Source organism: Streptomyces sp. NPDC092296 (genome assembly GCF_044755465.1).
In the GTDB taxonomy this organism is placed as follows: Bacteria; Actinomycetota; Actinomycetes; order Streptomycetales; family Streptomycetaceae; genus Peterkaempfera.
Genome location: NZ_JBIVRB010000015.1, coordinates 1 through 115,343, shown reverse-complemented (window position 1 = coordinate 115,343; position 115,343 = coordinate 1). Strand labels below are relative to the sequence as shown.

The 115,343-nt window shown below is 73.1% G+C and carries 97 protein-coding genes and 1 rRNA gene (1 of these 98 running past the window's edge); 34 read left to right on the top strand and 64 right to left on the bottom strand.

The genetic code is table 11. The features are described 5' to 3' along the window. Positions 1-551, bottom strand: the 5' portion of a protein-coding gene (locus ACIQGZ_RS25060; protein WP_402605687.1) for an LAETG motif-containing sortase-dependent surface protein. The gene continues 151 nt to the left of window position 1, outside the view; 551 of the gene's 702 nt are visible here — the first part of the coding sequence; it begins with the start codon at positions 549-551; its stop codon lies beyond the left edge, outside the window. 198 nt (positions 552-749) lie between these two features. On the opposite strand from ACIQGZ_RS25060, the gene ACIQGZ_RS25055 reads away from it, so the two are divergent. Next, positions 750-1,712: a heme A synthase gene (locus ACIQGZ_RS25055; RefSeq protein WP_402605684.1), complete on the top strand. Its 963-nt coding sequence runs from the start codon at positions 750-752 to the stop codon at positions 1,710-1,712. Positions 1,713-1,896: 184 nt separating this feature from the next. Here ACIQGZ_RS25055 and ACIQGZ_RS25050 read toward each other — a convergent pair whose 3' ends face one another. Continuing rightward, positions 1,897-2,247: a hypothetical protein gene (locus ACIQGZ_RS25050; protein ID WP_402605682.1), complete on the bottom strand. Its 351-nt coding sequence runs from the start codon at positions 2,245-2,247 to the stop codon at positions 1,897-1,899. 131 nt (positions 2,248-2,378) lie between these two features. Continuing rightward, on the bottom strand, positions 2,379-3,320 hold the full coding sequence (locus tag ACIQGZ_RS25045) for a heme o synthase (RefSeq protein ID WP_402605680.1): 942 nt from the start codon (positions 3,318-3,320) through the stop codon (positions 2,379-2,381). A 339-nt stretch (positions 3,321-3,659) separates the two neighbouring features. On the opposite strand from ACIQGZ_RS25045, the gene tkt reads away from it, so the two are divergent. The 5 genes from tkt (at position 3,660) to pgl (ending at position 10,456) form a co-directional block, all read left to right on the top strand. Further along, on the top strand, positions 3,660-5,759 hold the full coding sequence (tkt, locus tag ACIQGZ_RS25040) for a transketolase (RefSeq protein WP_402605678.1): 2,100 nt from the start codon (positions 3,660-3,662) through the stop codon (positions 5,757-5,759). 97 nt (positions 5,760-5,856) lie between these two features. Next, positions 5,857-6,978, top strand: a complete 1,122-nt coding sequence (tal, locus tag ACIQGZ_RS25035; protein WP_402605676.1) for a transaldolase — start codon at positions 5,857-5,859, stop codon at positions 6,976-6,978. A gap of 42 nt (positions 6,979-7,020) precedes the next feature. Further along, a complete protein-coding gene (gene zwf / locus ACIQGZ_RS25030) occupies positions 7,021-8,568 on the top strand; it encodes a glucose-6-phosphate dehydrogenase (protein ID WP_402605673.1) in 1,548 nt (515 codons plus the stop codon). Beyond that, complete coding sequence (opcA, locus tag ACIQGZ_RS25025; RefSeq protein ID WP_402605671.1) at positions 8,565-9,674, top strand: glucose-6-phosphate dehydrogenase assembly protein OpcA; 1,110 nt, start codon at positions 8,565-8,567, stop codon at positions 9,672-9,674. The genes zwf and opcA overlap by 4 nt, the downstream gene beginning before the upstream one ends. Further along, positions 9,671-10,456: a 6-phosphogluconolactonase gene (pgl, locus tag ACIQGZ_RS25020; RefSeq protein WP_402605668.1), complete on the top strand. Its 786-nt coding sequence runs from the start codon at positions 9,671-9,673 to the stop codon at positions 10,454-10,456. The genes opcA and pgl overlap by 4 nt, the downstream gene beginning before the upstream one ends. Positions 10,457-10,526: 70 nt before the next feature. On the opposite strand, the gene pgi is transcribed toward pgl, so the two are convergent. The 7 genes from pgi to gap all read right to left on the bottom strand — a co-directional run bounded on the left by pgi (position 10,527) and on the right by gap (position 19,194). Then, positions 10,527-12,185 (bottom strand): glucose-6-phosphate isomerase, encoded by a 1,659-nt coding sequence (pgi, locus tag ACIQGZ_RS25015; protein WP_402605665.1) that lies wholly within the window; start codon positions 12,183-12,185, stop codon positions 10,527-10,529. Between the two features lie 262 nt (positions 12,186-12,447). Then, on the bottom strand, positions 12,448-14,748 hold the full coding sequence (locus ACIQGZ_RS25010) for a nitrate- and nitrite sensing domain-containing protein (protein WP_402605662.1): 2,301 nt from the start codon (positions 14,746-14,748) through the stop codon (positions 12,448-12,450). A 273-nt stretch (positions 14,749-15,021) separates the two neighbouring features. Continuing rightward, positions 15,022-15,309: an RNA polymerase-binding protein RbpA gene (locus ACIQGZ_RS25005; RefSeq protein ID WP_402605776.1), complete on the bottom strand. Its 288-nt coding sequence runs from the start codon at positions 15,307-15,309 to the stop codon at positions 15,022-15,024. Positions 15,310-15,669: 360 nt separating this feature from the next. Continuing rightward, complete coding sequence (secG, locus tag ACIQGZ_RS25000) at positions 15,670-15,903, bottom strand: preprotein translocase subunit SecG (protein ID WP_402605659.1); 234 nt, start codon at positions 15,901-15,903, stop codon at positions 15,670-15,672. A 99-nt stretch (positions 15,904-16,002) separates the two neighbouring features. Beyond that, entirely contained in the window at positions 16,003-16,809 is an 807-nt protein-coding gene (gene tpiA / locus ACIQGZ_RS24995; RefSeq protein WP_402605657.1) for a triose-phosphate isomerase, read from the bottom strand. Between the two features lie 6 nt (positions 16,810-16,815). Further along, entirely contained in the window at positions 16,816-18,021 is a 1,206-nt protein-coding gene (locus ACIQGZ_RS24990; protein ID WP_402605654.1) for a phosphoglycerate kinase, read from the bottom strand. Between the two features lie 168 nt (positions 18,022-18,189). Next, positions 18,190-19,194: a type I glyceraldehyde-3-phosphate dehydrogenase gene (gene gap, locus ACIQGZ_RS24985; RefSeq protein ID WP_402605651.1), complete on the bottom strand. Its 1,005-nt coding sequence runs from the start codon at positions 19,192-19,194 to the stop codon at positions 18,190-18,192. A 423-nt stretch (positions 19,195-19,617) separates the two neighbouring features. Here gap and ACIQGZ_RS24980 point away from each other — a divergent pair, with 423 nt between their 5' ends. Continuing rightward, complete coding sequence (locus tag ACIQGZ_RS24980) at positions 19,618-22,116, top strand: glycoside hydrolase family 9 protein (RefSeq protein ID WP_402605650.1); 2,499 nt, start codon at positions 19,618-19,620, stop codon at positions 22,114-22,116. A gap of 159 nt (positions 22,117-22,275) precedes the next feature. Here the strand turns inward: ACIQGZ_RS24980 and ACIQGZ_RS24975 are convergent, their stop codons facing one another. From ACIQGZ_RS24975 to uvrA, 9 genes are all read right to left on the bottom strand, one after another. After that, the gene (locus ACIQGZ_RS24975; RefSeq protein WP_402605647.1) at positions 22,276-22,953 is read right to left on the bottom strand and encodes a YoaK family protein; all 678 of its coding nucleotides are present in this window, start codon (positions 22,951-22,953) and stop codon (positions 22,276-22,278) included. A gap of 243 nt (positions 22,954-23,196) precedes the next feature. Then, positions 23,197-24,177 carry a DNA-binding protein WhiA gene (gene whiA / locus ACIQGZ_RS24970; RefSeq protein WP_402605644.1) on the bottom strand — a complete coding sequence of 327 codons (981 nt, stop codon included), beginning with the start codon at positions 24,175-24,177 and terminating at the stop codon, positions 23,197-23,199. Beyond that, the gene (gene yvcK, locus ACIQGZ_RS24965; RefSeq protein WP_402605642.1) at positions 24,168-25,226 is read right to left on the bottom strand and encodes a uridine diphosphate-N-acetylglucosamine-binding protein YvcK; all 1,059 of its coding nucleotides are present in this window, start codon (positions 25,224-25,226) and stop codon (positions 24,168-24,170) included. The genes whiA and yvcK overlap by 10 nt, the downstream gene beginning before the upstream one ends. Positions 25,227-25,303: 77 nt before the next feature. After that, entirely contained in the window at positions 25,304-26,188 is an 885-nt protein-coding gene (rapZ, locus tag ACIQGZ_RS24960) for an RNase adapter RapZ (protein WP_402605639.1), read from the bottom strand. Between the two features lie 130 nt (positions 26,189-26,318). Then, complete coding sequence (gene uvrC / locus ACIQGZ_RS24955; RefSeq protein ID WP_402605637.1) at positions 26,319-28,412, bottom strand: excinuclease ABC subunit UvrC; 2,094 nt, start codon at positions 28,410-28,412, stop codon at positions 26,319-26,321. A gap of 97 nt (positions 28,413-28,509) precedes the next feature. Next, complete coding sequence (locus ACIQGZ_RS24950) at positions 28,510-29,325, bottom strand: SAM-dependent methyltransferase (RefSeq protein WP_402605635.1); 816 nt, start codon at positions 29,323-29,325, stop codon at positions 28,510-28,512. Between the two features lie 98 nt (positions 29,326-29,423). Further along, complete coding sequence (locus ACIQGZ_RS24945; protein ID WP_402605632.1) at positions 29,424-29,891, bottom strand: Rieske (2Fe-2S) protein; 468 nt, start codon at positions 29,889-29,891, stop codon at positions 29,424-29,426. An 88-nt stretch (positions 29,892-29,979) separates the two neighbouring features. Beyond that, positions 29,980-31,293, bottom strand: a complete 1,314-nt coding sequence (locus ACIQGZ_RS24940) for a hypothetical protein (protein WP_402605629.1) — start codon at positions 31,291-31,293, stop codon at positions 29,980-29,982. 104 nt (positions 31,294-31,397) lie between these two features. Next, entirely contained in the window at positions 31,398-34,298 is a 2,901-nt protein-coding gene (gene uvrA / locus ACIQGZ_RS24935) for an excinuclease ABC subunit UvrA (RefSeq protein WP_402605626.1), read from the bottom strand. 753 nt (positions 34,299-35,051) lie between these two features. Between uvrA and ACIQGZ_RS24930 the strand changes: the two genes are divergently transcribed. After that, a complete protein-coding gene (locus ACIQGZ_RS24930; RefSeq protein WP_402605623.1) occupies positions 35,052-35,699 on the top strand; it encodes an MBL fold metallo-hydrolase in 648 nt (215 codons plus the stop codon). Positions 35,700-35,800: 101 nt separating this feature from the next. Here ACIQGZ_RS24930 and ACIQGZ_RS24925 read toward each other — a convergent pair whose 3' ends face one another. The 6 genes from ACIQGZ_RS24925 to zapE form a co-directional block, all read right to left on the bottom strand. Then, the gene (locus ACIQGZ_RS24925; protein ID WP_402605620.1) at positions 35,801-36,274 is read right to left on the bottom strand and encodes a lamin tail domain-containing protein; all 474 of its coding nucleotides are present in this window, start codon (positions 36,272-36,274) and stop codon (positions 35,801-35,803) included. 176 nt (positions 36,275-36,450) lie between these two features. Further along, positions 36,451-37,422, bottom strand: coding sequence for a TerC family protein (locus tag ACIQGZ_RS24920; protein ID WP_402605618.1), 972 nt, complete (start codon positions 37,420-37,422; stop codon positions 36,451-36,453). Between the two features lie 249 nt (positions 37,423-37,671). Further along, positions 37,672-39,591: a TerD family protein gene (locus ACIQGZ_RS24915; protein ID WP_402605616.1), complete on the bottom strand. Its 1,920-nt coding sequence runs from the start codon at positions 39,589-39,591 to the stop codon at positions 37,672-37,674. Between the two features lie 29 nt (positions 39,592-39,620). Further along, on the bottom strand, positions 39,621-40,202 hold the full coding sequence (locus tag ACIQGZ_RS24910) for a TerD family protein (protein ID WP_402605614.1): 582 nt from the start codon (positions 40,200-40,202) through the stop codon (positions 39,621-39,623). A gap of 245 nt (positions 40,203-40,447) precedes the next feature. Next, the gene (uvrB, locus tag ACIQGZ_RS24905) at positions 40,448-42,547 is read right to left on the bottom strand and encodes an excinuclease ABC subunit UvrB (RefSeq protein WP_402605612.1); all 2,100 of its coding nucleotides are present in this window, start codon (positions 42,545-42,547) and stop codon (positions 40,448-40,450) included. A gap of 60 nt (positions 42,548-42,607) precedes the next feature. Continuing rightward, positions 42,608-43,699, bottom strand: a complete 1,092-nt coding sequence (zapE, locus tag ACIQGZ_RS24900) for a cell division protein ZapE (RefSeq protein ID WP_402605610.1) — start codon at positions 43,697-43,699, stop codon at positions 42,608-42,610. On the opposite strand from zapE, the gene ACIQGZ_RS24895 reads away from it, so the two are divergent. The 5 genes from ACIQGZ_RS24895 to ACIQGZ_RS24875 all read left to right on the top strand — a co-directional run bounded on the left by ACIQGZ_RS24895 (position 43,698) and on the right by ACIQGZ_RS24875 (position 48,252). Further along, a complete protein-coding gene (locus ACIQGZ_RS24895) occupies positions 43,698-44,468 on the top strand; it encodes a dihydrofolate reductase family protein (protein ID WP_402605608.1) in 771 nt (256 codons plus the stop codon). The two genes, zapE and ACIQGZ_RS24895, sit on opposite strands and share 2 nt — an antisense overlap. Before the next feature lie 217 nt (positions 44,469-44,685). Next, the gene (locus ACIQGZ_RS24890; RefSeq protein ID WP_402605773.1) at positions 44,686-45,132 is read left to right on the top strand and encodes an indole-3-glycerol phosphate synthase; all 447 of its coding nucleotides are present in this window, start codon (positions 44,686-44,688) and stop codon (positions 45,130-45,132) included. 192 nt (positions 45,133-45,324) lie between these two features. Beyond that, a complete protein-coding gene (murC, locus tag ACIQGZ_RS24885; RefSeq protein ID WP_402605770.1) occupies positions 45,325-46,689 on the top strand; it encodes a UDP-N-acetylmuramate--L-alanine ligase in 1,365 nt (454 codons plus the stop codon). Between the two features lie 43 nt (positions 46,690-46,732). Next, complete coding sequence (msrB, locus tag ACIQGZ_RS24880) at positions 46,733-47,155, top strand: peptide-methionine (R)-S-oxide reductase MsrB (protein WP_402605606.1); 423 nt, start codon at positions 46,733-46,735, stop codon at positions 47,153-47,155. Between the two features lie 311 nt (positions 47,156-47,466). Next, positions 47,467-48,252, top strand: a complete 786-nt coding sequence (locus ACIQGZ_RS24875) for a TIGR04222 domain-containing membrane protein (RefSeq protein WP_402605604.1) — start codon at positions 47,467-47,469, stop codon at positions 48,250-48,252. Between the two features lie 29 nt (positions 48,253-48,281). Here ACIQGZ_RS24875 and hemQ read toward each other — a convergent pair whose 3' ends face one another. Both hemQ and hemG read right to left on the bottom strand, forming a co-directional pair. Continuing rightward, positions 48,282-48,989, bottom strand: a complete 708-nt coding sequence (hemQ, locus tag ACIQGZ_RS24870; protein WP_402605602.1) for a hydrogen peroxide-dependent heme synthase — start codon at positions 48,987-48,989, stop codon at positions 48,282-48,284. A gap of 5 nt (positions 48,990-48,994) precedes the next feature. Then, positions 48,995-50,518 (bottom strand): protoporphyrinogen oxidase, encoded by a 1,524-nt coding sequence (gene hemG / locus ACIQGZ_RS24865; RefSeq protein ID WP_402605599.1) that lies wholly within the window; start codon positions 50,516-50,518, stop codon positions 48,995-48,997. Positions 50,519-50,729: 211 nt separating this feature from the next. Between hemG and ACIQGZ_RS24860 the strand changes: the two genes are divergently transcribed. Next, on the top strand, positions 50,730-51,815 hold the full coding sequence (locus ACIQGZ_RS24860; RefSeq protein WP_402605597.1) for a DUF4349 domain-containing protein: 1,086 nt from the start codon (positions 50,730-50,732) through the stop codon (positions 51,813-51,815). Positions 51,816-51,870: 55 nt separating this feature from the next. Here the strand turns inward: ACIQGZ_RS24860 and hemE are convergent, their stop codons facing one another. Beyond that, complete coding sequence (gene hemE, locus ACIQGZ_RS24855; RefSeq protein WP_402605768.1) at positions 51,871-52,884, bottom strand: uroporphyrinogen decarboxylase; 1,014 nt, start codon at positions 52,882-52,884, stop codon at positions 51,871-51,873. A gap of 266 nt (positions 52,885-53,150) precedes the next feature. Between hemE and ACIQGZ_RS24850 the strand changes: the two genes are divergently transcribed. The 9 genes from ACIQGZ_RS24850 (at position 53,151) to ACIQGZ_RS24810 (ending at position 66,421) form a co-directional block, all read left to right on the top strand. After that, positions 53,151-53,801, top strand: coding sequence for a DUF3000 domain-containing protein (locus ACIQGZ_RS24850; RefSeq protein ID WP_402605595.1), 651 nt, complete (start codon positions 53,151-53,153; stop codon positions 53,799-53,801). A gap of 252 nt (positions 53,802-54,053) precedes the next feature. Then, positions 54,054-54,752, top strand: a complete 699-nt coding sequence (locus tag ACIQGZ_RS24845; RefSeq protein WP_402605592.1) for a LuxR C-terminal-related transcriptional regulator — start codon at positions 54,054-54,056, stop codon at positions 54,750-54,752. 175 nt (positions 54,753-54,927) lie between these two features. Beyond that, complete coding sequence (locus ACIQGZ_RS24840) at positions 54,928-56,175, top strand: HRDC domain-containing protein (protein ID WP_402605589.1); 1,248 nt, start codon at positions 54,928-54,930, stop codon at positions 56,173-56,175. Positions 56,176-56,456: 281 nt separating this feature from the next. Continuing rightward, positions 56,457-57,692 (top strand): thiolase family protein, encoded by a 1,236-nt coding sequence (locus ACIQGZ_RS24835; RefSeq protein WP_402605587.1) that lies wholly within the window; start codon positions 56,457-56,459, stop codon positions 57,690-57,692. Further along, positions 57,689-59,821 (top strand): 3-hydroxyacyl-CoA dehydrogenase NAD-binding domain-containing protein, encoded by a 2,133-nt coding sequence (locus ACIQGZ_RS24830; protein ID WP_402605584.1) that lies wholly within the window; start codon positions 57,689-57,691, stop codon positions 59,819-59,821. Before ACIQGZ_RS24835 ends, ACIQGZ_RS24830 begins: the two co-directional genes overlap by 4 nt. Positions 59,822-59,934: 113 nt before the next feature. Further along, positions 59,935-60,351 (top strand): NTP pyrophosphohydrolase, encoded by a 417-nt coding sequence (locus ACIQGZ_RS24825; protein ID WP_402605582.1) that lies wholly within the window; start codon positions 59,935-59,937, stop codon positions 60,349-60,351. Between the two features lie 610 nt (positions 60,352-60,961). Continuing rightward, positions 60,962-63,460 carry a SpoIIE family protein phosphatase gene (locus ACIQGZ_RS24820; RefSeq protein WP_402605580.1) on the top strand — a complete coding sequence of 833 codons (2,499 nt, stop codon included), beginning with the start codon at positions 60,962-60,964 and terminating at the stop codon, positions 63,458-63,460. A gap of 149 nt (positions 63,461-63,609) precedes the next feature. Beyond that, the gene (locus ACIQGZ_RS24815; protein ID WP_402605579.1) at positions 63,610-64,530 is read left to right on the top strand and encodes a sulfotransferase; all 921 of its coding nucleotides are present in this window, start codon (positions 63,610-63,612) and stop codon (positions 64,528-64,530) included. Positions 64,531-64,780: 250 nt separating this feature from the next. Continuing rightward, positions 64,781-66,421 carry a cellulase family glycosylhydrolase gene (locus tag ACIQGZ_RS24810; protein ID WP_402605577.1) on the top strand — a complete coding sequence of 547 codons (1,641 nt, stop codon included), beginning with the start codon at positions 64,781-64,783 and terminating at the stop codon, positions 66,419-66,421. A 111-nt stretch (positions 66,422-66,532) separates the two neighbouring features. Here ACIQGZ_RS24810 and ACIQGZ_RS24805 read toward each other — a convergent pair whose 3' ends face one another. From ACIQGZ_RS24805 to acnA, 10 genes are all read right to left on the bottom strand, one after another. After that, positions 66,533-67,000 (bottom strand): pyridoxamine 5'-phosphate oxidase family protein, encoded by a 468-nt coding sequence (locus tag ACIQGZ_RS24805; RefSeq protein ID WP_402605574.1) that lies wholly within the window; start codon positions 66,998-67,000, stop codon positions 66,533-66,535. Between the two features lie 141 nt (positions 67,001-67,141). Next, entirely contained in the window at positions 67,142-68,671 is a 1,530-nt protein-coding gene (locus ACIQGZ_RS24800; protein WP_402605571.1) for an ArnT family glycosyltransferase, read from the bottom strand. A 71-nt stretch (positions 68,672-68,742) separates the two neighbouring features. Beyond that, positions 68,743-70,290 carry an amino acid permease gene (locus tag ACIQGZ_RS24795; protein WP_402605569.1) on the bottom strand — a complete coding sequence of 516 codons (1,548 nt, stop codon included), beginning with the start codon at positions 70,288-70,290 and terminating at the stop codon, positions 68,743-68,745. A gap of 235 nt (positions 70,291-70,525) precedes the next feature. Further along, complete coding sequence (gene dxs / locus ACIQGZ_RS24790; protein WP_402605567.1) at positions 70,526-72,478, bottom strand: 1-deoxy-D-xylulose-5-phosphate synthase; 1,953 nt, start codon at positions 72,476-72,478, stop codon at positions 70,526-70,528. Positions 72,479-72,818: 340 nt separating this feature from the next. After that, the gene (locus ACIQGZ_RS24785; RefSeq protein WP_402605565.1) at positions 72,819-74,153 is read right to left on the bottom strand and encodes a sugar ABC transporter permease; all 1,335 of its coding nucleotides are present in this window, start codon (positions 74,151-74,153) and stop codon (positions 72,819-72,821) included. Beyond that, on the bottom strand, positions 74,150-74,938 hold the full coding sequence (locus ACIQGZ_RS24780) for an ATP-binding cassette domain-containing protein (RefSeq protein ID WP_402605563.1): 789 nt from the start codon (positions 74,936-74,938) through the stop codon (positions 74,150-74,152). The genes ACIQGZ_RS24785 and ACIQGZ_RS24780 overlap by 4 nt, the downstream gene beginning before the upstream one ends. Positions 74,939-75,128: 190 nt before the next feature. Next, on the bottom strand, positions 75,129-76,259 hold the full coding sequence (locus ACIQGZ_RS24775; RefSeq protein ID WP_402605560.1) for a sugar ABC transporter substrate-binding protein: 1,131 nt from the start codon (positions 76,257-76,259) through the stop codon (positions 75,129-75,131). Between the two features lie 119 nt (positions 76,260-76,378). Then, on the bottom strand, positions 76,379-77,599 hold the full coding sequence (locus ACIQGZ_RS24770) for an ROK family protein (RefSeq protein ID WP_402605558.1): 1,221 nt from the start codon (positions 77,597-77,599) through the stop codon (positions 76,379-76,381). 366 nt (positions 77,600-77,965) lie between these two features. Then, the gene (locus tag ACIQGZ_RS24765; protein WP_402605556.1) at positions 77,966-78,337 is read right to left on the bottom strand and encodes a hypothetical protein; all 372 of its coding nucleotides are present in this window, start codon (positions 78,335-78,337) and stop codon (positions 77,966-77,968) included. Between the two features lie 177 nt (positions 78,338-78,514). Next, positions 78,515-81,223 carry an aconitate hydratase AcnA gene (acnA, locus tag ACIQGZ_RS24760; protein WP_402605554.1) on the bottom strand — a complete coding sequence of 903 codons (2,709 nt, stop codon included), beginning with the start codon at positions 81,221-81,223 and terminating at the stop codon, positions 78,515-78,517. 396 nt (positions 81,224-81,619) lie between these two features. On the opposite strand from acnA, the gene ACIQGZ_RS24755 reads away from it, so the two are divergent. Together ACIQGZ_RS24755 and ACIQGZ_RS24750 are read left to right on the top strand one after the other, a co-directional pair. Continuing rightward, on the top strand, positions 81,620-82,024 hold the full coding sequence (locus ACIQGZ_RS24755) for a type II toxin-antitoxin system VapC family toxin (protein ID WP_402605552.1): 405 nt from the start codon (positions 81,620-81,622) through the stop codon (positions 82,022-82,024). A gap of 108 nt (positions 82,025-82,132) precedes the next feature. Continuing rightward, the gene (locus ACIQGZ_RS24750) at positions 82,133-82,594 is read left to right on the top strand and encodes an ATP-binding protein (protein ID WP_402605550.1); all 462 of its coding nucleotides are present in this window, start codon (positions 82,133-82,135) and stop codon (positions 82,592-82,594) included. Between the two features lie 92 nt (positions 82,595-82,686). Here ACIQGZ_RS24750 and argF read toward each other — a convergent pair whose 3' ends face one another. The 4 genes from argF to ACIQGZ_RS24730 all read right to left on the bottom strand — a co-directional run bounded on the left by argF (position 82,687) and on the right by ACIQGZ_RS24730 (position 89,322). Next, on the bottom strand, positions 82,687-83,688 hold the full coding sequence (argF, locus tag ACIQGZ_RS24745) for an ornithine carbamoyltransferase (protein WP_402605547.1): 1,002 nt from the start codon (positions 83,686-83,688) through the stop codon (positions 82,687-82,689). A gap of 82 nt (positions 83,689-83,770) precedes the next feature. Next, complete coding sequence (locus ACIQGZ_RS24740; RefSeq protein ID WP_402605544.1) at positions 83,771-85,012, bottom strand: arginine deiminase; 1,242 nt, start codon at positions 85,010-85,012, stop codon at positions 83,771-83,773. A gap of 93 nt (positions 85,013-85,105) precedes the next feature. Next, on the bottom strand, positions 85,106-87,712 hold the full coding sequence (locus ACIQGZ_RS24735) for a polynucleotide kinase-phosphatase (RefSeq protein WP_402605541.1): 2,607 nt from the start codon (positions 87,710-87,712) through the stop codon (positions 85,106-85,108). Beyond that, positions 87,709-89,322: a 3' terminal RNA ribose 2'-O-methyltransferase Hen1 gene (locus ACIQGZ_RS24730; RefSeq protein ID WP_402605538.1), complete on the bottom strand. Its 1,614-nt coding sequence runs from the start codon at positions 89,320-89,322 to the stop codon at positions 87,709-87,711. The genes ACIQGZ_RS24735 and ACIQGZ_RS24730 overlap by 4 nt, the downstream gene beginning before the upstream one ends. A gap of 115 nt (positions 89,323-89,437) precedes the next feature. Here ACIQGZ_RS24730 and dapD point away from each other — a divergent pair, with 115 nt between their 5' ends. Further along, entirely contained in the window at positions 89,438-90,427 is a 990-nt protein-coding gene (gene dapD, locus ACIQGZ_RS24725) for a 2,3,4,5-tetrahydropyridine-2,6-dicarboxylate N-succinyltransferase (protein ID WP_402605536.1), read from the top strand. 307 nt (positions 90,428-90,734) lie between these two features. Here dapD and ACIQGZ_RS24720 read toward each other — a convergent pair whose 3' ends face one another. Continuing rightward, complete coding sequence (locus ACIQGZ_RS24720; RefSeq protein WP_402605533.1) at positions 90,735-91,658, bottom strand: LLM class F420-dependent oxidoreductase; 924 nt, start codon at positions 91,656-91,658, stop codon at positions 90,735-90,737. Positions 91,659-91,743: 85 nt separating this feature from the next. Between ACIQGZ_RS24720 and ACIQGZ_RS24715 the strand changes: the two genes are divergently transcribed. After that, the gene (locus tag ACIQGZ_RS24715) at positions 91,744-92,379 is read left to right on the top strand and encodes an SMI1/KNR4 family protein (protein ID WP_402605530.1); all 636 of its coding nucleotides are present in this window, start codon (positions 91,744-91,746) and stop codon (positions 92,377-92,379) included. A 13-nt stretch (positions 92,380-92,392) separates the two neighbouring features. On the opposite strand, the gene ACIQGZ_RS24710 is transcribed toward ACIQGZ_RS24715, so the two are convergent. From ACIQGZ_RS24710 to ACIQGZ_RS24675, 8 genes are all read right to left on the bottom strand, one after another. Next, a complete protein-coding gene (locus tag ACIQGZ_RS24710; RefSeq protein ID WP_402605527.1) occupies positions 92,393-92,689 on the bottom strand; it encodes a DUF6191 domain-containing protein in 297 nt (98 codons plus the stop codon). A gap of 97 nt (positions 92,690-92,786) precedes the next feature. Continuing rightward, a complete protein-coding gene (locus tag ACIQGZ_RS24705; protein ID WP_402605524.1) occupies positions 92,787-93,620 on the bottom strand; it encodes a hypothetical protein in 834 nt (277 codons plus the stop codon). Between the two features lie 189 nt (positions 93,621-93,809). Then, positions 93,810-94,358 carry a DUF6099 family protein gene (locus ACIQGZ_RS24700; RefSeq protein ID WP_402605522.1) on the bottom strand — a complete coding sequence of 183 codons (549 nt, stop codon included), beginning with the start codon at positions 94,356-94,358 and terminating at the stop codon, positions 93,810-93,812. A 181-nt stretch (positions 94,359-94,539) separates the two neighbouring features. Then, a complete protein-coding gene (locus ACIQGZ_RS24695; protein ID WP_402605519.1) occupies positions 94,540-94,899 on the bottom strand; it encodes a nucleotide pyrophosphohydrolase in 360 nt (119 codons plus the stop codon). A 34-nt stretch (positions 94,900-94,933) separates the two neighbouring features. Next, the gene (locus ACIQGZ_RS24690; protein WP_402605516.1) at positions 94,934-96,226 is read right to left on the bottom strand and encodes an AAA family ATPase; all 1,293 of its coding nucleotides are present in this window, start codon (positions 96,224-96,226) and stop codon (positions 94,934-94,936) included. 96 nt (positions 96,227-96,322) lie between these two features. Next, positions 96,323-97,171 carry a putative RNA methyltransferase gene (locus tag ACIQGZ_RS24685; protein WP_402605513.1) on the bottom strand — a complete coding sequence of 283 codons (849 nt, stop codon included), beginning with the start codon at positions 97,169-97,171 and terminating at the stop codon, positions 96,323-96,325. Positions 97,172-97,225: 54 nt separating this feature from the next. Next, positions 97,226-97,660, bottom strand: a complete 435-nt coding sequence (locus tag ACIQGZ_RS24680) for a fic family toxin-antitoxin system, toxin component (RefSeq protein ID WP_402605510.1) — start codon at positions 97,658-97,660, stop codon at positions 97,226-97,228. Next, entirely contained in the window at positions 97,657-97,896 is a 240-nt protein-coding gene (locus ACIQGZ_RS24675; RefSeq protein ID WP_402605508.1) for a toxin-antitoxin system HicB family antitoxin, read from the bottom strand. Before ACIQGZ_RS24675 ends, ACIQGZ_RS24680 begins: the two co-directional genes overlap by 4 nt. Before the next feature lie 134 nt (positions 97,897-98,030). Between ACIQGZ_RS24675 and ACIQGZ_RS24670 the strand changes: the two genes are divergently transcribed. From ACIQGZ_RS24670 to ACIQGZ_RS24655, 4 genes are read left to right on the top strand one after another with little or no spacing between them, the layout of a single operon-like run. Continuing rightward, positions 98,031-98,333, top strand: a complete 303-nt coding sequence (locus tag ACIQGZ_RS24670; protein WP_402605505.1) for a WXG100 family type VII secretion target — start codon at positions 98,031-98,033, stop codon at positions 98,331-98,333. Further along, positions 98,333-99,547 (top strand): hypothetical protein, encoded by a 1,215-nt coding sequence (locus ACIQGZ_RS24665; protein WP_402605503.1) that lies wholly within the window; start codon positions 98,333-98,335, stop codon positions 99,545-99,547. The genes ACIQGZ_RS24670 and ACIQGZ_RS24665 overlap by 1 nt, the downstream gene beginning before the upstream one ends. A 57-nt stretch (positions 99,548-99,604) precedes the next feature. Continuing rightward, positions 99,605-100,264, top strand: a complete 660-nt coding sequence (locus ACIQGZ_RS24660; protein ID WP_402605501.1) for a hypothetical protein — start codon at positions 99,605-99,607, stop codon at positions 100,262-100,264. Next, complete coding sequence (locus ACIQGZ_RS24655; RefSeq protein WP_402605498.1) at positions 100,261-100,998, top strand: hypothetical protein; 738 nt, start codon at positions 100,261-100,263, stop codon at positions 100,996-100,998. Before ACIQGZ_RS24660 ends, ACIQGZ_RS24655 begins: the two co-directional genes overlap by 4 nt. Positions 100,999-101,005: 7 nt before the next feature. Here ACIQGZ_RS24655 and ACIQGZ_RS24650 read toward each other — a convergent pair whose 3' ends face one another. From ACIQGZ_RS24650 to ACIQGZ_RS24620, 7 genes are all read right to left on the bottom strand, one after another. Then, complete coding sequence (locus tag ACIQGZ_RS24650; RefSeq protein WP_402605496.1) at positions 101,006-102,079, bottom strand: LLM class flavin-dependent oxidoreductase; 1,074 nt, start codon at positions 102,077-102,079, stop codon at positions 101,006-101,008. A gap of 5 nt (positions 102,080-102,084) precedes the next feature. Next, the gene (locus tag ACIQGZ_RS24645) at positions 102,085-103,017 is read right to left on the bottom strand and encodes an ABC transporter substrate-binding protein (RefSeq protein ID WP_402605493.1); all 933 of its coding nucleotides are present in this window, start codon (positions 103,015-103,017) and stop codon (positions 102,085-102,087) included. Positions 103,018-103,022: 5 nt separating this feature from the next. Further along, positions 103,023-103,769 carry an ABC transporter ATP-binding protein gene (locus ACIQGZ_RS24640; protein WP_402605491.1) on the bottom strand — a complete coding sequence of 249 codons (747 nt, stop codon included), beginning with the start codon at positions 103,767-103,769 and terminating at the stop codon, positions 103,023-103,025. Next, positions 103,766-104,623 (bottom strand): ABC transporter permease, encoded by an 858-nt coding sequence (locus ACIQGZ_RS24635; RefSeq protein ID WP_402605488.1) that lies wholly within the window; start codon positions 104,621-104,623, stop codon positions 103,766-103,768. Before ACIQGZ_RS24635 ends, ACIQGZ_RS24640 begins: the two co-directional genes overlap by 4 nt. Further along, a complete protein-coding gene (locus ACIQGZ_RS24630; RefSeq protein WP_402605765.1) occupies positions 104,620-105,711 on the bottom strand; it encodes an NrtA/SsuA/CpmA family ABC transporter substrate-binding protein in 1,092 nt (363 codons plus the stop codon). The genes ACIQGZ_RS24635 and ACIQGZ_RS24630 overlap by 4 nt, the downstream gene beginning before the upstream one ends. Positions 105,712-105,752: 41 nt before the next feature. Next, positions 105,753-106,784 carry an ABC transporter substrate-binding protein gene (locus tag ACIQGZ_RS24625; RefSeq protein WP_402605485.1) on the bottom strand — a complete coding sequence of 344 codons (1,032 nt, stop codon included), beginning with the start codon at positions 106,782-106,784 and terminating at the stop codon, positions 105,753-105,755. Positions 106,785-107,008: 224 nt separating this feature from the next. After that, positions 107,009-107,116, bottom strand: a complete 108-nt coding sequence (locus ACIQGZ_RS24620) for a putative leader peptide (protein WP_402605482.1) — start codon at positions 107,114-107,116, stop codon at positions 107,009-107,011. A 212-nt stretch (positions 107,117-107,328) separates the two neighbouring features. Here ACIQGZ_RS24620 and ACIQGZ_RS24615 point away from each other — a divergent pair, with 212 nt between their 5' ends. Continuing rightward, positions 107,329-108,138 carry an IclR family transcriptional regulator gene (locus ACIQGZ_RS24615; protein WP_402605479.1) on the top strand — a complete coding sequence of 270 codons (810 nt, stop codon included), beginning with the start codon at positions 107,329-107,331 and terminating at the stop codon, positions 108,136-108,138. 20 nt (positions 108,139-108,158) lie between these two features. Here the strand turns inward: ACIQGZ_RS24615 and ACIQGZ_RS24610 are convergent, their stop codons facing one another. The 3 genes from ACIQGZ_RS24610 to ACIQGZ_RS24600 all read right to left on the bottom strand — a co-directional run bounded on the left by ACIQGZ_RS24610 (position 108,159) and on the right by ACIQGZ_RS24600 (position 112,171). After that, positions 108,159-108,695 carry a low molecular weight protein-tyrosine-phosphatase gene (locus tag ACIQGZ_RS24610; RefSeq protein ID WP_402605476.1) on the bottom strand — a complete coding sequence of 179 codons (537 nt, stop codon included), beginning with the start codon at positions 108,693-108,695 and terminating at the stop codon, positions 108,159-108,161. A 72-nt stretch (positions 108,696-108,767) separates the two neighbouring features. Then, positions 108,768-110,096 (bottom strand): class I SAM-dependent RNA methyltransferase, encoded by a 1,329-nt coding sequence (locus ACIQGZ_RS24605; RefSeq protein WP_402605473.1) that lies wholly within the window; start codon positions 110,094-110,096, stop codon positions 108,768-108,770. Further along, positions 110,093-112,171: an APC family permease gene (locus ACIQGZ_RS24600; RefSeq protein WP_402605470.1), complete on the bottom strand. Its 2,079-nt coding sequence runs from the start codon at positions 112,169-112,171 to the stop codon at positions 110,093-110,095. Before ACIQGZ_RS24600 ends, ACIQGZ_RS24605 begins: the two co-directional genes overlap by 4 nt. Before the next feature lie 266 nt (positions 112,172-112,437). On the opposite strand from ACIQGZ_RS24600, the gene ACIQGZ_RS24595 reads away from it, so the two are divergent. Together ACIQGZ_RS24595 and ACIQGZ_RS24590 are read left to right on the top strand one after the other, a co-directional pair. Further along, entirely contained in the window at positions 112,438-113,103 is a 666-nt protein-coding gene (locus ACIQGZ_RS24595; RefSeq protein ID WP_402605467.1) for a potassium channel family protein, read from the top strand. Then, positions 113,103-113,783 (top strand): potassium channel family protein, encoded by a 681-nt coding sequence (locus ACIQGZ_RS24590; protein WP_402605465.1) that lies wholly within the window; start codon positions 113,103-113,105, stop codon positions 113,781-113,783. Before ACIQGZ_RS24595 ends, ACIQGZ_RS24590 begins: the two co-directional genes overlap by 1 nt. A 69-nt stretch (positions 113,784-113,852) precedes the next feature. Here the strand turns inward: ACIQGZ_RS24590 and ACIQGZ_RS24585 are convergent, their stop codons facing one another. The 3 genes from ACIQGZ_RS24585 to rrf form a co-directional block, all read right to left on the bottom strand. Then, positions 113,853-114,701, bottom strand: coding sequence for a DUF3159 domain-containing protein (locus ACIQGZ_RS24585; protein ID WP_402605463.1), 849 nt, complete (start codon positions 114,699-114,701; stop codon positions 113,853-113,855). 1 nt (position 114,702) lies between these two features. Next, entirely contained in the window at positions 114,703-115,107 is a 405-nt protein-coding gene (locus ACIQGZ_RS24580; protein WP_402605460.1) for an OB-fold nucleic acid binding domain-containing protein, read from the bottom strand. Between the two features lie 131 nt (positions 115,108-115,238). Next, positions 115,239-115,343, bottom strand: a 5S ribosomal RNA gene (gene rrf / locus ACIQGZ_RS24575); the annotation flags it as partial.

The window sequence follows — 115,343 nt, the reverse complement described above, 5'->3', positions numbered from 1 at the left end:
ACGGCCGGGGCGCTGCTGCTCGGCGCCTCGGCGGGGGTGGTCGGCGCGGGCGTCGTCGGGACGGGCGTCGTCGGGACGGCCGTGGTCGGGGCGGCCGTGGTGGGGGCGGCCGTGGTCGGCGGCGGAGTGGTCTCGGCCGCTGTGGTGGCCGGGGTGGTGGCGGGGGTGGTGGGCGGCGGGGTGGTCGGCGTCTCATGGCCGGGGCAGACCGGGGCGGTCTTGTGCTCGTCCCGGGAGTACTGGTCGCCGTCGCCGGCCTTCACCACCAGCTCGACGCTGAGTTCCTCGCTGTGCTCGGGGAGCGTGGCCTGCCGGCTGAGGCTCTCCCGGAACGTCACGGGACCGAGCACCGTCTCACCGCCGGCGGTGACGGTGAGGGTGTTGTCGACCTTCCCGTTGTAGCCGGTGAGGTCGACGGAGACCGTCGAGCAGTCCACCGACCAGTCGGAGACATGGGCGGAGGCGGAGCCCGCCAGCACCCCCGTCCCGAGAAGTGCGGTCGCCGCAGCCACGGCCGCGATCCCGCTGCGTACCCGCCCCTGACGCGTCATTGGTTGATCCCTCCGAGCGTTCGCTCCCCCTGCGGTCGATGTCACGCAGGGCTGTTCACCGGACTCTACAGGTACGCGTCAACGCACTTGGGCGTACCCCGGGTTGCCGACGCGGCTGCGGGCCGACGGGGCGCGGGGACGCCGCCCGCCCCGCCCCCCGGGGTCGGGACGGGGGGCGGGGCGACCTACGATGTGGGGGTGCGTACCCCCTTGTCCTACCTCGCCGAGCGGCTGGAGCCCTCGGCGAAGGCCGTGCGCTGGGCCTGCCTCGCGGCCCTGGTGATGGCGGTGGTCATCGTGGTGACCGGCGCCGCCGTGCGGCTGACCTCCTCCGGTCTCGGCTGCCCGACCTGGCCGAAGTGCACCTCGGAGACCCTGGCGCCGACCCCGGCGATGGGTATCCGCGGGGTCATCGAGTTCACCAACCGGATGCTGACGTATGTGCTGTGCGCGGCGGTCGGCGCGGCGATCATCGCGGCCCGCTGCCGGACGCCGTGGCGGCGCAGCCTCACCCGGCTGGGGTGGGCGCAGTTCTGGGTCGTGATGAGCAACGCCGTGATCGGCGGCATCACCGTGCTCACCGGCCTCAACCCGTACACCGTCGCCGTCCACCTGCTGTCCTCGATGGCGCTGGTCTGGGTGGCGCTGGTGATGTGGGAGCGGTCCAAGGAGGGCGACGGGCCGGCCGAGCCGGTCGTCTCGCGGCCGCTGGTGCGGCTCTCCCAGGTGCTGGTGGCGGTGGTCGGCTGCCTGGTGGTGGCGGGCACCGTGGTCACCGGGACGGGCAAGCACTCCGGTGACTCCAGCGATGTGCCGCGCATCCCGCTGGACTACGACCGGGTGTCCCAGTTCCACGCCGACTTCGCCTTCATCAGCGTGGGGCTGTCGCTGGCGCTGATCTTCGCGCTGTACGCGGTCAAGGCGCCCGCCCCGGTCCGGGCGCGGGCCCGGGACCTGCTGGTCGTGCTGCTGGCCCAGGGGGTCATCGGCTTCGTCCAGTTCTTCACCGGTTCGCCGGAGGTGCTGGTCGGCGCCCATCTGCTGGGCTCCGCTCTGGTCTGGATCGCGGCTCTGCGCATCCCGCTGGCCCTCCGCGTCCGCCCGGCCCTCCCGGCCACCGCCCCCGCCGCCGAGCCCGCCCCGGCCCTCACCGGCGCCTGAGGGCGGCCGCCTGGCGGCGCGGGCGCAGAGCAGCACTTCAGGAGCGCGCGGAACAGTCCGCTCAGCGCTCTACGAATACGCACGGTTGCTCGCGCGGTTCCGCGCGCCCCCGCGGGGTCGCCCAGGCACGCGAAGCACCGCGGGGTCGCTCACGCGGTTCCGGGCGCCCCCTCCGGGCTGCCGGTCAGGCCGGGTGGCCGCCGCCGAGCTGGATGCCGGCCATCCGGGACCACTCATACGAGGAGGTCCGGAGCTTGAGTGCCAGCTCGCCGTCGAAGGAGTCGTGCAGGGTGAGCCCCGCCAGTTCGGCGGCCCGCCGCGCGATGTCGTAGCGGGGGGCCACCTGGTCCCCCCAGGCGCCGTCCGCGCCGACCAGCACGATCCGGGTGGAGCCGCGCCCCACGTACTGCACCACCCCGTCGGCGCTGCCGCCGTGCTTGGCCGCGAAGGAGCTGATGCTCCTGGCGATCCGCTTGGCCCGGCGCTGGTCCCGGCCGCTGTCCCCGGCCGGGCTGGTCTCTGTTTCGCTGCTCATGGCCGCATGCTACCCACCGGTAGCCGCTGTGGCGACGGCCCGGCCGCGACTGTGCGGTGCCCCACAGACGCCGGCGGCCCCGCCGTCCGTACGAACACGTCGTACGGACGGCGGGGCCGCCGGTGAAGTTCCTAGCGCAGGAAGGGGTCGATCGCCACCGCGATGAAGAGCAGCGTCAGATAGGTGATGGACCAGTGGAAGAGCCGCATCTCCTTGAGCTTGGCCCCCACCAGGCCCGCCTTGGCCCTGCCGTACAGCCCGTGCGCCTCGCGCAGCCAGAACGCGCCGAGCAGCAGCGCCACCGCCGGGTAGAGCCAGCCGGTGTGGCCGAGCGGCCAGAGCGCCATCGAGACGGCGACCATCACCCAGGAGTAGATGACGATCTGCCGGGCGACCACGGTGTTGGAGGCGACCACCGGGAGCATCGGGACGCCCACGTTGGCGTAGTCCTCCTTCACCTTCATGGAGAGCGGCCAGTAGTGCGGCGGCGTCCAGAAGAAGATGACCAGGAAGAGCACCACGGCCGCCCAGGAGAGCGAGCCGGTCACCGCCGCCCAGCCGATGAAGACCGGCATGCAGCCGGCGATGCCGCCCCAGACGATGTTCTGCGGGGTGCGGCGCTTCAGGCCGAGGGTGTAGCCGAAGACGTAGAAGAGGAGCGCGGCGAGGGCCAGCCCGGCGGAGAGCCAGTTGACGAAGTAGCCGAGCCAGAGCGTGGAGACGGCCGCCAGCGCGATGCCGAAGACCAGTGCCTCGCGCGGCGAGACCATCCCGGTGACCAGCGGGCGCCGCTCGGTGCGACTCATCCGGGCGTCGATGTCCCGGTCGAAGTACATGTTGAGGGTGTTCGCGCCGCCTGCGGAGAGGAAGCCGCCGACGACGACGTGGAGCACCTTCCACGGATCGGGGACGCCGCCCTGAGCGAGGAACATCACCGGAACCGTGGAGATCAGCAGCAGTTCGATGATGCGTGGTTTGGTCAGCGCGACAAAGGCCCCGACACGGGCCCGGAACGGCCGGTGCCCGGGGGTCGCCCCGACGACCCCGGCGGGGCGGGATTCGACGGCGGTCACGGACACCCCTGGTCTATGAAGATTCGCGGGCGCCGAAGAACCGGCCGCCCTGCGCGTACCACGCCACTTTAGACGTTGCCGGGTCACCGCCCGCGCCGGGGGTCCCCGTGTTGCCGGGCGTACGGCCGGCGAAGTCGCGGCGGGAATTCGGGAAACCTTGTGATCAGTTGTTTCGAGCGCAGGAGGCGGGCAGGAGCCCGAACGGTAGGCTCGCACGTAGAAGCGGGATGAGCCCTCCGTGACTACAGACAGCCGCGACGTCAGGCCCGCAGCGCAGCGACTGGCCGGCGTGGTCCTCAGCACGGGGTCGACTGAATACGGAAGGAGCCCTGAACCAGGGTGAGCACCAAGCCGACTAACGCATTCGAGTGGACCGATCTGGACAGGCGTTCGGTGGACACGGTGCGTGTCCTCGCGATGGACGCGGTGCAGAAGGTCGGCAACGGGCACCCGGGCACGGCGATGAGCCTTGCCCCGGCTGCCTACCTGATCTTCCAGCGCTTCCTGCGGCACGACCCGACCGACCCGGCATGGACCGGACGCGACCGTTTCGTCCTGTCGCCCGGTCACACCAGCCTGACGCTGTACGCGCAGCTGTTCCTGTCGGGCTACGGCCTGACGCTGGAGGACCTGAAGTCCTTCCGCAAGTGGGGCAGCAAGACGCCGGGCCACCCGGAGCACGGCCACACCGCGGGTGTGGAGACCACCACCGGCCCGCTCGGCCAGGGCATCGGCAACGCGGTGGGCATGGCGATGGCGGCCCGCTACGAGCGCGGCCTGTTCGACCCGGAGGCGCCGGCCGGCGCCTCCCCGTTCGACCACACCATCTGGGCGATCGTCTCGGACGGCGACCTGGAGGAGGGCATCTCGGCCGAGGCGTCCTCGCTGGCGGGCCATCAGAAGCTGGGCAACCTGGTCGCGCTGTACGACGACAACCACATCTCCATCGAGGGTGACACCGAGACCGCCTTCTCCGAGGACGTCCTCGGCCGGTACGAGGCGTACGGCTGGCACGTACAGCGCATCACCCCGCAGGAGGACGGCGACATCGACGTCGCCGCCCTGCACGCCGCGCTGAAGGCCGCCAAGGACGAGACCGAGCGCCCGTCGATCATCGCGATGCGCACCATCATCGCCTGGCCGGCGCCGCACGCGCAGAACACCGGCAAGGCGCACGGCTCGGCACTGGGCGAGCAGGAGGTCGCGGCCACCAAGAAGGTGCTGGGCTTCGACCCGGAGCAGCACTTCGAGGTCGCCGACGACGTGCTGGCCCACGCGCGCGGCGTGGTGGAGCGCGGCCGCAAGCTGCACGCCGAGTGGGAGGAGCAGTTCACCGCCTGGCGCGAGGCCAACCCGGAGCGGGCCGCCGAGTTCGACCGCATCGTGGCCGGCCGGCTGCCGGTGGGCTGGGACAAGGCCCTGCCGTCCTTCCCGGCGAGCGACAAGGGCGTCGCGACCCGCAAGGCGTCCGGCTCGGTGCTGGAGGCGCTGGGCCCGGTGGTCCCGGAGCTGTGGGGCGGCTCGGCCGACCTCGCGGAGTCCAACCTGACCACCATCGAGGAGGGTTCGTCCTTCCTGCCCGAGGGCAACCCGCTGCCGGGCGCCTCGCCGTACGGCCGCCAGGTGCACTGGGGCATCCGTGAGCACGCCATGGGTTCGACGATGAACGGCATCGCGCTGCACGGCAACACCCGGGTCTTCGGCGGCACCTTCCTGGTGTTCTCCGACTACATGCGCCCGGCGGTCCGGCTGGCCGCGCTGATGAAGCTGCCGGTCACCTACGTCTGGACGCACGACTCCATCGGCCTGGGCGAGGACGGCCCCACCCACCAGCCGATCGAGCACCTGGCCGCGCTGCGGGCCATCCCCGGCCTGGCCGTGGTCCGCCCCGGCGACGCCAACGAGACCGTCGTGGCCTGGCGGACGGTGCTGGAGCGGCACGCCGCCAAGCCCGGCCCGACCGGCCTGGCGCTGACCCGGCAGAATGTGCCGACCTACGACCGGGAGAGCGGCGAGTTCGCCTCGGCCGAGGGCACCGCCAAGGGCGGGTACGTCCTCCAGGACGCCTCGGCCGGCCGCCCGCAGGTCATCCTGATCGGCACCGGCTCCGAGCTCCAGCTGGCCGTCAAGGCCCGCAAGGACCTGGAGGCCGCCGGCATCCCGACCCGGGTGGTCTCCATGCCGTCCGTCGAGTGGTTCAACGAGCAGGACGAGTCGTACCGCGACGCGGTGCTGCCCCCGGACATCAAGGCGCGGGTCTCGGTGGAGGCCGGCATCGCCCAGGGCTGGCGGGAGATCGTCGGCGACAGCGGGCGCATCGTCTCGCTGGAGCACTTCGGTGCCTCCGCCGACTACGAGATCCTGTTCGAGCAGTTCGGCATCACCCCCGAGGCCGTGGTGGCCGCCGCCCACGACTCGATCACCGCAGCTACCCGCTGACACCCGGCGGTACGGGCCGCGTTCCGCCCGCGCGCGGTACGCGGCCCGTCCCCCGGCACGGCGGAGTGACGACCAAGAGGAAGAGAAGAGAAGGATCATGACCGACGCACTCAAGCGCCTCAGCGACGAAGGCGTTGCCATCTGGCTGGACGACCTCAGCCGCAAGCGGCTGAACACCGGCAACCTGGCCGAGCTGGTGCGCGACAAGCACGTGGTCGGTGTCACCACCAACCCCACCATCTTCCAGAAGGCCATCGGCGGCAAGGACGACTCCTACGACGAGCAGCTCCGCGACCTCGCGGTGCGCGGCGTCACCACGGAGGAGGCCGTCCGCATGATCACCACGGCGGACGTCCGCGAGGCCGCCGACGTGCTGCGTCCCGTCTACGACGCCAGCAACGGCCGCGACGGCCGGGTCTCCATCGAGGTGGACCCCCGGCTGGCCCACCGCACCGAGGCCACGGTGGCCGAGGCGCGGCAGCTGTGGTGGCTGGTGGACCGTCCCAACGTCTTCATCAAGATCCCCGCCACCAAGGCCGGGCTGCCCGCCATCGCGGCCACCCTGGGCGAGGGCATCAGCGTCAACGTCACGCTGATCTTCTCCCTGGAGCGCTACCGCGCGGTGATGGACGCCTACCTCACCGGTCTGGAGAAGGCCAAGGCCAACGGCCACGACCTGTCCACCATCGAGTCGGTGGCGTCGTTCTTCGTCTCCCGGGTGGACACCGAGATCGACAAGCGGCTGGACAAGATCGGCGGCGACGCCAAGAAGCTGCGCAGCAAGGCCGCGCTGGCCAACGCCCGGCTGGCCTACCAGGCGTACGAGGAGGTGTTCGGCTCCGAGCGCTGGAAGGCGCTGGAGGCCGCCGGCGCCAAGCCGCAGCGCCCGCTGTGGGCCTCCACCGGTGTCAAGGACCCGGCCCTGCCGGACACCCTGTACGTCACCGAGCTGGTCGCCCCGGGCACGGTCAACACCATGCCGGAGGCCACCCTGCTGGCGACCGGCGACCACGGCGAGATCACCGGTGACACCATCACCGGCGGCTACGCCCAGGCCAAGGCCGACATGGACGCCATCGCGGCGGCCGGGGTCGACTACGACGACGTCGTCCAGGTGCTGGAGGACGAGGGCGTGGAGAAGTTCGAGGCGTCCTGGGTGGAGCTGCTGGACACCGTCACGGCGTCCCTGCAGTCCTTCGCGCAGAACCCGGGCAAGTGATCAAGCCTCCCACCGCTGTCTGACGAAACGGGGCCACCACCAGTGAGCAAGTCAGATACTGCCGGGCTCCCGCAGGGCAACCCCCTGCGGGACCCCGCAGACCGGCGACTCCCCCGCATCGCGGGCCCGTCCGGTCTGGTCATCTTCGGTGTCACCGGAGATCTGTCCCGCAAGAAGCTCATGCCCGCCGTGTACGACCTGGCGAACCGGGGGCTGCTGCCGCCGGGCTTCTCGCTGATCGGCTTCGCCCGGCGCGACTGGGCGGACGAGGACTTCGCGCAGGAGGTCCACGACGCCGTCAAGGAGCACGCCAGGACCCCGTTCCGTGAGGAGGTCTGGCAGCAGCTCGCCAAGGGCATGCGGTTCGTGCCCGGCGAGTTCGACGACGACAACGCCTTCGAGACGCTGCGCGCCACCATCGAGGACCTGGACCGGGTGCAGGGCACCGGGGGCAACTTCGCCTTCTACCTGTCCGTGCCGCCGAAGTTCTTCCCCAAGGTCGTCGAGCAGCTGAAGAAGCACGGCCTGGCCAGCCCGCCCAAGGGCTCCTGGCGCCGTGCGGTGATCGAGAAGCCGTTCGGCCACGACCTGGCGAGCGCCCAGGAGCTGAACCGGATCGTGCACGGGGTCTTCCCGTCCAACGAGGTCTTCCGGATCGACCACTACCTGGGCAAGGAGACGGTCCAGAACATCCTGGCGCTGCGCTTCGCCAACACCCTGTTCGAGCCGATCTGGAACCGGTCGTACGTCGACCATGTGCAGATCACCATGGCGGAGGACATCGGGATCGGCGGCCGGGCCGGCTACTACGACGGCATCGGCTCGGCCCGCGACGTCATCCAGAACCACCTGCTCCAGCTGCTGGCGCTGACCGCCATGGAGGAGCCCGGCTCCTTCGAGGCCGATGCGCTGGTGGCGGAGAAGATCAAGGTGCTGGGTGCCGTCCGGCTCCCCGACGACCTGGGCAAGCACACCGTGCGCGGCCAGTACGCGCACGGCTGGCAGGGCGGCGAGGAGGTGATCGGCTACCTGGAGGAGGACGGCATCGACCCGGCCTCCAAGACCGACACCTTCGCGGCGGTCAAGCTGGAGGTCAACACCCGGCGCTGGGCCGGGGTGCCGTTCTACCTGCGCACCGGCAAGCGGCTGGGCCGCCGGGTCACCGAGATCGCGGTGGTCTTCCAGCGGGCGCCGTATCTGCCGTTCGACTCGTACGCCACCGAGGAGCTCGGGGAGAACGCCCTGGTCATCCGGGTCCAGCCGGACGAGGGCGTCACGGTGCGGTTCGGCTCCAAGGTGCCCGGCACCGCGATGGAGGTCCGGGACGTCACCATGGACTTCGCCTACGGCGAGTCCTTCACCGAGTCCAGCCCGGAGGCGTACGAGCGGCTGCTGCTGGATGTGCTGCTGGGCGACGCCAACCTCTTCCCGCGCACCCAGGAGGTCGAGCTGTCCTGGAAGATCCTCGACCCGATCGAGGAGCACTGGGAGAAGCACGGCAAGCCCGCCCAGTACGCCGCCGGCACCTGGGGCCCCACCGAAGCGGACGAGATGCTCGCACGAGACGGACGGAGCTGGCGCAGGCCATGAACACCGACCTGACGGACACCACGTCCAGCAAGATCAACAACGCGTTGACGGAGGCGCGCCGGTCCATCGGCGCCGCCGCCATCGGCATGGTGCTGACCCTGGTCATCGTCACCGACGAGGGCAGCGCGTACGACGCCCTCAAGGCCGCCGCCGAGGCGTCCCGGGAGCACCCGTCCCGCATCCTGGCCGTCATCAAGCGCCCCGGCCGCTCCCCCAGGGCGCGGGCCGAGGCACGGCTGGACGCCGAGATCCGGGTCGGCTCGGACGCCGGCACCGGGGAGATCGTGGTCCTGCGGCTGCACGGCGAACTGGCCAGCCAGGCCCAGTCCGTGGTGCTGCCGCTGCTGCTGCCGGACGCCCCGGTGGTGGTCTGGTGGCCGGAGAACGCCCCGGACCACCCGGCGGCCGACCCGCTGGGTGCCCTGGCGCAGCGCCGGATCACCGACACCATGACCGCCGAGTCCCCGGTGGACGCGCTGGGCGCCCGCGCCGAGGCGTACACGCCGGGCGACACCGACCTGGCCTGGACCCGGATCACCCCGTGGCGCAGCATGCTGGCCGCCGCCATGGACCAGCGCCGGGCCTGGGTCACCTCCGCCGTGGTGGAGGGCGAGTCGTACAACCCCAGCGTGGAGCTGCTCGGCATGTGGCTCGCCGACCGGCTGAAGGTGCCGGTGGAGCGGGTGGTCAGCAACGGTCCGGGGCTGACCGCCGTCCGGCTGCGCACCGACGGCGGGGATGTGGTCCTGGACCGCGCCGACGGGCTGATGGCCACGCTGTCGATGCCCGACCAGCCGGACCGGCAGGTCGCGCTGAAGCGGCGGGAGACCACCGAGCTGATCGCGGAGGAGCTGCGCCGGCTGGACCCGGACGACATCTACGCCGCCGCGGTCCGGGTCGGGGTCGACCGGCTGACCAGCTCCGACGGGTCGAAGGCGGGCGGTGACCAGGCCAAGGGCGACTCGGCGTCCGAGGCGTCCGAGGCGTCCGGCGCGTCCGAGGCGTCCTCCGGTGCCGCCTCGGCCGGCCGGGTGACGGCCGCGTCGTCGGCCCCGGCGCCGAAGACGGCGTCGGCCAAGCGGACCACCCGGCGGAGCGGGTCATGACGCCGGCACCGCAGATCGTGGTCCACCGGGACAAGGAGCTGATGGCCCAGGCCGCGGCGGCCCGGCTGATCACCCGGGTGGTGGACGTCCAGGCCGCCCGGGGCAGTGCCTCGGTGGTGCTGACCGGCGGCCGCAACGGCAATGCGCTGCTCGCGGCCATCGCCGCCTCCCCCGCGCGGGACGCGGTGGACTGGGCGCGGCTGGATCTGTGGTGGGGCGACGAGCGGTTCCTGCCGGAGGGCGACGGCGAGCGCAATGTCGTCCAGGCCCGGGAGGCGCTGCTGGACCAGGTGCCGCTGGACCCGGCGCGGGTGCACGCGATGCCCGCCTCGGACGGCCCGGCGGGCGGTGACGCCGAGGCCGCCGCCGAGCAGTACGCGGCGGAGCTGGCCGAGGCGGCCCGGCCGGAGGACCACGCGGCGGTGCCGTCGTTCGACGTGCTGCTGCTGGGCCTGGGCCCGGACACCCATGTGGCGTCGCTCTTCCCGGAGCACCCCGGGGTGCGGGAGACCGAGCGCACCGTGATCGGGGTGCACGGCTCCCCCAAGCCGCCGCCGACCCGGATCTCGCTCACCCTGCCGGCCATCCGGGCGGCGCGCGAGGTCTGGTTGCTGGCGGCGGGCGAGGACAAGGCCGATGCGGCGGCGCTGGCGCTGTCCGGGCCGGGCGAGTTCCAGGCTCCGGCGTCCGGCGCGTACGGGCGGAGCCGCACCCTGTGGCTGCTGGACCGGGCGGCGGCCTCGGCGCTGCCGCCGGAGCTCTACCCGGCGGCCTCCGCCTAGCCGGCAGGTGGCGCCGTACGGCCCTGCCGCCCTCTCGGGGGTGGCGGGGCCGTACGGCGTACGGGGACGGTCAGCGGCCGCGCAGCGCGCGGTAGCGGCCGACCAGGGCGGTGGTGGAGGCGTCCAGACCGGGCACGTCGGTGCCCTCGGTGAGCGCGGGCTCGATGCGCTTGGCGAGCACCTTGCCCAGCTCCACGCCCCACTGGTCGAAGGAGTCGATGCCCCAGACGGCCCCCTGTACGAACACCTTGTGCTCGTACAGCGCGACCAGCTGGCCCAGCACCGACGGGGTCAGCGCGGCGGCCAGCACGGTGGTGGAGGGGTGGTTGCCCCGGAAGGTGCGGTGCGGCACCTGCTCGGCGGGCACCCCCTCGGCGGCGACCTCCTCGGAGGTCTTGCCGAAGGCCAGCGCCTGGCCCTGGGCGAACAGGTTGGCCATCAGCAGGTCGTGCTGGCCGGCCAGCGGGCCGAGCTCCTCGACCGGGCGGGCGAAGCCGATGAAGTCCACCGGGATGGTCTTGGTGCCCTGGTGCAGCAGCTGGTAGTAGGCGTGCTGCCCGTTGGTGCCGGGGGTGCCCCAGACCACCGGGCCGGTCTGCCAGTCCACCGGGCGGCCCTGGCGGTCCACCGACTTGCCGTTGGACTCCATGTCCAGCTGCTGGAGGTAGGCGGTGAAGCGGGAGAGGTAGTGGCTGTACGGGAGCACGGCGTGCGCCTGAGCGTCGAAGAACTGCCCGTACCAGACGCCCAGCAGACCGAGCAGCAGCGGTGCGTTCCGCTCGGGCGGCGCGGTGCGGAAGTGCTCGTCCACCAGGTGGAAGCCGTCCAGCATCTCGCGGAAGCGCTCCGGGCCGATGGCGATCATCAGCGAGAGGCCGATCGCGGAGTCGTACGAGTAGCGGCCGCCGACCCAGTCCCAGAACTCGAACATGTTGGTGGTGTCGATGCCGAACTCGGCCACCTCGCCGGCGTTGGTGGAGACCGCCACGAAGTGCTTGGCGACCGCCGTCTCGTCGCCGCCCAGGCCGTCCAGCAGCCAACCGCGCGCGGCGGTGGCGTTGGTGATGGTCTCGATGGTGGTGAAGGTCTTGGAGGAGACGATGAACAGGGTCTCCGCCGGGTCGAGGTCGCGGACCGCCTCGTGCAGGTCGGCGCCGTCCACATTGGAGACGAAGTGGAAGGTCAGCGACCGGTCGGTGTACGGGCGCAGCACCTCGTAGGCCATGGCCGGGCCGAGGTCGGAGCCGCCGATGCCGATGTTGACGACGTTCCTGATCCGGCGGCCGGTGTGGCCGACCCACTTGCCGTCGCGGACGCTGTCGGCGAAGACGGCCATCCGGTCGAGCACCGCGTGCACGGCGGGGACGACGTTCTCCCCGTCCACCTCGATGACGGCGTCGCGGGGGGCGCGCAGCGCGGTGTGCAGCACGGCGCGGCCCTCGGTGTTGTTGATCTTCTCGCCCCGGAACATGGCGTCCCGCAGCTCGGCGACCCCCCGGCCCCGGGCCAGCTCGCGCAGCAGATGCAGCGTCTCGTCGGTCACCAGGTGCTTGGAGTAGTCCAGGTGCAGGTCACCGACCTGGACCGTGTACCGCTCGGCGCGGCCGGGGTCGTCCGCGAAGAGCCCGCGCAGGTGCGCGTCGCCCAGCTGCTCGCGGTGCTTGGCCAGCGCGGCCCATTCGGGTGTCTGGTCGAGCCGGGTACCGCCGTGCGTGTTCTTGTCGGACATCCGTCCACTTCTCCTCGTCATCGGCTCCACCGCGCAGGGGCGGGCCGGAGCGGGGGCGCGGGCCCGGGGGCTCGCGACGCCTTCGTCCCTGATCGCCCGGTCGGCCCGCTGATCTACAGGAACAAACTAATCGATCTCGCTCCGTCAGGAGCCGCCTGCCCGACGCCGCGCGGCCGAACCGGGGGCCCAGCGAGTCTTCCGGGCTCACCGAGTCCCGGGACCCCACCGAGTCCCGGGGCCCCATCGAGTGCTGGGGCAGGGGTCAGCCGTCGGTGGGTTCGCCGTCCGCGCGCGGCGCCGGGTCGGGGGTGCCGATGCTCCGCTGGAAGGCGCCGAAGATCTCCCCCAGCTGTTCGGTGGTCAGCCGCTGCTCGGACGGCCGGGGCGGCAGCGGGGGCGCCTGGCGCAGCTCCGGCGCCAGGTTGGCCTGCCGGACCCGCTTGGGCAGCGCCGGCTCCACCCCCGAGCCGGCTGCGTTGCCTGGGCCGGCTGCGTTGCCTGGGCCGGTGGGCTGCGGCGCCTCGGCCGACGCCACCGGGGCGGCGGCCCGGTCGGCGGCGGCCCCATGCCCGCCCGGCTGCTGTTCCTCGGTGGGCTGGTGCTCCGCCGCCGGGGCGTCGGCCTGCTGCGGCTGCCGGGTCAGCAGCGGCGCGGGCAGCAGCACCCGGGCGGTGGTGCCGCCGTACGGGGACGCGGCGAGGGTGACCCGGACGCCGTACCGGGCGGCGAGGCGGCCGACCACCAGCAGCCCGAGCCGCTGCGCCCGCTCCGGGAGGCCGTCGGCGCCGCCGCCCAGGGCGCGGTTGGCCGCCGCCAGCTCCTCCGGGCCCAGGCCCAGCCCCCGGTCCTCGATCTCCACCGCGCAGCCGTCCGACCCCGTAAAGCCGTCCGACCCCGCGAAGCCGTCCGACCCCGTAAAGCTGTCCGCCCGCACCGTCACCTCGGTCTGCGGCGGCGAGAAGGCGGTGGCGTTCTCCACCAACTCGGCGAGCAGGTGGACCAGGTCGGCCACCGCCTCCCCGACCACGGCGGGACCGGCGGCCGACGCGGGCGCCACGGTCACCCGGGTGTGGTCCGCCACCTCGCTGACGGCCGCCGCCAGGACGTCCGCCAGCGGCACCGGCCGCCGCCGGGGCCGGGCGGGCGTCTCGCCGGAGAGCACCGCCAGGCTCTCCGCGTGCCGCCGCAGCCGGGTGGTGAGCCGGCCGACCCGGAACAGGTCCTCCAGCTCGTCCGGGTCGGCCGAGCGCCGCTCCATGGCGTCCAGCAGGCTGGCCTGACGGTGCACCAGGGCCTGGCTGCGGCGCGCGGCGGTGGCCAGCAGCGCACTGCCGCCCCGGCGCGCCCCGGCCTGGGCGGCGGCGGCCTCGACGGCGGTGCGGCGGGCCTCGTTGACCGCCCGGCCGAGCTGTCCCAGCTCATCCGCTCCGATGTCCAGTGGCGGCGCCTCCAGCGCCGGGTCGACCTGCTCCCCGGCGGCGATCCGGCGCACCACCTGCGGCAGCCGGTCGCGGGTCAGCCGGTCGGCGGCGTCGCGCAGCGCGGCCAGCCGCCCGGCGATCCGGCGGCCGGTGCGCAGCGAGAACCAGCCGCAGAGGCCGATGGCGAGCAGCCCCAGCCCACCGGCCGCCCCGGCGCGGACCAGCTCGCCCCGGGCCACGTCGCGGATGTGCTGCTCGGCGTCCCCGGCGGCGGTGGCGCACACGGCGGAGTACAGCGGCAGCACCTGGTCCAGGGTGGTGCGCCAGTCGCTGCGGCTGACGGCGGCCGCGACGCCTCGCGGCCCGGCGTCCAGCAGCGCGTCCTCGGCCCGGACCAGGGCGGCGTGGGCGGGGCCGCCCGCCAGGGTCAGCGCCTCGGTGCGAGTGTCGGCGGGCAGGGTGGGCAGGTAGACGCCCTGGAAGACCCGCCGGTCCTCCACGGCGGCGGTGAAGGCGCGGTACTGGCCGGTGGTGAAGGAGCCGGCTGCCTCGGCCGCGCTGCCCATGGCGTCGATCCGGGAGGCGTACTCCCGGACCCGCAGCAGCTCCACGACGGCCTGCGCGTCCCCGGCGAGCCCGCCCGGCAGCGGCCCGGCCAGCGCGGTCCGCAGGGCGAACGACGGCTCGATGAGCGCGGCATAGCGCTCCACCGCGCGCCCCCAAGGAATCCGACGCTGCGTCACCTCGGTGCGCAGCGCGGTGATCCCGTCGGCGGCGGCGGTCAGCGCGGCGAAGCGGTCGCGCTGCTCACCGGTCAACCCGGTGCGTCCGGCGGCGCGCAGTGCCCGGAGTGCGCCGTCCGTGCCGTTCTGCTGCACCGTCAGCTGGGCCAGCAGCGCCGAACTGCCGGGCGCGGCCAGGTACTCGGCGGCGATCCGGCGTTCGTTCTGGAGCTCGCGGACGGCGCCGTCCAGCGGGGTGCCCAGCGAGGCGCCGGTGTCGGCCGCGCGGGTCAGCGTCCACGCCCCGCCGGTCATGGCGGCCATGGCGAGGGTCCAGAGCACCAGCAGCACGGTGATCGGGGCCACGGTCAGGGCGGTGATCCTGGTACGGACCGTCGGACTGCCGAACGGCGTGCGCATGCTCTCCCCCGGTTCCGCTCCGGGCTGCGGCGACCACGCCGGGCCCTTTGGGGGAGAACCGTACCGGTCGACGGCCCGGAAGTGACCGCTCGGTAGCCGGATTCGCGGCCACTACTTCGCGCTGTGACCGGTCGGCTGCGCAGCGCCCGGTCCACGCGGTGGCCGGGACGGCGCGGCGGAGACAGCGCGGCGCCGCGAGGGACGCTCCGGGTACACGGTGAGGGGGTGTGTCCGGGGCGCCCCCGCGGCGCCTGCGGGTGGTTCGGGTGGTGCTCAGATCTCGCCGCGGAGCTTGGCGAGCGCCTCGGCGAGGATCGCCTCGCCATCGGCGTCGCTGCGCCGCTCGCGGACATAGGCGAGGTGGGTCTTGTACGGCTCGGTGCGCGGCGGGGCCGGGGGGTTCTCCTGGTCCTGGCCGGCCGGGAAGCCGCACCGGGGACAGTCCCAGGTCTCCGGGACGGCCGCGTCGGACGCGAAGCTGGGGCGCGTCTCGTGCTGGTTGGCGCACCAGAAGGAGATGCGGACCCGAGGTGCGGACTCGCCGCGCTCCGCCTCACCCATCGGCCCGGCCCCGACTCTGCTGCCACGGATGGCGTTGCCACTTGCCACGGTCTGACTCCCTGCGTGCTGGTGCGATGCGATCTCGTGCCGGCTCCCCGCACGACGGGCCCGAGCACGGGAGGGGCGGCCGCGAGTCCACCGGGACTGCCCGCGCCCCGAGGCCCGGTACCCATGTGTGCCGCCGACCGCCCGTTCCGGTGCCGTGGACGGCGGCGAAGTCGTCCCAGTGTACGGAGATCTGGGCGGAACGTCCGCACTGCCTCCGGGGACGCCGACACCTCCGGGCGGGAGCAGGCGCCACACCAGGATAAGCGGGCGCGCGAGGGCCCGTCAGTTTTCGGTCGGAGACGGCAGCGGCTGCTACTTGAACTTCATCAGCAGCGACAGCACCACGAGGCAGGCGAACCAGGCGATGCCCAGCACGATGGTGATGCGGTCCAGGTTCCGCTCGGCGACCGAGGAGCCACCGATCGAGGAGGACATACCGCCGCCGAACATGTCGGACAGACCGCCGCCCTTGCCCTTGTGCAGCAGCACCAGCAGGACCATCAGCAGGCTGAAGACGATCAGCGCGATCGAGAACCCGAGGATCACGACGGGACCAACTCTCTCATCCGATGAGAAGGGGCCGGACCGTCGGTGCGGTCCGGCCCCGTCACAGTGTCACGGTCAGGGTATGCCAGCCAGGGGCCGTCAGCCTACCGCCTGCTCGCGATAACGCACGATCTTGACGAACTCGTCGGCGTCCAGGGCCGCTCCGCCGATCAGTGCGCCGTCCACGTCGGGCTTGGCCATGATGCCCGCCGCGTTGGAGGACTTCACCGAACCGCCGTACAGGATGCGGACCTTGCCGGCCAGCTCGGCATCGTACAGCTCGGCCAGCCGGGCACGGATCGCCCCGCACACCTCCTGGGCGTCCTCGGGGGTGGCGACCTCGCCGGTGCCGATGGCCCACACCGGCTCGTACGCGATCACGATGCGCTCGGCGTCGGAGGCGGGGATGCCCTCCAGCGCGCCGTCGACCTGGGCCAGGGTGTGCGGCACCTGCTGCCCCGCCTTGCGGACGTCCAGGCCCTCGCCCACGCAGAGGATCGGCAGCACGCCGTTGCGGAAGGCGGCCTTGACCTTGCTGTTGACGACCGCCTCGTCCTCGCCGTGGTACTGGCGGCGCTCGGAGTGGCCGATCGCGGCGTAGGTGCACTTGAGCTTGGCCAGCATCACGCCGGAGACCTCGCCGGTGTACGCACCGGAGTCATGGGCGGAGATGTCCTGCGAGCCGTAGCGGATCTTCAGCTTGTCGCCGTCGACCAGCGTCTGCACCGAGCGCAGGTCGGTGAACGGCGGCAGCACCGCGACCTCGACCGCGTCGTAGTCCTTGTCGGTCAGCGCGAAGGCGAGCTTCTGGACGTGCGCGATGGCCTCGAGGTGGTTGAGGTTCATCTTCCAGTTGCCCGCCATCAGCGGGGTACGGGTGCTGCTTGCAGCGGTGGGGGCGCTCATTGTCGTTCAGTCCTCCAGTGCGGCCAGGCCGGGGAGCGTCTTGCCCTCGAGGTATTCGAGGCTGGCGCCGCCGCCCGTCGAGATGTGCCCGAACTTCGTCTCGTCGAAGCCCAGGGTGCGGACGGCGGCGGCGGAGTCGCCACCGCCGACCACGGTGAACGCGGGGCTGTCGAGCAGGCCCTGGGCGACCGCCTTGGTGCCCTCGGCGAAGGCCGGGTGCTCGAAGACGCCCATCGGCCCGTTCCAGAAGACGGTGGCGGCGTCCGCGAGCTTGGCGGCGAACAGCCGGCCGCTCTCCGGGCCGATGTCCAGCCCCAGCTTGCCGGCCGGCATCGCGTCGGCGGGCACGACCTCGAAGTCCTCGACCGGGGCGCCGGTCTTCACGTCCGGGAAGGAGGCGGAGACCGCGACGTCGACCGGGAGCACGAACTCCACACCGGCCTTCTCGGCCCGCTCCAGGTAGTCCTGGACCACCGGGATCTGGTCCTCCTGGAGCAGGCTGCTGCCCACCTCGTAGCCCTTGGCCTTGAGGAAGGTGAAGACCATGCCGCCGCCGATCAGGATGCGGTCGGCCTTGCCCAGCAGGTTCTCGATCACGCCGAGCTTGTCGGAGACCTTGGAGCCGCCGAGCACGACCGCGTACGGGCGGGCGACGTCCTCGGTCAGCCGCTTCAGCACGCCGACCTCGGTGGCGATCAGCTGGCCGGCCGCGTGCGGCAGCCGGGCCGGCAGGTCGTACACCGAGGCGTGCTTGCGGTGCACCGCGCCGAAGCCGTCACCGACGTACAGGTCGGCCAGCGCGGCCAGGGCGTCGGCGAAGGCGCCGCGCTCGGCGTCGTCCTTGCTGGTCTCGCCCGGGTTGAAGCGCAGGTTCTCCAGCACCACCAGCCGGCCGTCCTCCAGCGCGGCGACAGCGGCGCGGGCGCTGTCGCCCACCGTGTCGGTGGCGAAGGCGACCTCGCGGCCGAGCAGCTCACCGAGGCGGCGGGCGACCGGGGCGAGCGAGAACTTCGGGTCCGGGGCGCCCTTGGGGCGGCCCAGGTGGGAGGCGACGATCACCTTGGCGCCGGACTGGAGCAGCTTGGCGAGGGTCGGCGCGACGGCGCGGATCCGCCCGTCATCGGTGATCTTCTCACCGGAGAGCGGGACGTTGAGGTCGGCGCGGACGAACACCCGCTGGCCGGCGACGTCCAGGTCGTCGATGGTCTTCACGGTGGGGTCTCCTCACAGTGATGGAGCAGGTCGGCGGCGCTGCGGCGGGCCGCCGGGAGGCGCTGAGGGTGTGCCCGCACCAGGCGGGCAGGACAGGGGACAGGGCCCGGACGGGCGCGGTGTGCGCCGTCCGGGCCCTGTCCCTCACATCACGTCAGCCCGTGAGCGTCAGAGCCGCTCGCCGATGTAGGCGGCGAGGTCGACGAGGCGGTTGGAGTAGCCCCACTCGTTGTCGTACCAGCCGACGATCTTGACCTGGTTGCCCTGGGCCATGGTGAGCGGCGAGTCGAAGGTGCAGGAGACGGGCTCACCGACGATGTCCGAGGACACGATCGGGTCGACGCTGTAGGCCAGCAGGCCCTTGAGCGCACCCTCGGCGGCCTTCTGGAAGGCCGCGTTGACCTCGTCCTTGGTGACCTCGCGCTCCAGGGTGACCACCAGGTCGGTGACCGAGCCGGTGGGGACCGGGACGCGCATGGCGATGCCGTCCAGCTTGCCCTTGAGCTCGGGGATCACCAGCGCGGTGGCCTTGGCGGCACCGGTGGTGGTCGGGATGATGTTCTGCGCGGCGGCACGGGCGCGGCGCAGGTCCTTGTGCGGGAAGTCCAGGATGACCTGGTCGTTGGTGTACGCGTGGACCGTGGTCATCAGGCCCTTGACGATGCCGAAGTTCTCCAGCAGCACCTTGGCCATCGGCGCCACGCAGTTGGTGGTGCACGAGGCGTTGGAGATGACGGTGTGCTTCGAGGCGTCGTACTTGTCCTCGTTGACGCCCATGACGATGGTGATGTCCTCGTCGGTGGCGGGCGCCGAGATGATGACCTTCTTCGCACCGGCGGCAACGTGCTTCTTCGCAGCCTCCGCCTTGGTGAAGATACCGGTGGACTCGATGACGATGTCCGCGCCGAGCTCGCCCCACGGAAGGGCGGCCGGGTCGCGCTCGGCGATGGCCTTGAAGGTCTTGCCACCGACGGTGATGCTGTCGCCGGAGTGGGTGACCTCGGCGTTGAGGCGGCCCAGAATGGTGTCGTACTTGAGCAGGTGCGCCAGGGTCGCGTTATCGGTCAGGTCGTTGACACCGACGATCTCGATGTCCGCGCCCTGGGCCAGTGCCGCACGGAAGAAGTTGCGGCCGATGCGGCCGAACCCGTTGATGCCTACCCGGATCGTCACGAACCGATCTCCTCTGAGGTACGCCGGACGCTAAGCCGACGGGGTGGATTGGGATGTCCCCGACCGAGTACGACCCTACCTCGCCCGGGTGTCGGAGAGCACACGAGGGCGGCCCGGTGGGCCCGTGTGGCGGGAGTGCGGGGCCTGGCTGGGCGCCGGACCGGGGGTCGGCGTGCTCATCATCCGATGATAGTTCGATTACATACGGTGCCGTACTCCGGGTCCTCGCGGCCGTTTCCGGACCCGCCGAATGCATTGACATGTCCTGGCAGCGCCGCCATCATCAACGACGCCGCAGCCTTTGGGAGCGCTCCCACCTGACCGCTCGCGGCCCCGGACAGTGGCATCCGCTGCCCACCCGTGCACCTCCACCCGCCCCGGCGCCGCCCGCCGGACTCCGCGCGCCGTACGGGAAGGACACCCATGCCGCGCCTCCGCAACCTGCTACCCCGCTTCACCGCATCCGGCCGAACCACCACAGCCGGCCGAACCACCGCAGCCGCCCCCCGGCGCACGCGCCCCCGCCGCGCCGCCGGCCTCGCGCTGGCCGGCGCACTCGCCGCCGGCGCCCTGCTGCCGATGCATCTGAGCACGCCCGCCTCCGCCGCCGCGACCAGCTACAACTACGGCGAGGCGCTACAGAAGTCGCTCTTCTTCTACGAGGCTCAGCAGTCCGGCAAGCTCCCCGCCACCAACCGCGTCTCCTGGCGCGGCGACTCCGCGCTCGACGACGGCAAGGACGTCGGCCTGGACCTGACCGGCGGCTGGTACGACGCCGGCGACCATGTGAAGTTCGGCCTGCCGATGGCCGCCTCCGCCACCATGCTGGCCTGGGGCGGCATCGCGGAGAAGCAGGCGTACACCGCCTCCGGCCAGATGCAGTACCTGAAGAACAGCCTGCGGTTCGTCAACGACTACTTCATCAAGGCGCACCCGTCCGCCAATGTGCTGTACGGGCAGGTTGGCAACGGCAACACGGACCACGCCTGGTGGGGTCCGGCCGAGGTGATGTCGATGGCGCGCCCGGCGTACAAGATCGACGCGTCCTGCCCAGGCTCCGACCTGGCGGGCGAGACGGCCGCCGCGATGGCCTCCTCCTCGATGGTCTTCGCCGACAGCGACCCGGCCTACGCGAACACGCTGCTCACCCACGCCAAGCAGCTGTACTCCTTCGCGGACAACTACCGGGGCAAGTACAGCGACTGCATCAAGGCGGCCCAGGGCTTCTACGACTCCTGGAGCGGCTACAACGACGAGCTGGTCTGGGGCGCGATCTGGCTGTACAAGGCCACCGGCGACGCCTCCTACCTGGCCAAGGCCGAGTCGTACTACAGCAACCTCTCCACCGAGCCGCAGACCACCACCCGCTCCTACAAGTGGACGCTGGCCTGGGACGACAAGTCGTACGGCTGCTATGTGCTGCTGGCCCAGCTCACCGGCAAGCAGCAGTACATCGACGACGCCAACCGCTGGCTCGACTGGTGGACGGTGGGGGTCAACGGCAGCAAGGTCAACTACTCCCCCGGCGGCGAGGCGGTGCTCGACTCCTGGGGATCGCTGCGGTACGCCGCCAACACCTCCTTCGCCGCGCTGGTCTACTCGGACTGGCTGACCGGTGACGCCACCCGCAAGGCGCGCTACCACGACTTCGCGGTGCGGCAGATCGACTACGCGCTGGGCGACAACCCGCGCAAGTCCAGCTATCTGATCGGGTACGGCAACAACGCGCCGAAGAACCCGCACCACCGCACCGCCCACGGCTCCTGGACCGACCAGCTCACCAACCCGGTGAACAGCCGCCACACGCTCTACGGCGCCCTGGTCGGCGGCCCCAGCTCGGCCGACGACAACTACACCGACGACCGCAGCAACTACACCAACAACGAGGTCGCGGACGACTACAACGCGGGCTTCACCGGGGCGCTGGCCCGGCTGTACAGCGAGTACGGCGGCAGCCCGCTGGCCGCCTTCCCGCCCAAGGAGACGCCGGACGGGCCGGAGATGTCGGTGCAGGCCTCGGTGAACGCCACCGGTGCCAACTTCACCGAGATCAAGGCGTACCTGATCAACAAGTCGGCCTGGCCGGCCCGCGCGCTCACCCACGCCTCGCTGCGCTACTACTTCACGCTGGAGCCGGGGGTCAGCCCGAGCCAGCTCACGCTGACCACCAACTACAACCAGTGCGGCAAGGTCACCGGGCCGACCCAGTTCAAGGACAGCGTCTACTACGTGACGGTGGACTGCTCGAACACCACCATCGCGCCGGCGGGCCAGTCCGCGTACCGCAAGGAGGTCCAGTTCCGGATCGCCTCCTCGGGGGCCTGGGACCCGACCAACGACTGGTCGTACCAGGGCGTCGCCACCACGCCGGGGGCGACTCCGGTCGACGCCGCCAACATCGTCCTGCTGGAGGGCTCGGCCCCGCAGTGGGGTTCGACCCCGGACGGCAGCGCACCGACCACGCCGCCCACCTCCCCGCCCACCACGCCGCCGACGACCCCGCCGACGACGCCCCCCACCACTCCGCCCACCACCCCGCCGACCACACCTCCCACGACGCCGCCCACCACTCCGCCGACCACGCCGCCGACCACGCCGCCGCCCGCGTCGGGGGCCTGCGCGGTGACCTACACGGTGGGCAGTTCCTGGGCTGACGGCTTCACCGCCGATGTGACGGTGAAGAACACCGGTACCACCGCCATCAACGGGTGGACGCTGCGCTTCACCTTCAAGGGGTCGGAGAAGATCACCAACGCCTGGAACGCGACTGTGACCCAGAGTGGAAGCACCGTCACCGCCAAGGACGCGGGCTACAACGGCACTCTCGCTCCCGGCGCCTCGGCAGGCTTCGGCTTCCAGGGCTCCGGCGCCACCGCCGGCACCCCGTCCGGCGTCACCCTCAACGGCGCCACCTGCAGCTGACGCCGCATCACCACCCGGGCCCGGCCTGCAACCCCACCGCAGGCCGGGCCCACCCACGCCCCCACCTCCGCACCACCCCAGGGGCGCGAGGAACCGCGCGAGAACCCACCCCCACCCCAACAGGCCGCACCCACACAACCCCAGACCCCCGCCGCCCCCTCAGCGACCCCCCTCCCGCACCAAGCCGCTGACCAGCACATACACCAGCCCGACCCCCAACACGCACCCCGCAGCGATCGCCAACGCCGGCACCACCCCGTGCCGCAGCACCAGCCACCCACCCGCCGCCGCACCCGCCGCCATCGCCACCACCGAGCCGACCCGCCGCCCCAGCCGGGGATTGGCGCCCCCGGCCAGCGAGGACTCAGCGATCAGACCGGTGAGGGTCATGGTCAGCACGGTGGTCTTCATGTCCGGCACCGCCAGCCTCCGCACGGTGGCATTGCGAACCCCCATGGCCATCGCCAGCACGCCGATCGCCGCGTACCGCCCGCCCATCCCGGCCGCCGTACCCGCCACCACCGCCGCCGCCGCGATCAGCAGGGCCTCGGTGCTGAGCGCCGCGCAGACCCACCACCGCCTGGTCCGCGCCACCGCCACCGCCAGCCGCCCACCCGCCAGCGTGCCGACCGCGAAACCGGCCAGCGCCAGCAGCGAGCGGGCGACCGAGAAGCCGGTGGCACCCGCCGCCGAGAAGCCGAGAAAGAGCACATTGCCGGTCATATTGGCGGTGAAGACCCGGCCGAGGCCGAGGTAGCTGACCGCGTCGAGGAACCCGCTGACCGTCGTCAGCACCACCAGCGCCACCAGCAGCGGGCCGCCGCTACGCTCCGGCACCGGCGCCTCCTGCCCGTTCTATCCGATTCGTGCCGAGCCACCATCGCACGCCCGCTCCCCCAGCCCGCCCCCGACGCGCACCCCGAACGCCCACGGCCCAGCGCCCGACACCAGCCCCGACTCCAGTCCCGGCACCAGTCCGAACTCAGCCCCGACCCGACTCGGCGCCGACCCGGCGCCCCCGGACACACCGGTGCCCCGGCCCGACCGGACCGGGGCACCGCCGTTCAGCAGCGATCGCGGTCAGCCCGCGACCATCTCCTCGGTGAGGTTGGCCTCGGTGCTGGGCAGCCCCAATTCGGCGGCCCGCTTGTCGGCCATCGCCAGCAGTCGGCGGATGCGCCCCGCCACGGCGTCCTTGGTGAGCGGCGGGTCCGCGAGCGAGCCCAGCTCCTCCAGCGACGCCTGCTTGTGCTCCATCCGGAGCCGCCCCGCCGCCGCCAGGTGCTCGGGCACCTCCTCGCCCAGGATCTCCAGCGCCCGCTGCACCCGGGCGCCCGCCGCCACCGCGGCGCGGGCCGAGCGGCGCAGGTTGGCGTCGTCGAAGTTGGCCAGCCGGTTGGCGGTGGCCCGCACCTCGCGGCGCATCCGGCGCTCCTCCCAGGCGAGCACCGACTCATGGGCCCCGAGCCTGGTCAGCAGTGCGCCGATGGCGTCACCGTCCCGGACCACCACCCGGTCCACCCCGCGCACCTCGCGCGCCTTGGCCCCGATGCCCAGCCGACGGGCGGCGCCGACCAACGCGAGCGCGGCCTCCGAACCCGGGCAGGTGATCTCCAGCGAGGACGACCTACCGGGCTCGGTGAGCGAGCCATGGGCCAGGAAGGCGCCCCGCCAGGCCGCCTCGGCGTCGCAGGTCGCGCCGGAGACGACCGCTGGCGGCAGCCCCCGGATGGGTCGGCCTCGGCCGTCCACCAGTCCGGTCTGCCGGGCCAGCAGCTCACCGTCCTTGATCACCCGTACCACGTACCGGCTGCTGCGCCGCAGGCCGCTGGGGGCCATCACCACCAGCTCGGAGGAGTGGCCGAAAATCTCCAGCAGGTCCTTGCGCAGCCGCCGTGCCGCGAAGGTGGTGTCCAGCTCCGCCTCGATCACGATGCGTCCGCTCACGATGTGCAGACCGCCCGCGAATCGCAGGACCGCGGAGACCTCCGCCTTGCGGCAGCAGGTCCGGGTAACAGGAAGCCGGCTGATCTCGTCCTTCACAGCTGGAGTCATCGCCATGCGCCGATCCTTCCATGTGTCCGGAAAATCCGGTCGTACGCGGCGGCCAAGAGCTCTGGGTCGTGTCGCGGCGTGCCGTCCGCCGCCGCCACCCGGTCGAGCACCAGTTCGCCGCCCATCCGCCCGGCGGCCTTCTCCAGGCCGGGCAGGTCGGCGTCGCCGAAGGCGCCGCCGGTCACCGCGCCCTCGTCCACCAGGATGGCGTCCACCTCCAGCTGGGGGGCGTGGTGGGCGAGCACCTCCAGGTGGCGCTGCGGGGTGAAGCCCTCGGTCTCGCCGGGCTGGGGGGCCAGATTCAGGGTGAGCAGCCGCCGCGCCTTGGTGGCGAACAGCGCCTCGGCCAGCTCCGGAACCATCAGATGCGGCAGCACGCTGGTGAACCAGGAGCCGGGGCCGAGCACCACCCAGTCGGCGTCCAGCACCGCCGCGACCGCTTCCGGCGCGGCCGGCGGGTCCTCCGGCAGCAGCCGGATGGACTGCACGGTGCCGGGGGTGACCGCGACATGCGCCTGCCCGCGTACGGTGTCGACCTCCGCCGGTCGGGCCGGGTCATGCCCCCGTACGGTGGCCTCGATGTCCAGCGGCACCACCGACATCGGCAGCACCCGGCCGTGGGCGCCGAGCAGCCGGCCGACCCACTCCAGGGCGGCGACGTGGTCGCCGAGCTTCTCCCACAGCGCCACGATCAGCAGATTGCCCACGGCGTGGCCGTGCAGCTCGCCGTCGCTGGTGAAGCGGTGCTGGATCACCTCGGACCAGGTACGCCCCCACTCGTCGTCGCCGCAGAGCGCCGCCAGCGCCTTGCGCAGGTCGCCGGGGGGCAGCACCCCCAGCTCCTTGCGCAGCCGGCCGCTGGAGCCGCCGTCGTCGGCCACGGTGACCACGGCCGTCAGGTCGCCGGTGAGCCGGCGCAGTGCCGACAGCGAGGCGGAGAGTCCCTGCCCGCCCCCGAGCGCCACGATCTTGGGGGCGGCCGCCCGGTGGGCACCCCCCTGGGCCCGGTCAGCAGACCTGCGGTGGAGCTGCCGCCCCGGAGAGTGTCCCGTCACACGTGCCCCACGTTCCTCTGCCGACCGCTGGTCCGCCCGCCCCGGGCCGGTCGGCTCCGGGGCGGGCGGACCGGCGGTCACTCCCGTCCCATGTCGCGGTGCACCAGGACCGTCTCGACGCCGTCCGCGATCAGGCGCTTGGCCAGCCGCTCCGACATGGCGACGCTCCGGTGCTTCCCCCCGGTGCAGCCTACGGCAAGCGTCATATAGCGCTTGCCCTCGCGCCGGAAGCCGGTGGTGACGATGCGGAGCAGCTCCGCGTAGCGGTCCAGGAACTCCTTGGCACCGGGCTGGTCGAAGACGTAGCGGGCGACCTCGTCATCGGTGCCGGTGCGGGGGCGCAGCTCCGGCACCCAGTGCGGGTTGGGCAGGAAGCGGCAGTCGACCACCAGGTCGGCGTCGACCGGCAGGCCGTACTTGAAGCCGAAGGACATCACGGTGGCGCGCAGCTCGGGCTCGCCCTCGGCGGAGAACTGGGCGTCCAGCTTGGCCCGCAGCTCGTGGACGTTGAGGCTGGAGGTGTCGATCACCAGGTCGGCCTCGCCGCGCAGCTCGCGCAGCAGGTCGCGCTCACGCCCTATCCCGTCGACGATCCGGCCGTCGCCCTGCAAGGGGTGCGGGCGGCGGACGCTCTCGAAGCGGCGGACCAGCGCGTCGTCGGACGCCTCCAGGAAGACCACCCGCAGCCGCACTCCGCGCCGCTCCAGCTCCTCCAGCGAGGTGAGCAGGTCGTCGAAGAAGCGGCGGCCGCGGACGTCGACCACCACGCCTATCCGCGCCACCGCGCCCTGGGAGCGGGCGCCGAGGTCGACCATGGTCGGTATCAAGGACGGCGGCAGGTTGTCGACGACGAACCAGCCCAGGTCCTCCAGGCACTTCGCCGCCGTGCTGCGGCCCGCGCCGGACATGCCCGAGATGATCACCAGCTCGGGAACATTGTCTCCCGTACCGGACACAGTCACTGTTCTTCCCCGCTTTCGGTGGTTCTGCTACGAAGAACGCGCCGGACGGCCCAGGGCTTCCCTTTGTCACCCGGGAGAGTGAATCCGGGCCGTACAGGGTGGCTCCCGGTCGAATGGGGTGCGGCGGCCGTCATTGCGTCTCCCGGTCATCCATGATCTCTCCTGTGGAGGTGTTCACCGCAGGAGCGGCCGGTGTACGGGAGGCCAATGCCGCGACAACGGCTTCCGCGGTGCGCTGCCCGACGCCCGGCACCGCGCAGATCTCCTCCACGGTGGCGGACCGGAGCCGCTTCAGCGAACCGAAGTGCTTGAGCAGCGCCTGGCGGCGGCTCTCGCCCAACCCGGGGACGGTGTCCAGGCCGCCGGTGGTGAGCCGCTTGGAGCGTTTGCCGCGCTGGTAGGAGATGGCGAACCGGTGGGCCTCGTCGCGGACCCGCTGAAGCAGGTACAGGCCCTCGCTGGAGCGGGGCAGCACCACCGGGTCGTCCTCGCCGGGCAGCCACACCTCCTCCAGTCGCTTGGCGAGGCCGCAGAGCGCCACGTCCTCGATGCCCAGCTCGTCCAGCGCCCGCCGGGCGGCGGCGACCTGCGGCTGGCCGCCGTCGACCACCACCAGCTGCGGGGGGTAGGCGAAGCGACGCGGGCGGCCGGTCTCGGGGTCGATCGGGCCGGAGACGGCCTCCTCACCGGGCGCGGGAGCCTCGCCGGTCAGAGCCTCCTCACCGGGCAGAGCCTCCTCACCGGGCAGGGCCTGCTCACCGGGTGCGGGCACCTCGCCGGGTGGGGGCACCTCGCCGGACTCGGGGACCGCCCACTCGCCGGTGGCCTGCCGCTCCTGGAGGTAGCGCCGGAACCGGCGGGTCACCACCTCGTGCATGGACCGTACGTCGTCCTGCCCCTGGAAGCTCTTGATCGCGAAGCGCCGGTACTCGCTCTTGCGGGCCAGCCCGTCCTCGAAGACCACCATGGAGGCGACGACGTCCTCGCCCTGGAGGTGCGAGATGTCGAAGCACTCGATGCGCAGCGGCACCGAATCCAGGGCGAGGGCGTCCGCGATCTCCTGGAGGGCGACGCTGCGGGTGGTGAGGTCGGCGGCGCGCTTGGTCTTGTGCAGGGCCAGCGTCTGCTGCGCGTTGCGCTGCACCGTGGCCATCAGGTCCTTCTTGTCGCCGCGCTGCGGGATGCGCAGGTCGACGCGGCCGCCGCGCAGGGTGCAGAGCCAGTCCGCGACCGGCTCGACCGGGTCGGGCAGCGCGGGGACCAGCACCTCCTTGGGCACCGGGTCCTCGCCGCCGCCGTACAGCTGCTGGAGGGCGTGCTCGACCAGGGCGGGGGTGTCCACGTCCTCGACCTTGTCGGTGACCCAGCCGCGCTGACCGCGCACCCGGCCGCCGCGCACATGGAAGATCTGGACGGCGGCCTCCAGCTCGTCCTGCGCTATGGCGAGCAGGTCGGCGTCGGTGCCGTCGGCGAGCACCACGGCCTGCTTCTCCATCGCCCGCTTCAGCGCGCCGATGTCGTCCCGCAGCCGGGCGGCGCGCTCGTACTCCAGCGCGGCGGCGGCCTCCTTCATCTGCTCCTCCAGCCGGCGCACATAGGTACCGGTGCGGCCGGCCATGAAGTCGCAGAAGTCCTCCGCGAGCGCCCGGTGCTCCTCGCCGGAGACCCGGCCGACGCAGGGAGCGGAGCACTTGCCGATGTAGCCCAGCAGGCAGGGGCGCCCGACCTGGCCGGCGCGCTTGAACACCCCGGCCGAGCACGTCCGCACCGGGAAGACCCGCAGCAGCAGGTCGACCGTCTCCCGGATGGCCCAGGCATGGCCGTACGGACCGAAGTAGCGCACGCCCTTGCGGTGCGGACCGCGCATCACCTGGACCCGGGGGAACTCCTCGTTCATCGTCACGGCGAGCGAGGGGTAGCTCTTGTCGTCGCGGTACTTGACGTTGAACCGGGGGTCGAACTCCTTGATCCAGGTGTACTCCAGCTGGAGCGCCTCGACCTCGGTGCCGACCACCGTCCACTCGACGGCGGCGGCGGTGGTCACCATGGTCGCGGTACGCGGATGCAGACCGGCCAGGTCCTGGAAGTAGGACGACAGCCGGGACCGCAGGCTCTTGGCCTTGCCGACGTAGATCACCCGCCCGTGGGCGTCACGGAACTTGTAGACGCCCGGCGAGTCCGGGATCTGCCCCGGCGCGGGTCGGTACGTCGACGGGTCGGCCATCAGTGCTCTGCTCCCCTGCGAAACGGATCTCCCGGGACACTCACGACACTAGCGCCCCGCACTGACAGAGCAGCGAGCGCCGGTGGCCCGGACCCGGTCAGCCCTTGCGGCCCAGCCCGCCGAAGACCAGCAGGGTGCTCGCGGTCGGCGGTTCGGGCACCGGCTCCTCGGGGTGCCAGCGCACCACGGGCACCACGCCGGGGTCCTGGAGCTCCAGCCCGTCGAAGAACCCCTCGATCTCCTCGCGGCCGCGCATCCGGCCGGTGCCCAGGGTCTGCTGGATCGCCTTCTCCAGCTCCCGGGCCTCCGGGGTGGCGTTGCAGAAGTGGCTGAGCAGCAGGAAGCTCCCGGCCGGCAGCCGGTCCAGATACGTACGCACCAGCCCGGCCGGGTCCTCGCTGTCGTTCAGGTGGTGGACCAGCCCGACCATCAGCAGCCCGATCGGCTGCCGCCAGTCCAGGAACCCCTCGACCTCCGGCACCTCGAGCAGCTTCTCCGGCTCGCGGACATCGCCCCCGACCACCTTGGTGTACGGGTTGTCGGCCAGCAGCGCGCGGGCGTGGGTCAGCACGATCGGGTCGTAGTCGACGTACACCACCCGTGCCTCGGGGAGCAGCGACTGCGCCACCTGATGGGTGTTCTGCGCGGTGGGCAGGCCGGAGCCGATGTCCAGGAACTGGGTGACGCCGCACTCGGCGAGGTGGCGCACGCCACGGGCCAGGAAGGCCCGGGACAGCCGGGCGCCCTGGCCGCCGTCGGGGATCAGCTCCAGCCGCTTGGCGGCGACGGCGCGGTCCACCGCGAAGTTGTCCTTGCCGCCGAGGATCGCGTCGTACACCCGCGCGATGCTGGGCTTCGTCGGGTCGACACCCATCCGCTTCCACACCGACGGATCATCCACGTTCCCGTCCATGACGGCCTCCCCCTTGGCTCCCGCTCGTTTTTGCCGCGGGCCAGCCTAACGGGCCGCCCTGCGGGGCGTGGCCGGGATCGCCGGGTCGGCCGCCGCCGTCAGCCGCCCACCACCAGCGTGCCGCCCCGCACCCGGACCGGGAGGGCGGGCAGTGCGCCGGGCGCCGGGCCGTCGGCCACCGAGCCGTCCGCGATCCGGAAGCGGCTGCCGTGGCAGGGGCACTGGATCAGGCCGTCGGCCACCGTGTCGACCACGCAGCCGGCGTGCGTGCAGACCGCGCTGAACGCCTTGAAGCTGCCCTTGGCCGGCTGGGTGACCACGATCTTGTCGTCGCGGTGCACCACCCCGCCGCCGACCGGTACCTCGGCGGCAGGCAGCTCGACCGGGCCGCTGGGGCCCTTGGCCGACCCGCCGCCGGGGCCGCAGGCGGCCAGGCCCAGCGTGGCGGCACCGGCCACGCCCGCCGCGGCGGCGCCGCGCAGCACGGTGCGCCGCGACGGTCCGCCGGTCGGGCAGCCGCCGCAGGCGTCGGTCGGCTCGGGCTGCGCGCTGCGGGGGTGCTGCATGGTCGGTGCTCCGTCGGTGCCGCCGGCCGCCGCCGGCCGACCTGGTGCGGGCGGCGGCCGGACCGGCCGCCGCAGGGTCGATCGCACTCTACCGCCGACCCCCACAACCCGGGGCAAACCCCTCCCGCACCGCATCCAGCGCCACCGGCACCCCCAGCACCACCGGCACCCAGAGCAGCGCCCACAGCCGGTCGTGCTGGTCCGCCACCGGATGCGCCGCCGCCGTCGCCACCCCCACCAGCGCGGCCGCCCCCGCCAGTACCCCGAGCACCCGGCACCGCCGCAGCAGCCCCCACCCCCCGGCCGCCAGCAGCACCGGCAGCACCGGCTGCGCGGCCTGGTCGCGGAGCCACTGCGCCCAGTAGCGCAGGTCCAGCCCGAGCAGCCGCCGCCAGGGGTCCGCGACCGGGGCGCGGTGGAAGCTGCGGGTGAAGGTGTCTTGCAGCGTCTCGGTGGCGTCCGGCAGCCGCAGGAGCAGCACACAGCCGGCGACCAGCACCGCCGCACCGGTGGCCAGCCCCGCCAGCAGCAGCGCCCCGGTCCGTCCCGCCCGGACGAGTGGCAGGCACCCCACCGCCGCGACGGCCAGCGCGCAGGCCAGCGGCAGGGCGGCCGAGTACTTGACCAGGGCGGTGCCGCCGAGCGCGGCCAGCAGCAGCGCCGCACCGGCCGCGCCCCTGCCGTGCAGCAGCCACCAGGCGCCCAGCAGCGCCGCCAGGACACCCGCCGTGACCGCGCCCTCGGCCAGCGGCTGGATGCTCCACCAGCCCAGTCGGCAGCAGAGGAAGAGCAGCTGCCCGGCCAGCGCCGCCGGGGCGGAGCAGCCCGCCTGCCGGAGCAGCGCCACCACCAGCAGCGAGGTGCCGGCGGCGAGGGCGATCCCGGTCAGCCACATGCCCCGGGCGACGCCGAACAGCGCGATCCCGGGGGCGATCAGCAGCGGATAGCCGGGCCGGGTGTCGAAGATCCGCTCATAGCGGGGGTCCGTCGGGGCGAGCCCGGCCGCGTTGGCGCGCAGGCAGCTGCGCAGGTCGGCGGCGCGGCGGCCGGCGGACCGGCCGCCGACCGGGTTGAGGCCGCGCAGCCGCTCGCGCCGCGCCGCGTCCGTGGCGCAGTACGCCTGGACCGCCTGCCGCCGGGCCTCGGCCGGTGGTGTGCCGAGGATCTCCAGGCTGTGCCGGGCGTAGCGGTAGGAGTCGTTGGCGAGCGTCCAGCCGGGGTGGGCGACGAGCTGGAGGGCGGCGCAGACCAGGGCGGCCAGCAGCGGCAGCGCGGCCCACCGCCGGGCCCCGCCGTCCGGGCGGCCGCCGGGCTCCGCCGGTGCCGGGCCGGGTGGGCCGGGCGGCCCGAGCTGCTCCAGCGGTTCGGGGGCCTCGGCGGCTGCGGCGCTCGGTGCGGACATGGCGCCATGGTGGGCGCCGCGCCCCCGCCGCCCGGCGCCCGGCGCTCCGCCGGGTGCCCGGAACCACACGGTCGGCGGCTGCGGGCACCCGGCGGCGGAGCGCGTTACGCGGAGCGCTTGGCGCGCTTGCGCTTGGGGGCGGGGGCGGGTGTGGCGTCGCTCACCCGATCACCGAGGATGTCGCGCAGGAACTTGCCGGTGTGGCTCTCGCCCACCGCCGCGATCTCCTCCGGGGTGCCCTCCGCCACCACGCCGCCACCGCCGTTGCCGCCCTCGGGGCCCATGTCCACGACCCAGTCGGCGGTCTTGATCACGTCGAGGTTGTGCTCGATGACGATGACGGTGTTGCCCTTGTCGACCAGGCCGGACAGCACCTTGATCAGCTTGCTGATGTCCTCGAAGTGCAGGCCGGTGGTGGGCTCGTCCAGCACGTACACCGTGCGGCCGGTGGAACGCTTCTGGAGCTCGGAGGAGAGCTTGACGCGCTGCGCCTCGCCGCCGGAGAGCGTCGGCGCGGACTGGCCGAGCCGGACGTAGCCGAGGCCCACCTCGTTGAGCGTACGCAGATGGCGGGCGATGGCCGGGACGGCTTCGAAGAAGCCCAGCGCCTCCTCGATCGGCATGTCCAGCACCTCCGCGATGGACTTGCCCTTGTAGTGGACGTCCAGCGTCTCCCGGTTGTAGCGGGCGCCGTGGCAGACCTCGCAGGGGACGTAGACGTCCGGCAGGAAGTTCATCTCGATCTTGATGGTGCCGTCGCCGGAGCAGTTCTCGCAGCGGCCGCCCTTGACGTTGAACGAGAACCGGCCGGGCAGGTAGCCGCGGACCTTGGCCTCGGTGGTCTCCGCGAACAGCCGGCGGACATGGTCGAAGACGCCGGTGTACGTCGCCGGGTTGGAGCGCGGGGTGCGGCCGATCGGGGACTGGTCGACATGGACCACCTTGTCCACCAGGTCGGTGCCGGTGATCCGGGTGTGCCGGCCGGGCACGCTGCGGGCGCCGTTGAGCTCCCGGGCCAGGTGGGTGTAGAGGATGTCGTTGACCAGCGTCGACTTGCCGGACCCGGAGACGCCGGTGACGGCGGTCAGGGTGCCCAGCGGAAAGCCGACGGTGACGTCCTTGAGGTTGTGCTCCCGGGCGCCGTGCACCACCAGCTGCCGCTTGCGGTCGCGCGGTCGCCGCTCGTCGGGGGTGGGGATGGCCCGCTTGCCGGAGAGATACTGCCCGGTCAGCGACTCGTCGTTGGCCAGCAGCTCGGCCAGCGGCCCCGTGTGCACCACCTTGCCGCCGTGCTCGCCCGCGCCGGGGCCGATGTCCACCACCCAGTCGGAGGTGCGGATGGTGTCCTCGTCGTGCTCCACCACGATCAGGGTGTTGCCGAGGTCCCGCAGTCGCACCAGGGTCTCGATCAGGCGGTGGTTGTCGCGCTGGTGCAGGCCGATCGACGGCTCGTCCAGCACATAGAGCACGCCGACCAGGCCGGAGCCGATCTGGGTGGCCAGCCGGATGCGCTGCGCCTCGCCGCCGGAGAGGGTGCCCGCCGCGCGGTTGAGCGAGAGGTAGTCCAGGCCGACGTCGACCAGGAACCGCAGCCGCTCGTTGACCTCCTTGAGCACCCGCTCCGCGATGGTCTTCTCGCGGGCGTTCAGGGTCAGCCCGAGCAGGAACTCGGCGCAGTCGCTGATCGACATCGCGGCGATGTCCGCGATGGACCGGTCCTGGATGGTGACGGCCAGCACGACCGGCTTGAGCCGGGTGCCCTCGCAGCCGGGGCAGGGCACCTCGCGCATATAGCCCTCGAAGCGCTCCCGGCTGGTGTCGCTCTCCGCCTCGGAGTGGCGCCGCTGCACATAGGGCACCGCGCCCTCGAAGCCGGTGGTGTACGTCCGCTCCCGGCCGTAGCGGTTGCGGTAGCGCACCTCGATCTGGGTCTTGTGGCCGTACAGCAGCGCCTTGCGCGCCCTGGCCGGCAGCCCGGCGAACGGGATGTCGGTGCGGAAGCCCAGCTCGGCCGCCAGCGCGCCGATCAGCCGCTGGAAGTACTCCTTGGTGTGGCCGAGCGACCAGGGGTGGATGGCGCCGTCGTCGAGCGACTTCTCCTCGTCGGGGACGACCAGCTCCGGGTCGACCTCCATCCGGGTGCCGATGCCAGTGCACTCCGGGCAGGCGCCGAACGGTGAGTTGAAGGAGAAGGAGCGCGGCTCCATCTCCTCGAAGGAGACGTCGTCGTACGGGCAGTAGAGGTGCTCGGAGAACATCCGCTCACGCTGCGGGTCGTCCTCCGGGAGGTCCACGAAGTCGAGCACCACCATGCCGCCGGAGAGCCCCAGCGCGGTCTCCACCGAGTCGGTGAGGCGGCGCTTGGCCGACTCCTTCACCGTGAGGCGGTCGATGACCACCTCGATGGTGTGCTTCTCCTGCTTCTTCAGCGTCGGCGGCTCGGTGAGCTGCACGGTGGCGCCGTCCACCCGGGCGCGGGCGTAGCCCTTGGCCTGGAGGTCCGCGAAGAGGTCCACGAACTCGCCCTTGCGGGCGCGGACCAGCGGGCTGAGCACCTGGAAGCGGGTGCCCTCGGCCAGCTCCAGCACCCGGTCCACGATCGCCTGCGGGGTCTGCCGGGCGATCGGGCGGCCGCAGTGCGGGCAGTGCGGCTTGCCGATGCGGGCGAAGAGCAGCCGCAGGTAGTCGTAGACCTCGGTGATGGTGCCGACGGTGGAGCGCGGGTTGCGGGAGGTCGACTTCTGGTCGATGGAGACCGCCGGGGAGAGGCCCTCGATGAAGTCGACGTCCGGCTTGTCCATCTGCCCGAGGAACTGCCGGGCGTACGAGGAGAGCGACTCCACATAGCGGCGCTGGCCCTCGGCGAAGATGGTGTCGAAGGCCAGCGACGACTTGCCGGAGCCGGACAGCCCGGTGAAGACGATGAGCGAGTCGCGGGGCAGGTCGAGCGAGACGTTCTTCAGGTTGTGCTCGCGAGCACCGCGGACGATGAGGCGGTCTGCCACGCTTGTGCGCCTTTCTCCGGGGAGGGGGCTGTGACCATCTGACGGTGACATCTGACGGTGACGATCTGAACTGTGACGATCTGAACTGCTGGGGTCTGAGCTGTGGGGGTCTGGCTGTACGGGCTGGCTGTGGGGTCGGATTCGATGCCGATGGGCTCCCGCGCCGGTGGAACCGGGCCGAGCCGGACAGAGCTGATCGGGCCCCGCACAGGGGGCGACAGCAGGCCGATGACCCACGGCCCGGCTGAGGGGCGGCGGCGTCAGGCCCACAGGGATCGTAACCAGCCGGCTCGGGCGTTTCTTCCGGGTTGGGAAAACCAGCGTATAGCTCATGCGTTCGAATATCGAGTCTGTCCAGCCAGGAGCACCCGAACGAGTGAAGATCGACTGCGCCCCGCCGACCGGCCCCCACCGGAAAGCCACTGCTGAGCAGGGAGATCGTGGGTAGCGTCACAGTGCCGCGTCCCTCTGCCGGACCAACGAGCGGAACCGGCGCGCGGAAACGCGGCCCACCACAGGAGGTCCCGCCGCGGTGTCCGAAGCGCCGACCCACCCCCCGCCCCCGGCCCCGGCGGCCGTCCGCCCGGCTCTCCGGCCGGTCCGACGGCGACGGCCTCCGGACGCACCGCGACGGCGTCCAGCTCATCGATCCGCGCGCCGCACTGCCGCAGCTGCCGCCGATGGCCTGACGGCGGGCCGCCGGTGCACGATCATGGGCGAGAGGCCACGGCGTACGAGAAGAGGAGCCCGGACATGTCCTACCACGGAGCGGTGAAGGTCGGCGGACCACCGGACGTGCGGGAGCTCGCCCATCTGATGATCACCAAGGTGGCCGTCGGGCCGATGGACAACAACGCCTACCTGCTGCGCTGCCGCGCCACCGACGAGCAGCTGCTGATCGACGCGGCGGCCGACGCGCCGACGCTGCTGGAGACGGTCGGGGAGCGGCTGGCCACCGTGGTCACCACCCACCGCCACGGCGACCACTGGTCGGCCCTGGCGGAGGTGGTCGCCACCACCGGTGCCCGCACCGCCGCCGGGCGCCATGACGCCGAGGGCATCCCGGTCCGCACCGACCTGCCGCTGGACGACGGGGACACCCTGCGGGTCGGCGAGGTGGAGCTGACGGTCCGCCACCTGGTCGGCCACACCCCGGGCGCGATCGTGCTGGTCTACGACGACCCGCAGGGCCACCCGCATGTCTTCACCGGCGACTGCCTCTTCCCCGGCGGCCCGGGACGGACCTCGGGCCCGGCGGACTTCACCTCTCTGCTGGACGGGCTGGAGGCCAAGGTCTTCCCGCTCCCCGACGAGACCTGGATCTACCCCGGCCACGGCAATGACACCACGCTGGGCACCGAGCGCCCCCACCTGCCCGAGTGGCGCGCCCGGGGCTGGTGAGGGCAGCCTGGCGAGGGCAGCGGAGTGCACGTGCGGGGTCCGGCCGCATCTGCTGCGGCCGGACCCCGGGTCACCGCTCGCCCCTCGGCGGGGCGGGCCGGTCAGCGGTGCAGCCGGCCACCCCAGCTCTCCTGGTCGATGGCGTGGCCACGGCCGTCCCGGAGGGTCGCGGTGTCCGCGCGGTCCCAGATGGAGCGGCGCTGGTTGCCGTACACGTCGCGGCCGGTGTCACGGCCGTGGCCGGTGTGCACCCGCACGGACTGGTGTCCGCGCAGCCGCACGCCGCCGAGCCGGAAGGAGTGCCGGTCGCGGTCCGACAGCGTCCAGCCGCGCAGCTCCACGGTGCGGCTGCCGGTGTTGGTGAGGGTGATCCACTCGCGGCTCGGGTTGCCGTCGCGGTGGACCTGGCCCAGCTCGACGACCGCGCGGTGGTGGATGGGGGCGGCGTGGACGGGGCCGGAGTGCCCGACCCCGGGGTGGTGGCCGGGACCGGCCGCCTGGGCGGTGCCGGCGCCGAGCGCGGCGACGACGGCGGTGGCGGCGATGAGCGTGGAGGCGATACGACGTGCGTACATGTATGTCCCCTGGTTTCGATGCGCGGCCCGGGTGCGGCTGCGCCGATGCGACGACCGTATGAGGAGCCGCCGCCCCGGGGCGGCGGCTCCAGGGTCCCTTCCCTCGAAGGAGGGACCCCGGGGGGAGCGGGCATTCGAGCGCCGTACCGGGGATCGACCCGGGGCGGCGGGCCGGGTCAGCGCTCGACGCGCCCGGACGCGGCCTGCCTGCGGGAGGCGATCAGGCTGGTCACCGTGGTGACGACCAGCACACCGCAGATGACGCCCAGCGAGAGCGGGATGCCGATCTCCGGCGCCGGGACCCCCGACTCGTGCAGCGCGTGCAGCACCAGCTTGACCCCGATGAAGCCCAGGATGATCGACAGGCCGTAGGAGAGGTGCACCAGCTTCTTCAGCAGCCCGCCGATCAGGAAGTACAGCTGCCGCAGACCCATCAGCGCGAAGGCGTTGGCGGTGAAGACGATGTACGGGTCCTGGGTGAGGCCGAAGATGGCCGGAATCGAGTCCAGCGCGAACAGGAGGTCGGTGGTGCCGATCGCCACCATCACGATCAGCATCGGCGTCATCAGGCGGCGGCCGTCCTCCCGGACCAGCAGCTTGCTGCCGTGGTACCGGTCGGTGGTGGGGAAGCGCCGCTGCACCGCCCTGAGCAGCCGGTTCCCTTCGAACTCGGCGTCCTCCCGGTGACCGGACCTGGCGTCCTTGACCAGCTTCCAGGCCGTCCAGATCAGAAACGCGCCGAAGATGAAGAACACCCAGGAGAAGCTGGCCAGCACGGCGGCGCCCGCCGCGATGAATCCCGCGCGCAGCACCAGCGCGATGAGCACCCCGACCATCAGCACCCGCTGCTGGTGAATGGGCGGCACCGCGAACTTCGCCATCACCAGGATGAAGACGAAGAGATTGTCCACGCTCAGCGATTTCTCAGTGATGTAACCGGCGAAGAACTCACCGGTCGGCTGCGCCCCGAAGCGCCACCACAGGAAGGCGCCGAAGCCGATCGCCAACACGACCCAGACGGCCGTCCAGATCCCGGCTTCGCGGATGGAGACCTGGTGGGGCTTGCGGCCGCCGATGAAGAAGTCGACGGCGATCAGGGCGCAGAGCGCCACAATGGTGGTGGCCCACATGGCCAGGGAGACGTCCATGAATACCTCCGGCAGATTCGGCGCACGTTCGCGACTGCCGGAGGTCTCTTCCGTCCGCCGTAACCATCGGGCGGACCGGCGACCCCGGGCGGGACCGGCTGCTGCCGGACACCGCCGTGATGACGAGGACGCTGCGGGGGAATACTCCCCTCCGATGGGACCCACACTACCGGGTTGCCAAGGAATGGCAAAGGACATCCCGGTGGAGTGTCCGATGAAAACGTCCCGGTAATGGCGCGGGCGGGCGCTTCAGCCGAGCCGGTGCAGCAGGTCGGGCAGCACGCGATCGCCGGGTGCGGGCAGCAGCGGGGAGTACGTCCACAGGTGCTCGACCCACGGGTCCGCCAGGTAGTCCTGCGGCAGTGGGGCCAGCCGGGTCAGGCCGCGCCAGAAGGACGCCAGCGCCGGCCGGTACTCCCGTGCGTCGGCACGGTCGGCGACCAGCAGCAGATGGACGCCGACGGCCGGGCCCTCCTCGGCGAGGTAGCGCAGCCGACCCACCGTCCGCTCGTCGAAGCCGTACGGGAAGTCGTGCACCAGCAGCAGCCGGTCGGCCGGGTCCACATACGGCGGCAGCGCGTCGGCGGCCCCGCCGCTCAGTGCCATCTGCACCAGGTCGACCCGCCCCACCAGCGCGTCCAGCAGCGCCGTCACCGCCGCCAGGTCGGAGGCAGGCGGACCGGCCAGCAGCCCGGCGCGGACGAAGGGCGCCAGGGCGCCGCCGGCCGTCCCCCCGGGGTCCACGGCGTGCAGCAGCAGATCGCCGGGCCGGTGGCAGGCGAGCAGCCGGGCGGCGAGGGCGGCGGCCACGGCGGCGGCGGCCGCTCGCAGCTCCTCGCGGTCGGTGGGCCGGTCGGCGTCGGGCGTGCCGTAGTCCGGCGAGGCGCCGCTGTCCACCCAGAGGCCGCGGGCCAGCGGCAGCCGGACCAGCATGGGGATGCGCAGCGCGGGGTGCTCGGGCAGGTGGAGATCGCCCAGCCGCACCGCGTACGGCGGCTCCTCGGGGGGCTGCCAGTCGGCCCAGGCCGGGCTCTCCCAGCGGGCCATGGCGGCGGGCAGCGCCTCCTCCACCACCAGGGCCTCGGCCAGCAGCTGACCGCCGTCGCGCTCCAGCACCTCGCGGGCGCGCTGCTCCAGGTCGTCGCGGCGGGCCCGGACCAGCCGCCGGGCGCGCTCGGCCGCCGGGCCGACCCGGGTGGCGGGGTCGGTGAGCAGCGCCTCCAGCTCGGACTCCTGGCGGCTGTCGGCGTACTCCACGGCGGAGCGGTAGGCGGCGGTCGAGCGGGCGGTGTCCTCGAAGACGCCCCAAACCTGGTTGTACAGGCGCTCGTCCATGCTCCGGCCGGGCGCGTCACCGGCGACCGGCGCGGGCGGGCCGCTGGGTGCGGCGGGCGGCGCCGGAGGGGCTGGGGGCGTCGGAGGGACCGGGGGAGCCGCCGGGGGCGCCGGGGCGGGTCTCGGGCCGCTGTCCGGTGGGCCCAGGGCGGCGGCGACGCGCGGGTCGACCGGGCGGTGCGCGGCGGCGCCGGTGTCCGGCTCGGCGGCTGCCACGGCCGCCGCGACCGGGGTGAGCAGTACGGTGCCGGCCTCCGCCGCGCGCGGGGTCCTCGGCTCGGCCCGGTCGGTGCCGGCCGGGGCCGGGTCCGCCGTGAGCAGGGACGCCAGGGCGGCGGCCTCCGGGACGCCATGGTCGCGCAGCAGCGCCTCGGCACCAGCCGCATAGCCCTGGCCGATCGCGCGCACCTTCCAGGCCCCGGCCCGCCGATAGAACTCCAGGGCGACCACGGCGGTCTCCACGGTGAGCCCGGCGAGGGTGAAGGTGGCCGTCTCGGTGCCGTCCGGCGCGGCCACCACGGTGTGCGGCGCGGCGGTGGCGCCGAAGGCGCCGGCACCTGCGGGCAGCACCAGGGCCAGGTAGAGCCGTTCGACCCCGGCAGGCAGCGCCGCCAGGTCGACCGTGAGCCGCTGGCTGGTGGCGGGCCGCCCGGGGGCGGCCACTCCGACCGGCTGCGGTCGCCCGGGGAGGGCGACCCGATCGGCGCCGGGCACCCGGCCGCCGGCGTCCGCGAGCAGCACGGCCGCCGCCAGCGGCCGACCGGCCGAGACCTGGATCTCCAGCCGGGTGTGCGGCAGCGGGTGGTTCTCTCCCCGGACCAGCTCGGCGGTCATGGTGCGCTCTCTTCCCCCCGGCCCGCCGGTTACAGGAACGGAGCGATGGCGGGGAGCATGTCCTGGAAGGTACGGGCCTGCGCCGGGGCGCCGATGGCGGCCATCTGCCAGCCGCCGGAGCCGTCGCGCACCACCTTGGCCATGATCTGGCCGGTGTGCGCGCCGCCGCCGGTCAGCTCGTAGCGGGCCAGCTCCTGGCCGTTGGTCTCGTCGACCAGGCGGCAGTGGGCGTTCTGCACTTCCTGGAAGGTCTGGCCGGTGTAGGAGCTGACGGTGAAGACGATCTGGTTGATGTGCACCGGCACCCGGGGCAGGTCCACCAGGATCGACTCGTCGTCACCACCCGCGCCCACGCCGCCGACCAGGTTGTCGCCGGTGTGGCGCACCGAGCCGTCATTGCTCACCAGGTGCTGGAAGAAGACCACGTCCGAGGGCGTCTTGTCGGCGTAGAGCAGTGCCGAGGCATCCAGGTCGATCTCTCGGGTGCGGGTGCCGAACAGGCCGCGGCGCGGCGCGGCCTTCCAGCCGAGGCCCATCCGCACGACGGTCAGCGATTCACCGCTGGACTTCTGCAGACTGACGCTCTGACCCTTTGCCAGGTTCACCGACACGGTGTTGTCCTCTCTCCCGGTCCGCCCCAGTGCCGTCCCGGCTGAGGCCCCCCTGTGCCGCGGTGTTTCCGCGTGGCGCGTCTGTGGTGCGGGGTGCGCGCTCGGAGGCCGGTCCGCCCCCGCTCCCCCATACCCTAGGGCCATCGGTGCCCGCAGCCACGCAGGCCCTACCCCTTTGTGGCGGCACTGAGACATTCTGCCCCGGCGGGCCACCCGCAGGGGGCGGCCCGCCGGGGAGCGGCAGGTCAGACCATGCCCGCTTCGCGCATCTGGCGCAGTTCCTTCTTGAGCTCGCCCATCTCGTCGCGCAGCCGGGCGGCAACCTCGAACTGCAACTCGGCGGCGGCGGTGTGCATCTGGTCGGTGAGGTCCTGGATCAGCTCGGCCAGCTCGGCGGCGGGCAGCTTCCTGGCGTCGCGCCCGTCCGTGCCGCCCCGGCCCAGCGCGGGGACCGGCGCCTTGGTCTTGCCCGCGCCCCGGTAACCGGTGCTCAGCAGCTCGGCGGTGTCGACGTCCTCCCGGGCGATGGTGTCCAGGATGTCGCCGATCTTCTTCCGCAGCGGCTGCGGGTCGATGCCGTGCTCGCGGTTGTACGCGATCTGCTTCTCCCGGCGCCGGTTGGTCTCGTCGATGGCCTTCTCCATCGCCGGGGTGATCCGGTCCGCGTACATGTGGACCTGGCCGGAGACGTTTCGCGCGGCGCGGCCGATGGTCTGGATCAGCGAGGTGCCGGAGCGCAGGAAGCCCTCCTTGTCGGCGTCCAGGATGGCGACCAGCGACACCTCGGGCAGGTCCAGGCCCTCGCGCAGCAGGTTGATGCCGACCAGCACGTCGTACACGCCGGCCCGCAGCTCGCGCAGCAGCTCCACCCGGCGCAGGGTGTCGACGTCGCTGTGCAGGTACCGGACCCGGATGCCCAGCTCCAGCATGTAGTCGGTGAGGTCCTCGGCCATCTTCTTGGTGAGCGTGGTGATCAGGACGCGCTCGTCCTTCTCGGTGCGGGTGCGCACCTCGTGCACCAGGTCGTCGATCTGGCCCTGGGTGGGCTTGACGATCACCTCGGGGTCGATCAGACCGGTCGGCCGGATGATCTGCTCGACCTGGCCGTCACCCCGGGACAGCTCATAGGGGCCGGGGGTGGCGGAGAGGTAGACGGTCTGGCCGATCCGGCCGAGGAACTCCTCCCACTTCAGCGGCCGGTTGTCCATCGCGGAGGGCAGCCGGAAGCCGTGCTCCACCAGGGTGCGCTTGCGGGAGGCGTCGCCCTCGTACATGGCGCCGATCTGCGGGACGGTGACATGCGACTCGTCGATGACCAGGAGGAAGTCCTCCGGGAAGTAGTCCAGCAGGGTGTTGGGCGCGGTGCCGGGGGCCCGGCCGTCGATGAACCGGGAGTAGTTCTCGATGCCGGAGCAGGTGCCGATCTGGCGCATCATCTCGATGTCGTAGGTGGTGCGCATCCGCAGCCGCTGGGCCTCCAGCAGCTTGCCCTGCTTCTCCATCCGCTCCAGGGTCTGCGCCAGCTCCACCTCGATCTCCCCGATGGCGCGCTCCATGCGCTCCGGCCCGGCCACATAGTGGGAGGCGGGGAAGACGTACAGCTCCTGGTCCTCGGAGACGATCTCGCCGGTGAGCGGGTGCAGGGTGTACAGGGCCTCGATCTCGTCGCCGAACATCTCGATCCGGACGGCCAGCTCCTCGTACACCGGGAAGATCTCCACGGTGTCGCCGCGCACCCGGAAGGTGCCACGGGTGAAGGCCACGTCGTTGCGGGTGTACTGGATGTCGACGAAGCGGCGCAGCAGGGCGTCCCGGTCGATCTCCTCACCGATCTTCAGCGGGACCATCCGGTCGACGTACTCCTGGGGGGTGCCCAGGCCGTAGATGCAGGAGACGGAGGCCACCACGATCACATCGCGGCGGGTGAGCAGCGAGTTGGTCGCGGAGTGGCGCAGCCGCTCGACCTCCTCGTTGATCGAGGAGTCCTTCTCGATGTAGGTGTCCGTCTGCGGGACGTACGCCTCGGGCTGGTAGTAGTCGTAGTACGAGACGAAGTACTCGACGGCGTTGTTGGGCAGCAGTTCGCGGAACTCGTTGGCCAGCTGGGCGGCGAGGGTCTTGTTGGGTGCCATCACCAGGGTCGGGCGCTGGAGGCGCTCGATCATCCAGGCGGTGGTGGCGGACTTGCCGGTGCCGGTCGCGCCGAGCAGCACGACGTCCTTCTCGCCCGCGCGGACGCGGCGCTCCAGGTCCGCGATGGCCGCCGGCTGGTCGCCGTTGGGCTGGTAGGGGCTGACGACCTCGAAGGGCGCCACACTTCGCTTGATATCCGTGGTGGGTCGCACGACATCCACCGTACGACCCACCACTGACAATCGGGCCACCACCGACAATGGGGACCGGGTTCAGCCGCCGCCGGGGGCGACCCGGGCGCTGTCGCGGGCCAGCGAGACCAGGCGGGAGACGGCCCGCAGGTACTTCTTGCGGTAGCCGCCGCGCAGCATCTCGGCGCCGAAAATCTCGTCGAAGGGGGTGCCGGAGGCGACCACCGGCAGCTCCCGGTCGTACATCCGGTCGGTGAGCACCACCAGGCGCAGCGCGGTGTTCTGGTCGGGCACCGGGTGGACGCCGCGCAGGAAGACCGCCTCGACGCCGTCCAGCAGCGCGCCGTAGCGGCTGGGGTGGACGGTGGCGAGGTGGGCCAGCAGGTCGGAGAAGTCGTCCAGCACGGCGCCGGGGGTGCGGTCGGCGGCCTCGGTGACGGCGGCGTCCGCGTACGGGGGCGGGGCGGCGGGCAGCCCGCGGTGGCGGTAGTCCTCGCCGTCGATGCGCAGCGGGCGGAAGTGCGCGGACAGGCCCTGTATCTCGCGCAGGAAGTCGGCGGCGGCGAAGCGGCCCTCGCCGAGCCGGTCGGGCAGCGTGTTGGAGGTGGCGGCGAGCTTCACGCCGTGCTGCACCAGCCGGCCGAGCAGGGTGGAGACCAGCACGGTGTCGCCGGGGTCGTCGAGTTCGAACTCGTCGATGCAGAGCAGCCGGTGCCCGGAGAGCGCCTGCACCGCCTGCTGGAAGCCGAGCGCGCCGACCAGGTTGGTCAGCTCCACGAAGGTGCCGAACGCCTTGGGGCCGGGTGCGGCGTGCCAGAGCGAGGCCAGCAGGTGGGTCTTGCCGACGCCGTAGCCGCCGTCCAGGTAGATCCCGGCCGGGCCGGTGTCCGGCTCGGCGCGGCGGAACCAGCGGCGGCGCCCGCCGCCGACCGCGCCGTTCAGGGTGGCGGCGAAGTCGGCCAGCACCCGTACCGCCTCGCGCTGGCTCGGCTGGTCGGGGTCGGGGAGGTAGGAGTCGAAGCTGACATCGCCGAAGCGCGGCGGCGGGACCATCTCGGCCACCAGGCGGTCGGCGGGCACGACGGGGTGGCGTGCGCAGAGGCTGGCGGGGCGGGGGTTCGGAGCGGCAGGCACGGTATTACAGCGTACGTGGCGTGGCAGACTGCCCGGCATGCGCCGTCTCCTGCCCGCCGATCCCGCCGCTGCCGCCCCTGACCTGGACACGCTGGCGGGTCTGGCCGCCGCCTACGCCTATCCCGAGACGGCGGGCGGCGGGACCGGCCGGCCGTGGGTGCGGGCCAACATGGTGGCCGGGCTGGACGGAGCGGCCTGGTGGGACGGCCACTCGGAGGGCCTGTCCGGCGCCGCCGACAAGCGGATCTTCGGGGTGCTGCGGGCGCTGGCGGACGTGGTGCTGGTCGGCGCGGAGACGGTGCGGGCCGAGGGGTACCGCCCGGCGCGGGCCCGGGAGGCGTTCGCCGCCGCCCGGACGGCGCGCGGGCAGGGTCCGGCGCCGGTGATCGCGGTGGTCTCCCGGAGCCTGGAGCTGGACCTGACAGCGCCGCTGTTCACTGCCCCGCTGGTGCCCACCGTGCTGATCACCACCGCGAGCGCCCCGGCCGGGGCGCGGCGGGCCGCCGCCGGGGTCGCGGAGGTGGTGGTGGCCGGGGAGGAGCGGGTCGACATGGCGGCGGCGGTACGGGCGCTGGCCGACCGGGGCTGGACCCGGCTGCTGACCGAGGGCGGCCCCCGGCTGCTGGCGCAGCTGGCGGCGGCCGGGCAGCTGGACGAACTGTGCCTGTCGCTGGCGCCGCTGGTCACCGCCGGGGATGCCCCCCGCATCCTGAACGGCCCGGCGCTGGCGGCGGCGCAGCGGATGCGGCTGGACTCGCTGCTGGAGGAGGACGGCTTCCTCTTCGCCCGCTACAGCAGGCCGCTGTGACGGGCCGGCGGTGCCGGGCGGCGGTGTGCCGGGCGGCCGACTGCCCCGGGGGGCCGGTGTGATCATCGCAACGCCCTGGTCCGCCGCCCTCCAGAGTGCGGAGCGCCCGGGAGGGGCAGTATGCCGAAGGGGCGGTATGCCGAAGGGGCAGTATGGAGGACAGGCAGGGACCGGGGGCCTGGGAGAAGAAGGGACTCACGTGTTCACGACCGTATTGATGATCGAGAAGGCGCTCTCGGAAGGCGATATCGACCTGGTCACCACCCTCCACGGTGAGGAGAAGGTCTCCTTCGTCGTGCTGATGCAGCCGCGCGGCCGGCAGGACGAGCTGCTGCGCGCCCTGGACGATGTGGCGCTCGGCCAGCTGGAGGAGGCGGTGCACGAGCGCGAGGCGGACGGCGGCTCCGCCGGCACCACCGCCGACCAGGCCCTGGAGCACACCCTGGAGCGGCTGCACGCCGCCGGGTCGGAGGCCGTGGGGCACGTGGTGGCCGACAATCCGCTGGGCATCCTGCGCACCGTGGTGGAGGACACCGGGGCCGACGAGGTCATCGTGCTCACCTCGCCGCACTTCGTCGAGGAGTTCTTCCACCGCGACTGGGCCTCCCGGGCCCGCCACAAGGTCGGGGTGCCGGTGCTGAAGCTCTTCGCGCACGACTCCTGAGGCCGCCCCGCCGGGAGCGGCGGTCGCGGCGCGCCCCGCCGCCGGTGGTGCAGAATCGTCCTTGCGCCCCCGGCCCTCCGCCGCCGTACGCCGCGCAGCACGAAACAGCCCACCACCCCCCGGAGATCCCCCGTGAGCGACGCCCCGACCGACCTGCACGCCCCGCACTTCATCGGCATCGGCGGCGCGGGCATGTCCGGCCTGGCGAAGATCCTGACGCTGCGCGGCGCCGAGGTCTCCGGCAGCGACTCCCGGGAGTCGGCCACGGTCGCGGCGCTGCGGGCGATGGGTGCCCGGGTCGCGGTCGGCCACGCCGCCGAGCACCTGCCCGCTGGGGCGAGCTGCGCCGTGGTCTCCAGCGCGATCCGCCCGGACAACCCGGAGCTGGTCGCGGCCCGCGAGCGCGGCCTGCCGGTGGTGCACCGGGCCGACGCGCTCGCCGCGCTGATGGACGGCCGCCGGGCCATCGCGGTGGCCGGCACCCACGGCAAGACCACCACCACCAGCATGCTCGCGGTCGCCCTCGGCAGCCTGGGCCTCGACCCCTCGTACGCCATCGGCGGCGACCTGGACGAGCCCGGCAGCAACGCGCACCACGGCAGCGGCCCGATCTTCGTGGCGGAGGCGGACGAGAGCGACCGCAGCTTCCACAAGTACGCGCCCGAGGTGGCGATCGTGCTCAATGTGGAGCTGGACCACCACGCCAACTACGCCTCCATCGAGGAGATCCACCAGTCCTTCGAGACCTTCGTCGGCCGGATCACCCCCGGCGGCACCCTGGTCGTCTCCGCCGACCACCCCGGCGCCCGCGAGCTGACCGCCCGGGTCCGCGACCGCGCCGACCTGCGGATCGTCACCGTCGGTGAGTCGCCCGACGCCTCGCTGCGCATCCTGTCGGTACGGCCGCGCGGGATGTCCAGCGAGGTCACCGTGGCGCTGAGCTCGCAGGACGGGGCGGCGCGGGACACGCTCACCTTCACCGTCTCGGTGCCCGGCCGCCACTACGCCCACAACGCCGTCTCCGCGCTCGCCGCAGGCGCCGCGCTGGGCGTGCCGGCCGCCGAGCTGGCCACCGCGCTCGGCACGTACACCGGTGTACGCCGCCGGCTCCAGCTCAAGGGGGCGGCCGCCGGTGTCCAGGTGATCGACTCCTATGCCCACCACCCGACCGAGATCGCCGCCGACCTGGACGCGATCCGGGAGAACGCGGCCGGCGGCCGGGTGCTGGTGGTCTTCCAGCCGCACCTGTTCAGCCGCACCCAGCAGCTCGGCACCGAGATGGGCCAGGCACTGGCGGCGGCCGACGCCGCCCTGGTCCTGGACATCTACCCGGCTCGCGAGGACCCGATCCCCGGCGTGACCAGCGACGTCATCATCGAGGCCGCCCGCGGCCACGGCGGCGACGCGACCGCCGTGGCCGCCATGTCCGAGGTGCCGGACGCCATCGCGGCGCTGGCCCGGGACGGCGACCTGGTGCTCACCATGGGGGCGGGCGACGTCACGGCGCTGGGTCCGGAAATCCTGGCCCGCCTCTCCGGCGTTGAGGCGAGTGCCTGACCGCCTCGACCCCGACGCAGCGCAGTACCGAACGGAGCACACCATGGGCCAGCAGACCGGCGACTACCCCGTCGCCAAGACCGAAGCCGAGTGGCGCGAGCAGCTCACCCCCGAGGAGTACCACGTGCTCCGCGAGGCGGGCACCGAGCGGCCGGGCGTCGGGGAGTACACCGACACCAAGACCGTCGGCGTCTACTCCTGCCGCGCCTGCGGCGCCGAACTGTTCACCTCCGACACCAAGTTCGAGAGCCACTGCGGCTGGCCGAGCTTCTACGACGCCCGCGACTCCGACGCGGTGGAGCTGCTGGAGGACCGCTCCTTCGGCACCGTACGCACCGAGGTGCGCTGCGCCCGCTGCGGCTCCCACCTGGGCCATGTCTTCGAGGGAGAGGGCTACCCCACCCCCACCGACCAGCGGTACTGCATCAACAGCATCTCGCTGCGGCTCCGGCCGGAGGGCGCGTAGCGGCGCCTGCGGCGGGCCGCCCCACCTCGGACCCAGCCCTGCCCAACCTCAAATCCAGCCCTGCCCAAGCTCAAATCCAGCCCTGCCCAAGCTCAAATCCAGCCCTGCCCAAGCTCAAATCCAGCTCTGAGAACGGCGCCGTCCGGTTGGCCCGCGCCCCCCGGGGATGGATCCTGGACACCGGCCGGGCGCGGGGGGCCCGGCCGACCCACTTCCCCGAGCGCGCTGCGGCGCGCCCGGGGCGGTCACAGTTCGATATCGCGCACCGGATCGGCATTGGCCCCGGCGCGGCCACGGCTTACAACAAGCCCATGTGGTTGATCATCCTGCTGGCCGCCTGCTCGGTCACCGTCCTGTCCTGCCTGCACCTGATCCGGATCGTGGCCGCCGCCGGAACCCTGGCCGGGCAGAACGCCCCCGCGCCGGGCGCGCGCCCCGGCATCGGCCTGTACGAGACCGCGTACCTGGCCGGCGGCCCGGAGCGGGTGGTGGACCTGGCGATGGTGCTGATGGCGGGCGAGCACCGGCTGCACCCCGCGCACACCGGCTGGACCACGGTGGTCGACCCGCAGGGCCGGAACGAGGTGGAGCGGGCCCTGATCGCCGCGATCGGCCCGGAGGGCCAGTGCCGTACCGATGAGCTGCGCCAGGCCCTGGTGCGCGACGAGGCCGTGCGGGGCATCGGCGGCCGGCTGGCGCTGGCCGGGCTGGCGACCCGCTCGTCGGTGCGCGGCGCTGCGGTGGCCGCGATCCGCCGGGTGCGGCGGGCGCTGCTGCTGACCGGGGCGCTGGCGGGCGTCTGCCTGGCCTTCGGCCGGCATGCCGCCGGGCACGCGCCGGTGGTGCTCGCCTGGTTCTCGCTGCCGCTGGTGCTGGGCGCCGGGACGCTGCTGATGGCCCGGATGGACGCCGGGCAGTACACCCGGTGGGCGACCCCGGCCGGGCAGCAGGTGCTGCGCACCGTACGGGTGCCGCAGCGGCGCGGGGAGCCGGGCGACCGGCCCGCCGCGGAGCAGCTGACGGCGGTGGCGGTCAGCGGCCCGGCGGCCGTACGCGATCCGCTGCTGCGGGCCGCCCTGCGGGCCCCGCGCCGCTGACCGGCGCGGGGCACGCAGGGCGCTGCGGGTCAGACCAGACCGGTCAGCAGCTCGGCGACCGACTTGCGGCGGCCGGTGTAGAACGGCACCTCCTCGCGGACGTGCAGCCGGGCGCGGGAGCCGCGCAGATGGCGCATCAGGTCCACGATCCGGTGCAGCTCGTCGGCCTCGAAGGCGAGGACCCACTCGTAGTCGCCCAGGGCGAAGGAGGCCACGGTGTTGGCCCGCACGTCCGGGTAGCCGCGCGCCATCATGCCGTGCTCGGCGAGCATCTGGCGGCGCTCCTCGTCCGGGATCAGGTACCAGTCGTACGAGCGGATGAACGGGTACACGCAGACGTAGTCGCGCGGGTTCTCGTCGGCCAGGAACGCCGGGAGGTGCGACTTGTTGAACTCGGCCGGGCGGTGCAGCGCCATGTTCGACCAGACCGGCTCCAGCGAGCGGCCCAGGCCGGTGCGGCGGAAGCGGTTGTAGGCGTCCTGGAGCGCGTCAGGGGACTCGGCGTGCCACCAGACCATCACATCGGCGTCGGCGCGCAGCCCGGAGACGTCATAGGTGCCGCGCACCACCACGTCCTTCTCGGCCAGCTGCGCGAAGAGCTCGTCGACCTCGGCCGCGAACGCGGACCGGTCCTCCGGCAGTGCGTGCTTGAGCCGGAAGACCGACCACATGGTGTAGCGGATGACCTGGTTGAGGTCGCGGGCCTTCTTCTTCACGGGCTGGGTGCTCTCGGTCATGCCCCTCATTGTCCTTTCCGTTCCCGGTACCCGGTCGACCGGGTCCCTGCTGCGGTCAGCGTGGTCGCGACCGCGTCCGCCGCCTGCCGGGCGCTCGCGATGCAGGCGGGGATGCCCACCCCGTCGTAGGCCGCGCCGCACAGCGCCAGCGTGCCGTGCTCCGCGACCCGCTCGCGAATCCTGCGGACCCGGTCCAGGTGCCCCACGGGGTACTGCGGCAACCCGCTCTCCCAGCGGGTCACCTCGGTGGCGTACGGCACCGCCCGCAGCCCGGCCGCCGCGCGCAGGTCGGCCAGCGAGCGGGCCACCAGCTCCTCGTCCGGCAGCCCCAGGACCGCCGTCTCGCCCTGCCGGCCGACGGAGGTGCGCAGCACGAACCGGTCCGGGGCGGCGTCGGCCAGCCAGCCCCACTTGCTGCTGGAGAAGGTGGACGCCTTGATGGTCCGCCCGTCCACCGGCGGCACCAGGAAGCCGCTGCCGGGCAGCGGCTCCGGCAGGTCGGCCCGGTGGAACGCCATGGTCACCAGCGCCATGCCCGCGTACTCGACCGCCGCCAGCTCGGCCGCCGCGACGGGCAGCTCGGCGGCCAGCAGCCGGGCCGCCGCCGGGGCGGGCACCGCCAGCACCACCGCGTCGGCGGTCAGCTCGTGCTCGCCCGCCGCGTCGGCGGCGACCAGCCGCCAGCCCGCCGGGGTGCGGCGCAGCGCCCGGACCTCGGTGCCGGTGCGCAGCTCGACGCCGGCCGCGCCGGCCGCGTCGGCGACGGCGGCGGGCAGCCGGCCGAGGCCGCCCCGGATGCCCTGGAAGACCGGCTCCGGCCGGGCGGGTGCGGCGGCGGCCGTGCGCCGCTGGAGGGCCTGGACGCCCTCGATCAGGGAGCGGCCGCCCTGAGCGACGGGCAGCAGCTGCGGGACGGCGGCGCGCAGCGAGATCCGGTCGGCGTGGCCCGCGTACACGCCGCCGAGCAGCGGCTCCACCAGCCGGTCGACCACCTCGCGGCCGACCCGGGCGGCGACCCAGTCACCGATGGAGACGTCGGCGCCGACCTCGGTGCGGGGCAGCTCCAGGTCCTGCCGGACCCGGTCCAGGCCCTCGGGGGAGAGCACTCCGGACGCGGCCAGCGCGGCCAGGTCGCCGGGCACGCCCATCACATGGCCGGTGGGCATCGGGCGCAGCGCGCCCCGGGTCCAGATGGCGGCCTTGGCGGTCGCCGGGGGTTCCAGCAGCCCGGCCAGCCCGACGTCACGGGCCAGCGCCACCGCCTCCGGCCGCCGGGCCAGCATCGACTCGGCGCCCAGGTCGACCGCGATCCCGCCGACCTGGCCGCCGCGCAGCTTGCCGCCGAACCGCCCGGACGCCTCCAGTACGGTCACCCGGGCCGGTACACCGCCTTGGCCGGCGGCTCCGCTGAGGAACGCCGCCGCGGCGAGACCGGCGATGCCCCCGCCGACCACCACGACATGCGGCGGCCCGCCCTTCCCTCGCGCCTGGGCGTCGATGCTGCGGGACGGGGCTGCGGTTCGGTCCATGCCTCCACTCTCGCAGACGCCCCGGCGCGGTCCGGAGGGCCCCGGGGCGGGTGGCCACGGGGTGCGGCCGTCATCGGCGGTTGCCCCGAACGTGACCGATCCGCGATGCGGGAACGGGAACCCGCCCGGTCCGGTACGGGTCCAACAGACCGTGCCGCCGCGTTACGCGGGACACGACAAAGTCCGGGCAGCTGACGAAGGGGGACTGAGGATGCGGGGCAGAGCGACGACGGTGGCGGGGGGCCTGCTGCTGGCGGCGGTGGCGCTGCTGGGCAGCGGGTGCAGCGCCGGGGCGGACAGCACGAGCGCGCCCGCCGCCGACCGGGCGGCGGTGGGCGCGGCGAAGGACCGGGCGGCTCCGCTCGCCCCGCCGAGCGCCGGGGCGGGGACGGGAGCGGGGACGGCGACGGGCAGCCCGGTGGCGGCGCAGCGGTCCATCGCCTACTCGGCCGAGCTGCGGATCGAGGCCAAGGACGTGTCGGCGGTGCTGGCGCAGCTGCACAGCCTGGCCACGGACGCGGGCGGCTATGTCAGCGGCGAGACGATGGACGGCGCGGTCGGCACCGGACCGGACGAGTCCGGTGAGTCGGGCGGCGGGAGGACGTGGGTCGAGGGGGACGTCAGCGGGTACCAGGCCGGTGCGCAGCTGGTGGTGAAGGTGCCGTCCGCCGCCTTCGACCGGACGCTGGACGGCTTCGGCAGGCTGGGCAAGGTGCTGGCGCTGCACCGCAAGGCCGAGGATGTCACCGATCAGGTCGTCGACGTCCAGAGCCGGGTCAAGACGCAGCGCGCCAGCGTGGACCGGGTCCGCAAGCTGATGGACCAGGCGGAGACGATCACCGAGGTGGTCAGCCTGGAGAGCGAGCTGAGCCACCGGGAGGCCGACCTGGAGTCGCTGGAGCAGCAGTTGCAGCAGCTGGCGTCGCAGACCTCGCTCTCCACCATCACGGTCCAGGTGCAGTCCGCTGCCGCCCCGGCGCCCGTGCCGCCCCGGGCCGGAGGTGCCGAGAGCTTCGGCACGGCGGTGGCGGACGCGCTGGCGGGGGGCTGGCACGCGCTGTACGCGACCGTGCGGGTGCTGCTGGTGGTGCTGGCGGCGGTCGCCCCGTTCGCGGTGGTGCTGGTGCCCGCCGGGTGGCTGGCGCTGCGGGTGGCGCGGCGGCGGCGGGAGCGGGAATCGGCCGGGCCGGTGGCGGCCCGACCGGAGCAGGCCCGACCGCAGCAGGCCCGACCGCAGCAGACGGAGCCGGAGCAGCAGCGGGAGCCGGTGGCGCAGGCCGCCCGGTCGGAGGAGTGACACCGACCGCCCGCCGCGCCGGTGCGGGCGCGGCGGGCGGTCGGAACGGCGGTGGTCAGCGGGCGGTCGCCTCGTGGACGTACTCCACCAGCCGGGTCAGCGCGTCGGGGTCGGTGCTGGGCAGCACGCCATGGCCGAGGTTGAAGATGTGGCCGGTGTCACCCACCGCGCGGGCCGCGTCCAGCACCTCGCCGGCCTTGGCGCGCACCGCCTCGGTGGGGGCGAACAGCACCGCCGGGTCAAGGTTGCCCTGGAGGGCCTTGCCGGGGCCGACCCGGCGGGCGGCCTCGTCCAGCCGGACCCGCCAGTCGACGCCGACCACGTCGGCGCCGACCTCGCCCATCAGGCCGAGCAGCTCACCGGTGCCCACGCCGAAGTGGATGCGCGGCACGCCGTACCCGGCGACGGCGTCGAAGACCTTGCGGCTGGCGGGCATGACCGAGCGGCGGTAGTCGGCGGGGGCCAGGGCGCCCACCCAGGAGTCGAAGAGCTGGACGGCGGAGGCGCCGGCCTCGATCTGCACCGCGAGGAAGGCGGCGGTGATGTCGGCCAGCCGGTCGAGCAGCGCGGCCCACAGCTCGGGCTCGCCGTACATCATGGCCTTGGTGCGCTCGTGGTTCTTGGACGGACCGCCCTCCACCAGATAGCTGGCCAGGGTGAACGGCGCTCCGGCGAAGCCGATCAGCGGGGTGCCGCCCAGCTCCGCGACCAGCAGGCCGATCGCCTCGGTGACGTACGAGACGTCGCCGGGCTCCAGCGGGCGCAGCCGCTCCAGGTCGGCGCGGCTGCGGATCGGGTCGGCCACCACCGGGCCCACGCCGGGCTTGATGTCCAGGTCCAGGCCGATCGCCTTCAGCGGCACCACGATGTCGCTGAAGTAGATGGCCGCGTCGACCCGGTGCCTGCGCACCGGCTGGAGGGTGATCTCCTTGACCAGCTCGGGCCGCATGCACGACTCCAGCATCGGGATGCCCTCGCGGACCTTGAGGTATTCGGGGAGTGAGCGGCCCGCCTGGCGCATGAACCAGACCGGCGTGTGCGGCACCGGCTCGCGCCGGCAGGCCCGCAGGAACGCCGAGTCGTGCGCGGCGCCGCGCCGCTCGGTGGGCTGCCGTCCGGTGGTGCCGGCGGGCGTCGGTACGGGGTTCGCTGCGCTTGTGTCACTCACGGGTGAAATCTTCGCACGCTGAGGCAACGCGGCCGCAACGCGCTTGGCAGCGGGCCGGTCCCGGGTGCCGGGCGCCCCCGCTGCGGGGGCGTTTCCCTGGGCCGAGCGCCGCGCCGCGCCGACGCCATTGCGCGCATCCGCGCGCCCGCCCCCCTACGCTTCGGCTCATGGCAGCGGTCAGCGGAAATCCCGCACATGGTGGCGGCGCGGGCGAGGACGCCGTGCCCGCCGCGTTCCGCGGCGCCGTCGAGGCGCTGACCGCCGCCCGGCTGCGGCCGGAGGTGCGGATCGGCACCGCTCCGGCGCCGCGCCGCCTCGCCCCGTACGCGTACGCGCTGACCGCCTCGGTGGAGGTGGACGGCGAGGAGCTCGCCGACGGCCGGCTGGTGCTGCTGCACGACCCGGCCGGGCACGAGGCGTGGCAGGGCGACTTCCGGTTGGTGACGCTGGCCCGCGCCGAGCTGGAGCCGGAGATGGCCGGTGATCCGCTGCTGTCCGAGGTGGGCTGGGCCTGGCTGCTGGACTCGCTCCAGGCGCATGCCGCCGGGCACACCGAGGCGGGCGGCACCGTGACCCGCTGCCACTCGCAGTACTTCGGCGCCCTGGCGGAACGTGCCTCCAGCACCGAGATCGAGCTGCGCGCCTCCTGGACGCCGGCCGACGGGCGCTTTGAGCGGCATCTGGCGGCCTGGTGCGACCTGCTCTGCATCTGCGCCGGGCTGCCGCCGGTCGCACCGGCGCACGGGCCGCTGCCGGACGCGCCGTCGCTCGGCGGGGTGGTTCCCATGCCGGCGCGCCGGCGTCCGCGCTCCCGCTGAGCGCCCCCTCCCACGCCCGTTCACGGTCGCTGAAGATCACAAATCTGACCACTCGCGATCGAACTTGCGCGCTTCATGGCAGCACCAGACCGATCTAGTGCACGATTTGTCCATATTGCCACTCACTAAATCGTGATCTTTCGCTAAAGCCGGGCACGGTTGCTGCCGAAGCTGTCAGTGACCCTTTCCGCAAGCGGAATCCCGACCGCCCCACCGGGGTTCCGTCCGCCACTCCCCTATTCAGGAGGCCTGGTGTCGGTCCTTCTCGATCACCCCGCAAACCTGGTCGCCTACCGCCCGACAAAGCCCACCGCCATGGTGGTCGTGGCGGACCCGCGCGTCCGCAACACGGTCACCCGGCATCTGTGGGCGCTGGGCGTGCGCGACGTCATCGAGGCATCCTCCATCGCCGAAGCCCGGCCACGGGTCAGCACTCCCCGTGACATCTGTGTGGCCGATGTGCACCTCCCGGACGGCTCCGGGCTGACCATCCTCGCCGAGACCCGGGCCGCGGGCTGGCCCAACGGTCTGGCGCTCTCCGCCGCCGACGACATCGGCGCGGTGCGCAGCGCCCTGGCCGGAGGCGTCAAGGGCTACGTCGTCACCGGCACCCGTGGCTCCATCGGCATGCCGGGCCGCCCCGGGATGCCGCTGGGCGCCGCCGGGATGGCCGGCCGGATGCGCCGCCCCGGGATGCCCGGCACCCCCGGCGCCCCGGCCGCCCCCGGCACCCCCGGTGTCCAGCCCACCACCTACCGGGAGCTCTCCGGCCGGGAGGTGGAGGTGCTGCGGCTGGTCGCCGAGGGCCAGTCCAACAAGGCGATCGGCGTCGCCATGGGCCTGTCCGCCCTGACCGTCAAGAGCCACCTGGCCCGGATCGCCCGCAAGCTGGGCACCGGCGACCGGGCGGGCATGGTCGCGGTGGCCCTGCGCACCGGCATCATCCACTGACGACCCCTTCCACCACCCGACCGGAGGAACGTTTCCCTCCTTCTTGCCAGGCCGCCCGTCCGCGCCCCCGCCCGGGGCCGCGGGCGGGCGGCCCTCCCCCTCCCCGTAACCGGGCACCGGCCCTCGCCAGCCGCTTGCCGATCCCCGGTCGTACACCCCGGCGTACCCTTGGGGGGTGACCGACGCCCCAGAGACCATCGCCGTAGACGTGACCCCGGAGCCGGTCCCCCTGCTGGAGCCGCGGGAGGGCATCCCGCCGGTCGTGACCGACGCCGAGGCGCTCGCCGCGGTGGTCGCCGCCTTCGCCTCGGGCGAGGGACCGGTCGCGGTGGATGCCGAGCGCGCCTCCGGCTACCGGTACGGGCAGCGGGCTTACCTGATCCAGCTGCGCCGCGCCGGGGCGGGGACCGCCCTCATCGATCCGATCGCCTGTCCCGACCTCACCGCACTGGGGGACGCGCTCGCCGACGCCGAGTGGGTGGTGCACGCCGCCACCCAGGATCTGCCCTGCCTCTCCGAGGTGGGCATGCGGCCCACCCGGCTCTTCGACACCGAGCTGGCCGGCCGGATCGCCGGCTTCCCCCGGGTCGGCCTGGGCCCGATGACCGAGAACGTGCTCGGTTACACCCTGGCCAAGGAGCATTCGGCGGTGGACTGGTCCACCCGCCCGCTGCCCGAGCCCTGGCTGCGCTACGCGGCCCTGGATGTCGAGGTGCTGGTCGAGCTGCGTGACGCACTCGAACAGGAGCTGGGCAGCCAGGGCAAGCTCGCCTGGGCGCTCGAGGAGTTCGCCGCGATCGTCGCCGCACCGCGTCCGGCGCCCCGGGTCGACCCCTGGCGCCGCACCTCCGGGCTGCACAAGGTGCGCCGCCGCCGCCAGCTGGCCGCCGTGCGGGAGCTGTGGCTGCTGCGTGACCGGCTGGCCAGGGAGCGCGACGTCTCCCCCGGCCGGGTGCTCTCGGACGCCGCGATCGTGGCCGCCGCACTCGCCATGCCCACCACCCCGCAGGCGCTCCAGACCGTGCAGGGCTTCGGCCCCCGGATGCACCGCCGCCAGCTCGACCAGTGGCTGGGCGCGCTGGACCGGGCCCGGGTGATCCCCGAGTCGCAGCTGCCGCCGGCCACCGCACCGCACGACGGCCCGCCGCCGCCGCGCGCCTGGGCCGACAAGGACCCGGTGGCGGCGGCCCGGCTCTCCGGCGCCAGGGCCGCGGTCTCGGCGCTGGCCGAGGCGCACAACCTGCCCGCCGAGAACCTGATCACGCCGGATCTGGTGCGCCGGGTCAGCTGGGAGCCGCCCGCCGACGCCACCGCCGAGGCGGTCGCCGCCGCGCTGCGCGGGCGCGGCGCCCGCAGCTGGCAGGTGGAGCTGGTCGCACCCGCGCTGGCCACCGCGTTCGCCGCGGCCGAGGCCGCCGTCTGAACCCGTACCGGCCCGTACTGCCCGATGGCCCGCCGCTCTCCCGACCCGGAGGCGGCGGGCCATCGGCCTGTGCGGCGGCAGTGGCGCGCGCCACACCCGACGCGCGGAGGGGAGGCCGCTATGGGCAACCTAGTTACCAGCGAGTAGCATGACAGATGAGCGCCCAGTGCCGTGTGTGGGCAGGCGCCGTCCCGTGACGTGTCGGGCTCCAGATTCATTGGGACCTGGCCAGATTCATTGGGACCTGGCCAGATTCATTGGAACCTGGGAGGAGAGCCACCGTGCCTCGTACCGTGAGGGACGTCGTCTTCGTCGACGGCGTCCGCACCCCGTTCGGCAAGGCGGGCCCGAAGGGCATCTACCACGAGACCCGGGCGGACGACCTGGTCGTCAAGTGCATTCGGGAGCTCATCCGCCGGAACCCCGACCTGCCCGTCGAGCGGATCGACGAGGTCGCCGTCGCGGCCACCACCCAGATCGGCGACCAGGGCCTGACCATCGGCCGCACCGCCGCGCTGCTGTCCGGGCTGCCCGAGTCGGTCCCCGGTTACGCCATCGACCGGATGTGCGCCGGTGCGATGACCGCCGTCACCACCACCGCCGGCGGCATCGCCTTCGGCGCGTACGACGTGGTGGTCGCGGGCGGCGTGGAGCACATGGGACGCCACCCGATGGGCGAGGGGGTGGACCCCAACCCGCGCTTCGTCTCGGAGAAGCTGGTCGACGAGTCGGCCCTCTTCATGGGCATGACCGCCGAGAACCTGCACGACCGGTTCCCGCACCTCACCAAGGAGCGCTGCGACGCCTACGCGGTCGCCTCCCAGGAGAAGGCCGCCAAGGCGTACGCCAACGGAAAGATCCAGCCTGACCTGGTACCGGTCGCGGTGCGGCGCACCCAGCCCGTCGAGGGCGCGGGAGCCGCGGCCGGCGAGACCGGCTGGGGCCTGGCCACCGCCGACGAGCCGATGCGGCCGGGCACCACCCTGGAGAACCTGGCCGGGCTGAAGACCCCGTTCCGCCCCCACGGCCGGATCACGGCGGGCAACTCGGCCGGCCTCAACGACGGCGCCACCGCCGCGCTGCTGGCCGCCGAGGACGTCGCGGTCGAGCTGGGGCTGCCGGTGCGGATGCGGCTGGTCTCGTACGCCTTCGCGGGCGTCGAGCCCGAGATGATGGGCGTCGGCCCGGTGCCGGCCACCGAGAAGGCGCTGGCCAAGGCCGGTCTGTCGATCTCCGACATCGGCGCCTTCGAGATCAATGAGGCGTTCGCCGTCCAGGTGCTGGCCTTCCTGGACCACTACGGCATCGCGGATGACGACGAGCGCGTCAACCCGTACGGCGGGGCCATCGCTTTCGGCCACCCGCTGGCCTCCTCCGGCGTGCGCCTGATGAGCCAGCTGGCGCGCCGCTTCGAGGAGCGCCCCGACGTCCGCTACGGCCTGACCACCATGTGCATCGGCTTCGGCATGGGCGGGACCGTCGTCTGGGAGAACCCGAACTTCGAGGGGGCGAAGTGACCACCACCACCACCGAGCTGCTGCGGCGCGCCGCCGAGCTCTTCCCGGACGAGGTGGTCACCACGGCCCACGTCCGCCACCTCGACCTGCCCGGACGGGCCGGCCGGTTCGCCCTGATCACGCTGGACAACGGCTTGGACCACACCAAGCCGACCACCTTCGGCCCGAGCAGCCTGGCCAGGCTGTCCGAGGCGCTGGACCAGGTCGAGCGGGAGGCCGCCGCCGGGGAGATCGCCGCCGTCGGCGTCACCGGCAAGCCGTTCATCTTCGCGGTCGGCGCCGACCTCAAGGGCGTCGAGGTGCTCAAGGAGCGCAGCGACGCGGTGGCCATCGGCAGGAGCGGCCACGACGTCTTCAAGCGGATCGCCGCACTGCCGGTGCCCAGCTTCGCCTTCTACAACGGCGCGGCGATGGGCGGCGGCGTGGAGATCGGCCTGCACTGCACCTATCGGACGGTCTCCTCCGGCGTCCCGGCGTTCTCGCTGCCGGAGTGCTTCCTCGGCCTGGTGCCGGGCTGGGGCGGCTGTACGCTGCTGCCCAACCTGATCGGGCCGCAGCGCGCCGTCCAGGTGATCATCGAGAACTCGCTCAGCCAGAACCGGCAGCTCAAGGGCGCACAGGTCCATGAGCTGGGCATCGCGGACGCCCTCTTCGAGCCCGCCGACTTCCTGGAGCAGTCGCTGCGCTGGGCCGCCTCGGTGCTCTCCGGTGAGATCGTCGTACGGCGCCCGGAGATCGACCGGGGCGACTCCTGGGACCAGGCGGTGGCGCACGGCCGCTTCGTGGCCGACTCCAAGGTGCACGGCGCCGCCCCGGCACCGTACCGGGCGCTGGAGATCATCGCCGCCGCCAAGGACGGCGACCCGCAGCGCGGCTTCGACGCCGAGGACCAGGCGCTGGCCGACCTGATCATGAGCGGTGAGCTGCGGGCCGGCCTGTACGCCTTCAACCTGGTGCAGAAGCGCGCCAAGCGGCCGGCCGGCGCGCCGGACCGCTCGCTGGCCCGCCCGGTCACCAAGGTCGGCGTGGTCGGCGCCGGGCTGATGGCCTCCCAGCTCGCGCTGCTGTTCACCCGGCGGCTTGAGGTGCCGGTGGTGCTCACCGACATCGACCAGGAGCGGATCGACAAGGGCGTGGGCTACGTCCACGGCGAGATCGACAAGCTGCTGGACAAGGGCCGGATCGGGCAGGACAAGGCCAACCGGCTCAAGGCGCTGGTCACCGGCTCGCTGGACAAGGCCGCCGCCTTCGGTGACGCGGACTTCGTGATCGAGGCCGTGTTCGAGGAGATGGGCGTCAAGCAGGACGTCTTCGCCGAGCTGGAGGCCGTGGTCTCCCCCAGCGCGATCCTCGCCACCAACACCTCCTCGCTCTCGGTGACCGAGATGGCCTCCAAGCTCCAGCACCCGGAGCGGGTCGTGGGCTTCCACTTCTTCAACCCGGTGGCCGTGCTGCCGCTGCTGGAGATCGTCCGGGGCGAGCGGACCGACGAAGCCTCGCTGGCCACGGCCTTTGCCACCGCCAAGAAGCTGAAGAAGTCGGCGGTGCTGGTCAAGGACGCCCCGGCGTTCGTGGTCAACCGGGTGCTCACCCGCTTCCTGGGCACGGTCCTCGGCACCATCGACGAGGGCACCCCGATCGAGGTCGCGGACCGCGCCCTGGAGCCGCTCGGCCTGCCGATGTCCCCGATCGTGCTGCTGGAACTGGTCGGCCCGGCCGTCGCCCACCATGTGGCCGGCACCCTGCACGCGGCCTACCCCGACCGCTTCGGCGTCTCGGAGAACCTGGGCCGCCTGGTCAAGGCCGGGAAGCGCGGCATCTACAGCTGGGCCACCGGCAGCCAGCAGGTCGATCCGGAGGTCGCGGAGCTGTTCGAGACCGGTTCCACCGTCCTCACCGAGCAGCAGGTCCGCGACCGGGCGCTGGACGCCATCGCGGAGGAGATCCACCTCATGCTGGAGGAGGGCGTGGTCGCGGAGGCGCAGGACGTCGACCTCTGCCTGATCACCGGCGCGGGCTGGCCGTTCCACCTGGGCGGCATCACGCCGTACCTGGACCGCGAGGGCGTCTCCCAGCGGGTGAACGGCAAGCCGTTCCTGGCCCAGGGCGTCGCCAGCGTGCCCGCCTGACGGCCCGGCTGCCCGTCCGGTGCCCGGTACCCGCGCTGCGGTGTGCCGGGCACCGGCGCGTCCGGGACGGGCTACCGTTCCGAAGAGCGCCAGGTGAGGGGAAGGGGTATGACATGGAGGGCCAATCACGGCCGCTGCTGATCGTGGACGGGGCCAATGTGGTGGGCTCGGTGCCGGACGGCTGGTGGCGGGACCGCCGGGGTGCGGCGGAGCGGCTGCGCGACTCCCTGGCCGGGATCGCCGCCGCCGGGCTGCCGGAGGGCGGCGGGGCGCCGTCGTGGGCGTGCGGCGGGCCGCTGGAGGTGCTGCTGGTGGTCGAGGGGGCGGCGCGCGGGGTGGCCGAGGTGCCCGGGGTCCGGGTGGCGTCCGCCACCGGCAGCGGTGACGACCTGATCGTCCGGCTGGCGGCGGCCGAGGGGCCCTCGACGGGGCGGCGCTGCCTGGTCGCGACGGCCGACCGCGAGCTGCGCTCCCGGCTCACCGCACTCGGCGCCGCCGTGGTCGGCCCCCGCACCGTACGACCCCGCTGAACCTGGCCGCACCCGCCGCCCCCGCTGCCGACCCCGCCCGGCGCCCCACCCGCGTCCCCCGCTCGTACCTGCACCGTACGACCCCGCCGAACCCGGGGGCGCCCACCGACCCCACGCCGCCAAGCCCACGCCCCAGCCCCGCCCGGACCCCACCCACGTCCCCTGCCGGCAGCACCCCGCCGTACGGCCCCGCCGAACCCGGGGGCGCCCACCGACCCCGCGCGGCGCACCCTCACCGCCGCCCCCACGCCCCGCCCCCGCGCCGACCGCGCCCCCACTGCCGACCCCGCCCGGCACCCCACCCGCGTCCCCCGCTCGCACCCCAGCCGGCACCCCGCCGTACGACCCCGCCGAACCCGGGGGCGCCCGCCGCCCCCACGCCGCCAAGCCCACGCCCCAGCCCCGCCCCCGGTCCGCACCGCACGCCCCCGCTGCCGACCCAGCCCGGCGCCCCGCCGCCCGGCGACGCCGCCGGTCCGCCCCCCTCCGCGCGGCGCTGCCCCCGCCGACATGCCAAGGCCGCGCGGAAGGGGGATGCTGGCGGTTGGGAGGAGCACCGACCAGCAGCGGGTGGGGCGGTGGGCAGCCGGCCCCGCAAGAGGACACGCAGATGACCCGTCCCTCGGGCACCGAGGAGTTCGACCGCGCGCTGGCCGACGGTCTGGTGAGGGCGATCCAGGCGGCCGGCGGTTACGGCGGCGGTGTCTACCTGCGCTCGCACAGCGGCTGCTCGCTGGTGCTGGCCGCCGTCGCCGGGGTGCCCCGCTCGCTGCTGCGGGCCATCTGGCGGGTGCCGGTGTCCGGGCCGTTCCCCGCGCCGGAGGCGTACCGCACGGGGCGCGGCATCCAGCTGGCCGACGCCGGTGAGACGATGCGCCGCTATCCGCAACTGGCCCTCGCCCTGCCGTACCAGTTCGCCTCGCTGTACACCCCGGTGACCGACGCCCAGGGCCCCGTCGGCGTCCTGGTGGTGCTGCGGGCGGCCGCCCCGGGGCGGCTGCTCACCAGCACGGCCCGCCGCCGACTGCGGACGGCCGCCAATCGGCTCGGCGCCGCGCTGGCGGTGCTGGACGGGCGCGGGCTGCCGGCCGAGTGGGACGCGGAGCCGATCACCGTCCGGCTGCCCGCCGCGTCGCCGCCCCGGGTGCGGGTCGGCCAGTTCGACTGGGACCTGGCCAGCGGGGTCTTCACCGCCGACGAGGAGTGCTGCCGCATCCTCGGCACCGACCCCGCGTCTTTCGGTCACACCGTGGAGGCGCTGGCGGCGCGGGTGGTGCCGGAGGACGCGTACGAGTTGCAGGTCGCCGCCCGCAAGGCGGTCGGCTCGGGGCCGCTCTCCCCGCACCGGCTGCGGGTGCGCGGCCGGTGCGACCGGGTGCACCTGATCGAGTTGTGGGCCAGGGCCGTCAGGCCGCGGGCGCCCGGCGGGGGCGCTCCGGCGCAGGGCCCGACGGAGCGGCTGGTCGGCGGCCTGGTGGACCTGGGCAGCGGGGTGTCGGCGGCCGAGGCGGTGGAGCGGCTGCCGGACGGCCTGTTCTCGCTCGACCAGGACGGCCGGTTCACCTTCGTCAACGGCCGGACGGAGGCGCTGCTCGGCGCCGACCGCGACGAGCTGCTCGGCTGCCAGCCCTGGGACGTGCTGCCCTGGCTCTCCGATCCGGCGTACGAGGACCGCTACCGGGCGGCGATGTTCTCCCAGGAGCCGACCTCGTTCCTGGTCCGCCGCTCGGCGGGCCACTGGCTGGATTTCACCCTCTACCCGGATGTGCACGGGCTGACCGGCCGGTTGGTGCGGGCGGAGCCGCCGCCCGGCGAGGACGGCGGAGGCGGAGGCGGAGGCGAAGGCGGCCTGGGCGGCGAGCCGGCCGGAGTACCGGCGCCGGCCCACACCCCCACCAGGGCCGGGGCGCTGTACCAGGTGCTCCAGATGGCCAGTGCGCTGACCGAGGCGGTGACCGTCCGGCAGGTCTGCGAGGTGGTGTCCGAGCAGTTGCTGCCGGCCTTCGCCGGGCAGCAGCTGGCCGTGTACGAGGTGCTCGACCGGCAGCTGCAACTGGCCTGGCAGCAGGGCTACCCGGAGGGGCTGCTCGACGCGTTCGAACGGGTGTCGCTGCACGCCCGGCTGCCCGCCGTGGAGGCGCTCACCTCGGGCAGCCCGCGCTTCTTCGAGTCCAACCGGCAGCTGACCGCCGCCTATCCGGGCGTCGCGATGGGCCCGGCGCGCTCCTGGGCCTTCCTGCCGCTGATCGCCTCGGGCCGACCGGTGGGCTCCTGCGTGCTGGGCTTCGAGCGGCCGCGCACCTTCACCGCCGAGGAGCGCACCGTGCTGACCGCCCTGGGCGGGCTCACCGCGCAGGCGCTGGAGCGGGCCCGGCTGTACGACTCCGAGGCGGCGGTGGCCCAGGGCCTCCAGCGGGCCCTGCTGCCGCACCGGCTGCCCCGGATCGCGGGGGTGGAGACGGCGGGCCGCTATCTGCCGGGCACCCGGGGGATGGACATCGGCGGGGACTGGTACGACGTGATCGAGGCCGCCGACGGGGTGGCGGTGGTCATCGGGGACGTGGAGGGGCACAGCGTCGCCGCCGCGGCGGTGATGGGGCAGCTGCGCAGCGCCGTCCGGGCGTTCGTCACCGGCGGCCAGTCGCCCGACGGGGTGATGAAGTGCACCAACCGGCTGCTGGCCGATCTGGACACCGGCCTCTTCGCGACCTGCTGCTATGTCCACCTCGACCCGGCGACCGGGCGGGCCAGGGCGGTGCGGGCCGGGCACCTTCCGCCGCTGCTGCGCGGCCCCGGCGGGTGCACCGAGGTGGTCGACATCGCGGGCGGGGTGCTGCTGGGGGTGGACCGCGACGCCCGCTACCCGGTCACCGAGCTGGAGCTGCCGTACGGCTCGGTGCTGGCGCTGTACACGGACGGGCTGGTGGAGCAGCCGGGCTCGGACATCGACCAGGGCATCGACCGGCTGCGTTCGGCGCTCGCGCACACGGCCGCCGACTCGCTGGACGGGACGGCGGAGCGGCTGGTCCGGGAGGCCGGGCGTGATCCGGACCGGCTGGACGACATCGCGCTGCTGCTGACCGGTCGCTCGGCTGGGGCTCCAAGCTGAGACGCAGGAAGCTCTCAGTTTTTACTCAGTTTTGGCTCCTACATTGTCCGTCATTGATTGAATCGATACCGATAACAGACGGCAGGAGCACGGCAGGCATGGCGCAGGGTACGCATCGTCCCCAGTCGGAAGCAACGGCTCCCTCTCCGGTGGACCCCCCTGCCGCGCGGCGGAGCCGGTCCCTGCTCGCCCATGGCGTGATCCGGTTGGTGCCGCCGGTGCGGCGGCTGGTCGCGCAGCGCGACCGGCTGCGGGACGAGTGCCGCCGACTGCGGCAGGAGGGCGAGCAGACCCGCCGGGAGCGCGACGCCGTGCGCGGCGAGCGCGACAACCTGCGGATCGAGCGGAACGCCCTGGTGCTGGCGGCGTCGGACCGGCCGGGCGACGGGCGCCGGGCGGCCCCGGCCGACCGCGCGGCGGACGGTCCGGCACTCGGCTACCTCTTCATCCTGACCTACGGCCGGTCCGGGTCGACCCTGCTCCAGAACCTGCTGAGCACCCTCCCCGGCGTGCTGGTGCGGGGCGAGAACCAGGGCGTGCTGTACGACCTGTACCGGTTCCACAGCAAGGTGCTGCACCACCGGGACCGGCTGGCGGGAAGCAGTCCGCTGCCGCCGTTCCACCCGTGGTGGGGCATCGACGGCTATCCGGAGGACGCGGCACTGGCCGAAATGCGCCACCTGGTGCTGGAGACCCTGATCCGCCCCCGTCCGGAGTCGCGGATCGTGGGCTTCAAGGAGATCTGCTGGCCGGAGGAGGACCTGGCCGAGTATGTGGCGTTTCTGCGGCAGCTCTTCCCGGGGGCGCGGTTCGTCTTCAACACCCGGCAGTTGGCCGACGTGGCGCGCAGCAAATGGTGGGCCACCATGCCGGACGCACTGGATCGGCTGACCCTGATCGAGAAGCGGATGGCGGCGGTGGTCGAGGACCTGGGGTCCAGCGCCATCCGGGTCCACTACGACGACTACTGCGCCGATGTGGAGGCGCTCCGTCCGCTGCACGAGTGGCTGGGAGCGGAGTTCGACGTGGAGCGGGTGCGGACCGTGATGGCGGTACGGCACTCGTACTGAGCGGGCGGCTGACGCCGCTTCAGCCTGACGTATGTTCAGAAGCTGCACACAACGGGCGGCCCGCCAACTGGGTGTGTTCAAAAGGTTGACGCGACCGCGTCGGCCGGGCCAGCATGCCGTTGCACAGCAAGTCAGCCGCCACGTCATTGGGAGCGCTCCCACTCCGCTCCGGCCCCCGTGGTGTTCCCCTCGCTCGGACTGCTGGTCTCGGCAGTCCGTCCCACTCTGGTCGAACCGTACGAGGAGACCCATGGCCACCATCAACCCCACCACGCCCCGACGGCGGCGCGGTGCCCGCACCCCGATCGCGCTGTTCGCCGCCGCCGCGGTGGCCGCCACGGCAGCGATCCTGGCCCCCGCCAACGCCCAGGCTGCGGTCGGTGACGGCCCCTGGCACACCTCCGGCGGCCAGATCGTGGACGCTGCGGGCAACCCGGTGCGGATGACCGGCATCAACTGGTTCGGCCTGGAGACCGCCAACTACTCCCCGCACGGACTGTGGTCGCGCAGCTACAAGGACATGCTCGACCAGGTGAAGTCGCTGGGTTACAACACCCTGCGGATTCCGTTCGCCAACCAGCTGTTCGACGCCAGCTCCAAGCCCAGCAGCATCGACTACAACAAGAACCCCGATCTGCAGGGCCTGAGCGGCATCCAGATCATGGACAAGATCATCGACTACTCGGGGAAGATCGGGCTCAAGGTCTTCCTGGACCAGCACCGCCCGGACTCCGGCGGTCAGTCGCCGCTCTGGTACACCACCGCCTACCCCGAGTCGCGCTGGGTCAGCGACTGGGTGATGCTGGCCAACCGCTACAAGGGCAACAACACCGTGGTCGGCGCTGACCTGCACAACGAGCCGAACGGCGCCGCCACCTGGGGCAGCGGCAACACCGCCACCGACTGGCGACTGGCGGCCGAGAAGGGCGGCAACGCCATCCTGGCGGCCAACCCCGACTGGCTGATCATCGTCGAGGGCAATGAGTGCTACGGCCCCGGCGGCACCAGCGACAAGTACACCGCCGGCACCGACTGCACCTGGTGGGGCGGCAACCTCCAGGGCGCGGCCACCGCGCCGGTGCGGCTCAACAAGCCCAACAAGCTGGTCTACTCGGCGCACGAGTACGCCACCTCGGTCTACCGCCAGCCGTGGTTCGACGACGCGTCGTTCCCCAACAACCTGCCGGCGATCTGGGACAAGAACTGGGGCTACCTCAAGAAGAACGGCACCGCTCCGGTGCTGGTCGGTGAGTTCGGCAGCACCCTCACCGCGACGGCGGACCAGCAGTGGCTGACCAAGCTGATGTCCTACATGGGCAAGGGCAGCAACGGCTTCGACTTCACCTACTGGTCGCTCAACCCCGACTCGGGTGACACCGGCGGCATCCTGAAGGACGACTGGGTCACGGTCGACTCCCTCAAGCAGGGCTTCCTCCAGCCGTACCTGCTCCCGGTCGGCAGCACGCCCACCAACCCGACCAACCCGCCGACCAACCCGCCGACCACGCCGCCCACCACTCCCCCGACCAAGCCCCCGACGACGCCGCCCACCACGCCGCCGACCACCCCGCCGGCGAGCGGCTCCTGCCACGTGACCTGGACGCCCAGCGGCTGGCCGGGCAACTTCCAGGCGGACGTCACCATCAAGAACACCGGCACCGCGCCGCTCAGCTCCTGGAAGCTGGCCTGGACCTTCGCCGGTGACCAGAAGGTGACCAACTCCTGGAACACGGTGCTCACCCAGTCCGGCAAGTCCGTGACGGCGGCCAACGTGGACTACAACGGCTCCATCCCGGCCGGCGGCACCGCCAACTTCGGCCTCCAGGGAACCGTCACCGGTTCGGACAGCGTGCCCAGCAGCTTCACGCTGAACGGTGCCACCTGCTCCTGACCTAGGCCTCCCGGCCATCCGACTGCGGCGGGCGCCCATCCCCGGGACGCCCGCCGCACCCCGGGTGGCGGCCGCTCCACCCCGGCGGCCGCCACCTCCCGGCGGCGGCACTCAGTGCCGCCGCGCCGTGTTGACCGGCCGGCCCGGACGCCAGCTGCGGATCACCAGTTCGTCCCCCTCGACCTCGGTGAGCACGACCTCCGCCAGGTCCAGCCGGAAGGCGTGGAACGGGCCGGGCGGCGGTGGGACGGCCACCCGGTAGGCCGCCAGCTCGCCCTCGTCGGTGATCTCCACCGCACGGCCCGCCAGCTTGGCGTCACCGCCCGCCATCGAACCGTCGCCGGGATTGGTGTGCAGGGCGAAGCGGCCGTCCCGCTGGAGATCGCGGGCCTTGACCGCCTGCCACATCGAGCCGAGCGTCAGGTCGGGGCCGCACCGGCGGACCTCGGTGCCACTGACCCGGGGTGAGCCGTCCTTGCGCACGGTGGCCAGCACATGGTGCTTGTACGCCTCGACGCGGGCCCGCACCGCCGCCGCCAACTCGGGTGCTTCCCTCTCGAACTGCTGCCAGGTCGCCATGGGGCAGAGTCTGCCATCGGGGTACGACAACGGCCCCGGCCCGACAGCAGCCCCAGCACGACAGCAGCCCCGGCACCACGACGGCCCCGGCACGACCGCGACCCGGGTACGACCGGGGCCCCGGCACGACAGCCGCTCGGGTCAGCGGCGCACCAGCCGGTAGATCACCGTGTCACCGGTCAGCCCCACCATCTGGTAGTGGGCGTCCAGCAGCCGTTCGATCTTCGGGATGTGCGCGGGCGCGTACGGCGCCTTGCCCGAGTCGTCCACCACGATCTCCGGCAGTCCGTGGCTGAGCTCCTGGTCGAAGGTCTTCCAGGCGTCCTGGACGCTGAACTCCTCACCGACCTTCTCGTCGCCCTTGCCGCCGCTGTAGTTGGTCAGGAAGCCGGCCGTCAGATAGCGGCTGGCCGGGCGTCGGCCGGCCAGCCAGTACATCTCCGGGTGCATCCCCCAGACCAGCATGGTGTCCGTGGGCCCGGTCTGCTCCGCCACCGCCAGGGCGACCTTGGCCGACCGGTCCAGCCGCTGGTCCGGCCAGACCAGCGCCAGGCCCCAGAAGACGCAGGAGGCGACGGCCGTGTAGACCAGCACCGGCCGCCAGCGCAGTGCCGAGGTGGACACCGCCCCGACGCCGAGCAGCACCAGCGGCGGTATCAGCTGGAGGTAGTAGTGGCCGAAGAAGTGGAAGCCGGTGGAGACGGCGAGCCCGGCGGAGACCAGCCAGACCCACAGGTCGGCGGTGGAGCCGTGCGCCGTACCGAGCGTGGGCGGCACACCGCCCGCCCGCACCGCCCGGCGGCCGGCCCGCAGCCGCCGGACCAGCGGCAGCACCAGGCCGAACGCGGCGGCGGCCAGAATGGCCAGATTGCCCAGCGCCCGGCCGATCATCAGCAGCAGCGCACCGTCCAGCGAGGCGTAGTCGCCGCTGCCGGTGACCACCCAGAACAGGAAGCCGCGGGGCTTGGTGAGGGTCGCGGCCACCAGCGCTATCGGGATGGCGAAGCCGGCCAGCACCTTGCCGAGCGCGGCGGGCCGGTGCACCCCCCGGTGGCGGCCGTCCTGGAAGAGCATCCAGAGCACCGGCAGCAGCACGGCGCCGCCGGTCTGCTTGGTGAGCGCGCAGACGGCGGTGGCGATGCCGGCCGCCAGCCAGCGGCGGCGCTCGGCGTAGTGGAAGGCGGCGACCATGCTGGGCAGCATGAAGACCTCGAAGGTGGCCGCCTGGGTGTCGGTCGGTGACAGCCCGATCGAGATCAGCAGGTAGAGCACGCCGGCGGCGGCCCCGGCCCGGTCGCCCCAGCGGCCCCGAGCCAGCGAGACCAGCAGCACCGCGGTGACCAGGTGGGCGACGATGGCCAGCACCCGCAGCGGCCAGAGCGAGAGCGACCCGAAGACGGCGAAGGCGGCCTCGTACAGCCAGGGCAGCAGCGGCGGCTTGCGGTCCACCACCGTGTCGTACAGCACACCGCCGTCGGCGAGCATCCGCGCCTGGGTGGCCAGGAACCCCTCGTCGGGGCTCCACACCGGGCGGACGAAGGACGGCAGGTGGGTGAGCACGGCCAGCAGTGCCAGCGCCGGAACGAGCCCGGTCCAGTAGCCGGTGCGCAGGCGCGCCGGCAGCCGCGCGGTGAGCGCGGTGAGTCGATCGCGGGTTCGGTCCTCGGGCACGAGGGACAACCTACCGGGCGGTGCCGACAGCGGGCTCCCGGGTTTCCGGAGCGGGGCCGCGCCGGGGGTCGTCACGCGCCGTCGCGGTCCGCCCCGGGCGCGGGCCGCGCGGTCAGGCCGAGGCGGCTGTGGCGCCGTCCGTACAGGAAGTAGAGGACGATGCCGATGGCCATCCAGATGCCGAACCGCCACCAGGTGGCGATCGGCAGGTTGAGCATCAGCCAGAGGCAGGCCAGCACGGCGAGGGCGGGCACCAGCGGCACCGCCGGGGTGCGGAAGGCGCGGGGCAGGTCGGGCCGGGTGCGGCGCAGCACCACCACGCCCACCGAGACGATCACAAAGGCGAACAGGGTGCCGATGTTGACCAGTTCGGAGAGTTCCTGGAGCGGGATGACCCCGGAGACCATCGCGACCACGAAGCCCAGCAGCAGGGTGGTCTTCCAGGGGGTGCCGAAGCGCGGGTGGATGTCGGCGAAGGTGCGGGGCAGCAGGCCGTCCCGGCTCATGGCGAAGAAGACCCGGCTCTGGCCGAGCAGCAGGATCATGGTGACCGAGGTGAGGCCGGCGATGGCGCCCACGCTGACCAGGTTGGCGAAGACGTCCTGGTGCACGGCCTTGAAGGCGTCGGCCAGCGGCGCGTCGGTGGAGAGCCGGGTGTACTTCTCCATGCCGGTGACCACGATCGACACCAGCATGTAGAGCGCCGTGCAGATGGCGAGCGAGCCCAGGATGCCGCGCGGCACGTCGCGCTGCGGGTTGCGGGTCTCCTCGGCGGCGGTGGCGACGATGTCGAAGCCGATGAACGCGAAGAAGACCACCGCCGCCGCCGTGAAGATCCCCATCACGCCGAAGGTCGAGGGGGTGAAGCCGAAGAGGGCCTGCACCAGCGGGGTGTCTCCGCCCGATCGGCCGGGGGTGGGCTGGGAGGGCGGGATGAAGGGGTGGTAGTTGGCGCCCTTGATGAAGAAGGCCCCGGCGACGATCACCAGCAGCACCACCGTCACCTTGATCCCCACGATCACCGTGGTGACCCGGGCGGAGAGCTTCATCCCGGCCATCAGCACCCCGGTGAGCAGCAGCACCAGCAGCGCGGCCGGCAGGTTGAAGCCCCAGGAGCCGTCCGCGCCGCCGCCGGCGACGGCGGCGGGCAGTTCGATCCCGGCGCTGGCCAGCAGCGACTGCACGTACCCGGACCAGCCGACGGCGACCACCGCGGCGCCCAGGGCCAACTCCAGGATCAGGTCCCAGCCGATGATCCAGGCGGGCAGTTCACCGATGGAGGCGTAGGAGAAGGTGTACGCGGAGCCGGCCACCGGCACGGTGGAGGCGAATTCGGCGTAGCAGAGCGCGGCCAGGGCGCAGACGATGCCGGCGGCGGCGAAGGAGAGGGCGACCGCCGGTCCGGCGTAGTCCTTGGCGGCGGTGCCGGTGAGTACGAAGATGCCGGTGCCGATGACGACGCCCACGCCGAAGACCACCAGGTCGAGCGCGGAGAGCGATTTGCGCAGGGCGTGCTCGGGCTCCTCGGTGTCCGCGATGGACTGCTCGACCGGCTTGGTGCGCAGCAGTCCGCGCGGAGCGGTGCCGTGATCGCTGCTGGCGCTGGACGGTGTCGCCATGGATACGCCTCCCGAGGATTGTCCGCAGCTCTGCGGATACCCTCGCCGCGCGGTTCCAAGGCGCGCCGCCGGTTTCTTCACCCGGCTCAGGTGGTCGGCCGGGCCCAGGTGGTCACTCGGGATCAGGTGTGGTCACCCGGAATCAGCTGCGGTCACCCGCGATCAGGGCCGGGAGGACGCGAGCGGGGCCGGGAGCGTTCTGCTCCCGGCCCCGGTACGCGGCTCTGCGCCGGGGTCAGGCGTCGACCGGCTCCGCGTCCAACCTGGCCACCAGGGCGGTCACCTGGCGCGCGATGTCCGGCGCGGTGAGGCCGATCTCGGCGAGGATCTCCTCGCGCTTGGCGTGGTCGAGGAACCGCTGCGGGATGCCGAAGTCGCGCAGCGGTACGTCCACGGCGGCGTCCCGCAGGGCCTGCGAGACGGCGGCGCCGACCCCGCCGACCCGGCCGTTGTCCTCGACCGTGACCACCACGCGGTGCTCGGCGGCCAGCGCGGGCAGCGCGGCGTCGACCGGCTTGACCCAACGCGGGTCGACGACGGTGCTGGTGATGCCCTGGGCGGCGAGCAGGTCGGCGGCCTCCAGGCAGGTGGTCGACATGGCGCCGACCGAGACCAGCAGCACATCGGCGCGGCGGGGGCCGGTGGCCCGGTCGCGGTAGTCGGACGTGAGGTCGGCGGCCGGGTCGACGGGCGAGGTGTCGCCGCGCAGGACGTCCATGCCGCCGATCCTGCCGAGGGAGGGGACGGCGGGGCCGACCGCGCCCTTGGAGTAGCGGACCACGGTGGGGGCGTCGTCCACGGCGACGGCCTCGCGGAGCTGGGCGCGCAGCTGGTCGGCGTCGCGGGGGGCGGCGAGCCGCAGGCCGGGGACGACCTGGAGGATCGACATGTCCCACATGCCGTTGTGGCTGGCGCCGTCGGAGCCGGTGACGCCGGCCCGGTCCAGCACGAAGGTGACGCCCAGCCGGTGCAGGGCGACGTCCATCAGGACCTGGTCGAAGGCCCGGTTGAGGAAGGTCGCGTACACCGCCACCACCGGGTGCAGGCCGCCGGTGGCCAGCCCGGCGGCGGAGACCGCGGCGTGCTGCTCCGCGATGCCGACGTCGAAGACCCGCTCCGGGAACTGCTTGGCGAACGGCGCCAGGCCGACCGGGTGGAGCATCGCGGCGGTGATCGCCACGATGTCCGCGCGCTCGCGGCCGAGGGCGACCATCTCCTCGCCGAAGACGCTGGTCCAGTCGCGGCCGGCCGACTTCACCGGCAGCCCGGTGTCGGGGTGGATGACGTTGACGGCGTGGAAGCGGTCCTCGTCGTTCTGCTCGGCGGGGCGGTAGCCGCGGCCCTTCTCGGTGAGGCAGTGCACGATGACCGGGCCGCCGAAGCCGCGCGCCCGCTTGAGCGCGGACTCCAGCGCGGCGATGTCATGGCCGTCGATCGGGCCGATGTACTTCAGCCCCAGGTCCTCGAACATGCCCTGCGGTGCGATGAAGTCCTTGAGGCCCTTCTTGGCGCCGTGCAGGGTCTCGAAGAGCTGCTGGCCGACCACCGGGGTGCGCTGGAGGGCGTCCTTGCCCCAGGCGAGGAACCGCTCGTAGCCCTGGGTGGTGCGCAGGGTGGCCAGGTGGTTGGCCAGGCCGCCGATGGTCGGGGAGTACGAGCGCTCGTTGTCGTTGACCACGATGACGACCGGGCGGTCCCGGGCGTCCGCGATGTTGTTGAGCGCCTCCCAGGCCATGCCGCCGGTGAGCGCGCCGTCCCCGATCACGGCGACGACCGGGCGGTCGGGGTGGCCGGTGAGCTGGTTGGCCTTGGCCAGGCCGTCGGCGTAGCCGAGCACGGTGGAGGCGTGCGAGTTCTCGATCACGTCGTGCTCGGACTCGGCGCGCGACGGGTAGCCGGACAGGCCGCCCTTGGTGCGCAGCCCGGAGAAGTCCTGCCGACCGGTCAGCAGCTTGTGGACGTAGGACTGGTGGCCGGTGTCGAAGAGAATCCGGTCACGCGGCGAGTCGAAGACCCGGTGCAGGGCCAGGGTCAGCTCCACCACACCGAGGTTGGGGCCGAGGTGGCCGCCCGTCCGCGAGACCGCGTCGACCAGGAACTCCCGGATCTCCTCCGCGAGGTCCGCCAGCTGTGCGACGGTAAGCCGGTCGAGATCACGCGGTCCCCGAATGCGGGTCAGCAAGGCCACCCGTTCCTCCTTCTTCGCAGGTCAGCGGGCGTGTCCGCGAGGTGCGCGGCGTCCCGTCGCCGGGACGGGTCCGGCGGCACCGGGGCGTCCCGGCCTGTCGCAGTCTAATGTCCACCCCTCGGACAGGGGATGCCCCGGTGCGCTTCCCGGGCCCGGCGCGCCCCCGGCAGCCGTAGCGCCGGGGCGCCGGGCATGCCGAGGCCCGGCACCCCAGCGGTACGGGTGCCGGGCCGGCTCTCCCCGTACGCCCTCCGGCGTACGGGGCGGCCCACCGGCCGTCCGGGGCACATCCCCCTCAGATGTGCGGCCCGGACCGGCTGGCCGGTGGAGGTGGGGAGGATCAGCCTCGGCCGGACGCCTTCTGGGTGCGGCGGGAGACGGAGTCCAGGACGACCGCGGCGAGCAGCACGGCGCCGGTGATCATGTACTGGATGGAGGTGTCGATGCCCTCCAGGTTGAGGCCCTGGATGATGGACTGGATCACCAGGATGCCGAGCAGCGCCGACCAGGTCTTGCCCCGGCCGCCGAAGAGGCTGGTGCCGCCGATGACGGCGGCCGCGATGGCGTTCATCAGCACATTGCCGCCGCCGAGCGCCTTGTCCGCGGCGCCGGCCTGGGAGGCGATGAACAGACCGCCGAGCGCCGCCATGGCCGCCGAGATCATGAAGACCGAGATCCGGACCCAGGGCACGTTGATACCGGCGCGGCGGGCCGCCTCGACGCTGCCGCCGACCGCGAAGATCTGGCGGCCGTAGGCGGTGCGCCGCAGCACCCAGTCACCGATCACCACGATGCCCAGGAAGACCACCAGGGCGAGCGGCAGCCCGCGGTCCTGGTTGAGGGTGTACGCGGCGGCGAAGGCGATCACGGCCAGCACCGCGGTGCGCACCGCGATCTCGGCGGTCGGCCGGGCGGTCAGCCCCGCCTCGCGGCGGCGCTTGGCGTCCAGCAGCGCGCCGCCGAGGTAGAGCAGCACGCCGACCAGGGCCACGCCGTAGGCGGCCGCGATGTCGCTGAAGAAGTAGTTGTCCAGGTGGACGATCAGGCCGTCCGGCGGGTTGTTGATGGTGCCGGTGGTGCCCAGCACCCACTGCTGGAGACCGCTCCAGCTGAGCAGACCGGCCAGGGTGACCACGAACGCCGGGACGCCGATCTTGGCGAAGAAGAAGCCGTGGACGGCGCCCATCACGATGGCGGTGGCGATGGCGATCACCATGGCCAGCCCGGCGCTGACCCCGTGCTGCACGGAGAGCACGGCGGAGATGGCGGCGGTGGTTCCCGCCACCGAGCCGACCGACAGGTCGATCTCGCCCAGCAGCAGCACGAAGACGATGCCGACGGCCATCAGGCCGGGGCCGGCGATGTACAGCGTGATGTTGGTGAGGTTGTCCGGGTTGAGGAAGCTCCCGGTGACCCCCTGGAAGATGCCCCAGATCAGGATCAGGCCGAGGATGACCGGGATCGATCCCAGGTCGCCGCTGCGCATCTTGCGCTTGAACTCCTCAAGGTAGCCCTTGAGGCCTTCCTCGCGGACGAGCAGGCGGGGGTCCACGGTACGGACCGGGGCGGAGCTCTCGAGGGCGGCCGCGTCGGTGGCCGTGGTGTCCGCCGCAGGGGCCTCGATCACCGCGCCCTCGTCGCCCTTGGACGCGCTGGTGGGGTTGCTGCTGCTCACTGGGTTGCCTCCGCGATGCGGGCCTGACGCCGGGTCACGGCATTCTCCGTGGCGCCGGTGATGGCGGAGATGATCTCTTCATGGCTGGTGGTCTTGACGTCGAAGACGCCGTTGTTGCGGCCCAGCCGCAGGACGGCGACGGTGTCGGCGACCGCCTTGACGTCGGCCATGTTGTGGCTGATCAGGATCACGGCGAGGCCGCGCTCGCGCAGCCGCTCCACCAGGTCCAGCACCTGGGCGGTCTGCTCGACGCCGAGGGCGGCGGTCGGCTCGTCCAGGATCACGACCTTGGGGTCCCCGACCAGGGCGCGGGCGATCGCCACGACCTGGCGCTGACCGCCGGAGAGGGCGGCGACCGGGATGCGCACGCTGGGGATGCGGATGGACAGCGTGTCCAGCAGCTCCTGGGCGCGCTTCTCCATGCCGACCTCGTCCAGCCGGCCGCCGCGCAGCAGCTCCCGGCCGAGGAACAGGTTCGCGACCACGTCGAGGTTGTCGCAGAGTGCGAGGTCCTGGTAAACGGTCGCGACACCGAGGTTCTGGGCGTCGTGCGGCCGGTCGATGCGGACCGCCTTGCCCTCCCACTCGATGGTGCCCTCGTCGATCGGGTGCACACCGGCGATCGTCTTGACCAGGGTGGACTTGCCGGCGCCGTTGTCGCCGACCAGGGCGACCACCTCTCCGGCGTGGACCTCCAGGTGGACGTCGGTGAGCGCCTGGACGGCACCGAACCGCTTGGAGACCCCGCGCAACGCCAGTACGGGTGCGCCTGTCACGTGAACCATCTCCTTCTGCCGCTCGTCCGGGAGTACGGACCGATGGAGCGGTGCCCGCGCCGACCGCGACGCGGAGAGTCTGTTACGACACATGCAACGCGGCGTCGCTCGGTGGAGCGGGCACGCGCGGACGGGACCGGTGCTCCCCGCAGATGGGGAGCGGGGAGCACCGGGTGCCGAGGACCGGGCGGGTTACGCCCTACTGGATGCCGGCGGCGGCGCAGGCCTTGGCGTAGGCGCCGGTGCAGATGTCCGACACCTTGTACAGGCCGCTGTCGATGACCGTCTCCTTGACGTTGTCCTTGGTCACGACCTGGGCGCCCAGGATGACCGAGGGCACGCCCTTGGCGGTGTCGCTGTCGGAAGTGCTCTTGGCGACCGAGGAGACGTCCTTGCCCTGGAGCAGGTCGACGGCCATCTCGGCGGCGGCCTCCGCCTCCGGCTTGTACGCCTTGAAGATGGTGTACGCCTGGTCACCGGTGAGGATGCGCTGGATGGCGTCCGAGGCGGCGTCCTGGCCACCGACCGGGACATTCTTGATGCCGGCGTTCTTCAGGGCGGTGATGATGGCCGCGGCCATGCCGTCGTTGGCCGAGTAGACGGCCTGGAAGCCGTCCTTGTGCAGCTTGGTGATGGCGGCACCCATCTTCTGGCCGGCCGTCTTCGGGTCCCACTCACCGGACTGCTCGTAGACGATCTTCTTGACCTTCGAGTCGAGCACCGTGTGGGCGCCCTTCTTGAAGTCGGCGGCGTTGGGGTCGGTCTCGGCGCCGTTGATCATGACAACGTTGGCATCCTTGGCCTTGTCGCCCAGCGCGTCCACCAGGGCCTGACCCTGGAGCTCGCCGACCTTCTCGTTGTCGTACGAGACGTAGCCCGCCACCGGGCCGGCCGCGAAGCGGTCGTACGCGATGACCTGGACGCCCTTGGCCTTGGCGGCCTCGACCCAGGACTGGGTGCCGGTGGCGTCCTGCGGGTCCAGGACGATGACCTTCACGCCCTGCGAGATCAGCGCGTCGAACTGCTGCTTCTGCGTGGCGGCGTCACCCTGCGCGTTGTTGTACTTGACGTGGCAGTCCGGGCAGAGGGCCGCCACCTTGGCGGTGAAGTACGGCTTGTCGAAGGACTCGTAGCGGATCGAGGACGAGTTCTCCGGAAGCAGCAGACCGATGTCGCCACTGGTGGGGGCAGCGGTGCTGCCGCCGGTCGCGGCCGCGCTGGTGGGGCTGTCGGCCTTCTTGTCACCACCGGCCGAACCGCAGGCAGCCATGGACAGGGCCATCGAGACAGCTGCGGTGCCGATGACGGCGCGACGCATCAGAGCGTTCATGGGGGGTTGCCTCCCTGACAGGGCCGCAACGTTGCGGCCGAGGTTGGAGGGAGTCAATCCCTCCGGCTGGCTTAACGTCAAGAAGTAAATTCACGACTCGAAAAATCCGAACCTTTTCGTTACCTTCCTGAAGACACAGCCGTGACCGAGCGCGGCTGGATCGACCCTTCCGCCGGCGGCAAAGCGCCCGAATCGCCCATTTCGCTCATGACCAGGGCCAGCGCGCCGAGCACCTCCGCGCGCCCCCCCAACGTGCCCGGAACGACCGAGAGTTGACGTGCCGCGCTGGGGATCGCATAGCGGGCGACGGACTCCCGGATCGGGGAAAGTACCAGCTCACCGGCCTCTGCGAGATCACCGCCGAGAATGACCCGGCGCGGATTGAGCAAGTTGCACAGGTTGGCGACGCCGGTCCCGATCTGGCGGCCGACGTCTGCGATGACCCGCCGGCAGCCCAGATCCCCCCGCTGGGCGAGCTGGACGACCCGGGGGACGCTGAGACCCGGGCCATGGCTGGCGTTCAGAAGATTGAGCAGGTAGCGGGAGCCGACGAAGGTCTCCAGGCAGCCTCGGTTGCCGCACCGGCAGACCGGCCCGGACTCGTCCAGGGTGATGTGTCCGATCTCACCCGCCGTGCCGCCGGGCCCCCGGTAGATCTGCCCGCTGATCACCAGACCGGCCCCGACTCCGCTGGCCACCTTGATGTACGCCAGGTCCGAGAGCCCCCGGCCGGCCCCCCAGACCAGCTCACCGAGCGCGCCGAGGTTGGCATCGTTGTCGACGTAGACTGCCATCCCCAGCCGGGAGGTGAGTTCCCGACCGGGCTCCACCCCGGTCCAGCCCGGCAGGATGGCGGTGGAGCCGATCGCGCCGGTCTCCACGTCGATCGGCCCCGGCACCCCCAGCCCCACCCCGATCACCTTGTCCGAGCGGAAGCCGGTCTGCGCCAACAACCGCTCCACCAGCGTCTCCGCCCGGTCGAACCCCTGGGCGGCGGAGGCGTCCACATCGATGGGCTCGCTCTCCTCCGCAAGCACCCGGTGTGCCAGATTGCCCACGGCCACCCGCAAATGCGTATGGCCGAAGTCGACCCCCACCACGATGCCCGCGTCCGCGCTGAGCGAGACGCTGCGCGCCCGTCGCCCCCCGGAGGAGGTGGGCGTCACCACCACGGTGCCGCTCTCCTTGAGCTCGCGGACGATGTTGGACACCGTCGCGGCGGAGAGCCCGGTGCTGCGGGCGATCTCCGCCTGGGTCAGCGACCCCGCCATACGGACCGCGCGCAGCACCCGCTCCAGATTCGCCCGGTGTAGCGAGGACTGCGATCCTGGCGTGTCCACGGACATGGTTTACCCTCCCAGAGTTGCCGTGGACCCGACCGTCCACGGCCCCTTCCCGCGCCCTTGCGGCGGAGCTCGGTTACAACTTGTGAAATATAAGCTGAACCAATCCAGTGATGTCCCGTCAAGGATGAAGGCAGATCGTTGTGAAACCTTCGCCCCGGAACGGCGGGCGGAGTGGCAGGGCTGGCATACCGGGCGATAGTCAGGCAGAACGGCCATGACTTCAGTTCGGACGTATGCCTTCAGAGCTGAACCCAAGCACCCCAGTGGCCCCAGGACTTCCCCCGAGTCCCGGAATCAGGGCCCAGAACCGGGGCTGCGGAAGCGGGGTCCCGACACCGGAATCCGCCGGAACCGCCCAGCTCAGAGCCGGGGCCGCCAGCGCACCCCGGCCAGCGCCTCGGCCACCAGCTGGACACTGCGGGTCAGGGCGGCCAACCGTGGCCCCTCCTTGGCGTACACCCCGAGCAGTTCCTCGACGACCTGCGGCTCCACCTGGCCCCTCAGGTCCACCCGGGCGGTCGACCAGCCCCGGCGGGCGGCGTGCAGCGAGGACTCCGCCTCCTGCCGGGCGAGCCGGGCCAGCAGCACCGGGTGCCGGGAGAGCAGCGGATAGCGGCGGTACTCGGCCGGGCACAGGTCGTACAGCCAGACGACCGCCGAGCGCTCCCACCCGGGGGCGCCCGGCGGCCTGACCTCCCTGGGCCAGCCCGGCGGTGTGGCAGCTTCGTACATGTATTCGATTATGCGCGGAGTATGGCCGAAAATGCACTCTTGATCTTCGGCCGGCGAGCGGTCCCGACCGCCTTCGACTCAGGACACCGCCTGGCCCCGCACAGCGAAGCGGCCGGGCCACGACCCCCGGTTCAGGGGGTCGCGGCCCGGCCGTCGGGCTTGCGCGGGGGCGAAAGGTTACTTCCGGATCAGCGAGCGCAGCACGTACTGCAGGATGCCGCCGTTGCGGTAGTAGTCCGCCTCACCGGGGGTGTCGATCCGCACCTTGGCGTCGAACTCGATCTCGCCCGCCTTGACGTGGACCGTCTCCGGGATGCCGCCGTCGTTGAGCGCGGTGACGCCGGTGATCTCGAAGGTCTCCTCACCGGTCAGCCCCAGGCTGAGCGCCGAGGCGCCGGCCGGGAACTGGAGCGGCAGCACGCCCATGCCGATCAGGTTGGAGCGGTGGATGCGCTCGTAGGACTCCGCGATGACGGCCTTGACGCCCAGCAGCGCGGTGCCCTTGGCCGCCCAGTCACGGGACGAGCCGGAGCCGTACTCCTTGCCCGCCAGGATCACCAGCGGGACGCCGGCGGCCTGGTAGTTCTGCGAGGCGTCGTAGATGAAGGCGACCGGCGCGCCCTCCTGGGTGAAGTCCCGGGTGTAGCCGCCCTCGGTGCCCGGCGCGATCTGGTTGCGCAGCCGGATGTTGGCGAAGGTGCCCCGGATCATCACCTCGTGGTTGCCGCGGCGGGAACCGTAGGAGTTGAAGTCGCGCTTCTCCACACCGTGCTCGGTGAGGTACTGCGCGGCCGGGGTGCCGGGCTTGATGTTGCCGGCCGGGGAGATGTGGTCGGTGGTGACCGAGTCGCCCAGCTTGGCCAGCACCCGGGCGCCGGCGATGTCGGTGACCGGGCTCGGCTCCTTGGCCATGCCCTCGAAGTACGGGGGCTTGCGCACATAGGTGGACTCGGCGGCCCACTCGAAGGTGTCGCCGGTCGGGATCGGCAGCGACTGCCAGCGGTGGTCGCCGGCGAAGACGTCCGAGTAGTCCTTGGTGAACATGTCCTGGTCGATGGAGGCCGCGATGGTGTCCGCGATCTCCTGCTCGGTCGGCCAGATGTCCGACAGGTAGACCGGGTTGCCGTCGGGGTCGGTGCCCAGCGCGTCGCGGGTGATGTCGACGTTCATCGAGCCGGCGATGGCGTAGGCGACCACCAGCGGCGGGGACGCCAGGTAGTTCATCTTGACGTCCGGGTTGATGCGGCCCTCGAAGTTGCGGTTGCCGGAGAGCACCGAGACGACCGCCAGGTCGTGCTCGTTGACGGCGGCGGAGACCTCCTCCGGCAGCGGGCCGGAGTTGCCGATGCAGGTGACGCAGCCGTAGCCGACCAGGTTGAAGCCCAGCTTCTCCATGTACGGAGTCAGGCCGGCCTTCTCGTAGTAGTCCATGACGACCTTCGACCCGGGGGCGAGGGTGGTCTTGACCCACGGCTTGGCGTGCAGGCCCTTCTCCACGGCCTTCTTGGCCAGGATGGCGGCGCCGAGCATCACCGAGGGGTTGGAGGTGTTGGTGCAGGAGGTGATCGAGGCGATCACGACCGCGCCGTTGTCGATCTCGTAGACCGTGCCGTCGGGGGCGGTCACCTGGGCCGGCTTGGAGATGCCGTTGCCGTCGGCCGGGGAGTCGGAGGCGGGGAAGGACTCCTTGCCGGCCTCGTCGTCGTTGGTGATGTAGTCGCGCACGGCGGTGCGGAACCGCTCGGCGGCCTCGGCCAGCACGACCCGGTCCTGCGGGCGCTTGGGGCCGGCGATCGAGGGGACGATGGTGGCCAGGTCCAGCTCGATGTACTCGGAGTACACCGGCTCACGGGCCGGGTCGTGCCACAGGCCCTGCTCCTTGGCGTACGCCTCGACCAGCGCCAGCTGCTGCTCGGAGCGGCCGGTCAGCCGCAGGTAGCTGACCGTCTCCTGGTCGATCGGGAAGATCGCGCAGGTGGAGCCGAACTCCGGCGACATGTTGCCGATGGTGGCGCGGTTGGCCAGCGGCACCGAGCCGACGCCCTCGCCGTAGAACTCCACGAACTTGCCGACCACACCGTGCTTGCGCAGCATCTCGGTGATGGTGAGCACCAGGTCGGTGGCGGTGGCGCCGGCCGGGAGCTGGCCGTTCAGCTTGAAGCCGACCACGCGCGGGATGAGCATGGAGACCGGCTGGCCGAGCATGGCCGCCTCCGCCTCGATGCCGCCGACGCCCCAGCCGAGCACGCCCAGGCCGTTGACCATGGTGGTGTGCGAGTCGGTGCCGACGCAGGTGTCGGGGTACGCCTGGCCGCCGCGGACCATCACGGTGCGGGCCAGGTGCTCGATGTTCACCTGGTGGACGATGCCGGTGCCGGGCGGGACGACCTTGAACTCGTCGAAGGCGGTCTGGCCCCAGCGCAGGAACTGGTACCGCTCGCGGTTGCGGCCGTACTCGATCTCGACGTTCTGGCTGAAGGCGTCCCGGGTGCCGAACTTGTCCGCGATGACGGAGTGGTCGATGACCAGTTCGGCCGGCGCGAGGGGGTTGATCCGGGACGGGTCGCCGCCGAGCTCCTTGACGGCCTCGCGCATGGTGGCGAGGTCGACGACGCACGGCACACCGGTGAAGTCCTGCATGATCACGCGGGCGGGCGTGAACTGGATCTCCTGGCTCGGCTCGGCGTTCTGGTCCCAGCCGCCGAGGGCGCGGATGTGGTCGGCGGTGATGTTCGCGCCGTCCTCCGTGCGGAGCAGGTTCTCCAGCAGGATCTTCAAGCTGTACGGAAGCCGCTCGGAACCCTCGACGGCGGACAGCTTGAAGATCTCGTACGACTCGTCGCCGACCTGCAGCGGACTGCGGGCGTCGAAGCTGTTCGCGGACACGACTGTCTCCTTCTTGGTGCGTGTGGCCACGCGATCCTGACCACGCCATCCTGGCCGACCCGGCCGACCGGTCTCTTGGTAAGGTGAACCTAAGTCGGTCTTCCCACCGGTTTTCGGGGGCCGGAGTGCGCCTCTCGGCGGATATCTCGATGTCGAGATAAACCATAGTGCATGGCTGCGGTGAGAGCGACGACAGGCATGCCCCAAGGCAGCCGCGTGGCACTCCTTTCCAGCCGGAGCCGGTTCACCCCCGCCCCGCCGGACGGAACCCGCCAGGCAGACGGAACCCGCCGGCCGGACGGAACCCACCAGCCAGGACGGAACCCGCAGGGGCACCCGCGATAATGCGGACGGCAGAGTCCGGTAGCACGACCGCAGGGCCAGGAGGCCGCACCCGTGATCGTTGTGGACGCATCCGCCCTGGTCCTCGCACTGGCCGACCGCGACGAGCGCGGCGAGGCGGCGCGGACCGAGCTGGCCAGGGACGCGGAGTGGGCGGCGCCGGAGCACATCACCGTGGAGGTGATGCAGTCGCTGCGCGGGCTGTACCTCGCCGGGCAGCTGACCTCGGCGGAGGTGACCGGGGTCGCGGAGCGGCTGCGCGGGCTGCCGCTGCGCAAGGTCGGCGTGGAACCGCTGCTGGAGCGGATCTGGCAGCTCAAGGACAATCTGACCCCGGACGACGCCGCCTATGTCGCCGTCGCCGAGCTGCTGGACGCCCCACTGGTCACCGCCGACCTGCGGCTGATGCGCGCGCCCGGACCCCGCTGCCCGATCCGGGGCATCGCACCGGCCGGCTGACGGGTGACGGCCGACCGGTGACCGGGTCCGTGCGGGGCGTGAGCGCGGGACGGGACGGGTACGCGCCAGATGAGGACCCGCCGACCAGCGGAGAGGAGTCCCACGGTCATGACCGACCAGGCGAGGAGCGCGACCCGAGGGTCGCGCCCGGGGGCCGCGCAGGGGCGGTCATGGTCACTGGCACTGCCGCACGAGGCCGACTCGGTCCCGCTGGCCCGAGCCGTCGTGCTCCAGGTGCTGCACAGCCTCGGGGACCCGGTGGACTCCTTCGCCGCCTCGCTGGCCACCACGGAGCTGGTGGCCAACGCCCTGGAGCACACCCGGGGCGACCTCGGCGTGGAGCTGGTGCTCGACTGGGAGGACCAGGGCTTCCGGATCGAGGTGTGCGACGGGGAGCCGCTGGAACTGGACCTGGAGGACCTGCTGCGGGCGGCGGCGATGGCCGTCTCCACCGGCGAACCGGCGGAGGACGGCCGCGGCCTGCTGATCATCCGGTCGGTCGCGGACCGGGCCGGCATCCGGACGACCTCGCACGGCAAGGCCGTCTGGTGCCTGCTGGAACCGGCCTGACCCCGCCCGGTTCCGGCCCGCCCAGCCCGATCAGCTCAGCCCAGCCCAGCCCAGTCAGCCCAGCCCAGCCCGCCCAGTCAACTCAGCTCAGCTCAGCTCCCCAGCGTGGCGACCAGCACGGCCTTGATGGTGTGCAGCCGGTTCTCGGCCTGGTCGAAGACGATGGAGTACGACGACTCGAAGACCTCGTCGGTGACCTCCAGCTCCGCCATCCCGGTGACGCCGTGCAGCTGCCGGCCGATCTCGGTGCCCAGGTCGTGGTAGGCGGGCAGACAGTGCAGGAACTTCACAGCGGGGTTGCCGGTGGCCGCGATGGTCGCCATGGAGATCTGGTACGGCTTCAGCAGCTCGATGCGCTCGGCCCAGACCTCCTTGGGCTCGCCCATGGAGACCCAGACGTCGGTGTAGAGGAAGTCGACGCCGCGCACCCCCGCCGCGACGTCCTCGGTGAGCGTGATCCGCGCGCCGGAGGCGTCCGCCAGCTCCTGGGCCTGCTCCTGCACCTCCTTGCACGGCCAGAGCCGCTCGGGAGCGACGATCCGGATGTCGAGCCCGAGCAGCGCACCGGTGACCAGCAGCGAGTTGCCCATGTTGAAGCGGGCGTCCCCGAGGTAGGCCAGGGCCACCCGGTCCAGCGGCTTGGTGGTGTGCTCCCTGATGGTGAGCAGGTCGGCGAGCATCTGGGTGGGGTGCCACTCGTCGGTGAGCCCGTTCCAGACCGGGACTCCGGCGTGGGCGGCCAGCTCCTCCACGATCTCCTGGCCGTGGCCCCGGTACTCGATGCCGTCGAACATCCGGCCGAGCACCCGGGCGGAGTCCTTGATGGACTCCTTGTGCCCGATCTGGGAGCCCACCGGGTCCAGATAGGTGGTGGTCGCGCCCTGGTCGTGGGCGGCGATCTCGAAGGCGCAGCGGGTGCGGGTGGAGGTCTTCTCGAAGATCAGGGCGATGTTCTTGCCGCGCAGCCGGGGCTGCTCGGTGCCGGCGTACTTGGCCGCCTTCAACTGCGCCGACAGGTCGACCAGGAAGCGGAACTCCTGCGGAGTGAAGTCCACTTCCTTGAGGAAGTGCCGGTTGCGAAGGTTGAAGGCCATGCCGGGCTCCTGGGTGACGCGGGGCGACGAAGTGATGAAGTCAGGAAGCATATACGAATAACGGCATGATTATGCAGCCGGCTCAGCCGATCGGGTCCCGCTCGACCGGGCAGCTCATGCAGCGCGGACCGCCCCGGCCCCGGCCCAGCTCGCTGCCGCTGATGGTGATCACCTCGATGCCGTTGCGGCGCAGATGGGTGTTGGTGGTGACATTGCGCTCATAGGCGATCACCACCCCCGGCTCGACGGCCAGCACATTGCAGCCGTCGTCCCACTGCTCCCGCTCGGCGGCGTGCACGTCCTGCACGGCGGTGAGTACCCGGACCGAGTCCAGCCCCAGCGCGGCGGCGATGGCATTGTGCATCTGCTCCGGCGCGTGGTCGGTGACCCGCAGCTCCTCGGGCCCGTCGCCGGGCTCGATGGTGTACGAGCGCAGCATGCCGAGGCCCGCGTACTTGGTGAAGGTGTCGCCGTCGACCATGGTCATCACGGTGTCCAGGTGCATGAAGGCCCGGGTCTTGGGCATGTCCAGCGCCACGATGCGGCGGGCGGAGCCGGCCCGGAAGAGTTCATGGGCGAGGAGTTCGACGGCCTGCGGGGTGGTGCGCTCGCTCATCCCGATCAGGACGGCACCGTTGCCGATGACCAGGACGTCGCCACCCTCGATGGTGGACGGGTAGTCGTGCTCACCACGGGACCAGACCCGGAAGCCGCCGGGGGCGTCATAGCGGCCCGCGAAGGCCGGGTGGTAGCGGTAGACGGCCTCGAAGTGCACCGTCTCGCGGCGGCGGGCGCGCATCCGCATGGCGTTGATGCTCACCCCGTCGTACACCCAGCAGGAGGTGTCCCGGGTGAAGAGGTGGTTGGGCAGCGGCGCCAGCAGGAAGTCGTCCAGGTCCATGACGTGGAACCGGACCGAGGTGGGCTCCTTGGCCCGCTCCAGGAACTCACGCTTGGTCATCCCGCCGACCAGCAGCGACGTCAGCTCCTCGGCCGGCAGGTCCTCGAAGAACTCCCGCAGGTGGGAGGTGGCCAGTGGGCCGTGCTCCTTCTCGTCGAAGACCCGGTCCAGCACCAGCCGCTTGGCCTCGGGGACGGCCAGGGTGTCGCTGAGCAGGTCGCTGAAGAGGTGCACCCGTACGCCCCGCTCGCGCAGCAGGGCGGCGAAGCCGTCGTGCTCCTCCTGGGCGCGGCGCACCCAGAGCACGTCGTCGAAGAGCAGCTCGTCCTTGTTGGTCGGGGTGAGCCGCTTCAGCTCCAGGTCGGGGCGGTGCAGGATCACCTGCCGAAGCCGGCCGGCCTCGGATGCGACGTGGTAGCCCATGGATCGTCCTCCCGGGGAGGGTGAGGTGCGGCGGTGGCCGCACCTCACCCGTACCCCGGGCAAGTGATCATGGAACCGGGGCGGCGCGGGCGTTCAGAGCCGGGGGTCGACCGGTTCCGACTCCAGGGCCAGCACCGCGAAGACCGCCTCGTGCACCCGCCAGAGCGGTTCGCCCGCCGCGAGCCGGTCCAGCGCCTCCAGCCCGAGCGCGTACTCACGCAGTGCCAGCGAGCGCTTGTGGCCCAGCGTGCGGGAGCGCAGCCGGTCCAACTGGGCCGGGCGGGTGTAGTCCGGGCCGTAGATGATCCGCAGATACTCCCGGCCGCGCACCTTGACGCCCGGCTGCACCAGTCGGCCGCTCTCGGTACGGACCGGCGAGGCCAGCGGCTTGACCACCATGCCCTCGCCGCCCGCGCCGGTCAGCTCCTCCCACCAGGCGGCGCCGGCCGCGACCGACTCCGGGTCGGCGGTGTCCACCAGCAGCCGGGCGGTGGGGTGCAGCACCGGGCCGCCGGGGTGGGCGGCGTCGGCGGCTACCAGCCGGTCGATCAGGGCCAGCTGGCGGTCGTGGGGCTGTACGGCGAGGTTGGCGCCCTCGGCGGCGAGCAGCTGGAAGGGGGCCAGCCGGATGCCGTCCAGGCCGTCGGTCGGCCAGCAGTAGCGGCGGTACGCCTCGGTGAAGGCGGCGGCGTCGGCGGACCGCTCCCGCTGATGGGCGGTCAGCTCGCCCAGGTCGGGGACGCCCCGGGCGGCGGCCTGCTCCAGCGCCGCGAGCGCGGTGGGCAACGCGGCCGCTGCGGCGGCGCCGACTGCCGCGTACTGCCGGCGCAGCAGGCCGGACGCCTTGAGCGACCAGGGCATCAGCTCGGCGTCCAGCAGCAGCCAGTCGCTGCCCAGCTCGCCGAAGAGGCCGGTCTGCTCGGCGGCGGCGCGCAGCCGGTCCAGCAGCCGGGTGGTGAGGTCCGCGTCGTCCAGGAAGGCGCGGCCGGTGCGGGTCCAGACGGCGCCGGCGGTGCCGTCCGCGACGCCGAAGCGCTTCTCGGCAGTGGCCGGGTCGCGGCAGACCAGCACCACGGCGCGGGAGCCCATGTGCTTCTCCTCGCAGATCACCTGGCGCACCCCGTCCGCGAGGTAGGCGGCGAACGCCTCCTCGGGGTGCTCCAGGTAGCCGTCGCGGCGGGAGGTCGGGGACGGCGCCATGGTGGGCGGCAGGTAGGCGAGCAGCCGGGGGTCGATCGCGAACCGGCTCATCACCTCCAGCGCGGCGGCGGCGTTCTCCTCCCGGACGGTGACCCGGCCGTGGTGGGCGGTCTCCACCACCCGGCGCCCGGCCACGTCCGCCAGGGCCAGCGGGCGGCCCTCGCGGGCGCCGGGCGCGGCGGCGGCCGGCGGGCGTACGGGGGCGTACCACTGCTGCTCGGCGGCGACGGAGACCAGCTCGCGCTCGGGGTAGCGCAGCGCGGTGAGGGTGCCGCCGAAGACGCAGCCGGTGTCCAGGCAGATGGTGTTGTTGAGGAAGGACACGGTGGGGACCGGGGTGTGGCCGTAGACCACCAGAGCGCGGCCCCGGTACTCCTCGGCCCACGGGTAGCGGACCGGCAGGCCGTACTCGTCGGTCTCGCCGGTGGTGTCGCCGTACAGGGCGAAGGAGCGGACCCGGCCGGAGGTGCGGCCGTGGTACTTCTCCGGCAGCCCGGCGTGGCAGACCACCAGCCGGCCGCCGTCCAGCAGGTAGTGGCTGACCAGGCTGCGGATGAAGGCGCGGACGGCGGTGCGGAACTCCTCGGGTTCGGCGGCCAGCTGGTCCAGCGACTCCTGGAGGCCGTGGTTGGCGGTGACCCGCTTGCCGTCCAGGGCGCGGCCGAGCTTGTTCTCGTGGTTGCCGGGCACGCAGATCGCGGTGCCGGCGGCGGTCATCCCCATGACCAGGCGCAGCACGCCGGGGGTGTCCGGGCCACGGTCGACCAGGTCGCCCACGAAGACGGCGGTGCGGCCCTGCGGGTGGGCGGCGCCGACCGGGCGGCCGGCGGCGTCGCGCTCCAGGGCGTAGCCGAGGCGGGTGAGCAGGGTCTCCAGTTCGGCGCGGCAGCCGTGGATGTCACCGACGATGTCGAACGGTCCGGTGCGGTGGGTCAGGTCGTTGTAGCGCTTCTCGTACTCGATCTCGGCCGACTCGATCTCGGCGGGTCCGCGCAGGATGTGGACCTTGCGGAAGCCCTCCCGTTCCAACGACTTCAGCGAGCGGCGCAGCTCGCGCTGCTGGCGGGGGATGACGTGGTCGCCCATGTCGCGGCGGTCGGGGCGGGCGGCGTTGCGCTCGGCGCAGATGTGCTGCGGCACGTCCAGCACGATCGCGACCGGCAGCACGTCGTGCTCGCGGGCGAGGCGGACGAGCCGGCGGCGGGACTCGGGCTGGACGTTGGTGGCGTCCACCACGGTGAGCCGGCCGGCGGTGAGGCGCTTGCCGGCGATGTAGTGCAGCACGTCGAAGGCGTCGTGGGAGGCCGACTGGTCGTTCTCGTCGTCGGCGACCAGCCCTCGGCAGGCGTCGGAGGAGACGACCTGGGTGGGCAGGAAGTGCTTGCGGGCGAAGCTGGACTTGCCGGCGCCGGTGGTGCCGACCAGTACCACCAGGGAGAGGTCGGGTATGGCCAGGCGGCGGGCGGGGGCTGCGGTGTGCGGGGCTGCGGTGCCGGTCATCGGTGGTCGCCCCCTTCCGGGACGTGGGCGGTGGTGGTCTCTGCGCTGGTGCCCGGGGTGGTGGCTGCGGTGGTCGCCTGGGCGGTGAACAGTGCGAGCTGGGTCGGTGGGCCTACCTCGGGGTCGTCGGGGCCCACCGGGCGGAACTCCACGGCGTAGCCGTAGCGGTCGGCCGCCTGCCTGGCCCAGGCGCGGAACCGGGCGCGGTCCCACTCGAAGCGGTGGTCGGCGTGGCGCAGCTGCCCGGCGGGCAGCGACTCCCAGCGGACGTTGTACTCCGCGTTGGGCGTGGTGACCACGACGGTGCCGGGGCGGGCGGCGCCCAGTACGGCGTGTTCGAGCGCCGGCAGCCGGGGCGGGTCGACATGCTCGATCACCTCGCAGAGCACGGCGGCGTCATAGCCGGTGAGGCGGGTGTCGGTGTAGGTCAGCGCGCCCTGGAGCAGCTTCACCCGGGCGGCCTGCCGCTCGGACATCCGGTCCAGGTGCAGCCGCCGGGCGGCGATCGACAGGGCGCGGGCGGACACGTCCAGGCCGACGACCTCGGTGATCCGGGCCTCCTTCAGCAGAGCCGCGACCAGCTGGCCCTGGCCGCAGCCTAGGTCCAGCACCCGAGTGGCGCCGTGCTCGCGCAGGGCGTCCAGGATGGCGGCCCGGCGCTGCACGGCGAGCGGCGCGGGCCTGTCCGGCGCGTCGGCCTCGGGACTGGGGGTGCCGGCGGTGTCGTCTGGGGTGGCGCCGTCGGCCACCGCGTCCTCGGTCACCGCGTCCTCGGTCACCGCGTTGTCGATCTCCTCGGCCTCGCGGTCGTCGGCCTCGGCGAGCCTGGCCAGCTCCAGCCGCTCCATGGCGCTCCGGGTGAGCGATCGGCGACGGGACAGGTAGCGGTCGGTGATCAGCGTCCGCTCGGGGTGTCCGGCGAGCCAGCCCTCACCGGCGCGCAGCAGCTTGTCCACCTCGTCCGGCGCGACCCAGTAGTGCTTGGCGTCGTCCAGCACCGGCAGCAGGACGTACAGCTGCTGGAGGGCGTCGGCCAGCCGCAGGGTGCCGGTCAGCTCCGCCCGTACGTAGCGGGAGTCGCCCCACTCCGGGAAGGCCGTGTCCAGCGGCAGCGGTTCCGCGTCGACCTGCCAGCCGAGCGGTTCGAACAGGGCGCGGACCAGCTCGGGGCCGCTCCGCTCGCCGCCCGCCCGCGCGGGCAGCGCCGGGACGGCGATCCGCAGCGGGAGGGGGGTCGCGACCAGCTCGGGGCGGGCCTCGCAGCGGCCCCGCAGTGCGCTGGCGAAGACCGTGCGCAGCGCGACCGCGAGCAGTGAGGAGGCCGCATAGGGGCGGTCGTTGACGTACTGGGCCGGCGAAGCCGCCTCGGTGGCCGCTGCGGGCGCGCCGCCACGGCCCTTGCCCCTGCTGCACCGGACCAGGGCGATCGGGTCGACGTCCAGCAGCAGCGCGGCCGTGCAGGCCTCGTCGGTCGCCTCGGGGTAGAAGACATGGGCGTCGCCATAGGCGGTGGCGAAGCGCTGGGCCTTGCCGGGGTGCTTGTGCAGCAGGTATCCCAGGTCGGTGGCCGGGCGCTCGGTGGTGCCGAAGGTGCTGATCGTCAGGAACACAGGGCGAGTATCGCGGGGCCGGTCGGCCGGGCGCACCACGTTTTGCGGCCGCTCGGGCCGTCCGGCCGGTGGTCCGGTTCTGCATCGGAGCGCCGGATTGGCTAGCGTGCACGGTGTGACGACTGAATCTGCATCCCCCCGGAGCGGCGCTGTCGCCGCCGGTCTCGCGACCATCGCCGACGACGGCACCGTGCTGGACACCTGGTTCCCCGCGCCCCGGCTCACCGACGAGCCCGGCCCGGCGGGCACCGTGCGGCTGTCCGCCGAGGAGGCCGTCGCCGAGCTGGGCGAGGGCGCCGCGCAGGCACAGCGCCCGGACCCGCGCCGCGCGGTCCGGGTGGTCGCCGTGCGTACCGCCATCTCCTCGCTGGACGACAAGCCGCTGGACACCCATGACGTCTATCTGCGGCTGCACCTGCTGAGCCACCGTCTGGTGCGGCCGCACGGCCAGAACCTGGACGGCATCTTCGGCCTGCTGCCCAACATCGCCTGGACCAGCATCGGCGCGACGCAGGTGGAGCAGGTCGAGCGGGCCAGGCTCGCGGTGCGCGCCGAGGGCGGCCAGCTGGCGGTGTACGGGATCGACAAGTTCCCGAGGATGACCGACTTCGTCACCCCCGGCGGGGTGCGTATCGCGCACGCCGACCGGGTGCGTCTCGGCGCCCACCTCGCGGCCGGGACCACCGTGATGCACGAGGGCTTCGTCAACTTCAACGCCGGTACGCTGGGCACCTCGATGGTCGAGGGCCGGATCAGCGCCGGTGTGGTGGTCGGTGACCACAGCGACATCGGCGGTGGCGCCTCGATCATGGGGACGCTGTCCGGCGGCGGCAAGCAGATCGTGTCGGTGGGCGAGCGCTGCCTGCTGGGCGCCAACGCCGGTATCGGTATCGCGCTCGGTGACGACTGCGTGGTAGAGGCGGGTCTGTACGTCACGGCGGGCACCCGGGTCGCGCTGCCGGACGGCAAGGTGGTCAAGGCCGTGGAGCTGTCCGGCCAGGACAACCTGCTCTTCCGCCGCAACTCGCAGACCGGCGCGGTCGAGGTGCACGCCCGCTCCGGCTCCTGGGGCGGACTCAACGCGGAGCTGCACGCGCACAACTGACACCGTCGGCCGAGTCCACCCCGGCCCCGGTCCCGCCTGCTGCGGGGCCGGGGCCGAGTGCCGTCCGGGCCCGTCCGGCACGGGTGCCCGGCTCACGCGGGTGTCCGGCTCACCGGTCGGCTGCGAGGTCCGACTCCAGCAGGCCGAAGGCCCGGTCCGCCGCCGCGCTGCCGACCGCCGACCGCACGCCCGAGCGGCCTTCGACACCCGCCGATGGCTGATCCATGAGCTGACCGGCTAACCTGGGCCGCCGGTATCGGCTCCCGGACCCGGCACAGGGCAGGGCCGGGAGCCGTCCGCCGACCGGTCAGCCCAGCTGCGGCGCCACCCGGGAGGAGATCAGCTCCAGGTGGTCGAGGTCATCCAGGTCCAGGATCTGGAAGTAGAACCGGCTCGCACCCGCCTCGGCATAGCGGCCGATCTTCGCCACGACCTCGTCCGGCGTACCGGCCAGGCCGTTCTCCTTCAGCTCGGCCACCTCGCGGCCGATGGCGGCAGCCCGCCGTGCGACCTCGGCGTCGTCCTTGCCGACACAGGCGACCAGCGCGTTGGAGTACACCAGGTCGTCCGCGCCGCGCCCGTGCTGCTGCGCGGCCTCCCGTACCCGGCCGATCTGCTCCCGGCTCTGCTCCACCGACACGAACGGCAGGTTGAACTCGCTGGCGTAGCGGGCCGCCAGCGCCGGGGTGCGCTTGGCGCCGACGCCGCCGATCAGCACCGGGATCTGCTGCTGGAGCGGCTTGGGCAGCGCCGGGGAGTCCTTGAGCTGGTAGTAGGTGCCGTCGAAGTCGAAGGTCTCCCCGACCTTGGTCTCCCACAGCCCGGTGATGATCGCCAGCTGTTCCTCCAGTCGGCCGAACTTCTCCTTGGGGAACGGGATGCCGTACGCGGCGTGCTCCTCCGCGAACCAGCCGGCCCCCAGGCCCAGCTCGACGCGCCCGCCGCTCATCGCGTCGACCTGCGCCACCTGGATGGCGAGGACGCCGGGCAGCCGGAAGGTCCCGGCGGTCATCAGCGTGCCGAGCCGGATGCGCTCGGTCTCCCGGGCCAGCCCGGCGAGGGTGATCCAGGCATCGGTGGGGCCGGGCAGGCCGTCCCCGTCGCCCATCTTCAGGTAGTGGTCGGAGCGGAAGAAGGCGTCGAAGCCGAGCGCCTCGGTCGCCTTGGCGACCCGCAGCAGGGTGTCGTAGGAAGCGCCCTGCTGGGGCTCAGTGAAAATACGAAGATCCATGGTCCCTATCCTGCTACGAGTGCCCGCACGGCGCTTGCGTAGCACCCGTGCCTTCGATGTCGGCGGTGCACGCCATGATTCGCCCATGGACGACATCCACCGCCACGACGACCTCATCCGCCGCGTCAGGGAGCGGGCCGCCAAACGCTGCCCCGACCTGCCGCCGCCGGTCTCCGCACCGGAGTTGGCCGCTGCCGAGGCCGCCTTGGGCCTGCCGCTGCACCCGCTCCTCGCCCGGCTCTACCGGGAGGTGGCCGACGGGGGCTTCGGCCCCGGGTACGGCTTCTTCCGGCTCGGCACCGACAAGGACGGCGGCCCGGACCGGACCGAGGGCCCGCTGACGGCCGCGTACCCCGGGCCGGGCGCGGTCGACCCGGCGGACGAGGACTGGTTCTGGCCGGAGGGCGTGGTGCCCTTTCTGACCTGGGGTTGCGGGATGCTCGCCTGTGTGGACTGCCGCAGCCCCGAGGGCACCGTCCTGCTGTTCGAGCCCAACGCGGTCGGGGACGACTGGTCGGGCGCCTGGTTCCTCGACGCGGACAGCCTCGCGGACTGGCTGGAGACCTCCCTCTCCGGTGGCGGCTGGTACAACGGCCCCGACGCGGACGACGACTGGTCGGACGACGACAGCGACGACGAGCGTCCAGCGGCCGGGGAGACTTCCGCCGAGCCGCGCCCCTGGGGCCCGGAGGCCAGGGCTCGGGCCGGCCGGCCCGGCTGAGATCCCCGGCCCGCTACCCGCTGTGCGGCAGGCGGATCACGGCGCGACCGCCGTCGAGATCCACCCGGGTGCGCGGCGGTGCGCCGTCACCCTCCTCGTCGCGTATCAGCAGGCTCGATTTGCGCTCGTCCAGCTCATGCTGCTTCCCCGCGGAGAAGGTCGCGTGCAGTTGCTCGAAGCCCGTGGCGGAGATCTGCCCCTCCCGGCCGGTGCCCCGCCAGGGAATCCACCGGGACCTGCCCGCTCGCAGCGCCAGCTGATCGACCAACGCGAGCAGGCTGAGCAGGCAGACCAGCCCGGGAATGCTCATGGCCCAGAAAAACATCGTGGTTCCCCCCAGCGACTGCGGCCTGACGGCGACCGTGGACTGACATGGCAACGGGCGGTGCTGCGGCCCGGTTCCCCGGTTACCGTCCGAGCCGGCGCACCGGCCGGACGGGACCGCCCGTCGGACCGCCCCGACCCGGCGGCGGCTGCGGCGCCGGATGCAGCGCCACCTGCTGCTCCACCAGTGCCAGCAGAGTCCGCAGATGCGGCGTCTCCGCCGCCGGTACGGCGACCACCGGCCGGACCCGCCCGCGCAGGAACACCTCCACCGTCGAGCGGCCCGGCTCGACGGAGTGCACCCGCTCCCACGGGTGGCTGTCGCCGTCGACGGTGAGCGCGGACCCGGTGAGCGTGAACCGGCCGTAGCCGACCGCCTCCCCCCGGTCGATCCGCTCCCCGGCCCTCGGCAGCTCGACGGCCGCCACCAGGTCGGCGACCCGGTCCACGTCGTACTCGGCGAAGCGGAACAGCTCGCGGCCCGCTGCGGTGCGCAGTTGCAGCCGGTGGTGATCGCGGGCGCCGCCCTGGCTCCCCTGCCCGGTCTCCACCCACTCGTAGGGCAGCACCTCCTGCCAGAGGTGAACCTCCAGGCCCTGCTCGGGACGGGCCAGTATCGACCCCTGCTCGTAGCAGTGCAGTCGGGCCGTACGGGGCTCCTCCCGCCCGTCGCGCCTGATGCCGAGCACGACCAGGGCCACGGCGGCCAGCAGCAGGACCGCCCCGATCGCCCTCGGCACCGCCCGGCCCGCCAGGAGCAGCCCGATCCCCGGCCCGGCCAGCGCCACGCAGAGCAGCAGGCTCCCGCAGCTCGCTGGAAACCGGGGCGCAGACTCGGTCCTGAGGAACCCGCCCAGCCCCTGCCGCGCCGCGAGGTCCCGCACCTCGGCCGGCGGCCACTCGTCCGACCTGGCCATGCCCACCCCTCCCCATCTCCCGCGCCCGACCGCAGCGCCCTTGGCACACGGCATGCCTGACACACCGCCCTGTCTGACACACCGTCCTGCCCGATACCCCGGCACCGGCCCGCCCACGCCGGGCGGAGCCCCGCGACCGTACCCCGCTTGCCGCCCCGGACAGGGCCGAAGCAGCGGACCGCCCGCCCACTACCCGCTCCCCGGACCGGCGGTGCGCGGTTCCAGCGGCACCACCAGCACCGGCACCGCCGCCGCCGCGGACCCCTCGCCCGGCTGCTCGGCCGCCGCCGGGTCGGCCTCCTCCCGCAGGGCCCGCAGCAGTTCGGTGACCACGTCCTTGCACTCGGCCACCGCGTCGACCGCGTCGATGCACTGCCAGTACAGCGTCTCCGTATCGGCGCCGCAGGCGATGATGATCAGCGCCTCGGCCGTCTCGTGGATCAGGCCGCGCAACTCCCGCAGCACGGCGCCGACCGCGTCCAGCTCGGTGAGCCGCGCCGCCCTGCCGGACCCCGTCCAGTCGTCCGGCGGCCGGTCCAGGCAGCCCCCGGCCTGGCCACCGGCCTCGGCCAGCAGTTGCCCCGCGCCCCGCAGCGGCTCCGCCCCGTGCAGGGCCAGCCGGCCGCCGACCGCCTCGATGAGCGTGCACGCCTGCCACGCCTCCACCAGCACCTCGGGCACACTCCGCGCCTGGGCCAGCGCATGCCTGGTGGACCTGACCAATCGCAGCGCGTCCATCCCGCCACTCCCTCCCCGTCCGGGTGTCCTGTCGGAAGGCAACGGTGCCCGGTCGGAGCGGAGCGCGGCGGAATGCCGCCGGAGGCTGTGGACAAACCCCGGGGTGTGGATAACCGCATCCCCCGTACGAGTGAAGCAGGAACGGTCCGGCAGGCCGCCCCGAACACCCGTACGGATATGTTCAGCCGGTTTTGGCGGGCGGGCCGACCGGCCCGTCCGTCTCCGGCAGCGGGAAGCGCAGCTCATTGCGGTCGATCTTGGCCGCCAGCGCCTCCAACGGGTCCACCCCCAGCACCGCGCAGAACTGGAGCAGGTAGGCCAGCACATCGGCCACCTCGTCCCGGACCCGGTGCGCGCTCTGCGGATCGTCCATCACCGCGGCGGCCTGCTCCGGGGTCAGCCACTGGAAGATCTCCAGCAGCTCCCCTGCCTCCACGCTCAGCGCCGCCGTGAGGTTCTTGGGCGTGTGGTACGGCTGCCAGCGGCGCGCCGCCGCGAACTCCACCAGACGCCGCTGCAGTTCATCGATTCCCTCGTTCACCGCACCAGGTCTACCGCATCCAGCCGCCCCCGCCCTACTCCGGCACCGCGCCCCCCGCGCCCCCCGCGACCGGCACCCCCGCGACCGGCACCCCCACCCGCCCCGGCCCGCCACCCTCCGCCGCACGCGCCGACTGCGGCGGCACCCGGACCGCCTCCGGCACCAGCACGCTGAGCCCGGTCACCGGATCGCGGCCGCAGGCCACCAGCTCCGCCGCCGCCACCCTCCGGGCCGGCTCCGGGTCCTGGAGCACCGCGAGCACCCGGGCGTGCCCCGAGCCCGCCATGTCCCGGGCCAGGTGCAGCAGCTCCGCGACCTGCCCGCGCGCCAGCCCCGCACCCAGGTCCTCGGCCGCCACCGTCAGCAGCCGCCGCTCCCAGGGCACCTCCCCCGCCGGGTCGACGTCCAGCACATCCGCCCCGGTCAGCAGCACCGCCGCGAAGGCGAGGTGGCGCAGCATCCCGTCCGCCGCCCGGTCCAGCGCGGTGCGCCCGAGCACCCCCTCGTCGAAGTAGGCCATCACCCGGTCCGCCCCGCCGCGACCGGCGCGCCGCCGCACGCCCAGCTCCGCCAGCGGGTGCGGGGCGGCGGCCCGCAGCGCCCTGACCAGTCGGCCGTAGCGGTGGCGGCACTCCCCCTGCATCCGGGCCAGCACCGCCGAGATGTTGGCCGCCGATCCGGCCAGCCGGGCCCCCGGGTCGGCCGTCGCCCAGCCGCGCATCAGCCGGGGCTCCGGGTCGGCGGTGTAGACCTCGCGGAGCGCGGTGAGCACCTGCTCGGCGGCGGCCAGCACCTTGCGCTCCCCGGCCGAGGCGCCGGCCACCCGCAGCGGGATCTGCGCGGTGATCAGGCCGCCGTCGTCGAACGGCGCCCGGATGTCGCCCTGCCTGCTGTCGTTGTGCCAGGTGACATTGGTCCGGCCGCGCCCGGCGTCCCGCTCGCCGGTCTCCAACAGGACGCGTCCGCCGCCGGTCAGCCGCTCCCGGGCGATCCGCGCCCCGCCGTCGGTGCGGACGGCGACATCCAGCCGTACCGGGCCGGCGGCGGTCCGCAGGGTGACCCCGAGGGCGAAGGCGTCCCGCCCGTGCGGGGCGCACCCGGCCACGCCCCCGCGCACCGGCCTGCCGCCCTCCAGCGCCTGGGCGACCGGTGCGCCGCCCGCCAGCCGGGAGAGCACCGCGAGGGCGTCCAGTGCGTTGGACTTCCCGGCGCCGGAGGGGCCGTGCAGCACGGTGAGCGGGCCGAGCGGCAGGGTGGCGTGCTGGTAGGACTTGAAGGCCCGGAGCCGCAGTTCCTCGATGTAAGGCCGGATGACGTCGCTGTTCATCCCGGGGACGGTAGTGGGCCGCCGACCGGCGAAACGTCCCTGCGGGGCGGCGTTCACCCCGACGGGTCCCGACCCGGCAAACAAGCTGACGTGGCGTCAAAGTCGTTGGTACGCAGCAATGGTGACCGCTGCGGTGACCTCGACCGGGTCGGGCAGCGCCGCCAGCGGCCCGGCCAGCCGCTCCGGGTCGGTGTGCCAGGCGCTGGGACCCATGGCCACCAGCGCCGCCGCCTCGCTGCGGGAGAGCGTCAGCGTCCAGCGCACCTCGCGCCGCTCCCCCGGGGCGAGGTGCGGGCCGAGCTTCTCCGCGATCCGGCGGTCCTTGTCCTCGTCCACCGAGAGCAGTCCGAGCGGGCCGACCAGTTCCCGCAGGTGGGGGCCGGTCGGGGAGACCACCAGCAGGGTGCCGCCGGGGCGCAGCACCCGCCGGATCTCCGGGCCGCCGCGCGGCGCGAAGACATTGAGCATCAGCGCGGCCGAGGCGTCCCGCAGCGGCAGCGGCCGCCAGGCGTCGCAGACCACGGCGCCCACCCGGGGGTGGGAGCGGGCGGCGCGGCGCAGGGCGTACTTGGAGATGTCCAGCGCGGCGCCGGGGCGGCCCGGCAGCCGGTCGAGCACCGCCGCCAGGTAGTAGCCGGTGCCCGCGCCGAGGTCCGCGACGCAGCCGCCGGCCGGGGCGCCGTCCAGCGCGTCGGCGGCCGCCTGGGCGAGCGCGCCGGCGATGGGGGCGTAGTGGCCCGCGCTCAGGAAGGCGTCCCGGGCGGCCACCATGGCGGCGGTGTCGCCGGTGCCGGTGTGCGCGTCGCCGGGCAGCAGGCTGGCGTAGCCCTGGCGGGCCACGTCGAAGGAGTGCCCGGCGGCGCAGCGCAGCGCCCGGCCGTCGTCCAGTGCCAGGTCCGCCCCGCAGTGGGGGCAGACCAGGTATTCCGCGATGTCCTGCAGCACCGTTCCGCTTCCTTGCCGTCCAGCCCGACGGTCCAGCGTACGGCGGCGGCGGGCTCACTCCTCGCCGTCGTTCTCCTCGCCGTCGCCGCCGCCGTCCGCAGCGTCGGCCTCGGGGTCGCTGACGGTCCAGGCGGCGAGGCGCTCCGCGATCCCGGTCACGCCGAGCCGGCCCTCGCGCACCGCGCGGGCCAGGGCGCGCACCTCGCGGGCGGTGGTGGCCACCGTGGCGCCGCCCGCCGCCAGGTAGGCGTAGGCGACGGCGGTGGCGAAGAGCTCGTTGGAGCGCTCCAGCGCCGGTGCCCGCATCAGCTGGTGCAGCAGCGCGGCGGCGCGGTCCTGCGGTTCGGGGTAGACGGGGATGTCGAAGACCTCCGCCTGGTGCCGGGCCACCGCCGCGAGCAGCGATCCGTAGTCCGCGACCTGGGGATCGCCGGGGGTGTACTGCTCGGCGGTCATCAGCAGCCACGCCAGATCGACGCGTACGTTCAACGCCGTGCGCCCTTCGCTGTCTCCGCCGGGTCGCCGAACTCCGCCAGGAAGGCCGTCTCGTACTCCTTCATGAACTGCGCCGCCGCGTCCACGAAGGCGCGGCCGGTCTCCCCCATGTCCTGCCGGACCAGCTTCTCGATGTACTGGTTCATGCTGATCCCCTGCGCCTCGGCCCGCTCCCGGGCCATCTCCGCCGTGGACTCCGCCACCCGTACGTTCAGCTGCTTCTTCGCCATACCATGACGCTAGCGTCAGACCGCTAGCACAACAAGGGGTACGGTCCCGATCGCCCCGGGTGACCGTCAGCTCGGCCGCGCGGGGCGGTCGTTACACTGCTCCGGACCATGACGCACGGAGTTACGGGGGATACGTGACACAGGGGACGTTCCGGGTCGAGGCCGACGAGCTGGGCCAGGTCTCGCGGGAGCTGGGCGAGGCGACCGGCAGCATGGGCGGGGCGATGCAGGCGCTCCACAAGGCCGACCCCAAGGTGACCGGCCATCTGGCGCTGGACAGCGCCTGCGCGGGCTTCTCGGACCACTGGAAGTACGGCCTGAAGCAGCTGAACGAGGCGCTGCGGGCGATCGGTGACGGCCTGGACGCCACCGTGCGGAGCTACCGGCAGACCGACGACGCGATCCGGGGCACGATGACGGGTCAGGTGTCGGCCTGATGACCGTGATGGGAATCGGGGGCTTCGGCCCGTCGGTGGACCGCGACGGGTTCGACGCGCTCGGCTTCGACCCCGCGCCGGGCAGCCCCTCCGGCGTCGAGGCGCTGGTGACGGACCTTCAGCAGGCCGCCGCCCAGCTGGAGGACGCGTACCACAGTGTGCAGCGGGCCTCCGACAACGGGCAGTCCTGGCAGGGCGAGGCCGCCGACGCGTTCTCCGCGCGGATCGCCAAGCTGCCCGGTCAGCTGGACACCGCGCACACCTCCTTCTCCGCCGCGTACCGGACCCTGGCCGGCTGGCAGCAGCAGCTCGTCTCCATGCAGAGCACCGCCGCCGACCAGGAGGAGCAGGCCAGCGCCGCCAAGGCCCGGCGCGACCAGGCGGCGGACGACCCCGCGCTGGGGCTCGGCGGGACGTGGTACGCCGACGAGCAGCAGGCCGAGGAGGCAACCGCCCGGCTGCGCACCGCCGAGGCCCGGCTGAACGCGGCCGACGCCGAACTCAAGGCGGTCATCGCGGAGGCCAGGGCGCTGCGCGCCGAGCACGACCAGCTGGCCCAGGAGGCCGCCCGCGCCGTCAAGCAGGCCGGTGACCAGGCCCCGGACGGTCCCGGCTGGTTCTCCCGGCTGATGGACGACGTCAAGAAGCTGGCCGACCTGCACATCCAGCTGGCCAAGGACGCGATGGACTGGGTGAAGGCCCACGCCAACGCGATCGCCGCCGTCGGCGACCTGCTGGCCAACGCCAGCACCCTGGCCGGTCTCGCCTCGATCGCGCTGGCCGGCGCCGGGCTGGTCTTCCCGCCGCTGGAGGTCGGCGCGGCGGCCCTGGACGCGGTCTCCATCGGCCTGTCCGGCGCGGCGCTCGGCGTCCACACCATCGCCGCCGTGGCCGGGGCCGATGTGTCGCCGCTGACCTTCGCGGTGGACGGGATGGGCCTGGTCCCGGTGGTCGGGGAGGTCGGCAAGACCGGCAAGCTGGCCTCGTCGCTGTTCGAGCGGGGGGTCGTCGGCTCCGGGGTCGGGCTGGGCGCCACCGGCATCTCGCTGGACGGCTGGTCCAAGGACGCCGGCGGGCTCGGGCAGTTCATGCCGCGCGGCGGCCGGCAGTGGGGCGAGCTGCTGCTGCCGGGCGGCCCGCTGCTGGTCGGCATGGAGAACGCCTGGGACGACGGCTCCGCGAAGGACCGGGAAGCCGCCGGGACCGGTGGCTGACATGCGCCGCCCCGATGCCGCACAGGTCGCAAGCCCGTCCGGACGGGAGCCGCAACCGTGGACATGACCGAGCTGGCGCGGCAGCTGGACGGCCGACCCGCCGTCACCCAGCGCCCGTACCTGTTCAGCGGCGACGACGCCGAGGTCCGCTGGGTCTGCTGGCTGTACGGCTACCAGGTCGAGGTCTTCCGGCAGTACTCCACCCGGGTCGCCTCGGCCGAACTGCTGGCCGTGCTCGACCCCGACCCCGCCGCCCGCGCCCGGGGCGACTGGATGCGCCGCCCCGACCTGCGCCCCGGCGTACCCGCGCCGATCCCGTGGACCTGGCAGCAGCCCGGCCGGTGGCCGCTGTGGACGCCGCCGGGCTGGCCGGCCGGCAGCGGCCCGGTGCGCCCCGCGCCGGACCGGATGCCGGTGCCCACCGAGGAGCAGATCCGCGACCGCTACCACCCCGCCGGGCTGCTGGTCTTCGGCGCACTGTTCGCGGTCGCGGCGGCCGGCCTCGCCCTGGCCCACCCGGCGGGCGCCGCCGCGCTGGCGCTGGCCGCCGTCGGCTGCTTCCTCGGCTATCTGCCGCTGCGCCGCTACCGCGACCGGCTGCTGGTACGCGCCGGTGAGCGCCGCCCGCTGTACGACCCCGCCCCCGGCACCCCACCGCCGCCACCCCCTCCGGACGGCCCCGCGTCCGACCGCCACCATCGAGAGGGCAACCGTTGAGCAGCAGCACGGTGGAGTTCCTGGTCCCGCCGGAATTCCGGGAGTTCAAGGCCGCCGAGAGCCTGGAGAAGGCGTACGAGGCGGTGCTCGACCGCCTCGGCCCCGCCGCCCGAGCGCTGCCCGCCGAGCAGCGCCGGGCGTACACCGAGCTGTACGCGGCCGGCTCCGCCGCGCTGATCGAGGCCGATGCGATCTGGTGCGGCAGCTGCCTGGGCACCATCGACGGCCGGCTGTCCACCGCGACCCTCACCGTGACCCGGCTGGAGACGGACGACGACGCCCCGCAGCAGACCGCCGCCGCCGGTCTGCTGGAGCTGCTGACACCGCCGCCCGCGACGGCCGACCAACCGGTCGAGCGGCAGGTGGCCCGGTACGACGCCCCCGCCGGTCCGGTGGTCACCGTGCTGGAGTCCGGGCCGGGCTGGCAGCTCTCGCCCGAGGAGCATGTGCCGCTGCTCTCCGCCAAGGCGTACCTGCCGATGCCGCCCGCCCGGCAAGGGGTGCTGATCCTGGAGCTGAGCACCCCGGACACCGACAACTGGGCGGAGGTCTACGCCCCGCTGTTCGTCCAGGTGATCCGCAGCGTCCGCTTCCCCGAACCGGAGCAGCCGGAGCAGCCCAGCCGACCCAGTCAGCCCAGCCGGCCCAGCCGGCCCGGCGAGCCCACCGCCCCGGCGGGCGGCGGGTCCGCCCCGCCGCCCGCCGACGACCCGTTCAGCACCGTGCTGCGCTGAGGGCCCGTCAGCGCTTGATCCCCAGCGCGGGCAGCACCGTCTCGCCCACCCGGTACGCCTCCTCCAGCAGCGGATTGCCGGAGAGGATGAAGGTGTCCACCCCCAGCGACTCGAACTCCTGGAGCCGCTCCACCACCTGGGCCGTCGACCCCACCACGGCGGTGCCCGGCCCCGGCCGGAACAGGCTCATGCCGGGCCACAGGTTAGGGTAGACCTCCAACTCCCGGGCCCGAGCCGGCACCTGACCCCCGTGCTGGCGGAACTGGCGCTGCCAGCCGACCCCGTCCGCGTCCTTGGCCTCACCGAGCCTGCGGGCGTACGTCGCCTCGCTGGTGGCGTCCAGCAGTTCGTCGGCCGCCGCCCACGCCTGCTCCTCGGTGTCGCGGACGATCAGGTGCAGCCGCAGGCCGATCCGCAGGGTGCGGCCGTGGGCGGCGGCCCGCTCCCGTACCCGGTCCAGCTTCTCCCGCAGCTGCGGCACCGGCTCGCCCCAGGTGAGGTAGACGTCCACCAGCTCGGCCGCCATCTCGATCCCGGCCGCCGAGGAGCCGCCGAACCAGAGCGGGATGTGCGGGTGCTGCACCGGCGGCAGCTCCCGCAGGTCGGACCCGGCGCCGGTCAACCGGTAGAAGCGGCCCTCGTGGTCGAAGACCTCACCGGCGGTCAGCCGCTTGACCAGCGACCAGTACTCGGCGCTGAGCGCATAGCGCTCGTCGCCCTCCAGGTGCAGGCCGTACTGGGCCAGCTGCCGGGTGCTGCCGTTGACCACGTTGAAGCGCAGCCGCCCGCCGAAGAGGTGCTCGAAAGTGAGCGCCTGCTTGGCCAGCAGCGTCGGCGCGATCAGCCCGGGGTGCACCGCCAGCAGCGGCTTGAAGCCGGGGCCGGTGGCGGCGCAGAGCGCACTGCCCAGCGCCCAGACGTCGTACAGGTCGGTGGCCAGCAGCGCCCCGGTGAAGCCGAGGCTCTCCACCGCCCCGGCGAGCCGCTGGAGGTAGCCGAGGTCGACGGGACGGCGGCCGGCCGGCTCCCAGGGGTACCGGCCCTCGCGCGGAATGACGTACCAGAGGACTTCGGAGGCCACGGCGGTCAGCCCTCCACGCCGGTACGGGCGGCGGCGACGCGCTCCAGCGCGGCGGCGACCGGCGCCCGCAGGCCCGGCGCACCGGCATCGGCGGTACGGACCGCCCGGGAGCTGAAGCCGACGCCGTGCAGGATGTCGGCGGCCTCCTGCTGCTCCGCGAGGAAGGCGTCGGAGACCGGCTCCAGCCGCCAGGGCAGCAGGCGGTGCGCGGTCTCCCAGTCCTCGACCGAGCCGCCCAGGTCGGCGGCGACCGCCGCGGCGGCCTCCCGGGGGTGGGACGCCGCCCAGTCGTCGGCGCGCTGGAGCGCGGCGGCGATCGCCGCGACCACCTCGGGCCGCTGCTCCGCGAGGTCGCGGCGGGTGAAGAACACCGAGCGGTCGGTGATCACCTCGCTGGTGGGGAGCAGCACCCGGAAGTCACCGGAGCGCTGGGCGGCGGCCAGTTCGGCCTCCTGGGCGATCCAGCCGGCGATCTCGCCGGAGCGCAGCCGCTCGGCGGGGTGCCGGTCGGCGTCCCCGGGGCGCTGCGCGGTGATGTCGTGGCGGTAGGAGAGGCCCGCCCGGTCCAGGGCCTTGGCCAGCAGATGGGTCTGCCAGGAGCCGATGCCGAGGACGACGGTGCCGCCCCGCAGGTCCGCCACCTCGCGCACCGGGCCGTCGGCGGCGACCAGCAGCGCGCCATGGCCGGGGCGGGGCGCGGAGACCGCCGCGTACACGATGTCGTGGCCGTCGGCCTGGGCGGTGACCGGCGGGGTGGAGCCGGTGCCGCCGAAGTCGAGGGTGCCGTCGGCGAGCAGCGCGCCGGTGCGGGTGCCATCGGTGTAGCGGTGCCACTGGGCGCTCTCACCGAGTGGGGCCAGCTCCTCGTCCAGGAACGGCAGCCGGGAGAGGTGGTAGAGCGAGGGGTTGCCGGCGTGGACGCCGATGGTGAGGGTCATGGGGATCACTTCCTGTCAGTAGCAGTGGTGGCAGCGGTGGCGGCGTCGACGGTGACGCCGAGGTCGGCCAGCAGACGGCGGCGCAGCGCGGCGAAGGCGGGATCGGCGCCGTCGCGCGGGCCGGGCACCGCCACCCGCAGGTCGGTGACCGGCTTGCCGTCGCGGAGCACCAGCACCCGGTCCGCGAGCCGGACGGCCTCGTCCACGTCATGGGTGACCAGCAGTACGGCGGGCCGGTGGCGCCGGCACAGCGCGCCGACCAGGTCCTGCATCCGCAGCCGGGTGAGGGCGTCCAGCGCGGCGAACGGCTCGTCCAGCAGCAGCAGTTCCGGCTCCCGCAGCAGGGCGCGGGCCAGGGCGACGCGCTGTGCCTCGCCGCCGGAGAGGGTGCCGGGCCAGGCGCGGGCGTGCCGCTCCAGGCCGACCTCGGCCAGGGCCCGCAGTCCGCGTTCGCGGGTCCGAGCGCCGCGCGGCAGGCCGACGGTGGCATTGGCGAGCACCCGCTTGGAGGGCACCAGCCGGGGTTCCTGGAAGACCACGGTCCTGGCCGGGGGCACCAGCACGGTTCCCTCGTCGGCGGTGTCGAGGCCGGCCAGGATGCGCAGCAGGGTGGTCTTGCCGGTGCCGCTGGCCCCCAGCAGGGCGGTGAACTCGCCCCGGGCCAGGTCCAGGTCGATTCCGTCGAGGACGGCGCGGTCACCGAAGACCCGGCGCAGGCCGCGCAGTCGGACGGCGGTGCTGGTGCCGGTCATCGGGCGGCCCCCGCGCGGCGCCAGGGCATCAGCAGCCGCTCCAGCAGCCGGACGACGCCGTCGGCGGCCAGGCCCAGCGCCCCGTAGATCAGCACGCACAGCGCGAGGATGTCGGTGCGGGCGTAGTTCTGCGCCTGGGTCATCAGATAGCCGATCCCGGCAGTGGAGTTGATCTCCTCGGCGGCGACCAGCGCGATCACGCTGAGCGTCATGGACAGCCGCAGCCCGGCCAGTACGGACGGCAGCGCCGCGGGCACCACGACCTGCCGGACCAGTGCGGGGCCGCGCAGTCCGAAGGTGCGCATGGCCTCCAGCAGCTTGCGGTCGGTGTTGCGCACCCCGCTGGCGGTGTTGACGTACATCGGGAAGGTGGTGGCGACCGCGATCAGGATCACCTTGGACGCCTCGTCGATGCCGAACCAGACCATGAACAGCGGCGCCAGGGCCAGGAACGGCAGGGTGCGCAGCACCTGGACGGCGGAGTCCAGCAGCTGGTCACCGAGCCTGCTCAGCCCGGTGAGGACGCCGAGCAGCAGCCCGGTGGCGGCGCCGAGCAGCAGGCCGAGCCCGGAGCGGGTGAGCGAGACCCGCAGCGCGTCGGTGAGCTGGCCGTTGCCCCACAGCTCCCCGGCGGCCCGGACCACGTCCGGGGGCGAGGCCAGTACGTCGGGGGTGAGCACGCCGGTCGCGGAGGCGGTCCACCAGCCCGCCAGCAGGGCGAGCGGGCCGACCACCCGCAGTCCGGCGGCGAGCTGCCGCCGCCCGGTGGCCCGGGTCCGCTGCGGCCGGGGCGCCTCCAGGCCGGGCGGGTGGTCGGGGGCGTGGTCGGTCGGGGCGGTGAGCACGGCGGTCACGATCCGCCCCCGGTCGGCACGTCAGCCCCGGTCAGCAGGGCAGCGCCGATCAGGTGCGGCCGTACGTCGATCCGGACGGGGGTGACGTGCTGGGCGACGAAGAAGTCGGCGACGGCGTCGAACCGCTTGAGCTGGTCCGCCCCGATGGGCTCGACCGGGGCGCCGCGGCCGGTGATGTCCACGGTGACGTCGCGGGCCTTGCCCTTGACGGCCTCGGGTCCGGCGTCGGTGAAGACGTTGACGTACTTGGCCGGGTCCTTCAGCTGGGCGGCGGTGGCCTGGTGCAGGTACTGGTAGAAGGCCCGGACCACCTCGGGGTGCTGGTCGGCGAAGGCGGTGCGGACGGCCCAGACCGAGTAGTTGTCGGACCCCACGGCGGCGCCGTCGGCCAGGAAGTGCGCGCCGCCGGCGAGGGCGGCCACCGAGAAGGTGGACCAGGTCGCCCAGGCGTCGACCTGGCCGGAGTTGAAGACCGGGGCGGACTGGTTGGCGACCAGGTAGACCCGCTTGACCTTGTCGACCGGGATGCCATTGCGGTCCAGGGCCTTGAGCAGCAGGTACTCGCTGGTGCCGCCCTGGTTGACCGCGATCTTGCGGCCGACCAGGTCCTTGACGGTGCGGATCGGGGAGCCGTCCTTGACCAGGATGCCCTCCCCGGCGTTGTCGGGGGCGATGGCGGCGAAGAGCTTGAAGCCCGGCTTCTGGGACAGCGCGGTGACCGCCGAGGTGATGGAGCCCTGGGCGACGTCCAGCTGGCCGGCGTTGAGCTCCTGGGCGGCGGGGGCGAACGGGCCGGCGCTGCCGGTCCAAGCCACCTTGGCGTGCACCTTGGCGAGGGCGGCCGCCAGGCTGCCGTCCTTCTTGCCGAGGGCGAGGGCGCCGGAGTTGCCCGGGTCGGGAATCCGCAGCGTGGTCTCCGGTCCGGCGGCGGCGCCGGTTGCCCGGTCGCCCGTTGCCCGGTCGCCCGCTGCCGGGTCGCCCGCTGCCGGGGCGCCGGCGGCCACCTGGGTGCCGGATGAGCCGCAGGCGGTGGCGGCCAGCAGGACGGCCGCGCCGAGCAGCGCGGCGGCGGTGTGGCGGATGCGCATGGTCATGGGGGTGTCCTTCTCGGAGGTGGTTCGGGGCCGGGTCAGCCGGTGGGCTGCCGCGCGGCGCGGGCGGCGGCCAGCTCCCGGGCGTGGCGCAGCGGCTCGGGGTCGCTCCAGGCGCCGATGTCGACGGGGGCGGCCAGGAAGCCCTGGCCGTACAGGAAGCGCTCCTGCCGGGCCAGCAGCTCCAGCCGCTCGGCGGAGAGGTCCAGGTGCAGGGTGCGGTGGCCGCCGTCCCGGTAGGCGCGGGCGACGCCGTCGGCTCCGGCGCCGGTCTCGGCGCCGAGGATGCGGGCGGTCCCGGTGGGGTTGTGCGCGGCCCACTGGGCGGCCTCGACGAGTACGGCCAGGAAGCGGACCACCAGCTCGGGGTGGTGGTCCAGCAGCTCCTGGTGCACGGTGAGCGGCCGGGGGGTGCCGTTGTTGACCCGGGTGGTGCGGTCCGGCAGCCGGTCCAGGTCCACCGCGACGACCGCGCCGTGGCGTTCGGCGGCCTCGGCGGCGACGGCGCCCTTGGCGTACACGGCGTCGACCTCCCCCGCCGACAGCGCCCGCAGCTCGGCCTCCCACTGCCCCGGCACGTCCCCGGCGGGCACCTCCACCGGTTCGGCGTCGGAGAGCCGCAGCCCGGCGGAGGCGAGCGCCCCGGTGAAGCCGGCCAGTGCCATGGCCCGCCAGAAGTCGATGGCGATCGGGTGCCGGGGCACCGCCAGCCGCCGTCCGCGCAGTTGCGCGGCGCTGCGGATGCCGCTGTCGGGGTGGACCAGGACGACCTGCCGCTCCTCGATCCAGGTCAGTCCGAGCAGCCGGGTGGCCTCGCCCCGGGACCGGGCCCAGAGCGCGGGGACATTGCCGCCCTCGCGGAACAGGCCGGTCAGGGCATGGGTGTAGTGGTGGTCGCGGGCGACGTCGGCGGGCACCTCCTGGAGGGAGCGCACCGCGATCCCGTCGGGGGCGAATTCGGCCGGCAGCAGGCCGAGGTCGGCGGCGATCCCGGTGGCGGTGGGCACCGGGCAGCGGGTGAACCAGAGCGTGTCCGGGCCGGCGGGGGTGGGGCGGCTGGGGGCAGGCATACGGCGTCTCCGTACGGCAGGGCGGCCCGCCCGGCCGCGGAGCTGCGACGGGCGGGTGCGGGAGGGTGCTCGGGGGCGCGCGGCTGGCACGTCACGCGACGGGGTCGCCGGGACGGCAGCCGGCAACGGCTCGCGTCCGTCCTGGGCGGAGCGGATGGCGCGGCGGAGCGGATGGCGCGGGGGGAGCCGCCGGGGTCGGGCTTGCGCCCCGGTGGCGGGCCGGCTCAGCGACAGCAGGTGGCGGCGACGCGTACCAGGTCGATGTGGCGCCGCGTGGTGAGCAGCGGCGCGGCCGGACGGCAGGCGGGGCGGGGCAGCGGTGCGGATGTCATCGGCTGCTCCCTCCCAGGTCCGGTACGCGTGGCGGTGGACGGGTCGCCGCACCGCGCGAGGAGCGTGGCACACGGCCTCGGAGAGCGGCAATCGACTTCCACCATGTGGGAAGGGAATCCCTCTCCCGTCCCGTGGACAAGATTCTTGCAGAGCTTTGTTGCCGCATTGTGAAAAGCACAGCGGGAGCCGCGCGGAGTGGCAGACTGCCCGCATGGATGGATCACCGGCCACCCCCGACCAGCGCCCCTCCGGCGCCCAGGCGGTCCACCGCGCCCTCGGCGTCCTGGGCTGCTTCCGCGACGAGGGGCCCGAGTTGAGCGCCTCCCACCTGGCCCGGCGGCTGCGGCTCTCGGTCTCCACCACCCACCGGCTGGCCCGCACCCTGGTGAGCGCGGGCTTCCTGGAGCAGGACCGCCGCACCTCCCGGTACCGGCTCGGCCCCGCCGTCACCGAGCTGGGCCGGCTCTCGTACTACCAGCGCGGCCTGCACCTGGCCGATCCGGAGCTGGAGATGCTGGCCCGGCGCACCTCGACCACCGCCGACCTGGCCATCCGCAGCGGACGGCACGCCGTGATCATGGCGGGCGGCTCGGCACCCGCCGACTCCAGCGCCGGACTGGCCCGGCCACTGCACTCCACCGCGCTGGGCAAGGTGCTGCTGGCCTGGGCCCGGCCCGGCGAGGACGACCTGGCGGCGCTGGGCCCGCTGGAGGCGCACACCGGCCGTACCATCGTCGACCCGGCGGCGCTCCGCGCCGAGCTGGCGCGGGTGCGAGCCGACGGCTACGCGCTCAACGACGGCGAGTCGGCGGCCGGGGTCCGCACCCTGGCGGTGCCGATCCTGGACGTCTCCGGGTATGCGCACAGCGCCCTCGCGCTGCGCTCCACACCCTCGGTGCTCACCGACGAGCGCATCCCCTGGTTCCTGGCCATGGCGCAGAACGCGGCGGCCGGACTTGAGGTGCTGCTGCTCCCGCCGGAACTGCGGCGGCCGCCCCTGCTCCCCCCACCGCCCGGCTGACCCCTGCCCGCCGCCCGGCGTCAGCGGCCGAGCCGCGCCCGCAGCTCGTCCAGCAGCCCGTCACAGGCCGACTCGCACATCGCCAGACACTCCTCGAAGCCGTCCAGGCCGCCGTAGTACGGGTCCGGCACATCCAGCCCGGCGGTCGGCGGCAGCGCCGGGTCGTAGGAGCGCAGCAGCCGCACCTTGGCCGCGTCCCGCGCGGTCGGGGCGAGCCGCCGCAGGGCGCGCAGATGCCCGCCGTCCAGCGCGATCACCAGGTCGAGCGAGGCGAACCAGCCGGCCTCGAACCGCCGCGCCGCATGGCTGCCCCCGTATCCAGCCGCCGCCAGCACCGCGACCGTCCGGTGGTCGGCCGGGTCGCCCTCGTGCCAGCCGCCGGTGCCCGCGCTGTCCACGACCACCAGGGCGTCGAGGCCCGCCTCGGCCACCTTGGCGCGCAGCACCTGCTCCGCCATCGGCGAGCGGCAGATGTTGCCGGTGCAGACGAAGCAGACCCGCAGCGGCGCGGCGGCACGGCGGTCAGCGGTCGGCGGGGGCACAAAGGCGGTGGTCACCCCACCATCATCGCCCCTGGGTCCGACACACCCACCGCCGGCCCCGGCACCCACCGGGGCCGGCGGTACGGGTCAGGACATCGGCGCCAGGATCGCCACGCACTCGAAGTGGTGGGTCATCGGGAACAGGTCGAAGGCCCGCAGCGACACCGACCGGTAGCCGCTCTCGGCGAAGAACGCCAGGTCACGGGCGAGTGCCGCCGGGTCGCAGGCGACATAGGCGATCCGGCGGGCACCCAGCCCCGCCAGGTGCCGGACGGTGGCCCGACCCGCGCCGGAGCGCGGCGGGTCCAGCACGATCAGGTCGGTGGAGGTGATACCGGTACGCGGCAGCAGCAGCTCGACCTTGTCGCACTCGATCCGGACGTTCTCCAGGTCGGCCAGGTTGTGCCGGGCGTCGGCCACGGCCTGCTTGGCCGACTCGATGCCCAGCACCGCGCCGGTCTCCCCCAGCCGGTCCGCCAGCGCCCCGGCGAACAGCCCGGCCCCGCAGTACAGGTCGAGCGCGTTCTCACCGGGCCGTGGCGCCAGGCCGTCCAGCACGGCGCCGACCAGGATGTCGGCCGCCGCCGGGTGAATCTGCCAGAAGCCGCCGTTGCCGACCCGCCAGGTGCGCCCGGCCGCCCGCTCGCGGACGAAGGTCCGGCCGTGCACCCGGTGGAACAGCTCCCGCTCGTCGATCCGGGCGACCGACACCGGCCGGTCCAGCTCCACCAGCGGCAGCCGCCCGCCGGGGACCGGGGTCAGGATGACCTGCCGGTCGGAGGAGCCGGTGGCGGCCACCACCTCGACGGAGGCGATCTGCGGCCACTCCCGGGCCTCGACGCCCAGTTCCTCCACGCCGGGCGCGGCGATCAGGCAGTGGTCGACCGGCTCCACCTCGTGCGAGCGGTGGCGCCGCAGCCCGACCCGTCCGCTCTCCCGGTCGACGGTGAACTGCACCCGGGTCCGCCACGCCGGGACCTGCCCGGCGGGGAGCTTGTCGCCGGGGGCGGGCTCGACACTGCCGTCCCAGCCGGCCTCGGCCGGGGCCAGCCCGGCGAGCCGCAGCAACTGCTCGGTGAGCACCTGCGCCTTGAGCTTGCGCTGGGCGCCGGGCGTGGCGTGCTGCCAGTCGCAGCCGCCGCACCTGCCCGGCCCGGCGAACGGGCAGGGCGCCTCGACGCGGTCCTTGGACGCCTGGAGCACCTCCACGGCGTCGGCGCGCAGGAAGCGGGAGTCGGTGGTGCCCTCGGTGACCTGGGCCGTCACCCGCTCCCCGGGGAGCGCGTGCCGGACGAACAGCACCCGTCCCTCGTGGCGGGCGACGCAGTGGCCGCCGTGGGCGACCGGGCCGACCTCGACCTCGTAGCGTTCGCCGACGAGTGAGACGGCGGGGGTGGATGGGGCGGTGCTGGTCACGAGGAGCTGTCCTTGGCGTTGTCGGTGCCGGTCCCGCCTGCGGGACCGGTCGCGGCGCCCTCCGGGGCGCGCCGCTGCCGGCGTGGCTCGCCGCGCCGGACCGACCCGGGCGCGGACCACTCACGCTGCTGCTTGCGCCGCTCGGAGGACTCCAGCTGCCAGGGTACGGAAACCACCATCACGCCGGGCGTGAACAGCAGCCGTCCCTTCAGCCGCAGGGCGCTCTGGTTGTGCAGCAGCTGCTCGTACCAGCGCCCGACGACGTACTCGGGGATGTAGACGGTCACCACATCGCGTGGGCTGCTGCGGCGCAGGCCCTTCACATACTCCAGGATCGGCCGGGTGATCTCCCGGTACGGGGAGTCCAGCACCTTGAGCGGCGCCTCGATGCCGCGCTCGTGCCACTCGGCCTGCAGCGCCTTGGTGTCGGCCGGGTCGACGTTGACCGTGACGGCCTCCAGCACGCTGGAGCGGCCCAGCCGGGCGTAGGCGAGCGCCCGCAGGGTGGGCTTGTGCAGCTTGGAGACCAGCACGATGGAGTGCACCCGGGACGGCAGCACCGCGTCCTCACCGGGCTCCTCGGCCGACGCCAGCTCCGCCGAGACGCCGTCGTAGTGGCGGCGGATGGCCTTCATCAGCACGAACAGCACCACCATCAGCATGATCGCCACCCAGGCGTGGGTGAACTTGGTGGCGAGCACCACGATCAGCACCAGGGCCGTCATCACCAGGCCGAAGCTGTTGATCGCCCGGCTGCGGATCATGCGGGCGCGCTTCTTGGGATCGGTCTCGGTTCTCAGCAGCCTGGTCCAGTGCCGGATCATGCCGCTCTGGCTCATGTTGAAGGCCACGAAGACGCCCACGATGTACAGCTGGATCAGCCGGGTGGGATCGGCGCCGTACGCGACGATGAAGACCATCGCGATCCCGGCCAGCATGATGATGCCGTTGCTGAACGCCAGCCGGTCGCCGCGGGTGTGCAGCTGGCGCGGCAGATAGCGGTCCTGGGCCAGGATCGAGGTGAGCACCGGGAAGCCGTTGAACGCGGTGTTGGCCGCCAGCACCAGGATCAGCCCGGTGACGCCCGCGACGAAGAAGAAGCCCGGCTTGAAGTCGCTGAACACCGCCTCGCTGATCTGCGCCAGCGCCGTCTTCTGGTGGTATCCGGCCGGTGCGCCGACCAGCTGGCCCGCCGGGTCGTCCGCCATCCGCAGCCCGGTGACGCTCGCCAGGTAGATGATCCCCATGAACATCGTCACCGCGATGGTGCCCATCATCAGCAGTGTGGTGGCGGCGTTCCGGCTCTTGGGCTTGCGGAAGGCCGGTACGCCGTTGCTGATGGCCTCGACGCCGGTCAGCGCGGCACAGCCGGAGGAGAACGCCCGCAGCAGCAGGAAGATCAGCGCGAAGCCCGCCAGCCCGCTGTCGCCCGGCTCCGCCTGGAGGTGGAAGGACGCGCTCTCGGCGTGCAGCTGGGTGCCGAGCACCACATGCCGGAAGAGGCCGAAGAGCGTCATCCCGAGCACGCCGACCATGAAGGCGTAGGTGGGCACCGCGAAGGCGGTGCCGGACTCCCGTACGCCGCGCAGGTTCATGCCCATGAGGATCACGACGACCAGCAGCGACAGCGCCACCTCGTGCCCGCGCAGCGCCGGGACCGCCGAGACCACGTTGGCGACGCCCGACGTGGTGGAGACCGCCACGGTGAGCACGTAGTCCACCATCAGGGCGCTGGCCACCACCAGCCCGGAGTTCGGCCCGTGGTTGACCGTCGCCACCTCGTAGTCGCCGCCGCCGCTGGGGTACGCGTGCACGTTCTGCCGGTACGAGGCGACCACGGCCAGCATCACGACGGCGACCACGACGCCGATCTGCCAGGAGAAGTGGATCGCCGACACCCCCGCCACGGAGAGGGTGAGCAGGATCTCCTCGGGCGCGTACGCGACCGACGACAGCGCGTCGGACGCGAAGACCGGCAGGGCGATCCGCTTGGGCAGCAGCGTCTCACCGAGCTTGTCGCTCCGTAGAGCGCGCCCGATGAGGATGCGTTTGGGTACGTCGGTCAGCTTGGACACGAGGAGGATCGTAAGCCGTACGGGGTCCCGTGCGGGACTGGCCCGACGCCCCCGGTCTCCCGTACTGGCGTTCTGCTGCGCGTAGACCGGCATTTGCGATGATTCGGGCAACACCGCGTTATGGATCAGCAACCGTCGAAGGTGTGCCCGACCACCGTGGGCGGGTACCGCGTGTGTGTACGGGGCCGCGCGGTGCGACCCTGGTGTACTGCCTGGTGCCGACCGGTGCCAGGATCGAGCCGAGCCATCACACCGGAAGGACGGTCGTGCACATCGTCATCATGGGCTGCGGACGCGTGGGCTCAGCCCTTGCACGCGCCCTGGAGAAACAGGGTCACTCGGTCGCCGTGGTCGACCAGGACCCGACGGCGTTCCGCCGTCTCGGTTCGGGCTTCGGGGGCAGGCGGGTGACCGGGGTCGGCTTCGACCAGGACACCCTCAAGGAGGCCGGCATCGAGGAGGCCGGCGCGTTCGCAGCGGTCAGCAGCGGCGACAACTCCAACATCATCGCCGCCCGGGTGGCCCGGGAGACCTTCGGCGTGGAGAACGTCGCGGCCCGGATCTACGACCCGCGCCGTGCCGAGGTCTACCAGCGGCTCGGCATCCCGACCGTGGCGACCGTGCGCTGGACCGCCGACCAGATGCTGCGCCGGCTGCTGCCGAGCGGCGCCGAGCCGCTCTGGCAGGACCCGAGCGGCAGTGTGCAGCTGGCCGAGGTCCCGGTGGCCCCCGCCTGGGTCGGCCACCGGCTGACCCAGCTGGAGGCGACCGCCCAGGTGCGGGTGGCGTTCATCACCCGGCTGGGTGAGGGCACGCTGCCGAGCGCCGACGCGGTGCTCCAGGAGGGTGACCTGGTGCATGTGATCATGCCGATCTCCGCGCTCCAGTCCGTCGAGGCGGCATTCGCCAAGGGTCCCGAGGAGGGTCACTGATGCGCGTCGCGATTGCCGGTGCCGGCGCGGTCGGCCGCTCCATCGCGGGCGAGCTGCTGGAGAACGGGCACGAGGTGCTGCTGGTCGACAAGAACCCCTCCGCCATCTCGGTGGAGCGGGTGCCGCAGGCCGAGTGGCTGCTGGCCGACGCCTGCGAGATCACCTCACTGGACGAGGCCGCGTTGCAGCGCTGCCATGTGGTGATCGCCGCGACCGGCGACGACAAGGTCAACCTGGTGGTCTCGCTGCTGGCCAAGACCGAGTACGGCGTCCCCCGGGTCGTCGCCCGCGTCAACAACCCCAAGAACGAGTGGCTGTTCAGCGAGTCCTGGGGCGTGGACGTCGCGGTCTCCACGCCGCGCCTGATGTCGGCGCTGGTCGAGGAGGCGGTGAGCGTCGGCGACCTGGTACGCCTGATGCGCTTCAGCCAGGGCGACGCCAACCTGGTGGAACTGACCCTCCCCGGTGACGCGGAGCTGGTCGGCACCCGGGTCGGTGATGTGTCGTGGCCGGAGGACACCGCACTGGTGACCATCATCCGGGAGGGCCGGGTACTGGTCCCGAGCAAGGACGACACCCTGGAGGGCGGCGACGAGCTGCTCTTCGTGGCGGCCCAGGACCGCGAGGGCCAGTTGGAGGACCTGCTGTCGGCCGAGGCCGATCAGCAGGACGGCCAGTAGCACCGACGGGCGGGAGGGGCCGCACCCCGCGGGGTGCGGCCCCTCCCGCCCGCTGTCGGTCGAGACCGGTCAGTAGTCCGAGGTCGGCGCGGCGTGCCGTGCCTTGCGCGGCTCGGTGACCACCGCGACACCGTCGCCGCCGTCCTCGTCGTCGCCGTCGTCGTCCAGCACCGCCTTGATCGGCGCCGGTGCCTTGATCAGGATCTGCCAGGTGAAGTACATCGCGACCAGCATCGGCGGAATGCCGAGGGCCACCTTCATCCAGCCCAGCAGGTTGGCATTGTGCGCGAAGTACAGCGGGAAGAGCACCACCGGCTTCACGGCCATGCAGCCGAACCACACCCAGGTCGCCCGGGTGTAGGCCACCAGCCGGCCCGGGTTCTGCTTGCGCCAGGTGAACATCTCGCCGGTGATCGGGCCGAGCATGACGCCGATCAGCGGCCAGCGCGCCAGCGCCGAGATCGCCAGCGCGGCGCAGTAGCCCACGCTGTAGAGCAGGCCGGGCAGGTAGAAGTCCTCCGCCTTGCCCGACTTCATCGCGATGTACGCGCCGATGGCGACGCCGAAGACCCCGCTGAAGGCGTGCTGCACGGTCTCCCGTCGCAGCAGCCGCACCACGGCGAAGACCCCGCTCAGGCCGATCGCGGCCCAGGCGGCCGCGGAGACCTGGTGGGTGATGTTGAAGGTGACGATGAAGACCAGGCCGGGCAGGGTCATGTCGACCATGCCCCGCACCCCGCCGAATGCCTTCATCACCGAGTCCGCGGCCTCCTTGGAGGCCGCCTCGTGCCGGGCCGCCTCCTCTTCGGGGGTCTCCACCCGCTCCACGGGGGACACCCCCTCGGCGGGCTGCGGGGCGACCCCGTCCGGGTACGCCTGCGGTGCGGCGGCGGCGTCGCCGCCGGGCAGGTTACTCACGTCATTCGCTCCCGTGTCCGACCGGACGCAGCTCGTAGCGCGGATTGAACAGGACTCGGCGGCCGTGTGCGTGGCTGATGCGCCCACTGGCGATCAGCCGCCGGCCGGGTTCTATGCCCGCGATCGATCGCCGCCCCAGCCAGACGACGTCCAGCGCGTCGGAGCCGTCGAACAGCTCCGCCTCCAGGGCGGGGACGCCCGCCCGGGGGCGGAGCGTCACGGTGCGGAGGGTGCCGGTGACGGTCACGAGCTCGCGATCGTCGCAACGGGAGATGGGGGTGCACCCCGCCTCCTGGGCATCCTGACGCAGCTCCTCCGCCTGGAGTTCCTCGGAGGAGCTGGTGAGACGGTCGAGCATGCGACGGAACCGCCCTGGTTGCCGATCGCTGCGGAGGTCACCACTCATGTCAAAAAGGGTACCCGCTCGAAGCCGTCCCACGGAGGGCCGCCACCGGCCCAACCTGGGCCGCCACTCCCGGGAACGCAGAAATGGCCGTGGCCCCAGCGTTGAACGCTGGGGCCACGGCCTCAATGATTGTTCGGCGGCGTCCTACTCTCCCACAGGGTCCCCCCTGCAGTACCATCGGCGCTGAAAGGCTTAGCTTCCGGGTTCGGAATGTAACCGGGCGTTTCCCTCACGCT

Excerpts from the sequence above, each read along its gene's own strand:
- ACIQGZ_RS25050 (WP_402605682.1), bottom strand. The coding sequence starts at position 2,247 with ATGAGCAGCGAAACAGAGACCAGCCCGGCCGGGGACAGCGGCCGGGAC.
- tal (WP_402605676.1), top strand. The coding sequence starts at position 5,857 with ATGACCGACGCACTCAAGCGCCTCAGCGACGAAGGCGTTGCCATCTGG.
- opcA (WP_402605671.1), top strand. The coding sequence starts at position 8,565 with ATGAACACCGACCTGACGGACACCACGTCCAGCAAGATCAACAACGCG.
- pgl (WP_402605668.1), top strand. The coding sequence starts at position 9,671 with ATGACGCCGGCACCGCAGATCGTGGTCCACCGGGACAAGGAGCTGATG.
- pgi (WP_402605665.1), bottom strand. The coding sequence starts at position 12,185 with ATGTCCGACAAGAACACGCACGGCGGTACCCGGCTCGACCAGACACCC.
- ACIQGZ_RS25010 (WP_402605662.1), bottom strand. The coding sequence starts at position 14,748 with ATGCGCACGCCGTTCGGCAGTCCGACGGTCCGTACCAGGATCACCGCC.
- ACIQGZ_RS25005 (WP_402605776.1), bottom strand. The coding sequence starts at position 15,309 with ATGGGTGAGGCGGAGCGCGGCGAGTCCGCACCTCGGGTCCGCATCTCC.
- tpiA (WP_402605657.1), bottom strand. The coding sequence starts at position 16,809 with ATGAGCGCCCCCACCGCTGCAAGCAGCACCCGTACCCCGCTGATGGCG.
- ACIQGZ_RS24980 (WP_402605650.1), top strand. The coding sequence starts at position 19,618 with ATGCCGCGCCTCCGCAACCTGCTACCCCGCTTCACCGCATCCGGCCGA.
- whiA (WP_402605644.1), bottom strand. The coding sequence starts at position 24,177 with ATGGCGATGACTCCAGCTGTGAAGGACGAGATCAGCCGGCTTCCTGTT.
- uvrC (WP_402605637.1), bottom strand. The coding sequence starts at position 28,412 with ATGGCCGACCCGTCGACGTACCGACCCGCGCCGGGGCAGATCCCGGAC.
- ACIQGZ_RS24950 (WP_402605635.1), bottom strand. The coding sequence starts at position 29,325 with ATGGACGGGAACGTGGATGATCCGTCGGTGTGGAAGCGGATGGGTGTC.
- ACIQGZ_RS24945 (WP_402605632.1), bottom strand. The coding sequence starts at position 29,891 with ATGCAGCACCCCCGCAGCGCGCAGCCCGAGCCGACCGACGCCTGCGGC.
- ACIQGZ_RS24940 (WP_402605629.1), bottom strand. The coding sequence starts at position 31,293 with ATGTCCGCACCGAGCGCCGCAGCCGCCGAGGCCCCCGAACCGCTGGAG.
- ACIQGZ_RS24930 (WP_402605623.1), top strand. The coding sequence starts at position 35,052 with ATGTCCTACCACGGAGCGGTGAAGGTCGGCGGACCACCGGACGTGCGG.
- ACIQGZ_RS24925 (WP_402605620.1), bottom strand. The coding sequence starts at position 36,274 with ATGTACGCACGTCGTATCGCCTCCACGCTCATCGCCGCCACCGCCGTC.
- ACIQGZ_RS24920 (WP_402605618.1), bottom strand. The coding sequence starts at position 37,422 with ATGGACGTCTCCCTGGCCATGTGGGCCACCACCATTGTGGCGCTCTGC.
- ACIQGZ_RS24915 (WP_402605616.1), bottom strand. The coding sequence starts at position 39,591 with ATGACCGCCGAGCTGGTCCGGGGAGAGAACCACCCGCTGCCGCACACC.
- ACIQGZ_RS24895 (WP_402605608.1), top strand. The coding sequence starts at position 43,698 with ATGCGCCGTCTCCTGCCCGCCGATCCCGCCGCTGCCGCCCCTGACCTG.
- zapE (WP_402605610.1), bottom strand. The coding sequence starts at position 43,699 with ATGCCGGGCAGTCTGCCACGCCACGTACGCTGTAATACCGTGCCTGCC.
- ACIQGZ_RS24890 (WP_402605773.1), top strand. The coding sequence starts at position 44,686 with ATGATCGAGAAGGCGCTCTCGGAAGGCGATATCGACCTGGTCACCACC.
- murC (WP_402605770.1), top strand. The coding sequence starts at position 45,325 with ATGTCCGGCCTGGCGAAGATCCTGACGCTGCGCGGCGCCGAGGTCTCC.
- msrB (WP_402605606.1), top strand. The coding sequence starts at position 46,733 with ATGGGCCAGCAGACCGGCGACTACCCCGTCGCCAAGACCGAAGCCGAG.
- ACIQGZ_RS24875 (WP_402605604.1), top strand. The coding sequence starts at position 47,467 with ATGTGGTTGATCATCCTGCTGGCCGCCTGCTCGGTCACCGTCCTGTCC.
- hemQ (WP_402605602.1), bottom strand. The coding sequence starts at position 48,989 with ATGACCGAGAGCACCCAGCCCGTGAAGAAGAAGGCCCGCGACCTCAAC.
- hemG (WP_402605599.1), bottom strand. The coding sequence starts at position 50,518 with ATGGACCGAACCGCAGCCCCGTCCCGCAGCATCGACGCCCAGGCGCGA.
- ACIQGZ_RS24860 (WP_402605597.1), top strand. The coding sequence starts at position 50,730 with ATGCGGGGCAGAGCGACGACGGTGGCGGGGGGCCTGCTGCTGGCGGCG.
- ACIQGZ_RS24850 (WP_402605595.1), top strand. The coding sequence starts at position 53,151 with ATGGCAGCGGTCAGCGGAAATCCCGCACATGGTGGCGGCGCGGGCGAG.
- ACIQGZ_RS24825 (WP_402605582.1), top strand. The coding sequence starts at position 59,935 with ATGGAGGGCCAATCACGGCCGCTGCTGATCGTGGACGGGGCCAATGTG.
- ACIQGZ_RS24820 (WP_402605580.1), top strand. The coding sequence starts at position 60,962 with ATGACCCGTCCCTCGGGCACCGAGGAGTTCGACCGCGCGCTGGCCGAC.
- ACIQGZ_RS24810 (WP_402605577.1), top strand. The coding sequence starts at position 64,781 with ATGGCCACCATCAACCCCACCACGCCCCGACGGCGGCGCGGTGCCCGC.
- ACIQGZ_RS24805 (WP_402605574.1), bottom strand. The coding sequence starts at position 67,000 with ATGGCGACCTGGCAGCAGTTCGAGAGGGAAGCACCCGAGTTGGCGGCG.
- ACIQGZ_RS24795 (WP_402605569.1), bottom strand. The coding sequence starts at position 70,290 with ATGGCGACACCGTCCAGCGCCAGCAGCGATCACGGCACCGCTCCGCGC.
- ACIQGZ_RS24780 (WP_402605563.1), bottom strand. The coding sequence starts at position 74,938 with ATGGTTCACGTGACAGGCGCACCCGTACTGGCGTTGCGCGGGGTCTCC.
- ACIQGZ_RS24775 (WP_402605560.1), bottom strand. The coding sequence starts at position 76,259 with ATGAACGCTCTGATGCGTCGCGCCGTCATCGGCACCGCAGCTGTCTCG.
- ACIQGZ_RS24765 (WP_402605556.1), bottom strand. The coding sequence starts at position 78,337 with ATGTACGAAGCTGCCACACCGCCGGGCTGGCCCAGGGAGGTCAGGCCG.
- ACIQGZ_RS24750 (WP_402605550.1), top strand. The coding sequence starts at position 82,133 with ATGACCGACCAGGCGAGGAGCGCGACCCGAGGGTCGCGCCCGGGGGCC.
- argF (WP_402605547.1), bottom strand. The coding sequence starts at position 83,688 with ATGGCCTTCAACCTTCGCAACCGGCACTTCCTCAAGGAAGTGGACTTC.
- ACIQGZ_RS24740 (WP_402605544.1), bottom strand. The coding sequence starts at position 85,012 with ATGGGCTACCACGTCGCATCCGAGGCCGGCCGGCTTCGGCAGGTGATC.
- ACIQGZ_RS24735 (WP_402605541.1), bottom strand. The coding sequence starts at position 87,712 with ATGACCGGCACCGCAGCCCCGCACACCGCAGCCCCCGCCCGCCGCCTG.
- ACIQGZ_RS24720 (WP_402605533.1), bottom strand. The coding sequence starts at position 91,658 with ATGGATCTTCGTATTTTCACTGAGCCCCAGCAGGGCGCTTCCTACGAC.
- ACIQGZ_RS24715 (WP_402605530.1), top strand. The coding sequence starts at position 91,744 with ATGGACGACATCCACCGCCACGACGACCTCATCCGCCGCGTCAGGGAG.
- ACIQGZ_RS24710 (WP_402605527.1), bottom strand. The coding sequence starts at position 92,689 with ATGAGCATTCCCGGGCTGGTCTGCCTGCTCAGCCTGCTCGCGTTGGTC.
- ACIQGZ_RS24705 (WP_402605524.1), bottom strand. The coding sequence starts at position 93,620 with ATGGCCAGGTCGGACGAGTGGCCGCCGGCCGAGGTGCGGGACCTCGCG.
- ACIQGZ_RS24700 (WP_402605522.1), bottom strand. The coding sequence starts at position 94,358 with ATGGACGCGCTGCGATTGGTCAGGTCCACCAGGCATGCGCTGGCCCAG.
- ACIQGZ_RS24690 (WP_402605516.1), bottom strand. The coding sequence starts at position 96,226 with ATGAACAGCGACGTCATCCGGCCTTACATCGAGGAACTGCGGCTCCGG.
- ACIQGZ_RS24675 (WP_402605508.1), bottom strand. The coding sequence starts at position 97,896 with ATGGCGAAGAAGCAGCTGAACGTACGGGTGGCGGAGTCCACGGCGGAG.
- ACIQGZ_RS24665 (WP_402605503.1), top strand. The coding sequence starts at position 98,333 with ATGACCGTGATGGGAATCGGGGGCTTCGGCCCGTCGGTGGACCGCGAC.
- ACIQGZ_RS24645 (WP_402605493.1), bottom strand. The coding sequence starts at position 103,017 with ATGACCCTCACCATCGGCGTCCACGCCGGCAACCCCTCGCTCTACCAC.
- ACIQGZ_RS24640 (WP_402605491.1), bottom strand. The coding sequence starts at position 103,769 with ATGACCGGCACCAGCACCGCCGTCCGACTGCGCGGCCTGCGCCGGGTC.
- ACIQGZ_RS24630 (WP_402605765.1), bottom strand. The coding sequence starts at position 105,711 with ATGCGCATCCGCCACACCGCCGCCGCGCTGCTCGGCGCGGCCGTCCTG.
- ACIQGZ_RS24625 (WP_402605485.1), bottom strand. The coding sequence starts at position 106,784 with ATGCCTGCCCCCAGCCGCCCCACCCCCGCCGGCCCGGACACGCTCTGG.
- ACIQGZ_RS24620 (WP_402605482.1), bottom strand. The coding sequence starts at position 107,116 with ATGACATCCGCACCGCTGCCCCGCCCCGCCTGCCGTCCGGCCGCGCCG.
- ACIQGZ_RS24615 (WP_402605479.1), top strand. The coding sequence starts at position 107,329 with ATGGATGGATCACCGGCCACCCCCGACCAGCGCCCCTCCGGCGCCCAG.
- ACIQGZ_RS24590 (WP_402605465.1), top strand. The coding sequence starts at position 113,103 with ATGCGCGTCGCGATTGCCGGTGCCGGCGCGGTCGGCCGCTCCATCGCG.
- ACIQGZ_RS24580 (WP_402605460.1), bottom strand. The coding sequence starts at position 115,107 with ATGAGTGGTGACCTCCGCAGCGATCGGCAACCAGGGCGGTTCCGTCGC.